Origin of the sequence: Methylophaga sp. (assembly GCF_009711715.1) — a bacterium.
Lineage (GTDB): Bacteria > Pseudomonadota > Gammaproteobacteria > Nitrosococcales > Methylophagaceae > Methylophaga.
Map to the genome: position 1 here is coordinate 173015 of NZ_VENF01000001.1, position 81283 is coordinate 254297.

Sequence of the window (81283 nt, forward strand, 5' to 3'; positions counted from 1 at the left end):
TTTTGGCTGTGATGTGATTATCGCTCGTGGCGGTTATTCCGGTGAGCGTGGTTACGAAGTTTATTGTCAAGCTAAAGATGCGGTTCATATTTGGGACATGATCCTAGAAAAAGGACACCCGTACGGCGTTATTGCCGCTTCCTGGGATTCACTGGATCTGACCCGCGTGGAAGCAGCCCTACTATTCTATCCATTTGACATGCCGGAAGGCGACACAACGCCATGGGAAGTCAATATGCACTGGTGTATCGACCTGAACAAGAAGGGCGATTACATCGGTAAAGAAGCACTGCTCAAACTGAAAGGCCGTGAACGTTTCAAACAGGCCGGTCTGGTTTGCCAGAGCAGTGAAGCTATGCCGGAAGGTGCCAAAATTATCAAAGACGGTAAAGAAATCGGCGTTGTCACCAGTGCCAGCTTTAGCCGTTACCTGATGAAATCGCTCGCGATGGTCCATATCAAGCCCGAGTTCTCACTACTGGGTACCCAAGTAGTGGTTGCTGCTGAGACTCCGGTGAAAGCCCATGTTGTTAAGACACCTTTCTACGACCCGATGCGTCTTCGTACCCATCCCGAGCAGTAGTAAAAACTTTGCCTGAGATGCCACAGGGAGGTGGCCGGGCAATAAAGATGAGGAAAAAGCGATGGAAAGAGGTTATTGGATCAGAAGCAAACCCCTTTATGACTCACTGGTCTGGAAGCAACAAGCGACCGGACATGTGGTTGTCGCCCAGGGCGAAGGCGGAATTGCGGTACTGAAATTATTTCAACAAATGTGTCCCCGTGAACCAATCAAGTTGTTGTTTGCGGATGAGGATTCTGCGGCCAGGAAATACGCTGACATCATTCAGACCCTGGTGCCGGAAGGTTTGCAGATTTGTGAGTCAGAACAGGCCGTTCTGGCTGCGCTCAGAGAGCAGTTACCTGACTGTCTGATGGGAACACAGTTTTATGTTGCAGGCAGTGAAGCCTTTATCTGGGCAGTGATGGACGAACTGAAAGTCTATGGCGTGCAGGATATCAATGTCGAGAAAGAGCTGAGCGGAACGCTGGCGCGATCAGTCTACTGTGTGCACTGCAAAACCACAGATAAAAATGTTCATCACAGCATTCACCAATGCAGTGGCTGCGGTCGGCATCTGTTTGTCCGCGACCATTTCTCACGCCGCCTGGGCGCCTATATGGGCGTTATGGTCGATGCTGAAGAGCCGGGCAATATTCCGGCAGCAGAGGAGATTTATCCATGAGTATTCTGAATGTCAAAGTGGCAGAGGTGGAGCAAGTGACCGATGTGGTCAAGCACTTCACCCTGGTCCAGGAAAACGGTGAACCTTTGCCGCACTTTTCCGGTGGCAGTCATGTGGTGGTATCGATGAATATCGACGGTCGTATTCACCGCAACCCCTACTCGCTGATGGGGTCGACCGCTAATACCGATAGCTACCATATTTCGGTTCGTAAACAGGAAAACTCCCGTGGTGGTTCGGTCTTCATGCATGAACAGGTGAAGCCCGGTACCAGCCTGCAGATCACCTATCCGGTCAATCTGTTTGCCATTTCCAAACTGGGTCGTCGCCACATCCTCATTGCTGGCGGTATCGGTATTACGCCGTTTATGTCGCAAATTTCGGATTTGAACCGCCTGGGCTATGACTATGAGCTGCATTATGCCTATCGCTCGCCAGAGAATGCGGCCTTCCGTGAACAGCTTGAAGCTATGTGTGGTGACCGTGTTCATTTCTATGTCGACAGTGAAGGCGAAAGACTGGATATCCCGGAACTGCTACGCCATCAGCCACTGGGCACCCATGTCTATACCTGCGGACCTGAACCGATGGTGAAAGCACTCCATCTGCATGCCAAAAATCTGGGCTGGCCCGATAACCACGTTCACAGTGAAGAATTTACTGCACCGCCATCAGGAGATGAGTTTACCGTTGAGCTGGCGCTAAGCGGTATGGAAGTGACCGTGCCTGGTGATATGAGCATGCTGGAAGCGATGGAAGAAGCCGGTGCCGAGCCGCCATTCCTGTGCCGTGGCGGCGCCTGTGGCCGTTGTGAACTGGAAGTGGTTTCCTGCGACGGCGTCATTATGCACAACGACCATTATCTGTCCGACCACGAAAAAGCAGAGGGCAGAAGCATTATGCCGTGCGTATCACGTGCGAAGTGCTCAAAACTGGTGGTCAATCTTTGAGGAATAAGTGATGAATATGGCTAAAAATATCGCATTTAAACAAGAAACTTTCCGCGACGACTATACCTACAGCAACTCTGCGGAAGCGATTCGCCGTTTCCCGTTCCCGTTTGCTGAGGACGAGTACATGTACAGCGTCAATATTGAACAGCATGACGGCGGTGCACCGGGTTCCGTATTCGAGCACGCTATTGATATCGATGAACACTACGTGGCGGAATGTGAGGACAGACGCATAACGCTGGAAAAAGACCCCGGCCGCTATATCGCATTGCCACATATGAAGGATGCGCAGTGGGATATGGTGGAGCTGATTATGGACTCGCTTTCCACCGATTACCCCGACTTGTTCCAGTTGAGCAAAGACGGTGATAACTGGCACTGGATTAATAAGCCATTAAACATCGATCAAAAGTTCGTTTTTGGTGACGAGTCTACGTTGCCGATGGAGCCCTTTGAGTATGTTGGCCGTCAGGTTCAGGGTGACTGGGTGGTGATGGATCAGCGGGATGATGATTTGTTTGCCGATATGGGGATTATCACCAGCCAGGCCGACTGGTCGCTGGCATTCGATGCCGGGATGTCTTTCAAAGAATGGCATGGTCCCGTACCACAGGCGAATGAACTCGGGATCTTCGATCGGGCGCTGAAATATCTGCTGCATTTGCAGTATGGCAGTCCTGTCCGTCGCCTTAACTGGACCATGACCGTCAATCCGCGTCTGGATACCTCGCCGGAAGAGTACCCGCTTTGGGGACCGGATAATGTCTCTGTCACCGCAGACAACGTTGGTCAAAAGGTTCATCTTCGTGTTGAGCTGCAGGCCTTGTTCAGACTGCCTCGCAGTAATGCGATGGCTTTCAGCATCCGCGGTTATCTGGCCAGTATTGACGACCTGAAAACTTATCCTCGCTGGGCCAAGCGCCTGCGCCGGGTTCTGACCAATTTGCATCCGGATTTATCTGAATACAAAGGGTTGGATAACTATCGTCAGCTGGTCATTGACTATCTGGCACCGATGGATGATGGCGCAGATCTTGGGTTGGGTACACATCCCGAATAAGCACCAAACAGAATGTTCAAGTTGTAGTCAGGGGTAAATATTCACCAACCAAGAGGAAGGATTTAAGAATGAAAAAACTATTAACAATGATGGCTTTGGCGGGGACTGCGGTTACTGCCAATACCGCAGTTCATGCTGAGGAAGTATCACCACACAGCTTCAGTTCCAATGTTGGTCTGTTCAGTTCCTATGTGTTCCGTGGCATTGACTATACTGATGAAGATGTCGCCTTGCAGGGTGGCTTTGACTATGCTCATGCTAGTGGCTGGTACGCGGGCGTATGGGCGTCAACGCTGGAAGAAGGCCTGAATGTGGGTAACAGCATTGAAGTGGACTTCTATGGTGGTTATTACCATCAGTTCACAGAAGATTTTGCTGTGGATGTGGGTCTGTTGCAGTTTTACTATCCGGACCGTGAAAAATACAACGGTGAAGATTTTGACACCACTGAAGCGTATGTGGCCGCTACCTGGAAATGGTTCACTGCTAAGTACAGCCGCACTTTGACTGACTGGGGTGGTGTTAATAACAAATCTGCCGGTATCGATGGTTACGCTAATGGTGATACCAAGGGTACTCAATACTACGAGCTGAATTTTAACTACGGCCTGCCGATGGGAATTAACTTTACCGCGCATATCGGTCGTCTGGATGTTGAAAACTACAGCGACTTTGACTATACCGACTACCTGATTGGTGTGAGTAAAGACCTTACTTTGGCCGGTTCGGAAGGCTGGACCGTGGGTGTGAATTACACTGATACCAATGCGGACAAAGATTGGTGGCTGGGTGTCGATGGCGACAACCGCGGTGATAGCCAGTTTATCGGGTATATCTCGCGTAGTTTCTAATCAGGCTACACACAGAAAAGGAGTCACACGGTGACTCCTTTTTTTTGTCTGGATTCGGACCTAATGTTTGCAAAAAGTGCGTTCAGGATTCCACCTGGGCGTTGAGGATCTGCTCAAGGCCATATTCGAGGGCAGAGAAGTCATCACAGCTGAGATCGATAATGACACCTTCCAGCGTTAGCAGTTCATCACTGCCGGAAAAGATGCCTTTGCCCCGTTCCATGACCCACTTCACCTTATTACTACGGGTCAGAATGCGGTAGATAATCTGGAAGCTGCGCTGTTTGTTGATCTGATTCTGGACGTGCTCCCAGACTCGCGGTTGATCTTCTGGATAGATAAGCTGCATATAGTTGAAATGCAGTGAGTTGGTTATTTCATAGGGCTGGTATTCCGTGACTTCGAGGCAACCTTCACTGACAAAGTCAAAGGTCCAGTTACGGTCATTCTTACAGCGATAAAGCATGCAGGGAATATTAGGCATGATCATGTCAGTCGCGGTACGGGCATTGGCGCGCAGGCCGGCAGAAGTCAGTTTCATGCGGCTGATATCGGTCAGCGTACCGATGATGCTGGAACGTTCGCCTTTGAGTCGGGAGGTGGTTGAGGCACGCATTTCAAACCATTGGGCCCGACCGTTTTTGGCGATAAGCCGCAGCTCGAATTGACACTGCTGGCGTTTACCATCAGTCAGCGCGTTGAGCCGGGCTTCGGCAAGTGGAATATCTTCCGGGTGGATATAGGAAAATAAAGGCTTATTCAGGCTTTCTTCCGGGCTGTAATCGAGTAAGCGCTGCCAGGAAGGGTTAAGGAAAATAAAAGCCTGATCGACATCAATCTGAAAAACCACCTGTTCAATGCGGTCGATCAGCATATGATAGGTGAGCTCCTCTGCGGAGATTTGTGATGAGGGCTCAATCGAACTGGTGGTAGTAAATTGAAGTAAAAACTGGTTCGGGGCCTCAGCGGCTGCCAGCGGGGATAATGACATATGAACGGGGATTGTCGTACCATCGACATAAAGCATCCTGATGACCATCGTCTCAGTGGAAGCTTCGCCATTCTGTTCGCTGAACAAATCGGTCAACGTCTGATGGCTGCTGGGGTGGACCAGGTTGGTCAGGGGCATATCCGTGATGAAATCACGCATACCACTCATGCCCAGTTCTTTGAGGAAAGCATTATTAGCAAATTTGATGCTGTAGCCTTCGACCACGGCAGCCGGTGTGGAGAGTTTGGTGGAAATATCATGGCCCCAGCCGACATGGTCCAGCTTGTTGTGCTGGCTGGCAGTGAGACTGCGCCGTTGCACTCTGGGATAAATATTAATGATTAAAAGTGCAGACAGAAACACGGCAAGCACTGATGCCAGCATCGACAGATGGACTTTGAAAGGGGCAGTGCTATCCCACCAGAAGCCGAAAACTACCGCAAAAATGCCGCTAAGCATGACAAGACAAAATAATAATAAGGTCATTACGAACCCCTTTCATTTACAGCCTGAACGAGAAGAGCGCAGTTAGTCATGGCGGCAAAGCAAAATATCATTGTCAGTTTCCTGAACAGCTTCAGCCGTCGGGCACTCTATGCCAAGTTGATTATGTTGTTACTGTGTGTCGCCACCAGCGTTTTGCTGATGCAGGCGGGCACCATTTTTCTGCTTGATTATATCCCTTCAAGCCAGTCAGCCCTAGACAAAGTCAACGAACAAAAGCTTTATTGGCACCGCCAACTTTCGCATGTGCAGGCGATACAACTGCATGAGGCCGAGGCGACGTTTAAATCGATGCAACGGCACTTCTTGGATACAGCCGATCCCGAGGTGTTATGGATGCTCAGGCAGGACAATCCGGAAGTCGTCGCTGCGGTCCGTAAAGTAGAGCGGGAGCAGAAAAACTTTGTTGATGTGGCTCAGTTTAATCTGCGGGTGACCGCGCAGTTGCGGGTGGCTGAGCGGGTGGCGAGTGCCTATGACGAACTGAGTGATGCCCTGCATAACGACAGCAAAATTAAACAATCGATAATTGGTTTGTTGCAGGCCATCAGTCTGATTTTTGTGCTCAGTTGCATCCTGGCGCTCGCAGTCAGTGCCAGAAAAGTGCTGGTGGAGCGGATTGATAATTTACTGGGCTTCATCCACATTAAAACCGGGGAAAAGCCCGAACGGCGTGCTGTCGATGAGTTTGCTGAACTGGAACATCGCGTTTCCGAGCTTTCGGCACAGATGGAAAGCTATGAATCAGAGGTGACCTGGGCTCACCGTACCAGTGAACATATGCGGGTATTGATTCGTGCGCAGGATTTTCTGCTTCAGTTTATCGAAACTGCCAGTGAAGAGGTGCTCAGTGAACGGACATTACTGAAGTTCCTGTATTCACTGGAGCGCACCATGAACTTTGTCAACGCGGCTTTGATATACACCGATGATGCTGCCGTGATTGCCCGGGAACGCATTATTTTCTCCCACCACAAACCACCGGTACTCAGTAATCCCGTCTTCGATGAACTGATGCAGTCTGGGGCCACGACTTTTGACTACCGATCCGCTGATGATGAGCAGCTGACTTGTCTCGGTGTCACTTTCTCGGGTGTCAGTAACGGTGTCGGTGTATTGCTGGTTGAAATGGAACAGGGACGCTTTCTTGAAGATTCGGAGATAAGGGTGCTGGAAATCACCGCCCGTTTACTGGCAATGACCGCCAAGTATCAGAGTCATGATGAAGAAGGCAGACGTTTGGCTGTGCTCGAGGAGCGGGCTTCGATTGCGCGTGAATTGCATGACTCGCTGGCCCAGTCATTGTCGTTCATGAAAATACAGGTAGCGCGGTTACAGTCCAAAGCCAATGACAGCGAGCTGGCCCCCGTTGTGCAGGAGCTGAGGGAAGGGCTGGACAATGCCTATCGTGAACTGCGTGAGCTGCTGACCACTTTCCGGGTTCATATGGATCTGCGGGGGCTGGGCTATGCTATTCAGGCGACGATTGATGAGTTCTCGCAGCGTTCACAACTGCATATCAGTTTCGATAATCGGCTGGTCAATTGCCGGCTGACGGTGAATGAAGAATTTCATATTCTGCACGTGGTCCGGGAAGCGCTGTCGAATATTGTTCGCCATTCCGGTGCGAAGAATGTCACGATACTGATGCAGCTTCTGGCAAGTGGTGAGGTCGAATTGATCATTGATGATGATGGTGTGGGTTATACACCGGTATCGAGCACTTATGACCATCATGGTCAGGTGATAATGAAAGAGCGGGCCCAGTCACTGGGCGGGGAAGTAGAAGTCATGGCAAGACGTTACGGTGGCACGCGAGTGCACCTGTCTTTCATGCCAAAATTAGCACAATAATTAGATTCAGATTTTTGAGATAAATATCATGCATAACATCATAAGAGTATTGATAATCGATGATCATCCCTTATTCAGAAAAGGGGTGAGTCAGATTATTTCCGATGATCCCAATTTTGAAGTGGTGGGGGAAGCGGCTTCAGGTCAGGAAGGACTGGATTTGGCAGACGAACTGCAACCCGATCTGGTGTTGCTGGACCTGAATATGAAAGGCATGGATGGACTGGAGACCCTGCGCCGTTTCAAACAGACCGGTTTGCTGGCACGTTATGTCATTCTGACAGTGTCTGATTCTGAGGATGATCTGATGGAGGCGCTGAAATCAGGCGCCGATGGTTATCTGCTGAAAGATATGGAACCGGAAGATCTGCGTGCCAATCTGATGAAAGCCTCGGTCGGGGTGACGGTGTTACAGGACAGTCTGACTGATGTACTGAAAAAGGCCCTGACGGAGCCTGATACCAGGGTGACAGTGGCGTCTGCCGGCCTGACCGATCGTGAGAATGAGATTCTGGATTGTCTGGCGGAAGGCATGAATAATAAGAACATTGCCCGCAAGCTGGGTATTAGCGACACCACGGTGAAGGTGCATATCAAGAATATTCTGAGAAAGCTGAATCTGACCAGTCGCCTGGAGGCGGCGGTGTGGAAACACCAGCAGAAATAAAAAAAAGCGCCGGTAGCAAGGGGTACGATGCTACCGGCGCTTTTCTGAGCCTTTTTTGTAGGTTACAGGGGCTTACGTTGTCCTACAAAAAAACCAGTCGCTTTGTTGGGGGTTTCAAAGGTAATGGTTTCGCCGTCGGCAAAATACAAAACGTCACCGACTTTGGCATTGACTTTCTGACCTGACTCATCAGTGATAATGAACTCACCATCAACGATGATTTTCATTTCTTCATAGTCATAGGTGTAAACCAGAGGTTTGTCACTTTTGTTGAGGTGGAAAAAACCGGCACACAAGGTTTTATCCTTACTATCAGAAACAATGGTATCACCGAGCGTAGCATTGACGCCTTCAATACCCATGGACGGTTGATCAGCTTTAATCGCTTGTTGTACATATTTCATATCTTACCTCCTAAAATTTGTGTCATAAGACAAGTGCTATTAAATCTGCATTAATAACCACCAACAATTATTAAGAAGGCTTACTCTTTTAGGGGTAGTCGGCGCCTTGATAGTGCATTTTGGCTGGCACACGCCCTCAATCGTGGCTGTTTGCGAAGATGAATGGTGAGGAAGCTAACCGATGCGCTTTTGCCAAAACACGCAAGCCTGAACAAAGTTCATTTATGTCGTTCAGTGTGCCGAATTTCCGCGCCATGCCTGCACATCACTATTCCTGAACCTGCCTCTGCACTCGGATTACCTTGCTGTACTCCTTAAGTGTTAATTACTAGTGGTAATAGACACTTATCTGAGGCAGGGCATAGATTCGGGTTCAGCGGATGACTTCACATCCGTGATAACTATAAGGAATAGAGATATGGCATTTGATATAGCAACTCAATTTGCCGAGCAAGTTTCTCTTGGCTCGCTCGTGCAAAACCTTGTCTATGCCTCCGGTACTGTCGGGGCAATCTTCGTAGTGGTCGGTTTACTACTGATTGATGCTGGCGGTGTCAGGAGGCGAAGTGCATTCAATGCGACCATTGAGAAAATGATCGGCTTTTTTATAGGGTTTGCGACTTATTTTCTGATTGGCTTTGCGTTCTGGGCTGCACAATACTACGTCATGGTGGATTACACCTTAACAGATAGTATCAAGGACTGGTGGTTTGGCGGGGCGCTCTCCAATGAGATGGCGCAGAATGTTGATCCAGCGGTTTTCCCTGGTATTAACAACTTCCAGATATTCATTTTCTTCCTGGCTTGTTTTGCCGGTATCATCAACGTGTTACTGCATTTTGCGGTATCTGAAAGAATGAAGGCTTCAGCTTATTTCATCACCAGTTTTGTGGCGACAATTGTGTCATCAATTCTGAGCTGGTGGACCTGGGGTTCAGTGGGACCGCTGACCAATCTTGGTTTCCATGATTTCTTCGGGGTCGGCTTCGTGTATCTGTTCCCTGCAGGTATGGCGATGGTTTTTACCAGCAAGCTCTCTCCACGTCCGGGTATGTTCTCCGCTCATCCTAAAGTCACTGAATACAGAGAACCGAGTCTGGCGCTGGTCACTGTCGGTGTTTTCAGTGTTTTCGCCAGTCTGCCAATGGTTATCCTGTCCTGCCTGTTCTTCTTTGATCCTGAAGCGTTGGCAGTGAGTGTGACGATGGCTGACACGAGTGTGGGCCTGGCTTTCAATAACTTTGGTGCTGCATGGGCCGGTGGTGCGTTGATGGGTGCGGTGCTCGCCTACTGGAAACGTAAATATGCTTATCTGTTGCTGGGTCCGCTGGCGGGTTATGTATCAGGTGCATCGGGTTTTGATGTTTATGTACCATGGCAAATGTTCCTGGTTGCACTGGGTGCGCCGATTGTCTCGTATGTGATCTATGAAGCCCTGCAAAAACGTCATATTGATGACCACAAGTTGCTGCCATTGTTTGCCGGTGTCGGTTCTTACGGTTTGATCATGACGGGTTTATTGCACATCGGTGTTCCTCGTGGTGGCTATGTGGGCATTACAGAAGGTGCCTATGCATTCCAGCATGGTGAAATCGGTGTCATGATGCAGTTTGTCGGTATTGCCGTCAGTCTGGGTATGGGTATCATTACTGCCTGGATTCTGTCATTTATCTTTGAGCACACGATTGGTATGCGTGTTTCTGATGAAGATCAGGCAGAAGGTCTCGACAAAGTGAAATGGGGTATTGAACCTGATGTTGACCCTGTTGCTGAAAAATCCTCTGCGATAGCCAAGAAGGCTGCCGCCTGAGTGGTGACTGAATGATGCTGAAAAGCATTTAATTCAGCCAAAATAAAGAAAGAGAAATTCCGGCTTCGGCCGGAATTTCTCTTTTTTGTTTAATAGAATGTCAGACAGGCTGATTATCTGCCGATTGACTTGATTGGCAGGAGCTTCTAATTTGAATTGATAATTGGCTGGTATCAGCACAAAGGAGTGCGGTATGGCAGAGTATGACGAGTTCTCGACCCAGGCGATCCACAGTGGTCAGATTGATGAGCCTTTCGGCGCGGCGGTGTCACCATTGTATGACTCCACGACCTTCAGTTTTACCGACACCGAAGCTTTGCTGGAAGTGGTGGGCGGCCAGAAACAGGCGGCCTTTTACACGCGTTACGGGATGAACCCGAGCATTACTTCTCTGGAACAGAGACTGGCCGCGCTGGACAGGGCCGAATCATCTCTGGCCTATGGCTCAGGCATGGCGGCAATCAGTTCGATCAGCCTGGCTTTTGGCCGTGGTGGCATCGTCTGTGTGGGGGAAATCTATGGCGGCACCACGGTATTTTTACAGCAGCAGGCAAGTCTGCTGGGGATTAACAGCCGGTTTATTGCCAGTGGAGACGACAAAGCGCTTGAGTCAACGCTGGAACAGGGCGCATCACTGGTTTATATGGAAACGCCGGCCAATCCGACCCTGAAAGTCATTGATATTGAAAAGACAGCCATGCTCAGTCATCGGCATGGTGCCCGGCTGGTGGTGGATAACACCTTCGCAACCCCGATTAACCAGCAGCCTTTGTCCCTGGGGGCTGACCTGGCACTACAGAGTGCGACCAAATATCTGGGTGGCCACAGTGACCTGACTGCCGGGGTTGTGTCTGGAAGAGATCAGGACATTACCGAACTTAATCATTGGCGCAAAAGCCTGGGACAGGCGATTGCACCGGAAATCGCGCACAAACTCAAACGAAGCCTGGTTACGCTGCCATTGAGGGTGGAACGGCACAACAGCAATGCGCAGACACTGGCAGAATTTCTGCACCAGCATCCGGCCGTCGCGCAGGTTTATTACCCCGGACTGCCGTCTTCGCCGGATCACGACCTCGCTGCCCGCCAGATGCAGGGGTTTGGCGGTATGCTCAGCTTTGATATCAAAGACAGCGGTTCGGCTGCCCGGCAATTTGTCGACAAACTCAGTCTGATGAAGCTGGCACCCAGCCTGGGTGGAGCGGAAACACTGATCACACAGCCGGTGACCAGTTCTCATTATGGCTTGCCGCAGCAGTTACTTGATGAGGCCGGCATCAGTGAGCGGATGATTCGACTGTCCGTGGGGCTTGAGGCAGTGCAGGACCTGATCCGCGACCTGGAACAGGCACTGGCGGTAATAGCGTAAATCCTGTGTGTTGCTGGGCAAATTTCCCGTCTGAATATGGTGTATAGTCCTGATTAGGATCTAAATACGTAAAACATAACAAAAATAATAAAAATCAGATGATTAGAGGAGAGAGAAATGGCCAGTGTTTTAAAAACCACGCACCATGGCGCTTGTCCGCATGACTGTCCCGACACGTGTTCCATGGTATTTGAAGTTGAAAACGGCAAACTGCTGTCCGTCAAAGGCAATGCCGAGCACCCGATGACCCGGGGCGGTCTCTGCGTCAAGCTGAAAGACTACGAAAAGCGGCACTATCATCCGGATCGGCTGCTCTATCCGATGCGACGAACCGGTCCCAAAGGCAGCGGTCAGTTTGAGCGCATCAGCTGGGACGAGGCGCTTGACGAAATTACCACCCGCTGGAAAGCGATTATCGATGAATATGGCCCGCAGGCGATTATTCCCTACAGCTATCTCGGCCATCAGGGGCTGGTGCATGGCCTCAACGGTGGCGACGCGTTCTTTAATAAGATGGGGGCCACGGTTTGCGAGCGGACTTTCTGTGGAGAGGGCTCCTGCACCGCCTGGCTGCTGACGGTCGGGCCGACTGCCGGGCTTGATCCGGAAAGTTACATTCACTCCAAGTTTATTGTGATCTGGGGCTGTAACTCGGTCAGCACCAACCTGCATCACTGGCATATCGTCAAAGAAGCCCAGAAGCGTGGTGCCAAGGTTATCGTCATCGATCCGTACCGCTCGCGGACCGCCAAGGAAGCCGACTGGCATATTGCCCCCAAACCGGGCACTGATGGTGCGCTGGCAATGGCGATGATGCATGTCATCATCGAGGAAGGGCTGCAGGATCAGGATTACGTCGATAATTACACCGTGGGTTTTGCTGAACTGGCAGAGCGGGCCAAAACCCGCACGCCGGAATGGGCCGAGAAAATTACCGGGATCCCGGCTGAGGAAATACGGGTTTTTTCGCGCGAGTATGCGACTACGCAACCCTCCGCCATCCGTCTCGGTGTCGCACTGGAGCGTAATTTCGGTGGTGGCCAGGCGATCCGTGCTGTGACCTGCCTGCCGGCACTAACCGGTGCCTGGCGCCATGTCGGCGGCGGGGCGACTCAGTTCCCGGTGTGGGAGCATCCTTATAAATTCGATGTGATCAGCCGGCCTGACCTGATTCCGGAAGGTACCCGGGTGATTAATGCGATTCAAATCGGTCGTGCGCTTAATGGCGAAATGAACCTGGATGTACCGATCAAATCGATGATGTGCTGGAATGCCAACCCGGTCACTCAGGCCGCTGAAACCGACAAGATTGTTGAAGGTCTGATGCGTGAGGATTTATTCATGGTGTCGGCTGAACATTTCCTGTCTGATACCGCTTCCTATGCAGATATCGTCTTGCCAGCAGCGATGGGTGCTGAAATGGAAGATATGATTCTGTCCTGGGGCCACTTGTATCTGACCTACAATGAGAAATGCGCTGAAGCGCCCGGTGAAGCGCTGCCTAATAATGAAATATTCCGTCGCCTGGCGGCAAAAATGGGCTATGAAGAAGAGAATTTCAAATGGTCTGATTCTGAATGCCTGGAAAATTATGTTGACTGGGATGCGCCGGCCTGTGAGGGAATCGATCTGGCCTATCTGCGCAAACATGGCTTTGCCCGCCTGAATGTCGGGACCCGTGATAACAGGGCGCCTCACAAGGAAGGCAATTTTCCGACACCTTCCGGCAAATGCGAGTTTATGGTTGAAGGCGCAACCAATTTTGTGGCACCGCCGTTCCGGCAAATGTATGAAGGTTTCCAGCCGGGCGAGCCTATCGACAGCCTGCCCGATTATGTGCCTTCACGGGAAACGGCTGAATCCAATCCGACCCTGGCCAGCGAATTTCCACTCAATATTATCTCGCCCAAGAGCCATGGTTTTCTGAACTCCTGTTACGCCAATATTGAGGACAAGATCAAAGGTCAGGGTGAACAGTTTGTGATGATCAATGCGGCGGATGCGGATATGCGCAATATCCAGAGCGGTGACAAGGTCCGTGTTTTCAATCAGCGCGGCGCCTTCGAAGGTGTGGCGCAAATTACTGATGATGTCAGTCCGGGTATTGTGGTCGCCACGCTGGGCTACTGGCGTCAGCTCAATAAAGGCACAGTCAACTGCGTCAGCTCGGCTGAGTTTGTCGATATGGGCCATGCACCCACCTTCACGGACAACCTGGTGCAGGTTAGCCTCGCCAGCTGATTAAAACTGATTCGAGGACCCTTTTCTGACCTGCGCCGGTTGACCCGGGGCAGGTCAGTTTCGTTATAGTGGTCTGGCTAAATTGATTAATACGATGATTTAATAGGAGAAATATGAAGTTATTCTCGAAACTGCTTGTTTCACTCAGTCTTTTGGTTTCAGCGAGTGTGCTGGCCGACAGCAAAGTCGCCGTGCTCGATATGGAGCTGCTGAATCTGACAATGGAATTGAGTGATCCGCAGAAAAACGCAGACATCGCGGCCAACGATGCGCGTAACGTGGCGCTGACAGAGAGCCTGGTGCGTGAGGGCTTTGAAAAACGGGACCAGTATGAGCTGGTCAGTATTAACGACAAGGCGCATAAAAAAGCCGATAAAGGCGTCGGTTTTCTGTTTGACCGGCCCGGCGAGGCCGCGGGTCTGGGCGAGAAATTCGGTGCCGACTATGTCGTCGTCGGACGCTACCATAAACCCACTTACCTGTTTTCCTACATCATGCTTCGCGTTGTTGACGTTGAGTCCGGCGAACTGTTGCAGGAATTCAAAACTGAAGTGAAAGGGCGGCCACAGGAAACGATTCCGAGAAATATCGAGAATGTGATGATTGAAATAGATGAGATGCTGTCTTCACTTTAAGCCGACGTTGTTGCCACTGCCTAATAACAGGCTGGCTGTCTTGCCATTGCCACAATGAGTGAAGCTGGTCAGAAAGGGCAAACGGCCCAGCGCGGGAAGGTGCTCTATTTTGCCTATGGCTCCAATATGTCCAGCCGTCGACTGCAGGCCAGGGTGCCATCGGCAGAGGTGTATGCCAGGGCAGTGCTTCAGGGGCATCAACTTCGTTTTCACAAACACAGCCTGGTGGATGACTCCGCCAAATGTGATGCGTATCAGACTGGTAACCCGGATGATCTGACCCGGGGCGTCTTATTTCTGTTTGATGCTGAGGAGCAGGCCGAGCTCGATATGTGTGAAGGCGAGGGCTACAAAGTCGTGCAAGTTGAGGTCGAGACCGAAGATGGCCAGCGGCTGGAGGCCCTGACTTATCTTGCTGTCCTGCTCGAACCCGGGCTCAGCCCCTATCCCTGGTACAAGCGACATGTGCTTGAAGGCGCCCGGGAGCATATGCTGCCCGCCGAGTATATTGCCTGGATTGAATCCGTTGTCACTCAGGAAGATCGCAACCGGGAACGTTGCGAGCGCGAACTGGCTATCTATCGCTGAGGCATACAAAAGTGGGCAGGACGGCATGATCGCTGCGAATAAATTGCTTTCTGCCTATAGTGGCGCATGGTAACCTTACAGCTTATCAGGACATTGTGACATTTTTATGCAAAACGTATTCAAACTGGATGCACTCTCGAGTGCGTTGTTGAAAACCGACCCCTATCCCTATTTCACGGTCGACAGCGCGATCGATTCAGATAAGGTCGACGATATCATCAAAGCTTTTCCTTCTATCAATGACGGTGGTAGTTACAACATCGACGATGTTGAGATGCATCCGACGTTCAAGTCCCTGATTGATTCCATCGACACCCCTGAATTTCGTCGCATTATCTGTGACAAGTTTGATGTCCAGGTCATGGAACTGCCCATGATGATTACCTTGCGTGGTTATTCCCGGAAAAAAGACGGCCGTATCCATACTGACTCCAAAACCAAGGTGGCGACGATTCTGATTTACCTGAATCAGGAATGGCCGGCAGAAACCGGTAGATTGCGGGTGCTGCGCAGTGAGCATGATATGGAAGACTATGTCGAGGAAATTGCCCCCGGACCAGGCAGTCTGCTGGCTTTTAAGGTCACCGATAATTGCTGGCATGGTTATCCCAGTTTTGAAGGCAAACGCCAGTCGATTCAGATCAATTTCCTGACCAGTCAGGCTGCCGGTAATAAGCATCGCTTCTTTCACCGGCTGAGTGCCAGGCTGAAATCTCTATTCAAATAAGCCTGCCAGCGACGGCAGCTTATTCGCGGAACACTGGCTGTTCCCACCTGTCCTAATCGCATGCCGACTGACCTGCCGGCATGCTGGTTTTGTGACTTCACTGTCATCAGGCTCACCTGCAGGGATGCTATAGTAGACTCAGGATCAACGTTCTACGCATCGCATTCCTGCTGTGGCGTACGACAACATTTTCGGAGAATCAATCTACATGAGCGACCAACCGGGACCGATCTATATTGCCCTTATCAGTGTTCACGGGCTTATCCGCGGACGAAATCTGGAACTGGGACGAGATGCGGATACCGGAGGCCAGACCTTATATGTACTGGAGCTGGCACAGGCATTGTCAGAACGGCCTGATGTCGCCCAGGTGGATTTGATCACCCGCCGCATTGAAGATGAGCACGTCTCCCCGGATTATGCCGAGGCGCTTGAAATAATCAATGACAAGTTTCGCATAGTCAGAATTGATGCCGGTCCCGATGAATACATCTATAAAGAACATCTCTGGGATCATCTGGATGTGTTTGCGGACAATCTCGCTGATTTTTTCCGTGACCAGGATCAGTTTCCCGATCTGATTCACAGCCATTATGCGGATGCCGGCCTGGTCGGTTCCCATGTGGCCAATTTACTCGGTATTCCCCTGGTCCATACCGGCCATTCACTGGGTCGGGTTAAACGCCGGCGTTTGCTGGCCAGCGGACTGAGCGCCGATCAGATTGAAGCCCGCTATAACATGTCGCGTCGGGTTGAGGCCGAAGAAATCACACTGGCCACGGCAGAACGGGTTATCACCAGCACGCATCAGGAAATTGAAGAACAGTACGAAATCTACGATCATTACCAGCCTGAACAGATGCGGGTCATTCCGCCGGGTACCAACATCAAGCAGTTTAAACCACCAGTCGGTGGTGAACTGGAAGATGAATTATTCGGCTATCTTACTACTCACCTCAAAGAGCCTGACAAACCGATTATTCTGGCATTATCACGACCGGATAAACGTAAGAATATCGGTGTGCTGATTGAAGCCTATGGTGAATCCGAAGAGCTTCAGCAACTGGCCAATATCGTCATCATAGCCGGCAACCGTGACGATATTGATGATCTGGAACAGGGCGCACAGGAGGTATTTCACGATTTGCTGGTCACCATTGACCGTTATGATTTATACGGCAAGGTGGCATTGCCCAAACACCACAGACGCGAACAGGTGCCCTTGATTTACCGGATTGCGGCGGCATCCGGCGGGGTGTTTGTCAACCCGGCTTTAACTGAACCTTTTGGCTTAACGCTGATAGAAGCTGCTGCCTCGGGTCTGCCGATTGTGGCGACGGAAGATGGCGGGCCCAGAGATATTATCGGTAACTGTCATAACGGCATCCTGATTGATCCGCTGGAAGCCGCGACTGTCACAGAGGCCTTGCTGAACCTGCTCTCGGACACTGCCACCTGGAACCTGTTTTCACGACAGGGCCTGGAAGGCGTGGCCAAGCACTACTCATGGCAGGCCCATGCTGAGCGCTATATGCAACTGGTCAGACCGATTGCTGATCGTGCTGATTTCCTGCATCGAAAACCGCTGGAGCGAACCAGCCAGATGTATGCGGAGAGAGCCCTGGTCAGTGACCTCGATCTGAATCTTATCGGTGATGACGATTCATTGCAGGAACTGCTCAGCCTGCTGAGAGTGAACCGCAAAAACACCAAATTTGCCATCGCCACCGGTCGTCGGCTCGATGTGGCATTGCGGCTGATGAAGAAACACCAGATCCCGGAACCCGACATACTGATCACCAGTTCCGGTACCGAAATCTATTACGCGCCCAAGTTGACACCGGATAAAGGCTGGGCAGAGCATATCGACTATCACTGGACACCGCACAAAATCCGGCCCTTACTGGATGACTATCCCGGGCTGGAAAAACAGCCCAAATCGGAACAGAGCCGGTTCAAGCTGAGTTACTACATTGACCCGGAAGAGGCAGACATTGAAGCTATCAAACGTTTGCTTCATCAGGAAGAACAATCCGTGCATGCCCAGCTCGCCTTTGGTCAGTATCTGGATATTTTGCCGATTCGCGCTTCCAAGGGCATGGCGCTGCGTTATGTCGCCGACCGCTGGCAGATTCCGCTGGAGCATATTCTGGTGGTGGGCGGTTCCGGCGCCGATGAAGATATGATGCGTGGCAATACGTTGGCGGCTGTGGTGGCCAACCGGCACCATGAAGAATTATCACAGCTGGTGGATACTGACCGGATCTATTTTGCTACCGAATCTCATGCGGCCGGTATTCTGGAAGCACTGGCCCATTACCAGTTTTTTGATCTCGTCAAAAGCAAGAAAGCACTGTCATGAAAGAACCCAAACTGCTGCTTTGTACCGACATGGATCGGACGATTATCCCCAACGGGTTTCAGCCGGAACCGCCTGAGGCCCGACGTGAGTTTAACCGCTTTTGCGGCAGGCCTGATGTCAAGCTGGTCTATGTGACCGGTCGTCATGTTTCGCTGGTCAAACGGGCCATCAAAAACTATGCCTTACCCGAGCCTGACTTTGCCATCACTGATGTCGGCACCAAGATCTACCAGATAGGCAAGGGCAGCTGGCAGCAAATGGCAGACTGGGAAGCGGAAATCGATCAGGACTGGCATGGTAAAACCCACGCACAGCTCAAAACCATTCTGAAACCTATCAGTGAACTGCGTTTGCAGGAGAGCAGTAAGCAGAACACCCATAAACTGAGTTACTACCTGCCGCTGTATCTTGATAAGGACAGTATTATTGCCCGCATCGAAGCATTTCTGAGTGAAGCAGGCGTGGAGGCCAGCATTCTCTGGAGCGTGGATGAGCCAAAAAACATCGGACTGCTCGATGTGCTGCCCCAAAATGCCACCAAATTGCATGCGATCAATTTTTTACAAAATAAGCTTGGCTACGATCTCAAGGAAGTGATCTTCGCTGGTGACAGTGGCAATGATTTGCCCGTACTGACCAGTCAGATACAGTCGGTACTGGTGGCCAATGCCAGTGATGAGATTAAAAAAGCGGCCCAGCAATTATCCCAGCATAACGGTCATCCTGACGCGCTGTATCTTGCCAGCAATGATCCACACCAGCACAACGGCAATTATTCGGCCGGTGTTCTGCAGGGTGTATTTCATTATTCCCCTTATTTCGCAGAGACAAGCAACACAGAGAAACTGTCATGACGCATTCAAAATCGCTAACGATCTTCGGAGAAGTTCTGTTTGACTGTTTTCCCGATGGTGAAAACAAGCTGGGCGGTGCACCTTTTAATGTTGCCTGGCATTTGCAGGCAATGGGCGACAACCCGGTCTTTATCAGTCGCATCGGCAATGATGATCTGGGACAGCGAATCCAGCAGGCGGTGAAGGACTGGGGCCTGTCTGCAGCCACACTGCAACTTGACAGGGCGCATCCGACCGGACGGGTCAATGTCAGTTTCAATAACGGTGAACCGGCCTATGACATCGCCAGCGACAGTGCCTGGGACTATATTGATTACCCGGCGATCAACGATTTACCAAGCTCCGGCCTGTTCTATCACGGCTCTTTGGCTGCGCGCAGTGATATCAGCCACCAGACGCTGCAGAAACTCAGCGAAAACCCGGACTACGATATTTTTGTCGATGTGAACCTGCGTAGTCCCTGGTGGCAGAAAGATGATGTCTATCACTGGCTTGAACAGGCACGCTGGGTCAAACTCAATCAGAATGAACTGGCTGAGCTTGGTTTTCGCAGTGCCGATCTGCATCAGGATATGACGCGAATGCATACGCATTTTCATCTGGATCAACTGATAGTGACTTGTGGCGAGAAAGGTGCCATCGTCAGAGATACTGAGGGTGAGTTCCATCTGGTCAAACCGACTTCGAATGAGCAGGTGGTGGATGCTGTTGGTGCCGGCGATGCCTTTACTGCCATGTATATTCACGGTCTGTTGCATGACTGGGATATCAATACCATGCTGCATGAGGCCCAGGCATTTGCATCCAAAGTCGTAGGACTACGCGGTGCCATCTCGGATGATTTGAAATTCTACAGCTATATCAATAACTAAAAGAGAAAAGTTAAACTTAATTATATGTATGAACAACAGGCTCATAAACTGCTGAATGATATCCTCAACGAAATAGAAGCGGGGATATCCAAGCAGGATTTACGCTACTTCTATACGCGGCTGGGGGCGAACTTTTATGCAATTCACTCCCTGTTCGAAAGGCTGTATGGGGACCGTGATGACTTTCAGGAGCAGGCACAGAGTCTGGTTGAAACCATGGCCTGGCAGTATATCCGCCGTCCGGAAGATTTACGCCAGCGTGATATAGAACGCGAAGCTGATCATAACTGGTTCCTGAGCCAGAAATGGGTCGGCATGGCTTTATACAGCCATGGCTTCGCAAATGATCTGAAAGGTATGGAAAGTCACCTGAATTACTTTCAGGAACTGGGCGTTAACATGGTTCACATAATGCCGATCATGCAATGCCCGCAAGGCAGTAGTGACGGGGGCTACGCGGTCAGCGATTTCCGTCAGATTGATGATCGGGCCGGCACCCTGGAGGATCTGCTGCATTTGTCACGCGCCATGCACCAACGCGATATGTTGCTGACCATGGATGTGGTGCTTAACCATACTTCCAATGAGCATGTCTGGGCGCAGAAAGCGCGGCAGGGCGACAAAACCTATCAGGATTATTACTACACCTTCGAAAACCGCAATGTACCGGATATGTTCGAACAGAGCATGCCCGAAGTGTTTCCGGAGACCTCCCCCGGTAACTTCACCTGGGATGAGGATATGGGCCGTTGGGTGATGACGGTATTCAATAACTACCAGTGGGATTTGAATTACTCCAACCCGGCAGTTTTCATCGAAATGCTCGATGTCATTCTGTTCTGGGCCAATCAGGGCGCCGATATTCTGCGACTCGATGCCGTGGCCTTTTTGTGGAAGAAAATCGGCAGTACCTGTCAGAATGAACGTGAAGCGCATCTGATTCTACAACTGCTCAAGGACTGCTGCCAGGTCACGGCACCAGGGGTGTTATACATCGCCGAGGCGATTGTGGCACCGGTCGAAGTGACCAAGTATTTCGGCGAAGATGCGGTTATCGCCAAGGAATGCGAAATTGCCTATAACGCCACCTTTATGGCACTGATGTGGGACGCTGTAGCGACCAAGAATGCCAAGCTGCTTAACCAGGGCATTAAAAGCCTGCCGGTCAAACTGGAGCGGGCCACCTGGCTCAACTACATCCGTTGCCATGATGATATTGGTCTCGGCTTTGATGATCGGGATATTGAACTGGTCGGTTATGAACCGGCAGGTCATCGTAAGTTCCTGATCGATTATTTTATGGGCCGTTATGACAACTCCCATGCCCGCGGGTTACCGTTTGGCCAGAATGAAAAGACCGGTGATGCCCGTATTTCCGGATCCCTGGCTTCACTGGTGGGGCTGGAATATGCGCTGGAAAACGGTGATCTGGAAGCCGAAGACAATGCCATTAAAATCATACTGCTTCTGCACAGCCTGATTATGTCATTTGGCGGTATTCCACTGCTGTATTACGGTGATGAACTGGGCACGATCAATGATGTGTCCTTCCTGTCTGATCCCCATAAAAAAGGTGATTCGCGCTGGGTACATCGTCCAGTGATTGACTGGGAAAAAGCAGAGTTGCGCAATCAGCCGGGGCATTATCAGTACGAAATCTTCAGCGCACTGAAACGCATGATTGCCGTTCGTAAAGAAATTGATGCCTTTGCTGATTTCAATAACCGTGACCTGATTGATGTCGGTAATGAGCATTTGTTTGTGTTCGAACGTTACAACATCACCCGTCAACACGATAAAGTGCTGGTTATCGCCAATTTCAACGATAGGCCGCAGCATCTGAACCTGGATGATTTAATCGGCTGGGGCGACCCGCAGTATGGTCAGCTGTATGACGTCTACAGCGGCCGGCAACCGGATATTTTCAAAAACGCACTGGTGATACCGGCATTCAGCTTTTACTGGTTACAGGAGAGCTGATGAGTCATCGTCAGTCACGCAGCGTTCACAATGCCGCTGACCGGTGATTAACCATGCGAGAGTCTGCCGGTGGCGGGCAAAAAAGCGATAAGCGAGATCGGCCAAGGGGCGTATCAGTGGCCAGCGCAATACAGCAAGCCAGCGATGACGATTGACCAGTTGCCATGCTTTGACTGTGACATCCAGACCAGTCAGCCATTTGCCTTCAGCGTTGAGTCCATGCAGGATTTTTACGGCTTTGGCCTGGTCAACTTGCGGGAAGCGCTGAGTGAAGTCGCTGGCATGAATATCTTCAAGCTGTAAGCGGCCGCGATGATTATAGCGCTTCAAAAGACGGATTTCTTTCACGCAAAGTGGACAGCGGCCATCATAAAATACAACTAAGTCAGCTTGTTCGGGCATGGTCTGATTCCATTTGACTATGTCTCACTCTTACACGGTGGATGTCAAAAAATGATCAAAACAGGGCTTGTCTGGTTTAACAACGATTTACGGGTGCATGACAATCCGGCACTGCTGGAGGCCAGTCTCAACTGTGAGCGGTTAATCTGTCTGTTCTGCATTGATAGCCAGTGGGACAAAGCCACGGGCCTCAATGCCAAGCCACTTGGCGAAAACAGACGTCAGTTTCTCAATCAGTCCCTGCTTGATTTATCGGCTCAGTTAGCCAAGCGCGGCCAGTCGCTGATTATTGTCAGTGGCAATCCGGTCGAGATTATTTCTGATTTTATCACCCGCTTTGATATCGGCGCTGTCTATCGCAGTCAGCATGTTGGCGTGTTTGAAAACCGTCAATGGCAGCATCTCAAGGCGGATTATCCCAGACTGCGTTTTGAGTCTGTGCCTTCACATACCTTGTTTCGTCCGGAACAGTTACCGTTTCCGCTCGAAGCCCTGCCGACCACTTTCAGCCAGTTTCGAAGGCTGGTCGAGGAAATTGATATTGACCCACCACTGGCTATGCCAAAGACCCTGCCGCCGGCAGTGGAAAGCCTGGCTGCAGAAACTGAGACCGTGTTGGTCAAACCCAGCACAACGGCTGTGTTTGAAGGCGGAGAGAGTGCTGCACTGGCGCATCTGGAAGATTATTTTTCGGGCACAGCGCCGGCTCATTACAAACAAACACGCAACGAACTGGACGGCTGGCATAACTCGACCAAGTTTTCACCCTGGCTCGCCAATGGCAGTCTGTCGGTCAGACGCCTGCTGCAAAGACTGAAACGCTATGAAAAGCAGCAGACGGCGAATGAGTCTACCTACTGGATTTATTTCGAACTGCTGTGGCGCGAATACTTTCAATGGCTTGCCCTGAAGCTGCGGCATAAACTGTTCAGCGCCGGTGGCGTCGCGAACAGAAAAATTCATTGCTGTTTTTACCCGGAGCGCTATCAGAAATGGTGTCACGGTAACACGCCATATCCGCTGGTCAACGCTTTGATGAAGCAACTGAACGAGACCGGTTATATGAGTAACCGAGGCCGTCAGATTGTGGCCAGCTGTTTTGTCAATGAACTGCAACTGGACTGGCGCTTCGGTGCGGCTTATTTCGAACAGCAACTGATTGATTATGATGTCGCAGCGAACTGGGGTAACTGGCAGTACATTGCCGGCGTCGGTATGGATCCACGCGGTGGTCGCCATTTCAATATCGAGAAGCAAACCAGACAATACGATCCCGCCGGGGACTTTATCCGTAAATGGCATGGCGAGGTAACAAGTCCCCAGCTGGACTCGGTCGATGCGGCAGACTGGCCGATTTTGCCGCCCAGGCAGCGCTAATGCCCCGACCGGATATCAATGTCGTCTGGTTCAAGCGTGATCTACGCCTGCGCGACCATGCACCGCTCAAAGCCGCCTGTGATTCAGAGCTACCGGCTTTATTGCTCTATGTCATTGAGCCGATGCTTGTCGAAGACCCGCATTACAGCCTGCGGCACTGGCGCTTTATCTGGCAGTCACTGGCTGACATGCAGGCGCAGCTGCAAAGTCAGCAGCAATTGATGATTGTGAGATCTGAGATGCCAGATTTACTGGCAAGGATCAGTGAACAATTTACTATCCGTAATCTGTTCAGCCATCAGGAAATCGGTCTTGCCAATACTTTCGAGCGTGACCGGGCAGTGGCCCAATGGTGCCAACAGCACCAGGTCGATTGGTCTGAATATCCCTGTGGTGCTGTTGAACGAGCCAAGCCCAACAGGGATGACTGGGATAGACACTGGCAAAAGATAATGCGTGCTGAAAAACAGCAACCGAGGCTGGAAAGGCTGCAGACAATCCCATTACCGGAGGACGCTGCCTTTAAGCCGCCAGAATCATGGCTACAGGTGGATACTAACTTTCAGCAGGGCGGAAGTCGGTCAGCCTGGCAGACACTGGAAAGTTTTTATCAGGGCAGGGGACAGAATTATTATCGCCGTTTATCGAGCCCCTCTGCCAGCCGCGAGGCCTGCAGCCGGATGTCTGCTTATCTGGCCTGGGGCAATATCAGCCTGAGAGAAATGTATCAGCACCTGCTTAGTCACTGGCAGGATCGGGGCTGGCGTCGTAGTCTGGCAGCCCTGTCTTCCCGATTACACTGGCACTGTCACTTTATGCAGAAGTTTGAAAGTGAATGCGAGATGGAATTCAGACCGGTCAACCGGGGCTATCAATCGTTTCCTTATCGGAATGATGTGGCGGTTGAACAGGAGCTGGCAGCCTGGCAGCAGGGCAAGACTGGTTTCCCACTGGTCGATGCCTGCATGCGCTGCCTGCATCAGACCGGCTATATCAACTTCCGGATGCGGGCCATGCTGGTCAGTTTTCTCTGCCACCACCTGCTGATTGACTGGCGCCGAGGTGCTACTCATCTGGCGCAGCTCTTCCTCGACTTCGAGCCAGGCATTCATTACCCGCAGTTCCAGATGCAGGCCGGCGTTACCGGTACCAATACAATTCGAATTTATAATCCGATTAAACAGAGCCAGGAGCAGGATCCGGACGGCATTTTCATTCGCACGTGGTGTCAGGAACTGGCCGGGTTGCCGGATGACTTGTTACATGAACCATGGCTAATGACGCCAATGGAGCAGCAGATGTATCAATTAACGCTGGGCACTGATTATCCTGAGCCGGTTATTGATCATCAGGCGCATGCCAGACGTGCCCGCGATTTGCTCTGGTCCTGGCGCAAACATGCTGATGTACAGCAGGAAAACCAGCGTATCCTGAAACGGCATGTGCGGCCGCCATCACCTTGAAACTCTGCTGATTTGAGTCTTAGTGGTCGCAGGTGCATACTAAAACCATCGCTTTCACAAAAGGGAGGTCTTTGTGATGCTCAAGGCGATTTTGTTTGATATCAGTGGCGTGCTGCACGTAGATAAACGTCCCATCCCCGGCGCTGTTGAGACGGTAGCCAAACTGCAGCAAAACGGCGTTCCGATGCGTTTTGTCACCAACACTTCACGTTCTACCAGTCAGGATATTTTCAACAGTCTCCGGCAAATGGGCTTTGAAGTAAGGCAGGAAGATATCTTTACTGCACCGGTTGCTGTCAAAACGGTATGCCAGCAGCGCGGCCTGCGGCCATATTTGCTTATTCACCCCGATCTGGAAGCTGAATTTAGCGATATTAATCAGCAGGACCCGAATGCGGTGGTATTGGCAGATGCTGCTAATCGCTTTGATTATGCCCATCTGAATAAAGCCTTTGCATTGTTGATAAGCGGTGCGCCCTTATTAGGTATCGGTCGTAACCGTTATTTCAAAAGCGGTGGTCAGTTACAACTGGATGCCGGCCCATTTATCGACGCTCTGGAATATGCTGCTGATACGAAAGCTGAAATTCTGGGTAAACCGGCTGCCGGTTTTTTCCATGCCGCCGTTTCATCACTGGGCTGCAAACCTGAAGAAGTGTTGATGATAGGGGATGACGTGGAGGCGGATGTCATCGGAGCAAGAGAAGCCGGGCTGGAAGCCTGCCTGGTGCGTACCGGAAAATACCTGCCCGGCGATGAAAATAAAGCCGGGCTGGCGGCGGTGGCCGACTCTGTGGTCGAGGCAGTCCGGGATGTGTTTTACCGTCACCGCGAAGCGGCGGAGACCTGACTCAAATCAGTCTGGCCCACAGGTCGTGTTCATCCGCTTCTTCGAATTCGACCTCAACAATATCACCCACTTTAAGGTGAGTAGCGTCGTCGATAAAGACCTGACCATCGATTTCGGGGGCATCGGCTTCGCTGCGTCCCACCGCACCTTCTTCCACCACTTCATCAATAATAACGCGACCCCGGCGCCCGACTTTCTGCTGCAAACGGTCGGCGCTGATTTGTGCCTGATGCGCCATAAACCTTGCTAAACGCGCCTGCTTGATAGCTTCAGGGATCGCATCGGGCAGATCATTGGCTGCAGCGCCATCTACCGGCGAATAGGTGAAACAGCCGACCCGATCCAGTTGCGCTTCAGTCAGAAAGTCCAGCAGTTCCTGGAATTCTTCCTCTGTTTCACCCGGGAAGCCGACAATAAAGGTGCTGCGGATAGTCAAATCCGGGCAGATCGAACGCCATGCCCGGATGCGGTCGAGATTATTCTGACTCGATGCCGGACGTTTCATCAATTTGAGAATGCGCGGACTGGCATGCTGAAACGGAATATCCAGATAAGGCAGGATTTTGCCTTCAGCCATCAGCGGTATGACATCATCAACGTGGGGGTAGGGGTAGACATAATGGAGTCTGACCCAGATACCCATCTCGCCCAGTGCTTCCACCAGCTCAAAAAAGCGCGTTGCGCGTTCGCGACCATTCCATTCAGCAGGCTGATATTTCAGATCCACACCGTAGGCACTGGTGTCCTGGGAAATAACCAGTAGCTCTTTGACGCCGGCATCGGCCAGCCGCTTGGCTTCATGCATCACATGATGAATCGGCCGACTCACGAGGTCACCGCGCATGGAGGGAATAATGCAAAATGTGCAGCGGTGATTACAGCCTTCGGAGATTTTCAGGTAAGCATAATGACGCGGGGTCAGTTTAATGCCTTCAGCTGGAACCAGACTGACAAAAGGATCATGTTGCGGCGGTAGATGCTTATGTACAGCATTAACCACATCCTCCAGTGCGTGGGCTCCGGTAATTTCCAGAACCTGGGGGTGTCGCTCCCGGATCTCATTATCCCGACTGCCCAGGCAGCCGGTCACAATGACTTTGCCGTTCTGGGCTACCGCTTCACCGATGCTTTGCAGCGATTCTTCAACCGCAGCGTCGATAAAACCACAGGTGTTGACGATAACCAGATCAGCATCGTCGTAGCTGGGGGAAATGTCATACCCTTCCGAGCGTAGTTTGGTGATAATGCGTTCACTGTCGACCAGGGCTTTGGGGCAACCGAGACTGACAAATCCGACTTGAGGGGCTTTCATATACAGTACCGAATCCGGGGTGGCTGATTAAAAGCCAATATTTTATTCGATTTAACGCTGAAAATCGCCAGCTTTACAGTACAAAAAACACACATTATTGGCAGGTTTCACCGAGTCCTTGGCAGTGGATGTTGTTCCGGGATTGTCATCGGTCGCCGCCGCATTGAAGCAAAACAAAGCCAGCGTTTTACGACTTAAAAGCGTTCAAAGGCTGGGGACCGTCTGTATACCTGCTTACACCTCTAAAAGTTCTCTGTGTGGTAACGGTAACAGCGGATAGAGTCTGACCAGTAGTCGACGGGCAGACCGGCTTTACGTTTCAGCGCGGCAACAAACTGTTCCGGACTGTGCAGTGAATCCCACACGGCAGGCAGGAAAGTGGCGCGGTGGTGATCATCTTCCAGTATCAGGCCATCTTCACCGGCTTTGAGCTGATTCAGCAGAGACTGCTCAGACTGGCATGAAATTGACTCAGGTTTACTGAGTACGGAAATATGCACATCCAGTTCTTCGAGCATAGTCTCTGTTACCGGATCAAACCGCCTATCGCGGAAGGCAGCTGAATAAGCATTGCTGGCAACATCCTCAGCCAGTGGGCGGTAAGCTTCCAGAGTGCCGATACAGCCGTGCAGTGCGCCGGCAAAGTACAGGGTCACAAAGCTGGCACCCTCAGCCGTGACACTCGGCGGCAGACTGTTCAAATCCAATGGCATCACAGCCTGGTGTCTAAGCCCGTATTTAATGGCATCACGGGCGATTTTACGCAGCAGAAAACGATCGGATCGGGAAATCATGGCTACTGGAACAAGTAGGCGCCATAGCCTACGACACTATCTCGCTTACCTGCGGTATCACCAGAGTTTCTTAAATCCAGGATTTGTCCCTGCATATTATGTTCGCGGGCATAGAGCAACAGGCCATTAATGCCGACACTGCCACAGGCGTGGTAACCATCGATGACATGGTTATCCATGCTGATAATAGCCTGGGATGTCTCTGCATCAATCTCGCAGGCACTGTCGTAATCAAGGTAATGACTTAAATCCGAGCTGATGACAATCAGAGTTTCCGGCCCATCCCAAAGCATATCGAGTACTTCGGCAACCAACTTGGGACTGGCGTGACCGGCTACAATCGGCACAATTTTGAAGTCTTCAAGCAAGTACTGAAGGAAGGGCAGTTGAACTTCCAGGCTATGCTCTTTGGCATGGGCTTGTTCCAGTACATGGACACCCTCGATTTTCATGATCTGGCTTTCGGCATGACGATCAACCGGTATCAGGCCCATGGGGGTTTCGAACCAGTCAACCGAGGAAACAGCCAGTCCTTCAAAAGGTACCCGGTGCGATGGACCGATAAGAACCACCCTTTTGATGATGTCTCTGCGAGCTTCCAGATGTTTGTAGGCGCTGGCTGCGACAAGGCCGGAATAAACATAACCAGCGTGAGGAACAATCAGTGCCTTTGGTGTCATATCTGCCCGAAGGGTACTGGCTTGCAGATTCCGGGCAATCATATTGTTGAGTTTCTCGGCATCAGCCGGATAAAACAGACCAGCAACAGCACTAGGGCGAACGATTTCCATGGCAACGCTCCGCTTATCGGCGTACTATGAATAAGTATCATCTTATCAATAATTTATTGCAATATCTCCCGCTACCGGAGGTGTGGTATGAGTCCCGAAAACAGCCAAACCGACGCTTTTGTCGAGGCGGTTCCCACCAAGTACTGGCACCTGCTGGATGATGGCCGGGTGCAGTGCGATTTATGCCCGCGATTTTGCAAACTGCACGAAGGCCAGCGCGGACTGTGCTTTGTCCGCGCCAATTATCAGGGAAAGATGGTACTGACAACCTGGGGACGCTCCAGTGGCTTTGTGATCGACCCGATTGAAAAAAAACCGCTTAATCACTTTCTGCCGGGTACGCCAGTGCTTTCGTTCGGCACCGCCGGTTGCAATCTTGCCTGCAAATTCTGTCAGAACTGGGATATCAGTAAGTCCAGGGAAATGGATACGCTGATGGATCTGGCTACCCCTGAAAAACTGGCTTATAAGGCGAAAGAACTAGGCTGCCGTAGTATTGCCTTTACCTACAATGATCCGGTGATTTTCCATGAATATGCGATTGATGTGGCGCAGGCCTGCCATGAGCACGATATTAAAACCGTGGCGGTCACAGCAGGTTATGTGTGTCCGGAACCAAGAACGGAGTTCTATCGTTATATGGATGCAGCCAATGTCGACTTGAAGGCTTTCAGCGAGCGTTTTTACAAGAAGATAACCGGCTCACATCTGCAACCGGTATTGGAAACCCTGACATACCTGAAACATGAAACTGATGTCTGGTTTGAGCTGACTACCTTACTGATTCCCGGAGAGAATGATTCGGAGCAGGAAGTGACTGAAATGTGTCAGTGGGTAGTTGAACATCTGGGGCCGGATGTGCCGATGCATTTCAGCGTGTTTCATCCAGACTGGAAAATGATGGATAAGCCCTCGACACCGCCGAAAACTGTGCGCAGGGCCAGAGATATCGCTATCGAACAGGGTGTACGTTATGCCTATGTCGGCAATATGCACGACATGCAGGCTGACAGCACCTGGTGTCATCAATGTGGCAGTTTGTTAATCGGCCGGGACTGGTACCGGTTATCAGCCTGGCAACTGGATGAGGCAGGCTGCTGTCTTAATTGCGGCACGCCCTGTGCCGGTGTGTTTGAATCCATGCCCGGTCATTGGGGGCCTCAACGTGTTCTTGTAGATATGGCCTAGCTTGAGAGGTGAGTAACGATGTTGATGCTTGGTTGGTCACTCATTACGGTATTGGTTTTGCTGTGGGTGGCGTTTCGGATTTATAGAAAATATAAATCGCCCAAACTCAAAGTCAGCCCCAGAAAAATGCTGATGGATAAGCTGGTGCGCGATTTTAAATCGCAGTTAGAGCGCGCGGTTGGCGAAGATTATGATGTCTACCCGCATGTCCGGCTTGCCGATCTGCTGGTAATAGCGCCTGACAAGGATAAAAAAGCCCAGCAAATAAAGTCACGGATTGAAGCAACGTCAACCGATCTCGTCCTGACTGAAAAAGCGACCGGGAAAATCGCTTGCGTACTGATTCTGATTCATCAGGACAAACTGGGTAGCAGACAGCAGTTCATCCGCCAGATATGTCAGCAAGGCAAGTTGCCATTTCAGATATTTGATGTCAATAATGCTTTCAGCGACAAACAGATTCGTGAGGCTATCACCCGGTTACTGGAACCGGTGATAACACTGGACGAGAGTCCCAACCATGATATCAAGGTCTACCTTGACCCGGGAGAAGCTGCTCACCAAAGGCAAGAAGCTGAATCGGAGTCGCTGAAGCAGTATGAGAAAAAACCAATGCCCGAGCCAAATCCGGGTGAACAGCAGAACGCTCACAAAGACGAACCAGAGCGGAAGAGGCGATATCAGCAAGTGACAGAAGCTGAACACAGATTGGCAGGACAAGGTCATAAAAAACAGGAGCCAGAGCCAAAGCTGCGTGAGCAATCTCACATAGAGCAAGAAGCCAAGCCGGAGCCGAAAGTGCAGTACCAGCAAACGACAGAAGCTGAGCACAGATTGGCAGGACGAGGCCATAAAAAGCAGGAGGCAGAGCTAAAGCCACGTGAGCGAGCTCACAAACAGCAAAAAGCCGAGCCGGAGTTTGATTTATCTGTCGACTGACAAGGATCCATTAAAATCATGACTAATACTCAAGCCAGGGTAAAAAAACTTCTTAAACCGAGCGAGGTCACTGCCTGCAAGCAACTGGCCGGCTCTGAACTCAATAACAACAAGCGAGCTGCCGCTTTGCTCGCCATTCATCAGGGCAAGACCCACGCACAGGCGGCAGAGACCAGCGGTCTTAGCCTTGGACAGATTAAATATATCGTGACCCGGTTTCGAAAATTGGGTATGAATGCACTGGATGCAGTCAGGGAACGTCCTGAAAATTCAGTAGATACAGCCGTCGAAGTGCCGCTGACCAAAAGCAAAAAAGCCAAGGCTGATAAAAAAGACAAGAAAGCTAAAAAAGATAAGCCTAAAAATAAAGATAAAAAGACAAAGAAAGATAAAAAAGACAAGAAAAAGAACAAAAAAAAGAATAAAAACAAATAATAAGCGTTGGAATTCATACGCTGCGCTTTATCATAACGCAGCTGGTTAAGGATGCCAGGGAGCATCTCAGGGGACGATTGTGAAACCACGCCTTTGGGTCGTTTTCATCAGATCTGTGTTTGCCATTGCTACATTGGCAATGACCACCACCAATCATGCTGAACCGGTTCCGCTGCGAGTAGGTGTTTATAACAATCCGCCCAAACTGATGCTCAACGAACAGCAGGAGCTCAGTGGCATCATGGGGGATTTATTACAGCAAATCGCCAGTCGTGAAAACTGGCGAATCGAGCCCGTCCCCTGCACCTGGAGTGCCTGCCTCCTTATGCTGGAAAACGGCGAACTGGATTTGTTGCCCGATGTGGCGAAAACCGGATCCCGCGAACAGCGCTATCAGTTTCACAGTGAACCGGCATTGATGAGCTGGTCACAGGTCTATACCGCGGACGATGTCAGGCTGGCTAACCTGCTGGAACTGGATGGAAAAACAGTGGCTGTGCTGGAGGGCTCGGTGCAGGAAGACTACCTGCAGAACCTCGCCAGTAATTTTTCTCTTGATGTGAACTGGTTGCCCACCAAAAACCTTGATGCGGCCTTTGATGCTGTTGTTGGCGGGAAAGCCGATGCGGTGGTATCAAGTCATTATTACGGCAATAATAAAATGCAGGCGCTGTCGCTCAACACCACGCCGATTCTGTTTCAACCAGTGCGACTTTTTTACGCCGTTTCCCCTCAGCGAGAAGGTGCCATACTCGAAGTGATCGATGCCTATCTGACTCGCTGGAAACTTATGCCCAGTTCAGTGTATTACCAGGTCTTGGAAAAATGGACGCTGCCAGCAAACAAAACTATCCCCTTGATCATCTGGTGGCTGGTGGCTGCACTGGTCATCATCGTGATGCTGATCGCCGGCTTCAATCAGGTCTTACGCAGACAGGTGAGTCTTAAGACCCGTGACCTGTTCGAGAGCGAGAACCGGCTCAATACAATTCTTAACAGTCTGGATGCGATTGTTTATATCAAAGACCGGCAACATCGTTATCGTTATATCAATCAAAAGATCACTGCTTTGACCGGCCTCAAACCCGAGGCTTTGCTGGGTGAAACCGATGAGAAAATTTTTAACAGGGAAACCTGTCAGCATCTCAGACACAATGATTCGAAAGTGCTTGAGTATGGTGAGCGGCTGGTTGAAGAAGAGGAAGTCAGTGACCTGGAAGCGGGCGGTAAACGCCACTTTTTGTCAGTAAAGATCCCGCTGCGCGATGCCCGCAATAAAATTTATGCGCTGTGCGGCATATCAACCGATATCACCAATAATAAAAAAATGTATGAGCGCCTGCAGGCATTGGAGTTTTCTGATCCTCTGACTGGCCTTCCAAACCGGTTTGAGCTGTTCAGACGTATCGACAAGGTGCTGAAGGAAGACGCCGCAGCGAACGGTGCGGTAATGATGATTGATGTAGATGACTTTAAAATCATCAATGAATCGCGTGGTCATGGTCATGGGGATGAATTGCTGACCCAAATTGCCCAGCGTCTGCTGTCCTTCGATGCGGACAATATCAGTGTGTCCAGAATCAGTTCCGATGAATTTGCCTGTCTGGTTCAGATACCGGCAGAAAAAGACGCGAAACGGCTGACTACCACCATGGCCACTGAAATGAGACAACTTTTGTCGGTGCCTTATCAACTCAGCAATGGACATTACAATGCCACGGTCTGTATCGGCATCGCCTTATTCAGTGATGCCGGTGGTCAGACCGAACGCCTGGTCAGACTCGCAGATCTGGCACTTAATGAAGCCAAGCATCGCGGTCGAAACAGTCAGTGTTTCTTTTATCCGCAGATGCAGGAAGCGATTAACCGTCGCAGCGTGCTGGAAGTCGCATTGCGAGATGCTATCGAGAACCGGCTAATGTCGCTGTATCTGCAACCTCAGGTTAATAAAAACGAAACGATTATCGGCATGGAAGCCTTGCTACGCTGGCATGACAGGGCGATGGGGCCGATTTCACCCACAGAGTTTATCCCGATTGCCGAAGACAGTGGCTTGATCATACCGCTCGGCCAATGGGTTATCGAAATGGCCTGCGAGGTGCTGTCACAGTGGCGGGGCGATTCAGAAAAAGCGGACTGGACGCTGGCCGTCAATATCAGCCCGCGTCAGTTCCGGCACAGCGGCTTTGTTGAACACGTCGAACAGATCATCAGACAAAAGGACATTGATGCCGACAGGCTTAAGTTTGAAATCACTGAAAATCTGCTCATAGATAATCTTGAGCAGGTGGCGGAACGTATGAACAGCCTGCAGTCACTCGGTATTCGCTTCTCGCTGGATGATTTCGGTACCGGCTATGCGTCATTGAGCTATCTCAAGCTGTTACCAATTCATCAGCTCAAGATTGACCAGTCTTTTGTCCGGGAACTGACCCATAACCTGGATGATGAAGCAATTATCAAAACCATTCTTGCACTGGGAGATAGCCTGGAACTGGCAGTGATTGCCGAAGGCGTGGAAACTCAGGAACAGGCCGCAAGACTGAAACAGTTGGGTTGTAACCAGTTTCAGGGGTTTCTGTATGGGCAGCCTGCACCGGCTGATGATTATTTCGAGCAACGTCATTGTGGTTGATCCAGATCATTGAGTCGCGATTTTGCTTAACTCTCCGCTGTTATTGCCGATAACCTCTGCGAGCAGACGACAACATCAGTTCCAGTTGATGCTCGTTTCAAGGTAGAGGCAATGAAGAAAAATTTACCCATAACTGACAACGAAGTTACATTCGAAGAAGAACTCATTTCCACCACTGATCTGAAAGGTGCAATCACGGGATTCAATGCCGCGTTTGAAAAAGTCAGTGGTTTCCCTGGCGATGAAATGCTCGGAAAAAACCACAATCTTATCCGTCACCCGGATATGCCACCGGCGGCATTTGAAGACTTGTGGAATACCATCAAGACCAAAAATCACTGGATGGGTATCGTTAAAAACCGTAGTAAAAACGGTGGTTATTACTGGGTTGATGCCTATATAACACCGATTTTTAACGGTCAGCAAATCGTTGGCTATGAATCGGTCCGTGTTAGACCCAAAGCGGAATACGTTAAGCGGGCACAAACGCTTTACCAGCAAATCAACGCCGGCAAAAAGCCCCGGCTTGGCAGTATCTTCAATCGCTTCGGACTGAAGCATAAAAGTGCGTTAAGCATGAGTGTTGTACTCATGCTGAGCATGATTACCAGCCAACTGGATATCGTTGAGGCATTACCGTTTTTCTTACCCATCATCATTCCGTTGCTGGTTGGTGCAGCATCCTATGGCCTGTTGAACAAATGGGTATTTTCCAGCCTGGACCAGGCATTGAAAGAAGCCCGCAAGGAAGTCGATAATCCGTTGATGGCCATGGTTTATACCGGTAATAATGATGAAATTGGTCAATTGACGCTGGTGAACAAACTGACGCAGGCCAAACTAAACACGGTGCTGGTCAGACTGAGGGATACGGCTTCAAAAATCGACGCGGAAGCGCAGGATACCTTCAGCTCGCAACAGTCCATCATGGAGTCGATCCAGTCACAGGCTTCACAAACCGACCAGGTGGCTACGGCCATGACGGAGATGAGCTCAAGCATTCAGGAAGTCTCGAATAATGCCAGCAGAGCAGCGTCAACGGCATCAGAAGTTGATGACCTGACTAAAGCCAGTGAGCGCAAATCCTCAACGGCGGTCAGTAGTCTTGGTTCGCTGGATGCCGCTTTCAGTGATATCAACAGCATCATTAGTGAACTGGAAGACGACTCCAGTGCCATTAATCCCATTGTCGGTGTTATCAGTGATATTGCCGAACAGACTAATCTGCTGGCGCTGAACGCGGCCATCGAGGCAGCACGGGCAGGAGAGTATGGCCGGGGGTTTGCTGTGGTGGCGGATGAAGTCCGCTCGCTCGCAAGCCGCACTCAGCAATCGACACAAGAGATTTCCAAGCTTATCCAGAAGCTGGATCAGGCAGTCAATAAGGTGGTTTCCGGCATGAAAAAGACACAGGAAACTGCCTCATCAAGCCGCGAAGACATTTCCGCGTCGATTACCTCCGTAACCAGTATCAAGGACAAGGTGCAAGAGCTGAATGATCTTAATACGCTGATAGCGACTGCGGTTGAGGAGCAGAGTGCAGTCAGTGAAGATATTAACCGTAATGTGGTGCAGATCAGTACTGACGCCGAAAGCGTGGTTTCCAACGCCAACCTGGTCAATACCAATGCGGAAAATCTGGCGGAAGAATCATCCGCCTTACTCAATATGATCCGACGTTTCAGTCAGTAATAAAAAAACGGCATTGAGGCAAGTTACTCGCCGCAATGCCGTTTTGTCAGTCAGTGCTGTATGTTTGGTTAACAGTTGCCTTTTTTAGCTTGTCCCGGCGGGCAGAAATGGCCACCATGATGATCATCAATATAAATTTCACCGTGATGACGATCATGACGGTGACCATCTTCATCAGTATTGACTGCAACACCTGCGGCTGCACCGACAGCACCGCCAATCATGGCACCGTCCTTACCGCCAACTTCATTACCTACAGCCGCACCGATGGCACCACCTATGCCGCCTCCGACTGCCGCATCCAGCGTGGATGAGTCATCAGCCAGAATCGGTACTGAAAATAAACCAAAACTTATTAAAATCATCATGAGCTTCATACGAAGTACTTCCACGTTAATGCTTCGTAATATGACAGTTTTTGACAACTAAGTCTGTGATGCTTTTCTGATGTTATGAAAACAGGAACGGCCAATTAGGGAAGTCTTCCATGTTCAAATTTCAGGCACAAAAAAAGCAGTTATCGCTATGCGAATAACTGCTTAATTGTATTTACTTTTTGGCGCGCCCGGGAGGATTCGAACCTCCGACCGCCTGGTTCGTAGCCAGGTACTCTATCCAGCTGAGCTACGGGCGCTAAAGCCGTTTATTATACTAACATTCACTGATGTCCGCAATAATAATTCTGGCGGAGAGCGAGGGATTCGAACCCTCGATAGGGGTTAACCTATACGCCCTTAGCAGGGGCGCGCCTTCAGCCACTCGGCCAGCTCTCCATCAAAGCGGCACAGTATAACAGATGTAATTTATTTGGCTAGTGATAACGTGAAATTAACCGGCATTCGGGTGATCTTTTTCCTGCTGGATGCGATCATAGATTTCTTCACGATGCACAGAGACATCTTTAGGTGCGTCAACACCGATTCTGACTTGGTTGCCTTTGACACCAAGCACATTAACGACAACATCATCACCGATGATGAGGGATTCGCCGACACGACGTGTGAGTATTAACATGATTTTTTCCCCTTTACTCTCAAAAGCAGGCCGAGGTCACCAGGAGAAAACTTGAATTCTTCCATGCAGTAAGGCCTCGTGCCTTGTCCTGTTTAATAAATATTTCCATGTCACAGAGATCTTAAGCGTCTCTTTTAGTGTGGACTGTGACATAGTCGTAACTACTCCACAATCCTGTGTCATTTTATCAGGAAGTTATGTTGTTCGCGAGATAAATGTAACAGTTTAGTGACAAAAATCAGGCAGCTGGATCCTGTTCCAGATTGAAAGCCTTATGCAAAGCACGAACACCTAATTCCAGGTATTTTTCATTGACTACCACGGAAATTTTGATTTCAGAAGTCGAAATCATTTCGATATTAATGTTTTCATCTGCCAGTGCAGAAAACATACTACTCGCAATTCCGGCGTGTGAACGCATGCCGACACCGACGACGGATATCTTGGCAATATGATCATCGCCATTGACTTCACGCGCACCGAGTTTTTCTGCAGTTTTCTCCAGAATCTTCAGTGCCGACTTGTAATCATTGCGGTGGACAGTGAAAGTAAAGTCAGTAGTTGAATCATGGCCGGTGTTCTGGATGATCATATCGACTTCGATATTCTGTGCCGCGACCGGGCCCAGAATTTGCGAGGCGATGCCGGGGTGATCAGGCACACCCAGCACGGTGATTTTTGCTTCATCCCGGTTAAACGCGATACCTGAAATAAGAGCTTGTTCCATTGATGGGTCCTCTGCAGCGATCAGTGTGCCACCACCTTCTGTAAAAGAAGAGAGCACACGAAGCGGAACATTATATTTACTGGCAAATTCGACTGAGCGAATCTGCAATACCTTGGCACCTAAGCTGGCCATTTCCAGCATTTCTTCAAAGGTGATGTGATCGAGGCGACGGGCTTCAGGCACGACGCGCGGGTCAGTGGTATAAACGCCATCGACATCAGTATAGATCTGGCATTCGTCGGCTTTTAAGGCGGCTGCCAGTGCGACTGCCGTAGTATCACTGCCGCCGCGACCCAGCGTGGTGATATTGCCGTCTTCATCACAGCCCTGAAAACCGGCGACGACGACGACTTTGCCCTGTTTCAGATCAGTGCGAATTTTGTCATCGTCAATCTCGGTAATGCGTGCCTTGTTGTGGGCGTTATCGGTTAGGATACGTACCTGACTGCCGGTATAGGACACAGCCGGCATGCCCATCTGCTGCAGCGTCATGCTGAGCAGCGCGATGGTAACCTGTTCGCCGGTCGATAGTAATACATCCAGTTCGCGGCCGCGCGGGTCTTCATTTAACTGTTTGGCTAAATCAATCAGCCGGTTGGTTTCACCGCTCATGGCTGAGACCACAACAACCATATCGTGACCCTGGTTGCGGTAATCGATAACTTTTTTGGCGACTTCTTTGATGCGCTCCACTGAGCCTACGGACGTCCCGCCGTATTTCTGTACGATAAGTGACATGCTTAGTTTTCCAGCTTAGATCCGACCCAGTCTGAGACAGAGGCCAAAGCCGCTGCCAAGTTCTGAGGCTCATTACCGCCGCCCTGTGCCATATCCGGACGACCGCCACCTTTACCACCGACCTGACTGGCTACATGCCCGACCAGATCGCCGGCGCGGATTTTATCGGTAATGTCCTTGGTTACGCCAGCAATAATTGTGATTTTTTCATCCTTGACCGAAGTCAGAACGATAGCAGCACTGCCCAGCTTGTTTTTAAGCTGATCGACTGCTTCACGCAGCGCTTTACCGTCGGCGCCTTCGAGCGTCGAGGCGAGCACCTTGATGCCGTTAATGTCCTTGGCATCATTCGCCAGATCATCACCGGCACTGCTGGCCAGTTTGGCTTTCAGGCTTTCCAGTTCTTTTTCCAGTTCGCGGTTGCGCTGGACCAGGGCCGTGGCTTTGTCCTGCACATTTTCCGGCTTGGCTTTAAGCAGCTCGGAGACCTGCTTCAATGTATTGACAGTGGTGTCAACATAATCCAGCGCAGTCTCACCGGTCACTGCTTCAATCCGACGCACACCGGAGGCAATACCGGCTTCTGCCGTAATCTTGAACAGACCGATATCCCCCGTGTTGCTGACATGGGTGCCACCACAGAGCTCGATTGAGAAATCGCTCATGCTCAGCACGCGCACTTTTTCATCATATTTTTCACCGAACAGTGCCATCGCGCCGCTTTGCTTGGCTTCTTCCAGCGCCATCAGTCTGGTCTCAACCGGGTGATTGAGACGGATCTGCTGATTGACCATGCGTTCGATTTCATGCAGCTGAGCATCCGTCAGCGGTTCAAAGTGAGAGAAATCAAAGCGCAGCCGGTGCGGGTCAACCAAAGAGCCTTTTTGTGTGACATGGTCACCCAGCACTTTACGCAGCGCGGCATGCAGAAGATGTGTAGCGGAATGATTCAGCGCTGTGGCCCGGCGGTTGTTTTCATCAATTTGCGCGGTGACTTTCTGTCCCACCTGGAATCGACCATGCTCACAGCGGCCGATATGGGTAAAGGCTTTGCCTTGCTTGCGGGTGTCGGTCACAGTAAAGCTGGCGGTGTCAGTGGTGATTTCACCATGATCGCCGACCTGACCACCGGATTCGGCATAGAAGGGCGTATTGTCGAGGACCAGAATGCCTTCCTGTCCTTCGGCCAGGCTGTCGACATGTTCACCATTCAGAATAATGTCAGTAATGGTGCCGTCTTCCTGGCTATGTTCATAGCCGCAGAATTCAGTCTCACTGTCGATATTAACCTGTTCGGTCATGCCACCGCCGAACTGGCTGGCACTGCGGGCACGTGAGCGTTGTTCTTCCATCGCACGTTCAAAACCGGCGATGTCGATAGTCAGGCCCCGTTCGCGGGCGATATCGGCGGTAAGGTCAATCGGGAAACCATAGGTATCGTAGAGGAGAAAAACGGTTTCACCCGGAATTTCCTTGTCGGCCATTTCTTCAATCGCCTGGTCCAGAATACGCAGACCGTTATCGAGCGTATCGGCAAAGCGGTTTTCTTCCTGCAGCAGCGCTTTTTCAACCAGCGGCTGTGCCTGGGTCAATTCCGGGAAAGCGTCGCCCATTTCGTCAACGAGTGGCTGTACCAGTTTGTAGAAAAAGGCGTCTTTGAGACCCAGTTTGTGACCATGACGAATGGCGCGACGGATAATGCGGCGCAAAACATAACCCCGGCCTTCATTGGAAGGATGGACACCATCGGCAATCATAAACGAGCACGAGCGGATGTGGTCAGCAATGACACGCAGTGAAAAATTGCTGCTGTCTTGTGTACCGGACAAGGCCTGAATCGCTTTGATGAGGTGCTGGAACAGGTCGATATCGTAATTGTTGTGGACGTTTTGCAGAACGGCAGCCAGACGCTCCAGCCCCATGCCGGTATCGACAGAAGGCTTTGGCAGCGGTGTCAGGGTGCCGTCTGCACTGCGGTTGTATTGCATGAAGACGAGATTCCAGATCTCGATATAGCGGTCGCCGTCCTCTTCCGGTGTGCCCGGTGGGCCACCAGCAACGTCCGGGCCGTGGTCATAGAAAATCTCGGAGCAGGGGCCGCAGGGGCCGGTATCCCCCATGGACCAGAAATTATCTTTGGCACCAATACGGGAGAAACGCTCGGAAGAAATACCGATTTCCTTGAGCCAGATATCGGCAGCCTCATCATCTTCTTCAAACACGGTAACCCAGAGTTTTTCCGGCGGCAGTCCCAGCGTGTCGGTCAGAAATTCCCAGGCGTATTGAATGGCTTCACGCTTGAAATAGTCACCGAAGCTGAAGTTGCCCAACATTTCAAAGAAGGTATGGTGACGGGCAGTGTAACCGACGTTTTCCAGGTCATTGTGCTTGCCCCCGGCACGCACGCAACGCTGGGTGGTCACTGCACGAGTGTAGGCGCGAGTTTCTTGCCCCAGAAAGGTTTCCTTGAACTGCACCATGCCTGCATTGGTAAATAACAGGGTAGGGTCATTGGCAGGTACCAGCGGACTGCTGGGAACCACCTGATGTCCCTTGCCGGCAAAGAAGTCGAGGAACAATTTGCGTATATCAGCGCTACTTTTCATCGTCGGTTACGTTAAAACTTTCCGTTATTTCATCATGAGTAAAACCGCGGTACTGTAAAAACCGTTGCTGTTTGGCCCGGTCTTTAAAGTCTTCAGGGTCATGCTCGCCAAAGCGTTTGCTTCTGACCTCGGCAGCCAGTGCAAACCAGTCAATTTCTGCCTGTTGCAGGCTGTCCGTGATTATGTCGGAGGCCACGCCACGTTCTTTTAATTCCATCCGAATCCGGACACTGCCATAACCGCGATTAATGCGGGAATTGACAAAGCTCTCAGCATATCGCCGATCACTTTGCAGCCCGGCCTGCTGCAGCTTGGCCAGGCTGTCTTCTATTTCAAACTCGTCGAAGCCGGATTTTTTCAGCTTGCGGCTCAGTTCCAGTGCACTATGTTCGCGGCGGGCCAGATAGCTCACTGCCTGTTCACTGGCGGTTTTTTTCACGCCTCGAGATCGTCCTCGACAGCATCGTTTTCAGCGGCTTTCACTTTTTTTTGAGGGAGCAGCAGTTCACGCACTTTCGCCTCAATTTCAGCTGCCATCTCCGGATTTTCTTTCAAGAAGGTGCGGACATTATCTTTGCCCTGGCCGATGCGATTACCGTTATAGCTGTACCAGGCACCGGATTTCTCGACGAGATTCGCCTGAACGCCCATATCAATCAGTTCGCCTTCGCGCGAAATACCCTGACCGTAGAGAATATCGAATTCAACCTGCTTGAACGGCGGCGCCACTTTATTTTTGACGACTTTAACACGGGTTTCATTACCCAGAATTTCATCTCCTTTCTTGATGGCGCCGATACGACGGATATCAAGACGAACAGAGGAGTAAAATTTAAGCGCGTTACCGCCGGTAGTGGTTTCGGGGTTACCGAACATAACACCAATTTTCATCCGGATCTGGTTGATGAAGATGACCAGCGTGTTAGAGCGTTTGATATTGGCGGTCAGTTTACGCAGTGCCTGTGACATCAGCCGTGCCTGCAGACCCATATGACTATCGCCCATTTCGCCTTCGATTTCCGCCTTCGGGGTTAAAGCGGCGACCGAGTCAACGACGACAATATCTACTGCACCAGAGCGAACCAGCATGTCGGTGATTTCCAGCGCCTGTTCACCGGTGTCGGGCTGAGAGACCAGCAGGTCGTCAATATTGACGCCCAGTTTTTCAGCGTAATCCGGGTCCAGTGCGTGCTCGGCATCAACGAAGGCCGCTGTGCCACCGAGTTTCTGCATCTCAGCAATTGCATGCAGCGTCAGTGTGGTCTTACCGGATGATTCAGGACCATAGATTTCGACAACACGACCACGCGGCAAGCCACCGATACCGAGGGCAATATCCAGGCCCAGGGAACCCGTTGAGACAGAAGCAACATCGCGGGCAGCGCCGGCGTCACCAAGGCGCATAACGGCCCCTTTACCGAATTGCTTTTCAATCTGTCCCAGCGCTGCGCCCAGCGCTTTCTTTCTGTTGTCATCCATTTTGCGCCACCCCTGAGTTAATTAACTAAAACCCATGGATTATCCCATAGATATCACTCAGGCTCTAGAGGCTGGAAGGGCTTTTAACAGGTCAGAGAGAATTACTCAAAAAATCAACTGTCTGCAGCCATTTTTATTAGCCCGGCCAGTGCTGCGAACACAGCCTGTCTGCGTATTGATTCGCGATCACCGCTGAACTGGTAGCAGATGCTGTGGACGCCGCCGTCTCGGCTGCCCCAGCCAACCCAAACGGTGCCAACCGGCTTTTGCGCAGAACCACCACCCGGTCCGGCAATGCCGGTAATGGCGATACTGAAATCGGCGCGTGAAAATTTCAACGCGCCGAAAGCCATTTCTTCAACCACCGGTAAGCTGACTGCACCATTTTTTTCCAGCGTTGCCGCTTCCACACCCAGTTGGTCTTGTTTGGCTTCATTACTATAAGTGACAAAGCCGCGGTCAAACCAGACCGAGCTGCCGGCCAGATCAGTACAGCATTTCGCGACCCAGCCGCCAGTGCAGGATTCGGCAGTGGCCAGCATTTTGCCTTGCTGAATCAGGCATTCAGCGACTTGTTCAACCTGTTCATTGAGTGAAGCGTCAGAAATTTTTTTCATGATATAAACTATGCCGATGACTCAATCTCAAAATCATACACCGATGATGCAGCAGTATCTGCGTATCAAGGCGGAACACCCTGATTATTTGTTGTTTTATCGCATGGGTGACTTTTACGAGCTGTTCTTCGACGATGCGCACAAAGCTGCAGAACTGCTTGATATTACCCTCACAGCCCGTGGTAACAGCAACGGTGCACCGATTCCGATGGCCGGTGTGCCGTACCATGCTGCAGACAGTTATCTTTCAAGGCTCATCAAGCTGGGTGAGTCAGTGGCGATTTGCGAACAGGTCGGTGATCCTGCCAAGAGCAAGGGGCCGGTTGAAAGAAAAGTGGTCCGGGTTTTAACGCCGGGCACACTGACTGAAGAAGCGCTGCTCGACAGCCGTAATGAGAATCTGCTGGTTGCGGTGAGCGAATACAAAGGCCGCTTTGGTCTGGCCTCGGCGGAAATAAGTAGTGGCCGCTTTATTGTCACGGAAATTGAATCGGCCACTGATTTACGCGCGGAGCTGGCACGATTACAACCGGCCGAACTGTTGATCTGTGATACCGATGTCGCTGCCTACCCGCAGTTTGAAAAACGCCTGCGGCCTTTACCGGACTGGCATTTTGAACAAAAAGCTGCACGCAGGCGGCTTTGCGAGCATTTCAAGGTGTCGGACTTGAAAGGTTTTGGCTGTGATGATCTGGAACTGGCTGTCAGCGCCGCGGGGTGCCTGTTGAATTATGCCCAGCAGACGCATCGCACTGCCTTGCCGCATTTGCGTCAGATCATGGTGGAGTATGCCAGTGACAGTATCCGGCTGGATCCGCAGTCGCGACGTAATCTGGAACTGGAACAGAACCTGGCAGGCCGGCGAGAGAACACGCTGATTTCAGTGCTGGACAGAACCGCAAGCCCGATGGGCGCGCGTTTGTTGAGACGCTGGCTGATGCGGCCGATTCGTGATACCCGGATTTTGAAACAACGTCAGGAAGGCATTCAGCAGTTTATCGATCAGCAGAGTGCGGCAACATGCCATCAGCTGATGCGTCAGCTTGGTGATATTGAGCGGATTTTGTCCCGTGTTGCACTGCGTAGTGCCCGACCGCGGGATTTGATGCACTTGCGGCGGATGCTTGAGATGCTGCCGGAAATGCATGCCATGTTAAAACCGATGACCAGTCTGCATCTGCGTCATCTGGATCGCACTTTGGGCCACTTCAGCGAGCTTAAGCAATTACTGCAGAATGCGATCCTGGATGAGCCGCCGGTATTAATCCGTGACGGCGGTGTGATCAGACCCGGTTATAACGACGAACTGGACCGGCTTCGCGATCTGCACCATAACGCCAGCGGTTTTCTCGATGTGGTGGAAAAGAAAGAACGCGAACGCACTGGTGTCAGTAGTCTCAAGGTCGGCTACAACCGAGTGCACGGCTACTATATTGAACTCAGCCGCGCTCATGATATAGAAGTGCCGACGGAGTATGTGCGCCGGCAGACCCTGAAGAATGCAGAACGCTATATCACGCCGGAACTGAAAAGCTTTGAAGAGCAGGTTTTAAGCGCCAATGAAAAAGCGCTGGCGCTGGAAAAATCCCTTTATGAGGAATTGTTCGACAAGCTGGCCCCGGAATTACCAGCCCTGGAGCAATCTGCTGCTGCACTGGCTGAGCTGGATGTGCTGGCTAACCTGGCGGAACGCGCCGAAACCCTGGACTACGTGGCTCCCTCATTTACCGATGAAACAGGCATTGACATTGAGGCCGGACGCCATCCGGTGGTAGAGACCAGTCAGTCTGTCCCATTCTGTGCCAATGATCTGAAGCTGACTGACAAGCAGCCCATGCTGATCATTACCGGTCCCAATATGGGGGGCAAGTCGACTTATATGCGCCAGACTGCACTGATTGTGCTGATGGCGCACATGGGTAGTTATGTACCGGCGAACAGGGCGCTTATTGGTCCGGTTGACCAGGTCTTTACCCGCATCGGGGCATCCGATGATCTGGCATCCGGACGTTCTACATTCATGGTGGAAATGAATGAAGCCGCCAATATTCTGAACAATGCCAGTAAGCACAGTCTGGTGCTGATGGATGAGATTGGACGTGGTACCAGCACCTTTGATGGCCTTGCTTTAGCCTGGTCCTGCGCTGAAAAGCTGATTCGTGATATCGGTGCCTACACGCTGTTTGCGACCCACTATTTCGAAATGACGCAGTTGCCTGATTTGTTTGAACAGGCGCGCAATGTCCATCTCGATGCGATTGAGCATGGCGATAAAATTGTGTTTCTGCATCAGCTGAAAGAGGGAGCCGCCAACCAGAGTTACGGCTTACAGGTAGCGCAACTGGCCGGGGTGCCGGGCGATGTGATCTCTGCAGCCAGAGTAAAACTGCAACAGCTGGAACAGCATCGCTACCAGGGCGAAGCGCGCAGGAATCTGCCACAGCCGGATTTGTTTACCAGCGATAGCGCGGAATCAGAACTGGAGAAACGCCTGCAGCAGATTGATCCTGATGATTTGAGCCCGAAGCAGGCGCTGGAATTAATCTATGAACTCAGGAAGCTGTCGAAAGCGGATTGCTGATGGTGTGGTTCAGCACCGTCCGCAGGTGACCCTAATCAGCGTCATCTGCGGATATCGCTGTCCTCAGTGCAAGTGTTGCTTTTTGGCATTCATAAATTCGCCCAGTTTTTCGGGGCGGGGTGGCATCTGCACATGAAAACCCTGGGTTTCCAGGTTGTTAATGACCGTCGATACATCTTCCCGCGCCAGGGGGCGCTCCGGACTTAACTCCAGTTCCATCACAAAAAGCGGCTCTTTACCCATCGAATCGTAGAGCGATTGCGGTATGTCAGAAAAATCGTCTTTTTTGGCAATGTAAAGATACAGCTCGTCTTTCTTGGTACTTTTATAGATATAGGTTTTCATCTTGCTTGATGTACTAAATAATCAGGAAATCGGCGGATGGTAAATGATTTGCACCACGGTGCCGGCCGGGTCAAAACAATAGAAACTGCGGGCGCCATCACGGTGAGTACGCGGTGCATTTCGCATTTTAACGCCTTTTGACTGCAGATACTCAAACCAAAGGTCGACTTCATCCATAGTCGGGATAATAAAACCGATATGATCCAGTTTCTGCTGTTCCTGTGGTGCTGGCGTTACTTCAGCCCGGTGCAATGCCAGGTTGTCATTGCCCGAAGTCAGGTAGACATTGTCTTCATCCGGTCGCCACTCGACTTTCATGCCCAGGTAATCCACATAAAACTGCTCACAGGCAGGGAGATCTGTCACAAACAGGGCAATATGACGCATGCCACCGGTTTTGCCGGGTCGTTCCATTACGCTTCTCCAAATACTTGCTGACAGCATTGCTGCCAGATTTCTGAACCAAATTGGTGTTCAATGACCAGCGGCAGGGCAACGGAACCGCAATGCAGTAATTTGTCATGAAAGACTTTCAGTTCCTCGCCATCAGCAGGTTTGACGATATTACGCAACGCGTTAATGAGCGCCCAGCCCACGGCATAGCTCATCGGCACGGTCGGTGCCTGACTGTACCAGTTACATTCACCAATGGCCTGGGCTTTGCTGAAACCGAGTTTGTCGACCATTTCCTCAGCGGCCTGCTCCAGGCTCCACTCGCCGGTATGCAGATTGACATCAATGATAATCCGCAGGGCCCGCCAGAGCCGGTCTCTGAGCATGACGATCTTCTGGCCGCGGTAGCGGTCAAATCCCTGTTCCAGCATCATTTGCTCGCAGTACAGTGCCCAGCCTTCGTAGAGCGTCGCGCAGGGGAAAAGCCTTCGCAGCAAACCAGACCCCTGGTCAGACTGATTAGCGGTTACGAACTGCAGGTGATGACCCGGCCAGGCCTCATGCACACTGGTCTGAGCGATGGCCGCAAAATTATGCTCCCTGAGTTCAGCATCACGACTGACCGGTGTCACGTAATAGAATGCACTCTGGCTGAGGTCGGCAATGCTGGGCTCGAGATAGGCCGCAAAGGGAATCTGATGACGTAAAAAGACCGGCGTGTCGACGACATTTAGGTGTTGCCTGCCGGGGAGGGTAACCAGAGCATGTTGTTTTAAAAACTCCCTGGCGGCCTGCATTTCCTGTTGGTAGCTTTCAAGCAGCTGGCTCGATGTTGGATGATATTCACGCACCTGTTCCAGTGTCAGGCCGGAATCAGTCTCCGCCTTAAGCAATTCAGCGCGGGTTTGTTCAAACAGCTTTTCACCGAACTGCCTGAGACGGAGGGCACTGACCGGGAGAAAATGGCGGTAATGCAGCAGGCGTTCAAAATGCTCACGGCCACATGCAAAATCACCCTGCACACGACCATTAAGGCGAGTAAGTGAGTGATGCAGATCTTCCATCGCTTTGCCGGCTTCCTGCAGCGCGGTATCAATAGCTTCATGCTGTAACAGGGCTTTCTGTACGCGGGGGTGATCAGAGAGTTCATGGCAGAACTGCACACCCGCCTCACATTCCTGCGTTGCCATTTGTAACCAGACCGGTGGAATAATTTCTGGCCGGAGATTGAGATAGGTTTTGGCTTCGCGGACACGGCCGGGAATTTTCTGCAGCCGCGACAGTAAGGCCTGACTGAAGCTTTCCAGCGGTCTGATTGTCAGTTGATGCAGGGCATCAATGGGCAGAAAACGAGTCGGGTCGCGATAGCGCCAGTCATGTTCCATCATCATGTGATGTTCCAGCAGCGCCCAACCATGTAAAACACGGAAATTGAGCAGCCGGTCGGGATCCAGCGACGTGGCGTCAATTTCATCCAGTGCTGCCAGACATTTTTCATTGAGCACCAGTTGAATGCCCTGGCTGGCATCGTCGCAGGGTGTCAGTTCACCGGCATAGTCTTCAACACCGGCGTCCAGCGCTGTTTCCGGATTAAATCGACACCAACTGGCGAGATAGCTTTCCTGTATACGGTCAAATGTCTGACTGTTATCAGTCGACATCAATGATCTCGTAGTCATGGGTAATGGTGGCGGTTTTGGCCAGCATCAGGGTGGCTGAACAGTATTTCTCTGTAGACATTTTAATAGCACGCTCCACAAAATTCGGTTTGACGTCTTTGCCGGTGATTTTGTAGTGAACATGAATGTTGGTATAAACCTTGGGGACTTCCTCACTGCGTTCACCATCGACTTCAACCACACAGTCTCTGACATCCTGACGTGATTTTTTCAGAATTTCCACCACATCAAACGCCGTGCACCCCCCCATGCCGAGCAGCAGCAGTTCCATCGGGCGCATGCCGGTGCCATGACCGCCGGCTTCTTCCGGACCGTCCATCACAACAGTGTGGCCGGTACCTGACTCGCCCAGAAACATGACATCCTCAACCCATTTCACTCGTGCTTTCATTAAAATGTTTCCCAAAGTTGATAAATAACTTTAATTTTGCCATATTTGTGAAATCGAAAACGAATTATAACCGTTTGCGGCTGTATACTTCTCCCGAGTTATTAATTGGAATATTGGATGGAATATCACAAACACAAAGCACTCGAAGAAGGTCTGGCCGACTTCTTTCACAGCTGCCACAGTAAATTTTATCCTGCAAAAAACATCATTATCCGCCCCGGTGACCCTGCGGATACCCTCTATTACATCCGTGAGGGCTCTGTCACCGTCTGCATGGAAAATGAAGAAGGAGAAGAACTGATTGTGGCTTATCTCAATCAGGGTGATTTCATCGGTGAAATCGGCTTCTTTTCCGAGGTCGGCGACAGAATGGTGACCATTCGTGCCAAGACCGATGTCAGGACAGAAGAGATTTCTTATCAGCAGATTCGTAATCTTGCTGATACTCAACTCAGTAGTTGTTATGCCTTTTTGCTCTACACCCTGGGTGAGCAAATGGCCAAGCGATTACTATCCACAACCCGCAAAGCCACTGACCTGGCATTTCTTGATGTGGCCGGACGGGTCGAAGCTGCGCTGGCTGAACTGTCAGCTCAGCCAGATGCTATTCGTCATCCCCACGGTACACAGATCAAAGTCACGCGTCAGGAAATCAGCCGTATGGTCGGCTGTTCCCGCGAAATGGTCGGTCGCGTATTAAAAGAGCTGCAGGAAGGTAGCAAAGTGTGGGCCCACGGCAAAACCGTGATTGTCTATGATGAACTGCACCGCGGTACCACACCGGTCATCAAGAAGCTCTAAATTTCAAAAGCGTATTAGAAAAACAGCTTTTCGAGCTGTTGCCCCGGGTCGTCTGCGCGCATAAATGCTTCACCGACCAGGAAGCCATTCACATCGTTGTCTCGCATCAGCTTGACATCATCGGGCGTGTGAATGCCGCTTTCGGTCACTACAATATGACCTTCGGGGATGCGCGGGAGTAAAGCGAGGGTAGTATCCAGTGAGGTTTCAAATGTCCGCAGATTGCGGTTATTGATACCAATCAGTGGCACATTCAATACCAGTGCGCGCTCCAGCTCATCCAGGTCATGTACTTCAACCAGTACGTCCATACCCAGTTGCAATGCAAGCTGGCTCAGATTTTCCAGCTGGTTGTCATTGAGCGCAGAAACGATCAGCAGAATACAGTCAGCGTTGATGGCGCGGGCTTCAAAGACCTGGTAGGGGTCGATAATGAAATCCTTGCGAATGACTGGCAGTGAACAGGCTTTGCGTGCCTGTTGCAAATACTCCTCATGGCCCTGGAAAAAGTCTCGATCGGTCAGTACCGACAGGCAGGTCGCACCATGACGTGCATAGCTTTCCGCAATTTCAGCGGGCTTGAAATCTTCACGCAGCAGGCCTTTGCTGGGTGAGGCTTTCTTGATCTCAGCAATCACGCCTGGCTGACCATCTGCAATGTTGCGTGACATCGCTTCAGTAAAGCCACGCGGTTCATCAGCATGCTCAGCCAGTTGCTGCATTATTGCCAGAGGAATCTTCTTGCCGCGTTCAGCAACTTCTTCCTGCTTGCGTTCAAGTATCTTGACCAGAATGTCGGGGGTATTTTCACTCATAATTATCTTCTAGCTTCTGCTGCTGACAATCAGCGCGTTCAGTTTCTGTGAGGCTGCACCAGAATCGATGGCTGCTGCGGCTAGCTCGACACCCTGTTCCAGGCTGTCGGTAATATCAGCGGCATAAATGGCCGCGCCGGCATTCAGTACAACAATATCTCTGGCCGGGCCCGTTTCACCATTAAACACAGCCTTGATAATGTCCAGACTGTCATTGGCATTTTTGACTGACAGGCTTTTTACATCGCTGCGGCTCATGCCGAAGTCTTCCGGCTTGATAATGTAACTGTGGATTTCGTTATTTTTAAGTTCGGCCACATGGGTCTCAGCGCCAATGCTGATTTCATCGAGGCCATCTTCGGCATGCACAACCAGGACATGTTGACTGCCCAGCTTTTGCAATACTTCGGCCATGGGCACGACCCATTTCTTATCAAACACGCCCAGGACCTGATGCGATGCCCGGGCAGGGTTGGTCAACGGGCCGAGCAGGTTGAACACAGTGCGCACGCCCATTTCGCGGCGAGGGCCAATGGCATGTTTCATGGCACCATGATGCTTCTGTGCGAACATAAAACCGACGCCTACCGTTTCGATGCAATGCTTGACCTGTTCCGGTGTGAGCTCCAGGTTCACACCGGCCGCTTCCAGCACATCGGCACTGCCGGAACTGCTGCTGATAGAGCGGTTACCGTGCTTGGCCACCCGGGCGCCGGCTGCTGCTACGACAAAGGCACTGGCGGTGGACACATTAAATGTGCTGGCTCCATCCCCACCGGTGCCACAGGTATCCACCACATGATCACCCTGAATATCGACAGGGGTGGCCAGCGAGCGCATGACCTCGGCTGCAGCCGCAATTTCAGTGACCGTCTCACCTTTCATACTCAGACCAATCAGGAATCCCCCGATCTGAGCCGGTGTCGCCTGACCTGTCATGATTTGATTCATCACATCCCGCATTTGCTCTGCGCTCAGATCCTGACGCTGGGTGATGAGTTTTAAAGCGGCTTGAATATCCATGCACTGATGTCCTATCGATCCAGGAAGTTTTTCAGTAGTTCGTGACCCTGTTCGGTCAGGATCGATTCGGGGTGGAACTGCACACCTTCAATGGGCAGGGTTTTGTGTTCGATACCCATGATTTCATCCATTTCACCATCTTCAGTTTCAGTCCAGGCGGTGATATTGAAACAGTCCGGCAGCGTCTCTTTTTTAATGACCAGGGAGTGATAACGGGTCGCTTCCAGCGGATTATTAAGGCCGCGGAACACACTGCTATTGTTGTGATAGACCTTGGATGTTTTACCATGCATGATTTCGCGGGCGTGAACCACGTCACCACCAAAAACCTGACCAATGGCCTGATGGCCGAGACAAACACCCAGTATAGGTTTTTTACCGGCAAAGTGCTTGATGACAGCCATTGAAATACCCGCCTCATTGGGTGTGCAGGGGCCCGGCGAGAGCACGATTTTATCCGGGTTCAGTGCCTCAATATCTTCAATGGTAATTTTGTCATTGCGGTGTACGACGACTTCCTGACCTAATTCAGCAAAGTACTGCACTAGGTTGTAGGTAAAAGAGTCGTAGTTATCGATCATTAACAGCATAAGTGTGTCCCGGCTTAGCGCTCAGCATGCGGATCGGCTTCAAGGCCGGCTTCCGCCATGGCAACAGCACGGAAGATAGCTCTTGCCTTGTTCATGGTTTCTTTCCATTCCAGTTCAGGAATCGAATCATAGACGATACCGGCCCCGGCCTGAATATGCAGCGTGTTATCTTTAATCACGGCCGTGCGGATGGCAATCGCCGTATCCATATTGCCGGACCAGGACAAATAACCGACCGCACCGGCGTAGACGCCGCGTTTGACCGGTTCGAATTCATCAATGATTTCCATGGCCCGAACCTTGGGCGCACCACTGACAGTGCCGGCCGGGAAAGTGGCGCGCAGGGCGTCGATGGCTGACATGCCCTCCAGTACCTTGCCGGTCACATTAGACACGATGTGCATCACGTGTGAGTAGCGTTCGATAACCATTTTGTCTGTCAGTTCAACCGTACCGGTCTGGCTGACACGGCCAATGTCATTCCTGCCCAGATCAATCAGCATCAGATGCTCGGCCAGTTCTTTCGGATCGGCGAGCAGTTCCTGTTCCAGCGCAATATCTTCCTCTTCGGTCTTGCCGCGACGGCGGGTACCGGCTATCGGTCTGACCGTGACTTCCTGATCTTCCATCCGTACCAGAATTTCCGGTGATGAACCGACGACATGGAAGTCTTTGAGGTTCAGATAGTACATATACGGTGATGGATTCAGCGTACGCAAAGCGCGGTACATATCAACCGGCTGGGCCGCGAATGGTATCGACAGACGCTGTGACAGCACCACCTGCATAATGTCACCGTCATTGATGTACTGCTTGGCTTTTTCTACAGCAGCAATGAAGCCATCGTGGGTAAAGCCGGAAACAAAGTCTTCTTCGTTAACCCGGCGTCTTTCCCCTTTGCGCTGAAACTTGGGCGTGGTGTTACGCAGCGTCAGAATCAAATCATCAAGGCGAGTCTGAGCGCGTTCATAAGCTTTATCCTGTGACGGATCGGCATGAACGATCAGGTAAAGACGGCCACTGAGGTTATCGAACACGACCAGTTCATCCGAGACCATCAGCATGATATCCGGGCACGCCAGTGGATCGGGGGCAGGAGAATCGCCCAGCCGGGTTTCCACATAACGAACCGTGTCGTAGCCAAAATAGCCGACCAGACCACCGTTAAACTTGGGCAGATGGCCAATATCCGGTACTTTGAAGCGTTGCTGGAACTGTTCAACCCAGCTCAGCGGATCGTCGCTTTTATCGGTTTCGATAATCTCGCCCTGATGCTCAACGCTGATATCAAAGCCGTGAATACGGACAACCGTTTCACAGGGCAGGCCGATAATCGAATAACGTCCCCATTTCTCACCACCCTGAACGGATTCGAATAAATAAGAGTAGGGCGCATCGGCCAGTTTAAGGTAAGTACTGAGCGGCGTATCAAGATCAGCCAGTACTTCCCGTGCCAGCGGGATGCGGTTGTAGCCTTCAGCGGCCAGTTGTTCGAATTCTGCCTGTTTCATCGCTTCTTTCTAAAATAAGCCTTCCAGCTCTGCAAAACTATCTATCACGGCATCCGGTCCGGTGCTGCGAATATCGACACCGTGATTGTAGCCGTAGCTCATACAAACAATTCTGAATCCGGCAGCGCGGGCAGCTTTGACATCGCTGATGGAGTCGCCAATCATCAGTGCTTTGTCGGTGCTGACTCCGAAAAATTCCGCGCCATAAAGCAGCGGTGCCGGATGAGGTTTTTTCTGCGGCAGACTGTCGCCGCTTATCACCACATCAAAAAAATACCGAATTCCCAGAGAGTCGAGAATCGGCAGGGTGAATGCTTCATCTTTATTAGTGACACAGCCCATTTTGATTTGCTGGGACTGCAGCCACCGGAGACCGGTCATAACATCGGGATAGAGATGACTGAGCCGGCAACTGTTATCTTTATACAGTGACATGAATAGCGGCGCAGCTTTGGCATACAGCGTCGCGTCAGGTTCGTCATCCATATCACCGGTAAGGGCACGCTTTATCAGTTTTTCAACGCCATTGCCCACCCATTGTCTGACTTCGCTTTCTGTGCAGGCCGGATAGTTCAGCGTTTCAAGCATGCGGGCCGCACACCAGGCCAGATCCGGCACGCTGTCTACCAGCGTGCCGTCCAGATCGATCAGCACGATCTCGGGTTTGTTTAAGCCCATTAAGGTAATTAAACGTTGGCTTTGGCCAGTTCCTCACGCATTTCCGCGATAATGCTTTCGTATTTGTTCGGATCGCTGTCTTTGGCAGCACCGAAGACGGCGGAACCGGCAACAAAGGTGCGGGCACCGGCTTCAGCAATTTCACGAATGTTTTTGACGTTAACACCGCCATCAATTTCCAGATCGATGTCATAGCCGCTTTCGTCGATCATCTTGCGGGCCTGGCGCAGCTTATCCAGCGTGTGCGGGATGAATTTCTGGCCACCGAAACCGGGGTTCACGGACATAAGCAGGATACGGTCGACTTTGTCCAGCACGTGTTCGGCCAGCGTCAGCGGTGTTGCCGGATTGAATACCAGACCGGTTTTACAGCCTTCGGCTTTGACCAGTTGCAGACTCCGGTCGATATGTTCTGAGGCTTCCGGGTGGAAAGTGATGAATGTCGCGCCGGCTTTGGCAAAGTCGGGAATGATACGGTCAACCGGCTTAACCATGAGATGCACGTCGATTTCATGAGCAACGCCGTGTTTACGCAGTGCGTCACAGACCAGGGGACCAATGGTCAGGTTGGGCACGTAGTGATTGTCCATGACGTCGAAGTGAACAATGTCCGCACCGGAGGCCAGTACGTTGTCGACTTCTTCACCCAGGCGGGCAAAGTCGGCAGACAGAATAGATGGAGCAATTTTAAATTCAGCCATGTTGTTCTCTCTTAAAACTTTAGGTTTAGAAATGCTGTATAAACCCTATACTTTACCGTATCAGGTCTCATTTTTCAGCTTTTGAAAAGATTCTGCAGTGATTATACTGAGCTGTGCGTTATTAACAGGATGGAGCGTAGTTTGCGAAACGTTTTAAAAAGCGGTCTTCTGGCGCTGGTGATGCTATTCAGCCAGCCTTTGGCGGCCGCTGACGATAATGCGGAAACAACGCAGACCGACTGGTCAGTTTTGCGTCAGAGCGGCGAGATTAACGGCTATCTGACGCTGCCGGTCGGCGATAGCATGATTGATGCAACGCTGATACCGGATCGCCTGGGACAATCTTACGGTAAAGTGTTGATTCTCCATGACAGTAACGACGGCATAGACAGCCCCGGGCTGATTAAGACGCTGCGACTGGGCTTGCCTGACTCGGGCTGGACAACGATGACTGTTGCCTTGTCCTATTCTCAGGACCCCGGTATCTATCTTGCCACGAGCCCGGCATCGGCTGCGCAACCGACCCTGGCTGCCAGTGAGGCGATGCCAAGCCCCCCGGAAGAAAATATCGTTACGGAAGCTGACACAGGCAGTGACAAACAATTGCCTCCGGATAATGCCGCTCGGGTCAGTGCGGCGCTGGCTTATCTGAATGCCCAGCAACCCGGCACCACCGTGATTCTCGCTGTGGGCGAAGCAGCAAAGCTGGCAGATGCGCTGGCGGCACAACTCGGCGAGCAGCGCGGCCTTATCTGGATTCGTCCCGATGTTGCGCTTGATACTTTGCCTGCCATTATGCCCATACTTGATATCGCACCGACGGTGCCCGGTCGGATGAACGAAAAGGCTACAGGGCGACGTGTTTTTATGCAGCAGCAACAACAGGCCGCCAATTATGCTCAGCGGTTGATAAGCGGCGCCGGCTATCGGTTTTACGGCTTTGAACAGCGGGTATTGAGTTATGTTCGTGGCTGGCTGGCAGCACAGTTTGTGCCTGAGGCCGACAGTTGATGCGTATTTATGGCGACGGCACGCTGGTACATCAGGCCCAGACTGATGAAGGTATCATTGAAGTGGTCGATAGTGGTGACAGCCGTTCGCTGCATTTCGGCACATTCCCCCGTCAGAGCAGTATGCGTTTCAGCGATCCTACCTACCTGGAGCTGAGCTATACACAGGCGATGATGGGCTGCCTGTTACTGAATCCTTCTCCACAGCGGGTTTTAGTTATCGGTCTGGGTGGTGGCTCCGTAGTCAAGTTTCTGCTCCATCATTTCCCGCAATGCCGGATTGATGTGGTGGAATATCGCCGTGATGTGATTGAAGTCGCCGCGCGTTATTTCGATGTGCCCCTGACGGATCCTCGGCTCAACATCATGCAGGGGGATGGCTATCTGCACGTCAGTCAGCTGTTTTATGAGACTGATCTGAGCTACGACCTGTTACTGGTTGATGCCTATGATCACAACGGTATGGCGGCCAGTGTCGGGGTACAGGCCTTTTTTGATGCCTGTGCAGGGATTATGAGCTCAGACGGGGTGATGAGTATCAACCTCTGGGGAAGTGACCGCTCGACATTCAATACCACCATGCAGCGGATTAACCAGAGCTTCGCCGGTCGATCAATGCTTCTGCCGGTGGAAAACAAGGGTAACGTGATTGCCCTCGCAACTCAATTTGAAGTGAGTCATCGGGATCTCAAACTGTTGCGGGGCAAAGTTGATGAGCAGGAAATGCGTTACCGGATAAATCTGCCCAAGGCGCTGCAGAATCTGATCCGGCAGAACCGTAATTTCATCAGCCGACTGTTTGCCTGATGTCAGATCCGATCTTTCTTCATCTGGGCCTGCTGCTGGTGACGGGCCTGCTGTTCAGTCTGCTGGCCGCGCGTTTCAATCTGCCCAGGATTGCCGTCTATGCATTGGCAGGGCTCATCTGGTCGCAGGATTTACTGGGCGGGGTTTTCAATCTGCAACTGGGCAACTGGTCCGGGATGCTGACCCAGACGGCGCTGGCGCTGATTGCTTATTTGATCGGTGGCTCGGTGACAGCAAGACAGCTCAAAAGACTCGGTAATACCATTGTGTTTTGCACCGCTGGTGAAGTGCTGGGCGCAGCGATTATGGTTTTTGTCGCTGTCTGGCTTTTTCTGTCAGGGCAAGCACAGGCATTGCTGGTTGCAGCTGCACTGTCGGTGTTGGCCGCCAGCACGGCACCGGCGGCAACCGTGGCAGTAATACATGAGTATCGTAGCCGGGGGCCACTGACTACCTCACTGTTAGGCGTAGTCGCACTTGATGATGCGGTCGGCATTATTCTGTTTTCACTGTTGCTGGTTGTCACTACCGGCATTAGTTTTACCGGTGCAATGTCGGTGGCAGCCGTGGAAGTCGGTGGTGCTTTGCTTTTAGGTGCCGTTATGGGCTGGGCGCTGGCGTTTTTCGGCAATCGCGTTCGCAACCCCCATTTCTTTCTGCCGATGGTGTTGAGTGCCATTTTACTATCGCAGGGGCTGGCACAGATCTGGCATTGCTCGCCGCTGCTCACAGCTATGACCCTTGGGTTTGTCGGTCGCGCTACATACAAGTCCGGTGGCGAGCGATTACTGGCGCCGGTTGAGTATCTGGAGGAACTGGTTTTCTTGGTTTTTTTCACGCTGGCTGGCGCGCATTTCAATTTGAATGTGCTGCTGGGCGGGGCTGAACTGGTGGTGATTTACGTGTTAGCCAGGGTTGTTGGCAAAATTGCCGGTACCAATCTGATGGCACGCTTTACCGATGCACCGCCTGCAGTGAGACGTTATATCGGACTTGGTGTTGTTCCGCAGGCGGGCATTGCCATTGGTCTTGCGTTGTCATTGCTCAATCATCCTGCCTTTGCTGACACGGGGCTGTTGATCGTCAATGTGATTCTCGCCAGCACCTTGATTTATGAACTGCTGGGTCCATTTGCTACCCGCTATGCCCTTCGGCAGGCCGGAGAAATAAGTGAGGAGGGCAGGTATGACTGAACGCATTATTACACTGAGTGTGACGGAGTGGCTGCAGAAACATCCTGCCATGCTGGTGTCGGTTTCACCCGACACAGACATACTGGACATTGTCAGAGCCATGCTCGCCCATGAGTCGCGCGATGCCTATGTGATTGAAAATGGCCGTGTGCGGGGACACCTCAGCTTTAACAAACTGGTCAATCACTTGTTCAGTCACGACCGTCCGGTGCATTCTCACAGGCAGTTATTTGCCCGCGTTTCTGCGGCCACAGCCGAAGAGTTAATGGATCCGCACTTTGCCTATTGCCGTGAAGATGAACAAATCAATCAGATTTTGCACAGACAGTTGCAGTGTGACGTCAGTGATTTGGTAGTATTAGCAACGGATAACACCCCAATCGGGGTCATTAAACTGACTGAAGTAGTGCGGGAAAGTCTTCAATGAAAAAATTGTCAGTCTCTGCTTTGTTAATGCTGTCTTTGCTTGCCTGGCAGTTGCCGGCTTCGGCTACCGGTGATTATCAGCTGCTGATCAAACGTTCAGAACAGCGCCTGATTGTGCAAAAAGACGGAAAACCGGTACGCACCTTCCATGTGGCGCTCGGCAGCGGCGGAAGAAGTGGCAAGCTCCAGGCCGGCGATCGTAAGACCCCGCTGGGCGAATATCACATCGTTCAGGTTCGCGACAGTGACCGTTTCCATCTTTTTATTCAGCTCGACTATCCCAGTGTCCGTGATGCGATTAACGCGCTTAAAGCTGACCGGATAAGCAAAGCGGAATATCGCAAGATCCTTGACGCCCATATCTTCGGTCAGCTGCCACCCCAGAATACCTCTCTGGGCGGTGCCATCGGCATTCATGGCATTGGTGAAGAAACCAAAGATAAATTGGAAATCCATCAACTGGCAAACTGGACCCAGGGTTGTATCGCACTTCGTAACAACGAAGTCGAACAATTGACCCGCTATATCGATAAAGGCACGACCGTCACCATCACTGACTGAGCTGTCGTTAAATCCCTGCTTCAGGTGTCTGAATTTGGTAGAATAATGCCAATTTCTGTTCGACTCCCCCCGAGGACCTGATGCAAGCCGCACCCGACCTGTTTTCCTATCGTAAATTCTGGGCCCACCGTTTTGGTGTTGCGCCAGAATTACCGATGTCACGTGAAGAAATGGATGCGCTGGGCTGGGACTCCTGCGACATTATTATCGTGACCGGTGATGCCTATGTGGATCACCCGAGTTTTGGTATGGCCCTGATTGGACGGCTGCTGGAGTCACATGGTTTTCGTGTCGGCATTATTTCGCAGCCTGACTGGACCAGCGCTGAAGACTTCCAGAAGCTGGGCAGACCCAATCTGTTTTTCGGCGTGACCGGCGGCAATATGGATTCGATGGTCAACCGCTACACCTCGGATCGCAAAATCCGTAGCAATGATGCCTACACCGCTGGCGGCGAGGGCGGTAAACGCCCTGACCATAGTGTTGTAGTCTACAGCCAACGTTGCCGCGAAGCCTTTAAAGGTGTGCCTGTCGTAATCGGTGGTATCGAAGCCAGCCTCAGACGCATCGCCCATTATGATTACTGGTCGGAAAAAGTCCGCCACAGTGTGTTGATGGATTCCAAGGCTGATCTGCTGGTTTATGGCAATGGCGAACGTCAGGTCGTCGAAATTGCTCACCGGCTGGCTGACGGCGAATCGGTTAAAGATCTGATCGATATTCGCGGCACCGCCTATATGACCAAACATGGCCGCAGAGAAGGTTGGTGGGAAAAGGATTCAACCTCAGTTGATACCCCCGGAAAACTGAATCCGCCCATCGACCCCTACCAGATGCAGACCGAAGCCAGCTGCGCCGAGGAAAAAGCCCGCACTGAACAGGATAAAGCCGAAAAGCCTGCCGGTAATGTGATCAAAATTCACCGTGTATCGCCGCGTAATGCCGACAAAACGGTGATTCGTCTGCCGGCATATAATCAGGTTAAGAATGATCCCGTGACTTATGCCCATACTTCACGGATTCTGCACCTGGAGACCAACCCGGGTAATGCACTGGCACTGGTTCAGCAGCATGGCGAACGCGATGTCTGGCTAAACCCACCACCGATTCCGCTGACCACTAAGGAAATGGATGCGGTGTTTGATCTGCCCTATAGCCGCGTGCCGCATACCACTTACGGCAAAATGAATATACCGGCCTACGAAATGATCCGTTTCTCGGTCAATATTATGCGCGGTTGTTTCGGCGGCTGTACTTTCTGTTCGATCACCGAACATGAAGGCCGCATTATTCAGAGCCGCAGTGAAGACTCGATTATCAGGGAAGTGGAAGCCATTCGTGACACGACCCCGGGCTTTACCGGCGTGATTTCCGATCTGGGTGGGCCCACAGCCAATATGTATCGCCTGGCCTGTAACGACCCGGAAATTGAAGCCAGCTGCCGTCGGCTGTCTTGTGTCTATCCCGGGGTTTGTAAAAACCTGAATACCGACCACACGCCCCTGATTAACCTCTACAAACGGGCTCGCTCACTGCCGGGCATTAAAAAAGTATTGATTGCCTCGGGGCTGCGTTATGACCTTGCCGTATTGTCACCGGAATACGTCAAAGAGCTTGTGACTCATCATGTTGGCGGCTATCTGAAAATCGCGCCTGAACATACCGAAGACGGGCCGTTATCGCAGATGATGAAGCCGGGCATCGGTACTTATGACAAGTTCAAGCAGATGTTCGATAAATATTCGAAGGAAGCGGGTAAAGAACAGTACCTGATCCCTTACTTCATTGCCGCCCATCCCGGCACCACCGATGAAGATATGATGAATCTTGCTTTGTGGCTGAAACGAAACGGTTTCCGTGCCGATCAGGTGCAGGCTTATCTGCCATCACCAATGTCAGCAGCGGCGGCCATGTATCACTCAGGTAAAGATACCCTGCATAAAGTGCGTCGCAAAGGCGGCGACATTACGGTGCCCAAGGGCCTGAAAGTGCGCCGGCTGCACAAGGCTTTTCTGCGTTACCACGATCCGGAAAACTGGCCGATGCTGCGTGAAGCGCTGAAGAAAATGGGCCGTGCCGATCTGATTGGTAATGGCAAGAAGCATCTGATTCCGACCTGGCAGCCTGCCGGTACGGGTGAACGGGGCGAAGGTGCCCGTGTCAGTCGTAAAGCGAAAAGCGTTCAGGGTAATACGCGCCCGTTTAAAACCCAGCACACCCGGCCGGGAAAAACCAAAGTTAAAGCCGCACGTCGCCGCCGCTAATACAGCGAATAAAAAATTTTCTTATTTGCGAAACATTCATGTTTGCTGGCGGTCAATGATGTCAGTTCGAATCATTTTCAAGAGGTAGGGATGCCAGGCCAGCAGCTCATTCGGCGTTATGATGGGTTTTCCGTTTTGCTGCACTGGAGCATTGCGGTTTTTACAGTTGCTCTGTTTGCTTCAGGGCTGTGGATGGTCGATCTGGGCTATTATGATGACTGGTACTATCAGGCACCATGGTGGCATAAAGGCATGGGTGTCATCACCGCCTTGCTCGTGATTATTCGCTGGGCCTGGCAGCTTTTTCGCAGCACACCGGCCACACTTCCCAGTATCCCGCTATGGCAGCGTATCAGCGCCAAAGCGGCTCACCTGATAATGAATCTGGCTGTCATTCTACTGTTTGTTACCGGCTACCTGGTGGTCACTGCCAAGGGCGATCCACTGGGCGTTTTCGATTGGTTCTCCATTCCCTCCCTGTTCAAAGATGAAGCAGGCTGGGCCGAGTTGGCCGGGCGCATGCACTTGTGGCTGGGTTGGTTGATTATCGCGCTGGCATCACTGCATGGCCTGGCAGCGTTGAAACATCATTTTATCGATAAGGACGCGACTTTGAAGCGTATGTTTGCTATTCCATCAGGAGATGATTTATGAAAAAAACCTTGCTCGCCATGTCTTTTCTGGGATTGTCGGCGATGATGCCGGTCCATGCCGCAGAGTATGTGATTGATACCGAAAAAGCGCATGCTTTTATCGACTTTCGTATTCAGCACCTCGGCTTCAGCTGGATGAGTGGTCGATTTAATGATTTTTCCGGCACTTTCAGTTACGACCCGGAGCAACCGGAAGCTTCCAAAGTCGATGTGCTTATTGATGTCGCCAGCGTCGATACCAACTTCGCCGAACGTGATAAACATTTACGTGAGAAGTTTCTGCATACGGATAAATATCCCGAGGCCACGTTTAAATCAAAATCTTTCGAGAAACAGGAAGATGGCAGTTTGTTGTTAACAGGTGATTTCACCCTGCATGGTGTGACCAACGAGTTGGTGATTCCGGTTGAGAAAGTCGGGGAAGGCGACGATCCATGGGGTGGATACCGTGCCGGCTTTGTGGGTGAAACCAAGTTCACCATCGCCGACTACGGTATCGATGTCAGTATGCTGGGCCCGTCAGCACAGGAAGTTTATCTGACCCTGTCAATTGAGGGCATTCGGCAGTAATCAAACCTGTTTGGCCAGCTCATAAAGCCGGTCAAACTCTTCCGGCAGGCTGTTTACTGGTAACGATTTTCCCGCGCGGTGGTACCAGTAGGCAGCATTGCCATTATCGCCTTCCACGCGGTGCAGGTAGCCGTGCACCATGCACGCCAGACTATCTTCGTAAATCTGTATCGTGCGGTGTGCGCTATCCCAGTCACCCTGAGCCGCCAGTTCCAAAGATTGCAAGTGTTGTGTTGCCATAGCCATCTCCTCCCAGAAATGTTCTGACAGCACTATGCTATAACAGATTGAAATAAATAGAAAATATGAGTGTCCGGCGGCGGTGAGACAATGACGTTAAGGCTGGCCAGCCAGCAGCAAGAGGCCTCCGACCACGGCGAAGGGGGAAGTCACGACCACAAATAACAGTCGCGCTAATTCTCTTAAAACGTAGATAGCATCAATAATCAGCATTAACATATTCTGTCCTCGCTCCATCGAATCAGATGCTTTGCATTATAATGCGCGCTTGTGACAGCCAAATGACGACAAAACATCTCGCCACTATGAAAATTCTTGCATTAGATACCTGCACCGAAATGTGCTCTGTTGCCCTGTTGAATCAAAATCAGCTATTTGAGCAGGCAATCTCCACCCAACGCGGCCACTCCGAGCGTGTACTGGGCATGCTCGATGAACTGCTGCATCAGGCAGGCGTCTCGTTGAAAGATATTGACGTGCTGGCCTTTGGTCGCGGCCCGGGCTCCTTCACCGGCGTTCGCGTCGGAGTAGGGGTGGCCCAGGGTATCGCTTTTGCCCGACAGCTGCCGGTGATACCGGTATCCACCCTTGCTGCTGTGGCCCAGAGAGCCATTGATGAGTTCGGCGCAAAGCATATTGCAGTCGCACTTGATGCCCGCATGGGCGAAATCTATGCCGCGCATTACCGTGACGAAAACGGGCTTGCTGTCCTGTGTGGCCGGGAGCAGGTCTGCCCGCCCGGACAATTTACGCCTTTGGATGAAAATAAATGGTTTGCTGCCGGTACCGGTTGGCAGGAACATGGCGAGACATTAAAAGCCACTTTCGCTGATCAGCTGTCAGGTGAAGATGTGACTTTACTGCCTACCGCCGCGGCGATGACCAAGCTGGCCCGAAGTCTGGCTGAACAGGGGCAGACCATCGCAGCAGAGCACGCTGTGCCGGTTTATCTGCGAGACAATGTGGCCAAGAAAAAAGGTGAGCAGTAATGGCGAGGGAGAAAGATAATATCTATGCCGCGCCTTTGCAGCAAATGGTCGACTTTCGTTTTGATGAAAGGGTCGTCAGTGTTTTCCCGGATATGATTCAGCGCTCGGTGCCGGGCTATGCCACGCTCATCAGCAATATTGGCACTATGGCTGCCCGCTATGTCCAGCCAAGCAGTCATTGCTACGACCTGGGCTGTTCACTGGGCGCAGTCAGTCTGTCATTACGTCATGCTATTGATAAGCCTGACTGCAAAATCATTGCTGTTGATAACTCTGAAGCGATGATAGCCAAGGCGCGTGAGGTGCTGGCTGAAGATGAAAAATCAGTGCCGGTGGAATTGCGCTGTGCCGATATCAATGAAGTCAGCATAGAAATGGCTTCAGTCGTCGTAATGAATTTCACACTGCAGTTTATCGCGCCCGAGCTAAGGCAGGCGCTGATACAAAAAATTTACGATGGCATGCTGCCGGGCGGGGTCCTAATCCTGTCCGAAAAACTGGCCTTTGAAGACCCGCAAACCAATCAGTTTCATATTGATTCACACCACGCCTTTAAACGCGCCAATGGTTACAGTGATCTGGAAATAAGCCAGAAACGCAGTGCGCTGGAAAAGGTGCTTATCCCCGAGAGCCTGTCTCAGCATCAATCCCGATTGCATCAGGCGGGATTCAGCTTTGTTGAAAAGTGGTATCAGTGCTTTAACTTTATCTCGATGGTGGCGATCAAATGAGGGGGTATCAGCCATTATTCGATATTCTTGACCAAGCCGGTTTCACTGAATGGCGCGAGCGACTGCAAAGCCGTATTGAGTCGCAACTGTCGCTGACCCGTCACGGCAAGATGCCGATGTGGCAGGAAACACTGAATGCCTTGCCTGTTGTCGTGCCCAGTGAGATTGAATTAAAAAATCGTGTGACTATCGGCAGGGCCGCCGATCTGGTGGATGTCGATCGCGAAACGTTTATCGAACTGATCAAACGTTTCCATCCCTGGCGCAAGGGCCCGTATTCGCTGTTTGATATTCATCTTGATACCGAATGGCGTTCAGACTGGAAATGGGACCGGGTGCTGCCGCACTTGAGTCCACTCGGAGGCCGTCGTGTGCTCGATGTCGGTGGCGGCAACGGTTATCACGGCTGGCGCATGCTGGGAGAGGGCGCGGACCTGGTTCTGGGCATTGATCCGACGCTGGTGTTCACGATGCAGTACCAACTGATAAATCACTTTATTGGCAGTGATCAACACTTTGTCGTGCCGATTGGCATCGAACATATGCCACACAACCTGGGCTGGTTCGATACCGTATTTTCAATGGGGGTCTTGTACCACCGCAAATCGCCGCTGAGTCATCTCCTGGAACTGCGATCCTGCCTTAAACCGGGTGGTGAACTGGTGCTGGAAACCCTGATCATTGAAGGTGGTCCCGGCATGACCCTGATGCCGGAAGAGCGCTACGCCAAAATGCGTAATGTCTGGTTTATCCCGTCGGTTGATACGATGTTGCTGTGGCTTCGTCGCTGTGGTTTTAAGAATGCGCGTTGTGTTGATGTGGATGTGACATCGCTTGATGAGCAACGCCAGACGGAGTGGATGACTTTTGAATCACTTTCAGACTTTCTTGATCCAGATGATCGTAGTAAGACGATTGAGGGTTATCCGGCTCCGATGCGCGGCATTTTTATCGCTGATGCACCAAAATGATTACAGTGCCGTGGCGGCCGGTGTGATGGAAATCCACTGACCACTGCTGTTTTTACAGGCATCCAGCGACTTCACTTCCGTCACGTTATCCTTGGTAATCGACAGTTCATAAGCGAGGCAAGGGTAGTGCCCATAGGAATAGGTATGGTCTATGTTGATTTCATAGGCGTTACCGGTGTCCTGATTGACCCAGTAATGACGTGACCCCACGGCCTCTGTCGACAAAGCCTTTTGCGTCTGTTCCAGATCGCTCGTTGTCATTGAGGTATCAGTCTCGATACCTGCCTCGACACCTGCGAGCAAATCCAATGAAGCTTCGGTGCTTGTGATGATGCCAAATGAAGCTATCGAGGCAATGCCTATTCTGAGTAGCTTGTTAAACAACATAGACTTCCATGATAGGAGTATAAGCTAGCTATTAAAATACGCCAGTCATTTTCACGGATGAGCAAAACATCCTTTAAATGCGGGAGTTTTTTCCTCAAATCAGCCAAGTATATACCTGAGCTAAATGCATTTCCAACCCATTCAGACCACTATCGCCGGCCACACACATTCCCTAAAAGGCGGATGGCCATGTCGACCTGATAAGTCATTGTATGATGCTCACGTAGAAACTCTTTCTGCACCAGGTAGGCTTCCCGTTCCAACATCATCTGTGTTTGACAGGGAAGTGGGGTATCAGCCAATTTGCCAGCTTTATCCTGCAGGTAGTGGACAAGCTCATGTACGATAAACCCTTTTGCAGTCAAACTGCTCTCCAAGTTCATTTTTTCATCATAAAAGATGGTTGAAGATTTGTGTTCGTAATAGGCCAGTGCATTACATCCCCGCCCATCACAAAGTGTATCAACCAGGGTTGAGTGTGTTACCGGCGTCAATGTTGGCATATCTTCGGGCTCCGGATAAGCACTCAGACTCAACGCCCACATCAGTAAACTGCCTAATACTTCCTGCATCACAGTTCCCTCCCTGTCCATCTTTCTATAAGGACATGGCGATGACTATGAGGGTTCTCCATACCGAGGACTGGCGGCATGAAAAGGCTTACTTCAACTGATTGGCTCTGCGGTACTGATCGAGAAACTCTTCAATAAAAAAGGCTAGATCTTCGGTTATTTCATCCTGGTCAGTGACATTGTTGGCATATCGCCCCCATACGAAACCCTTCGTGCGGTAGCAGCGGCCATTAGCATGAAAATAAAGCTCACGATTGAAGTCGAGGTAGATGAGGTATTCTCCAGCATGTTTCTCCACACGGGCAAAGAGCTGAGCATCGTCACGCTGGCCGATTTTAATACCCGCTTCTGATACAAGTGTTTCGAGCATGGTCTGGATGGCCTTTTCGTCGACTTCTTCCGGTTCAATTGTATAAACAATAGTCAGAGTTTCCGGTTGATCTATCTCCAGTCCGGTAGAAGAGTCTGCAGCTAAGGCGATGGAATTGAATAAGAAGAGGGCAGGGAGCAGTATTGGTTTCAGGTTGAATTTCATGGCATTTTGGATAGCTATAATGTCAGCTCAATGTAGCAGAAACCATGCTGCCGTGAAACACACCCCACCAGAAACAAAAAAGCCCCAAGCAGCGAGTGCTCAGGGCTTATATTTGGCGGAGGGACAGGGATTCGAACCCTGGATGGTCGTTAAACCATGCCGGTTTTCAAGACCGGTGCATTCAACCGCTCTGCCATCCCTCCGAAGTTGCGAAATTATACAGATAATACCCGCCAGCACAACCGCTAAAGCAAAATTATTTCTGCCTGTTTGAATCCTATTGCCATTTAGAACTTATAAGGTAGGATGTTGTCAGTGCAATAGACAATTTCATCAACATCAAATGGAGACACTCTGATGAATTACGATGCTCAATCGACCGTTGCTCGTTCGCAGCAGTCAGTTCTTGAGACCAACAAGCTACTGAGAAACACATACAGCTTGCTGGCCATGACACTGGTTTTCAGTGCCATGACAGCGGGTCTTTCCATGGCATTGAACCTGCCGCATCCGGGCATCATTCTGACCCTCATTGGTTATTTTGGACTGTTGTTTTTGACCGCCAAACTGCGTAACAGCGTCTGGGGCCTGGCCTCCGTGTTTGCGCTGACCGGTTTTATGGGCTTCACGCTTGGTCCAATCGTCAATATGTACCTCGGTCTGCCCAACGGCAGCCAAATCGTGATGCAGGCATTGGGTGGTACCGGCATTATTTTCTTTGCCTTGTCAGCCTATGCAGTGAAAAGTCAGAAAGACTTCAGCTTTATGGGTGGCTTCCTGTTCGTCGGTATCCTGGTGGCGTTTCTGGCCGGTCTGGCAGCTTTCTTCTTTGAAATGCCAGGTCTGTCATTGGCCGTATCTGCGATGTTCGTATTACTGATGGCCGGTTTGATTCTGTATGAGACCAGCCAGATTGTGAACGGTGGTGAAACCAACTACATCATGGCGACGGTCACGCTGTATGTTTCTATCTACAACCTGTTTACCAGCCTGTTGCATCTTCTCGGTGCATTCTCAGGCGATGATTAAGCGTTGTCACGAACTCACCGTTTAATTTGTTTTCTAATAAACCCCGCCTTGCGGGGTTTATTTTTATGGGATGAGCATGCAGAAAAATCTGGCTAACTGGGACCGACTTTTACGGATTGTCATTGGCACGGCTATAATAGTGGTAGCCTTGTATTACCAAAGCTGGTGGGCTTTGCTTGGACTGGCTCTGGTACTGAACGGGGTGACCGGGCGTTGTGGCGGATATGCCTTGTTTGGCTTTTCCACAGCAAAAGCCTGTGACACTAAAGCCGGTAGTGAAAAGCCGGATTAACGGATATAGAAATGAGCGAATTACCGACACAATTGGTTGACCGCTTCGGACGCAAAGTTACATACGTGCGTATGTCAATCACCGACCGATGTGACTTTCGTTGTGTGTATTGCATGGATGAAGAAATGACGTTCATGCCACGCGAAAAGCTGCTGACGCTGGAAGAGATTGTCTTTCTGCTCAAGGCTTTCTGTGAACTCGGCGTGGAAAAAGTCCGTATCACTGGTGGCGAGCCACTGGTTCGACGTAATGTTGACTGGTTATTTGATCAGATTGGTCAGCTTAAACAGAATACGTCGCTTAAAGAACTGACACTGACCACCAACGGTTCACAATTGCCCAAACACGCTGAGGCACTGGTTAAAGCCGGTGTCGATCGCATCAATATCAGTCTCGACTCTCTGGACTCTGAGCGGTTTAAAGCCCTGACCCGTACCGGTGAGCTGGAGCAGGTCCTGAAAGGCATTGAGGCGGCAAAGCAGGCCGGTTTTAAACGTATCAAGCTCAATGCGGTCATCATGAAAGGTCGTAATGAAGACGAAATCATTGATCTGGCCGAATTTGCGATTAACAACGGCATGGATATTTCCTATATCGAAGAGATGCCACTGGGCCAGGTCGATCATAACCGCGGTGAAAGTTACTGTTCCAGTGACGAGGTGCTGGAAAAGCTGCAGACCCGCTTCGATTTGCAACCCAGCATTGCCAGTACTGGCGGCCCATCACGTTATTACCAGATGGCCGGTACTGACAGCCGTATCGGTTTTATCTCGCCGCATAGTCATAACTTCTGTAGCAGCTGCAACCGTGTCAGAGTGACCACCGAAGGTCGCCTGCTGTTATGCCTGGGACAGGAGCATTCGATGGACCTGCGTGACATTATCCGTCGCCATCCGGGCAATATGGATAAGCTCAAGCAGGCGATTGTGAAATCGATGGATATCAAGCCGGAGGGGCACGATTTTGATATCGAGGCCAAGCCGGTGATTTTCCGCCATATGAGTGTGACGGGTGGCTGATTTTAAACCGCAGATGAGCAATGCCGGTATCCACCGGCTCCATACCACCACCGTCGTCGATGAACACGGTGAACGCCGTGAAGTTTCTCTGACCGGCGAACGCCCCCTGACTATTTATCTCAATACTATTGAAATCGTCACCCTGATGACCCTCGGCGCACAGCCGGAACTGTTAACACTGGGCTATCTTCGGAATCAGGGGCTGGTCGATAAGCTGGAAGAGATAGAATCTATTCAGGTCGACTGGGATGTTGATGCGGTGGCGGTCACTACCAGCACGGCCAAAGACAATATCGAGCAACTGACTTCGCGCCGGACTGTGACCAGCGGCTGTGGTCAGGGCACGATGTTCGGCCATGTCATGGATTCGCTGTCAGAGCTGAAACTGCAATGCCCGCCATTCAGTGCGGAATCGATTTATGCAGTACTGCAGGCGCTGACTGAGTATAACGAGATGTATAAACAGGCCGGGGCCGTTCACGGATGCGCTTTATGTGATGGCACCGATATTCTGATGTTTGTCGAGGATGTAGGCAGACATAACGCCGTCGATGCCATTTCCGGCTGGATGTGGCTGAATGGCATTGAAGGCCATGACAAGGTGTTTTACACCACGGGCCGGCTGACCTCGGAAATGGTGATTAAAGTCGCTCAGATGCAGGTGCCGCTGCTGCTATCACGTTCCGGCGTGACCGAAATGGGCCTGAAACTGGCGCAGCAGATTGGTATTGGCATGGTCGCACGGGCCAAAGGTAAACACTTTCTGGTATATAACGGTATTGAGGTTTTCAGTCAGCCTGAAAACGTCAGCTAGATATCACTGTCGCCCAGCTTTTCAAGCTGTTTGGCCTGTTCCCAGAAAGTATCCAGCTCTTCCAGGCTGAAATCCTGAAAATCTTTGTCAGCGGCGCTGACGCAGGTTTCGATAAAATTAAACCGTCGGTAAAACTTCTGATTGCTGCTGGTCAGCGCAGCTGCGGGGGCAATGCCAAGATGTCTGGCCAGATTGCAGCAGGCGAACAGTACGTCGCCCAGTTCATCCGTTAAACGCTGTTTATCAGCATCCTCAGCGATTTCATGACCCAGCTCATCCAACTCTTCATGAATCTTGGCGATAACGCCCTGAATATCTGGCCAGTCAAAACCAACTTCTGAGGCTTTTTTCTGCATCGCTACCGCATAACTCAGCACATCCTGGCGGTTATCAAGCTGATTCAGCAGAAAATTCCTGTCTGCCATTTCTAATCCTGACGGGTGAAACGAATGATATGTCGGCGATCCCGTTTGCTGGGACGGCCTTTTTGTTCACGAAAACCGAGCGGCTCGTTTTTGATTTGCTCACGCAGCAGTTCGCGTTTTTGGCGACTGGCCTCGGTTTCCTGATAGAGTGCCTGTGCTTCAGCGGCGGGGCGCCGTTGCAGGTTGAGTCCCTGCACAATAATGTCGAACTCGTAGGGCGGTTTGGAAATAGTCAGCTTGTCATCAACCCGAACCGTACGGCTGGGTTTGACGCGCTGACCATTGATATGCACTTTACCACCGCTGATGGCCTCAACGGCGAGGCTGCGGGTTTTGTAAAACCGCGCAGCCCATAACCATTTATCTAAACGTTGTGATTCAGATCGGTCGTTCTGATCCGCCATTAAGCCTTACCTTGGAGTTGCAGTAATATCGATTCATTTTCCAGAGTCGATGTATCCTGCGTGATTTCCTCACCTTTGGCAATGGCGCGGAGCAGACGACGCATAATCTTGCCCGAACGTGTTTTAGGCAGGTTGTCCGAATAACGAATGTCATCCGGCTTGGCGATAGGGCCAATCTGTTCACCGACCCAGTTACGCAGCTCCTGTGTCAGTTTCTCATCGACACCACCTTCAGGACGCTTGCCTTTCAGCACCACATAGGCAAATACAGCTTCGCCTTTTACATCATGCGGCCGGCCGACAACAGCAGCCTCTGCAACAAGCTCGTGAGCGACCAGGGCAGACTCAATTTCCATGGTGCCCAGACGGTGTCCGGATACATTCAGCACATCATCAATTCGGCCCATAATCCAGAAGAAACCATCTTCGTCACGACGGGCACTGTCACCGGCAAGATAAAACTTACCGCCGAAATAAGGCCAGTAAGTGTCCTTATAACGCTGATCATCACCCCAGATGGTCTGGATCATGGAAGGCCAGGGTTTACGGATAACCAGATAGCCACCCTGGTTGGCCTTGGTGATTTCTTCGCCATCATCATTGACAATGGCGGCGTCAATTCCGGGCAGTGCCCGGGTACAGGAGCCGGGTTTGGCATGGGTCACACCGGGCACCGGGGCAATCATATGTGCACCGGTTTCAGTTTGCCACCAGGTGTCGACAATCGGGCAACGGCCCTGGCCAATCACGTTGTAGTACCACATCCAGGCTTCCGGGTTGATAGGTTCACCAACGGTGCCCAGCAAACGCAGTTTGGACAGATCATAGCGGTTAGGCACTTCATCACCGACTTTCATCAGGGCGCGAATCGCCGTCGGCGCAGTGTAGAAGATGGTTACGCCATGGCGGGCACAGATATCCCAGAAACGACCGGCATCAGGCACGGTCGGGACACCTTCATAAATGATCTGCGTCGCACCTGTGGCCAAGGGACCATAAGCGACATAGGTATGCCCGGTAATCCAGCCAACATCAGCGGTGCACCAGAACACATCCGAGTCCTGAATATCAAATACCCAGCGCATGGTGGTGATGGCATTGAGCAGATAACCGGCACAACCATGCTGAATGCCTTTAGGTTTGCCGGTGGAGCCTGAAGTGTAGAGCAAAAACAGCGGGTCAGCGCCATCCATCCATTCCGGCTCACAGTCTTCTGACTGGCCTTCAGTGGCATCATGCCACCAGATATCGCGATCAGCCTGCATCTCAACGCCCTGGTTGCAGCGTTGATAGACAATGACGGTTTCTACCGTGTCACAGCCGTTACCAAGGGCCTGATCAGTGGTCTGTTTCAGCGGCACCACTTTGCCGCCACGATGACCGCCATCAGCAGTGATAACGACTTTGGCGCCGGTATCTTCGATCCGGTCTTTCAACGATGAGGCAGAGAAACCGCCAAATACGACTGAGTGAATCGCACCGATACGGGCACAGGCCTGCATCGCGATCACCGCTTCGGTGATCATTGGCATGTAGATAATGACCCGGTCACCTTTGTTAACACCCTGGGCTTTCAGCGCGTTAGCAAAGACGCATACTTTTTTGTGTAATTCGCGATAGCTGATGTGTGCAACATCGCCTTTTTCACCTTCGAATATGATGGCCGTTTTATCTGCATTCTTTTCCAGCTGGCGATCCAGACAGTTGTAGGAGACATTGAGTTTGCCATCAGGAAACCAGCGATAATGCGGTGCATTGCTGCTGTCCAGCGTTTTCGTGAAGGGTTGCTTCCAGTCGATCAGGTCACGAGCCAGATCTGCCCAGAAACCTTCATGATCCTTTTTCGCTTTACTGTATAGCGCATCCAGTTCGTCAGCATGCAGCGCAGCACTTTTAACGAAAGCTTCGCTGGGCGGAAACTGACGATCTTCATGCAGGTTGGATTCGATATTTTCTTGAGCCATATAACGACACCTTTATGATTATTCTGAAGTCAGAGCAGGGCCGGGTCTATTTTTGCGCCCGGCCACGTTGTTAATCGCTCATGTAGAATGACTACACAGCGCGATTTCCGCCTTGCCGGACATAAAAATAGCCGCCAGCAGTGGTGGAGATGAAAGATAAACAAGCCCTAACACTTTACCCCTGAAGAGTATGCCTGTTAAGCAGACATAAAAAACTCTCCCGAAAGCTGGGCTTAAGGGAGAGTTTTTACACAGACGGATTCTAGAAGAAGCCGAGTGGGCTGGTGCTGTAACTGACCAGCAGGTTTTTAGTTTGCTGGTAGTGCTCAAGCACCATTTTGTGGGTTTCACGACCGACACCGGATTTCTTGTAACCGCCGAAGGCAGCATGTGCAGGGTAGGCGTGGTAGCAGTTGGTCCAGACACGACCGGCCTGAATGCCGCGACCCATGCGATAAGCCAGGTTCATATCACGGGTCCAGACACCGGCACCAAGTCCAAACTCGGTATCGTTGGCGATTTCCAGCGCTTCGGCTTCATCTTTGAACGTGGTCACTGAGACCACCGGGCCAAAGATTTCTTCCTGGAAGATCCGCATCTTGTTGTGGCCTTTCATCAGAGTTGGCTGAATGTAGTAGCCACTGTCGAATTCCGGACCCAGTTGTTCAACCGCGCCGCCCATCAGTACTTCAGCACCTTCCTGTTTACCGATATCGACATAGCTCAGTATCTTGTCAAACTGCATCTGAGATGCCTGGGCACCGACCTGTACATCAGTATCAAGCGGGTTACCGCGCTTGATCATTTTGGCGCGTTCAATGACTTTCTCAATGAACTGGTCATAAATGCTTTCCTGAATCAGGGCACGTGAAGGGCAGGTACAGACTTCACCCTGGTTGAAGAAGGCCAGCACCATGCCTTCAGCGGCTTTGTTAATAAAGTCTTCTTCCTGCTGCATAATGTCTTCGAAGAAGATATTCGGTGATTTACCACCCAGCTCCGTAGTTGACGGAATAATGTTTTCCGCTGCGCGGGACATGATGTGCGAACCGACCGGCGTAGAACCGGTAAAGGCGATCTTGGCGATGCGTTTGCTGGAAGCCAGTGCTTCACCGGCAACACGGCCCATACCGTTCACAATGTTCAAAACACCCGGTGGCAGCAGATCGCCGATGACTTCCATCAGTTTCAGGATAGAAACCGGCGTGGATTCAGCGGGTTTCATCACAATGCAGTTACCGGCCGCCAATGCCGGCGCGATTTTCCATGCGGCCATCAGCAATGGAAAGTTCCAGGGAATAATCTGGCCCACAACACCCAGTGGCTCATGAAAATGGTAAGCGACGGTATTTTCGTCGATTTCACCCATGGTGCCTTCCTGAGCACGAATACAGCCGGCAAAATAACGGAAGTGGTCAGCGGCCAGTGGGACGTCGGCATTCAGTGTTTCACGGACGGCTTTACCGTTATCCCAGGTTTCTGCCACAGCCAGCATTTCCAGATTCTCTTCAATGCGATCGGCGATTTTCAATAACACATTGGAACGGGCAGTGACGGAAGTCTTGCCCCAGGCATCTTTAGCCGCATGCGCCGCATCCAGCGCCAGGTTAATGTCTTCTTCTGTGGATTCAGCGACTTCGCAGAAGACTTCACCGGTCACCGGTGTGACGTTGTCAAAGTACTGGCCTTTGACGGGGGCAACCCATTTGCCGCCGATATAGTTTTCGTAGCGTTTGTCGAAGTTGACAACGGAACCTTCAGTTCCTGGTTTAGCGTAAATCATGGTTTTCTCTCTCTGTGTTAGTGATTTAATAATAATTAATATAAGAGTGATGATGCAGGATAAATCCCGCCGTTATCAATACGCTTGACTGTAATTCCCAATCACTTGACTTATAATCCAGAACAGTTTCAAACTTTTGTTACAACCGTATTAAAGAAGCAACGATGCAGATTGAGAAACTCTCGCTGTCAAAACGGCGTGAAAAACGACAATTACTGATCGAAAATAAACTGCGATTTGCCGGGCCCGACTCCGAGCTGAGCGTTTACGATACCTATCGTGCCGCCACCGGCGTGGGACTCGCAGCTGAGCAATTGCTGTTCTGTGGTATGGTCAGTGGCCGTAAAGTCATGCATGACCTGCGCCATCAGGAGGGGGAATTGTTTCTCCCTCACGAATCTTATGTGATGCCCCCGGGTGACTACGTGGAAATAGACTTTCCCGATGCCAAGGAGGAGGCACCTACAACCTGTTTGACAATAGAAATTTCAAAAGATCGCATCAGTAAAATTTCTGAGCGCATGCGTGATCTGACCAAGCTGGAAATTGTTGATCACAGCTGGGAATACCAACCTAGGATTATTCATACACATCACACCACGGATACCCAGAAACTGCTGGAAAAAATGGTCTCGCTGTACACTCAGAATGATCCGGATAAGGAAATTATGCTCGATCTGGGGGTGACAGAACTGGTGATTCGCCTGTTGCGGGAACAGGGCAGGGATGTGTTGCTCAGTTATTGTCAACGCGATCCAGATGCCAACGGGATTACCGCGGCCATCCATTATCTGGAACAAAATCTGTGCTCACCGCTGGATGTTGAGCAACTCTGCCGCCGCGCCTGTATGAGTCGCAGCCGGCTTTATGTGGAGTTCAAAAAGCAACTGGGCTGCACCCCGGGTGAATTTCAGCAGCAACTTCGTCTTAAATCTGCCGCTGAGGCAATTCGTGGCGGTAAAAGCGTCACTGACGCCTGTTACAGCTTCGGTTTCAATGACTTAAGCCACTTCAGTCGCCGTTTCACCCGTTTCTTTGGCTGTTCACCCAGCCAGTATCGCCTGCAATCGGGCAACGAATAAGCGCACTGACTGTCCATTAGAGTCGGCAAGCCTCGTTGGGGCTGTCATAATGTCACTGTCTTTGCTGTTTCCACGGATTGTTAATTTTGCCGATGACGTCTGTCGTTCTTCGTTACCTTTTTGTTGTTTTGCTTTTTCTGAGCCTGCCACTGCAGGCGAATGATAGCCGGATCAATGTTGATATCCGTGGCATTGATGACAAGATGGCGCAAACCCTCAAAAATGGTCTCACCATTGAACAACAAAAAAACAGTGAACGCCTCAATCCCCGCTATGTAGAAAAACTCTATCAGGGTGGTCTTGAGTCATTACAGCAGATGCTCACAGTCTATGGCTATTACTCGCCGAAGATTGAGGGGCAGCTGGCTTCTGTCGACAATAGCTGGAAAGTGGATTATCAGATTGAACTGGGCCGCCCGGTCAAACTGGAACAGGTTGATTTGCAAATCACGGGCGAGGCAAAAGATGACCCGGAGTTTGAAAAGCTGGTTGAGGATTTCGCACTTGAATCCGGTCAGCAGTTGAATCATCAGCAATATGAAAGCGCCAAAAAATCTATTCTCAGGCTCGCCGCCAGTCGTGGTTATTTTGACGGTAAACTGACCCGGTCAGAGGTTAAAGTATATCCTGATAAATATTCTGCAAATGTCTATTTATATTATGATTCTGGTGTGCGATACCACTTCGGGCAGATTCATTATCCCGACACCGTTATCGGCCAGAGACTGCTGTTAAAACTGCAGCCGATTGAGCCGGGCGATGCCTATACAGATTCCGATGTGCTGGCGATGCGTAACAATCTCAGCAATAGCGGCTATTTTGATTCGGTCTCGGTTCGCGCTGAACGGGAACAACGGGAAGACGGTCAGGTACCGCTGTCAGTCAGCCTCAATGAGAAACCCAAACATCTTTACACCGCCGGTATCGGTTACGGCACTGATACCGGTGCGCGGCTGGCACTGGGCTGGGAAAACCGCTACATCAATGATCGCGGCCATCGTTTGAATGCCGACGCCAGACTCTCACAGGTGGCTAACAGTCTGTCTGCTGACTACGTGATGCCGTTCTGGAGTGAGACCATCAATACCGTCGGCTTTAATACTGAATATAAACAACAGGATACAGACACCAGTGAAAGCCAGTCTTTTGCTGTAGGCAGCTACTACAAACGTCAGCGCTTCGGCTGGGATGAGACCGGCTCTCTCAAGCTGTTGCAGGAAGACTTTGATGTGTCTGACGACAGTGATTCGGCACTGCTTCTGATTCCGGGCATTTCCTGGAGCCGAAGCTGGGCGGACAACACACTTTATACCCGCCATGGTGGCCGGTTGTCCTTATCTCTGTCGGGCGCTTCTGAAGCTTTATTATCCGATGTAACCTTTGGCCAGATCGTCGTGCGGGGCAAGTATATTCGTAGTATCGGGGAAAACAGCCGCATCATTACCCGTGCAGCGATCGGGGCAACCGAAGTCAGTGACTTTGAACAACTGCCGCCTTCCTTACGCTTCTTTGCCGGTGGCGATAACAGCATCCGTGGGTTTGATTACCAGTCGCTGGGGCCGGAAGGCGATGATGGTGAGGTTGAGGGTGGCCGTTACCTGGCGGTGGGCAGTCTTGAATACGAGAATATGTTTCTGGGCGACTGGGGCGGCGCGGTCTTTACCGACTTCGGTAACGCCTACAACAGTTTCAGCGACCCGATTGAATACAGTGTCGGTGTCGGTGTGCGCTGGCGATCGCCAGTCGGACTTATCCGGGTTGATATCGCCAAAGCCCTCTCAGAAGCTGACGAATCGATCGCACTGCATATCGTGATAGGCCCGGATCTCTAAATGCGAAAAAAGCTTTTCTATTCTTTAATCATATTACTGTTACTGCTCCTGTTGTCACTGGGCTGGCTGCTGGGGACACAGTCAGGACTCAATGCTGCTGCTGGACTGGCGCAAAAGTTTGTTCCGGCTTTGCAGATTAATCAGGTCCGGGGCCGCTTATTAGGCAAAGTATCAATGCAGGGTATTTATTACCTGCCTGAAGACAGCAGCGGCGCGAAGATTGAGCAGTTCAGTCTGGACTGGCAACCGATGGCATTATTTAAAGCCACCTTGAGGATCGATGCTTTGAATATCAGTGGCGTCGATATCCACACTGTCACCGGTAAAGAAACCACCGAAGACAGCGGACTCAGCCTGCCTGAGATTCAGTTACCGCTGCGTATCCAGCTTGCCGGTTTCAGTGTGAATGACGTCGATTTGATTAATGAAAAGGGCGAAGCAACCAGCCTGATAAAGCAGTTTGAAACGACGGCAGCACTGAATTACGACGAGCTGATAATCAACGACTTAAGTCTCAATCGTGACGATCTGAAAGTCAGTCTGAACGGTAAAGCGGTGTTGCAGTCGCCATATCCGGCAGCACTGGACTATCAAGTGACGCTGAAGCAGGTGCTTGAAGCGCCTGTGCAATTCGCTGGTACAGTGAAAGGCAATATCGATAAGCTGATACTCAAACAAACGGTGTCTGCCCCGCTTGAATCACAGCAGACTGTTGTGATTACTGATGCATTAAATAAGCTGCAATGGTCAGTTGATGCCAGCGCGGCGCAATTTGATCTGGCAGCCGTCCTTCCTGAACAATCCACGCGCTTTGAATCCTTACAGCTTAATGCTGAGGGGGGCTTGAGCAGTCTCAATGCCAGCCTGAAAGGGCAAGTGCTGCAACCGGAGTTGCCATCGCTGAATGTGGCTGCCGATATTGAGTCAGATAACCTTGAAAACTGGCAGCTGACGCTTAATACGGCGATTAACCAAGCTCAGACATTGCAAGTTGCCGGCACGCTGGATACCAGCGGTGAAAAGCCTTCCGTTGATTTAACTGCCTCATGGCAGAATCTCAACTGGCCGTTAACGGCTGAAGAGGCCCTTGCCAGCAGTCCGGAGGGTGAGCTGTCGATAACTGGCACACTGGAAAATTATCAGGCACAGCTGCAAACCTCCCTGAATTGGCAACAGCAGCCAGTTCAACTGTCTGCAAGCACGTCAGGCAATCTCAATCAGCTGCAAATTGAATCGCTACAGCTGGAAGCTTTTGAAGGCAGTATGAATGCGACTGGTATGTTGAATTGGAAGACCACGCCACTGCAGTACCAGCTTCATGCCAACTGGCAGGATATCGTGCTGCCGGAAAGTCTGGCTCAGCGTGTCGTGAAACTGGAGCAGGGTCAGATTGAACTTGAAGGCAACCCAGAGGCGCTTCAGCTCTCGACACAGGCTGATGTGATGATTGATGAGGTCAGTGCCCGGATTGAAGCGGAGGGAGTGGGAGAAACCAGCCGCGGTTTTGATAGTGCCAAACTCAATATTCAACTTGCAGAGGGCTCATTACGTTACCAGGGGCCATTGTTGTGGCAGGGAAACACCCTGGTTGATGGCAAGCTGCTGCTGAGCGAACTGAATCCGGGCGTACTGGTCCCAGCCTGGCCCGGTAGCCTGAGCGGCCAAACCGATATCAAGCTGACATCTCAGCAGGAAGTCATCAAAGTCAGTGCTCAGGACATAGCCATTAATGGTGAATTACGTGACAGGCAAGTCAAACTGAACGGTTCGGTTAGCTACAGCGATCAGCTGATTGATGTCAGTGGGCTGCAATTGCAATCCGGACAGTCGAGACTGGCCGCGAACGGGCAATTACAGGATCGTGACATTAACTTTAACTGGACATTGCAATCACCTGATTTACAAGACTTCTATCCAGCACTGTCAGGCCAGCTTGAAGCGCAAGGCAAAGTCTCAGGTAACTTAGAAAAACCGGCTATTGATGCGACGCTGGCAGGTAATGATGTCGCTTATCGGCAGTTTCAGGCCGGCTCAGTTAAAGGTGATGCGAGTATGACCTTGTCAGACAATGCTGAGCTGAACATTGATATTGCCATACAGAATATGATGTTGCCCCAGCTGAATGCCGACAGTGTCAATTTTAAGGTTCAAGGTAGACAGAACCAGCATGATATTGCACTGAGCGTCGAGTCAGTACCGCTGGATTTATCGATGCTTGCCAGTGGCAGCCTGCAGCAGGATCAGATGTGGCAGGGCCAGTTACAGGAATTTGCTTTCAGTAATGACAAAGCCGGGCAGTGGCAGCTGACTGAAAACGGGCCGATATCACTCTCGGCGAATGCACAAAGCATTCCGCAGCATTGCTGGGCTGCAAGCAACGGTGAATTCTGTATTGAGGCCAGCCATAATAATCAGCAATGGCAGGCATCGGGTAATTTTGCTGAAGTCCCTTTAACGCTGTTTGAAGCCTTTATGGTCGAACTGGAACAACTGAAAGGCAGTCTGAGAGGCCGGTTTGCAGTGGCTTCCGATGAACAGTCCGTTATTACCGGTGAGGGTGAGATTTTCCTGGATGATGCCATCCTGCAGCTGAACCAGACAGCACTGAATCAGCAAAAACCGGTACCGCTGAATAATGTCAGTCTGCGTTATCAGATTGACGCTGATACAAGCACCGCCAGTTTTCATCTGGAGCCGCAGCTTGATGGGGTGTCGGCTGTCAATGCCGAACTGGAAACCGCCGGTCTCAACACGCTGATTAATAATCCGCAGCAGGCGAATCTGGACGGGAATATCAGTACTGCTGTCCAGGATCTGTCACAGCTGCAGTTATCACACCCGGCCTTCAGTGATTTGAAAGGCCAGCTCGATATCAATCTCGACATCAGCGGCACGGTGGCCCAACCACAGATTGAAGGCTCAGCCAGCCTGCAACAGGGGCAGGTTGCCATTGCTGATGCCGGGATTGTGCTGAAACAAATGCAAGCCAGTGTTAACGGTAATCTGGAGGCGGTGAAGTTCGACTTCCAGGCCCACTCCGGTGAAGGGACCCTGAGCGGTGACGGTATTTTCAAGCTGACGCAATCCAGCTGGGCGCTGACGACCAATATCAAAGGTCAGCAGTTTGAAGCCATGAATACGCCGGAAGCACTGGTGATTGCCGAGCCGGATTTAACTGTCTTAGTCACGCCACACAAGACGCTGGTCAAGGGCAAGGTGCAAATCCCACGGGCGCAGATTGAACCCACACAGTTCAACTCAAGTGTCAGCCCCAGCCGCGATGTGGTCGTTGTCAGTGATGAAGAACAAGCAGCCGAATCCGGGGCCGTCACAGAGATAGACATTACTGTCAGCCTCGGCGATAAGGTCAAACTTAAAGCGATGGGCTTTCAGGGGCGTCTGACAGGCGCTATGCGAGTGTTTGGCAAGACCAGCGATATTTTGCTGGCCAATGGCGAAATTAAGATTAAGGACGGCAGTTATGTCGCTTATGGCCAGACATTGCGCGTTGACGATGGTGCTATCCGCTTTGCGGGCGGTCCTATTGATAACCCTGAACTGGATATCAAGGCTGTTCGGAATGATACAAACTACACAGTCGGTCTGCACATCCAGGGCACGGCTGCCTCACCGCAGGCAGATCTGTTCTCTGATCCCAGTATGAGTCAGGATGATATTTTGTCTTACCTGCTGCTGGGTAAACCGCTCAACCAGGCCAGTGCGACTGATGCGGCAATACTGGCCTCAACAGCCACCGGTATGGGACTGCAGAATGGGGCAATGATCGGCGATCAAATCGCCAGCACCTTCGGCCTGGATGAGTTTTCGATTGAGGGAGACAGTGCCGAAAATGCCGCACTTCAGGTAGGTAAGTACCTGTCGCCAAAACTCTACCTGAGTTATGGCATCGGCGTATTCGAATCAGTGAGTACCGTAGAACTGCGTTACCAGCTGAGCAAGATTTGGGCATTGAAAGCCGAGTCGGGTACAGAAAGCGGTGTGGATTTACTCTACACCTATGAGCGGGGCGGCCCCGAAGAAGACTAAGGATACAAAAAAGCCCTGCATTGAAGTGACCCCATAAAGTTGGACTCATTTTTAATCGGCAACCAAGGCCTGTTTTCGATATTGAATCGGACTCAGGCCTTTTAGTTTGAGCTTAATCCGTTTGTTGTTGTAGTAATTGATGTACTC

At 51.2% G+C, this 81283-nt stretch carries 78 protein-coding genes and 3 tRNA genes (1 of these 81 only partly in view); 45 read left to right on the forward strand and 36 right to left on the reverse strand.

The genetic code is table 11. The features are described 5' to 3' along the window. The 5 genes from FH755_RS00820 to FH755_RS00840 form a co-directional block, all read left to right on the forward strand. Positions 1 to 583 carry the 3' portion of an aminomethyltransferase family protein gene (locus FH755_RS00820; protein ID WP_292437731.1) on the forward strand. It extends 566 nt beyond the left edge of the window, so the window shows 583 of its 1149 coding nt (coding positions 567-1149); its start codon lies off the left edge, out of view; its stop codon occupies positions 581 to 583. 61 nt (positions 584 to 644) lie between these two features. Beyond that, complete coding sequence (locus FH755_RS00825) at positions 645 to 1247, forward strand: dimethylamine monooxygenase subunit DmmA family protein (protein ID WP_292437733.1); 603 nt, start codon at positions 645 to 647, stop codon at positions 1245 to 1247. Beyond that, positions 1244 to 2197: a PDR/VanB family oxidoreductase gene (locus FH755_RS00830; RefSeq protein WP_292437734.1), complete on the forward strand. Its 954-nt coding sequence runs from the start codon at positions 1244 to 1246 to the stop codon at positions 2195 to 2197. The genes FH755_RS00825 and FH755_RS00830 overlap by 4 nt, the downstream gene beginning before the upstream one ends. A 16-nt stretch (positions 2198 to 2213) precedes the next feature. Next, positions 2214 to 3260, forward strand: coding sequence for a DUF3445 domain-containing protein (locus FH755_RS00835; RefSeq protein WP_292437735.1), 1047 nt, complete (start codon positions 2214 to 2216; stop codon positions 3258 to 3260). 68 nt (positions 3261 to 3328) lie between these two features. Further along, on the forward strand, positions 3329 to 4111 hold the full coding sequence (locus FH755_RS00840; protein ID WP_292437737.1) for a TorF family putative porin: 783 nt from the start codon (positions 3329 to 3331) through the stop codon (positions 4109 to 4111). 82 nt (positions 4112 to 4193) lie between these two features. Here the strand turns inward: FH755_RS00840 and FH755_RS00845 are convergent, their stop codons facing one another. Continuing rightward, positions 4194 to 5588 (reverse strand): PAS domain-containing protein, encoded by a 1395-nt coding sequence (locus FH755_RS00845; protein ID WP_292437739.1) that lies wholly within the window; start codon positions 5586 to 5588, stop codon positions 4194 to 4196. 48 nt (positions 5589 to 5636) lie between these two features. Here FH755_RS00845 and FH755_RS00850 point away from each other — a divergent pair, with 48 nt between their 5' ends. Together FH755_RS00850 and narL are read left to right on the forward strand one after the other, a co-directional pair. Continuing rightward, complete coding sequence (locus FH755_RS00850) at positions 5637 to 7460, forward strand: histidine kinase (RefSeq protein WP_292437741.1); 1824 nt, start codon at positions 5637 to 5639, stop codon at positions 7458 to 7460. A 28-nt stretch (positions 7461 to 7488) separates the two neighbouring features. Beyond that, positions 7489 to 8127, forward strand: a complete 639-nt coding sequence (gene narL / locus FH755_RS00855) for a two-component system response regulator NarL (RefSeq protein ID WP_292437743.1) — start codon at positions 7489 to 7491, stop codon at positions 8125 to 8127. Between the two features lie 62 nt (positions 8128 to 8189). Here the strand turns inward: narL and FH755_RS00860 are convergent, their stop codons facing one another. Beyond that, complete coding sequence (locus FH755_RS00860; protein WP_292437746.1) at positions 8190 to 8531, reverse strand: cupin domain-containing protein; 342 nt, start codon at positions 8529 to 8531, stop codon at positions 8190 to 8192. Positions 8532 to 8949: 418 nt separating this feature from the next. Here FH755_RS00860 and FH755_RS00865 point away from each other — a divergent pair, with 418 nt between their 5' ends. The 10 genes from FH755_RS00865 to FH755_RS00910 all read left to right on the forward strand — a co-directional run bounded on the left by FH755_RS00865 (position 8950) and on the right by FH755_RS00910 (position 21969). Then, on the forward strand, positions 8950 to 10341 hold the full coding sequence (locus FH755_RS00865; RefSeq protein WP_292437748.1) for an ammonium transporter: 1392 nt from the start codon (positions 8950 to 8952) through the stop codon (positions 10339 to 10341). A 193-nt stretch (positions 10342 to 10534) separates the two neighbouring features. After that, positions 10535 to 11710 carry a PLP-dependent aspartate aminotransferase family protein gene (locus tag FH755_RS00870; protein WP_292437750.1) on the forward strand — a complete coding sequence of 392 codons (1176 nt, stop codon included), beginning with the start codon at positions 10535 to 10537 and terminating at the stop codon, positions 11708 to 11710. 117 nt (positions 11711 to 11827) lie between these two features. Beyond that, the gene (locus FH755_RS00875) at positions 11828 to 13951 is read left to right on the forward strand and encodes a molybdopterin oxidoreductase family protein (protein ID WP_292437751.1); all 2124 of its coding nucleotides are present in this window, start codon (positions 11828 to 11830) and stop codon (positions 13949 to 13951) included. A gap of 113 nt (positions 13952 to 14064) precedes the next feature. Continuing rightward, positions 14065 to 14586 (forward strand): DUF2380 domain-containing protein, encoded by a 522-nt coding sequence (locus FH755_RS00880; RefSeq protein ID WP_292437753.1) that lies wholly within the window; start codon positions 14065 to 14067, stop codon positions 14584 to 14586. 54 nt (positions 14587 to 14640) lie between these two features. After that, positions 14641 to 15174: a gamma-glutamylcyclotransferase family protein gene (locus tag FH755_RS00885; RefSeq protein ID WP_292437755.1), complete on the forward strand. Its 534-nt coding sequence runs from the start codon at positions 14641 to 14643 to the stop codon at positions 15172 to 15174. A 106-nt stretch (positions 15175 to 15280) separates the two neighbouring features. Then, entirely contained in the window at positions 15281 to 15901 is a 621-nt protein-coding gene (locus tag FH755_RS00890) for a 2OG-Fe(II) oxygenase (protein ID WP_292437757.1), read from the forward strand. A 208-nt stretch (positions 15902 to 16109) separates the two neighbouring features. Beyond that, complete coding sequence (locus FH755_RS00895) at positions 16110 to 18263, forward strand: HAD-IIB family hydrolase (protein ID WP_292437759.1); 2154 nt, start codon at positions 16110 to 16112, stop codon at positions 18261 to 18263. Continuing rightward, entirely contained in the window at positions 18260 to 19117 is an 858-nt protein-coding gene (locus FH755_RS00900) for an HAD-IIB family hydrolase (RefSeq protein WP_292437761.1), read from the forward strand. Before FH755_RS00895 ends, FH755_RS00900 begins: the two co-directional genes overlap by 4 nt. Continuing rightward, a complete protein-coding gene (locus FH755_RS00905) occupies positions 19114 to 19989 on the forward strand; it encodes a carbohydrate kinase (RefSeq protein WP_292437763.1) in 876 nt (291 codons plus the stop codon). Before FH755_RS00900 ends, FH755_RS00905 begins: the two co-directional genes overlap by 4 nt. A gap of 24 nt (positions 19990 to 20013) precedes the next feature. Then, positions 20014 to 21969 (forward strand): amylosucrase, encoded by a 1956-nt coding sequence (locus tag FH755_RS00910; RefSeq protein WP_292437765.1) that lies wholly within the window; start codon positions 20014 to 20016, stop codon positions 21967 to 21969. Here FH755_RS00910 and FH755_RS00915 read toward each other — a convergent pair. Next, positions 21955 to 22371, reverse strand: coding sequence for a thiol-disulfide oxidoreductase DCC family protein (locus tag FH755_RS00915; RefSeq protein ID WP_292437767.1), 417 nt, complete (start codon positions 22369 to 22371; stop codon positions 21955 to 21957). The two genes, FH755_RS00910 and FH755_RS00915, sit on opposite strands and share 15 nt — an antisense overlap. Before the next feature lie 51 nt (positions 22372 to 22422). Here FH755_RS00915 and FH755_RS00920 point away from each other — a divergent pair, with 51 nt between their 5' ends. The 3 genes from FH755_RS00920 to FH755_RS00930 all read left to right on the forward strand — a co-directional run bounded on the left by FH755_RS00920 (position 22423) and on the right by FH755_RS00930 (position 26061). After that, on the forward strand, positions 22423 to 23748 hold the full coding sequence (locus tag FH755_RS00920) for a DASH family cryptochrome (protein ID WP_292437769.1): 1326 nt from the start codon (positions 22423 to 22425) through the stop codon (positions 23746 to 23748). Further along, on the forward strand, positions 23667 to 25211 hold the full coding sequence (locus FH755_RS00925; RefSeq protein WP_292437771.1) for a deoxyribodipyrimidine photo-lyase: 1545 nt from the start codon (positions 23667 to 23669) through the stop codon (positions 25209 to 25211). Before FH755_RS00920 ends, FH755_RS00925 begins: the two co-directional genes overlap by 82 nt. A 76-nt stretch (positions 25212 to 25287) precedes the next feature. Further along, complete coding sequence (locus tag FH755_RS00930) at positions 25288 to 26061, forward strand: TIGR01458 family HAD-type hydrolase (protein ID WP_292437773.1); 774 nt, start codon at positions 25288 to 25290, stop codon at positions 26059 to 26061. 1 nt (position 26062) lies between these two features. On the opposite strand, the gene rimO is transcribed toward FH755_RS00930, so the two are convergent. The 3 genes from rimO to amrB all read right to left on the reverse strand — a co-directional run bounded on the left by rimO (position 26063) and on the right by amrB (position 28958). Further along, the gene (gene rimO, locus FH755_RS00935) at positions 26063 to 27373 is read right to left on the reverse strand and encodes a 30S ribosomal protein S12 methylthiotransferase RimO (protein ID WP_292437775.1); all 1311 of its coding nucleotides are present in this window, start codon (positions 27371 to 27373) and stop codon (positions 26063 to 26065) included. A 242-nt stretch (positions 27374 to 27615) separates the two neighbouring features. After that, positions 27616 to 28167, reverse strand: coding sequence for an AmmeMemoRadiSam system protein A (gene amrA / locus FH755_RS00940; protein WP_292437777.1), 552 nt, complete (start codon positions 28165 to 28167; stop codon positions 27616 to 27618). A 2-nt stretch (positions 28168 to 28169) separates the two neighbouring features. After that, positions 28170 to 28958 (reverse strand): AmmeMemoRadiSam system protein B, encoded by a 789-nt coding sequence (gene amrB / locus FH755_RS00945; protein ID WP_292437779.1) that lies wholly within the window; start codon positions 28956 to 28958, stop codon positions 28170 to 28172. 87 nt (positions 28959 to 29045) lie between these two features. Between amrB and amrS the strand changes: the two genes are divergently transcribed. From amrS to FH755_RS00970, 5 genes are all read left to right on the forward strand, one after another. Further along, positions 29046 to 30146 (forward strand): AmmeMemoRadiSam system radical SAM enzyme, encoded by a 1101-nt coding sequence (gene amrS / locus FH755_RS00950; RefSeq protein ID WP_292437780.1) that lies wholly within the window; start codon positions 29046 to 29048, stop codon positions 30144 to 30146. Between the two features lie 18 nt (positions 30147 to 30164). After that, positions 30165 to 31085: a DUF2726 domain-containing protein gene (locus FH755_RS00955; protein ID WP_292437781.1), complete on the forward strand. Its 921-nt coding sequence runs from the start codon at positions 30165 to 30167 to the stop codon at positions 31083 to 31085. A 126-nt stretch (positions 31086 to 31211) separates the two neighbouring features. Further along, entirely contained in the window at positions 31212 to 31520 is a 309-nt protein-coding gene (locus FH755_RS00960; RefSeq protein ID WP_292437783.1) for a helix-turn-helix domain-containing protein, read from the forward strand. Positions 31521 to 31599: 79 nt separating this feature from the next. Next, entirely contained in the window at positions 31600 to 34155 is a 2556-nt protein-coding gene (locus FH755_RS00965; RefSeq protein ID WP_292437785.1) for an EAL domain-containing protein, read from the forward strand. A 111-nt stretch (positions 34156 to 34266) separates the two neighbouring features. Further along, positions 34267 to 35847 (forward strand): PAS domain-containing methyl-accepting chemotaxis protein, encoded by a 1581-nt coding sequence (locus FH755_RS00970; RefSeq protein ID WP_292437787.1) that lies wholly within the window; start codon positions 34267 to 34269, stop codon positions 35845 to 35847. Between the two features lie 68 nt (positions 35848 to 35915). Here FH755_RS00970 and FH755_RS00975 read toward each other — a convergent pair whose 3' ends face one another. The 9 genes from FH755_RS00975 to FH755_RS01015 all read right to left on the reverse strand — a co-directional run bounded on the left by FH755_RS00975 (position 35916) and on the right by FH755_RS01015 (position 43028). Then, the gene (locus FH755_RS00975) at positions 35916 to 36215 is read right to left on the reverse strand and encodes a glycine zipper domain-containing protein (RefSeq protein WP_292437789.1); all 300 of its coding nucleotides are present in this window, start codon (positions 36213 to 36215) and stop codon (positions 35916 to 35918) included. A gap of 189 nt (positions 36216 to 36404) precedes the next feature. Further along, positions 36405 to 36481: transfer RNA gene (locus FH755_RS00980), tRNA-Arg, on the reverse strand. Positions 36482 to 36530: 49 nt separating this feature from the next. Beyond that, positions 36531 to 36620: transfer RNA gene (locus tag FH755_RS00985), tRNA-Ser, on the reverse strand. Positions 36621 to 36675: 55 nt separating this feature from the next. Then, positions 36676 to 36861 (reverse strand): carbon storage regulator CsrA, encoded by a 186-nt coding sequence (gene csrA / locus FH755_RS00990; protein WP_266235118.1) that lies wholly within the window; start codon positions 36859 to 36861, stop codon positions 36676 to 36678. 238 nt (positions 36862 to 37099) lie between these two features. Next, a complete protein-coding gene (locus FH755_RS00995; protein ID WP_292437794.1) occupies positions 37100 to 38326 on the reverse strand; it encodes an aspartate kinase in 1227 nt (408 codons plus the stop codon). Between the two features lie 2 nt (positions 38327 to 38328). Further along, positions 38329 to 40932: an alanine--tRNA ligase gene (gene alaS, locus FH755_RS01000; RefSeq protein ID WP_292437796.1), complete on the reverse strand. Its 2604-nt coding sequence runs from the start codon at positions 40930 to 40932 to the stop codon at positions 38329 to 38331. Next, a complete protein-coding gene (gene recX / locus FH755_RS01005; protein WP_292437798.1) occupies positions 40922 to 41371 on the reverse strand; it encodes a recombination regulator RecX in 450 nt (149 codons plus the stop codon). The genes alaS and recX overlap by 11 nt, the downstream gene beginning before the upstream one ends. After that, positions 41368 to 42411, reverse strand: coding sequence for a recombinase RecA (gene recA, locus FH755_RS01010; RefSeq protein ID WP_292437800.1), 1044 nt, complete (start codon positions 42409 to 42411; stop codon positions 41368 to 41370). The genes recX and recA overlap by 4 nt, the downstream gene beginning before the upstream one ends. 113 nt (positions 42412 to 42524) lie before the next feature. Beyond that, a complete protein-coding gene (locus FH755_RS01015; RefSeq protein WP_292437802.1) occupies positions 42525 to 43028 on the reverse strand; it encodes a nicotinamide-nucleotide amidohydrolase family protein in 504 nt (167 codons plus the stop codon). Positions 43029 to 43044: 16 nt separating this feature from the next. Between FH755_RS01015 and mutS the strand changes: the two genes are divergently transcribed. Next, positions 43045 to 45609 carry a DNA mismatch repair protein MutS gene (gene mutS / locus FH755_RS01020; RefSeq protein ID WP_292437804.1) on the forward strand — a complete coding sequence of 855 codons (2565 nt, stop codon included), beginning with the start codon at positions 43045 to 43047 and terminating at the stop codon, positions 45607 to 45609. 63 nt (positions 45610 to 45672) lie between these two features. On the opposite strand, the gene FH755_RS01025 is transcribed toward mutS, so the two are convergent. The 4 genes from FH755_RS01025 to FH755_RS01040 are packed head-to-tail and all read right to left on the reverse strand — an operon-like array spanning position 45673 to position 48417. Continuing rightward, complete coding sequence (locus FH755_RS01025) at positions 45673 to 45954, reverse strand: YcgL domain-containing protein (protein WP_292437806.1); 282 nt, start codon at positions 45952 to 45954, stop codon at positions 45673 to 45675. Positions 45955 to 45975: 21 nt separating this feature from the next. Further along, positions 45976 to 46368: a VOC family protein gene (locus FH755_RS01030; RefSeq protein WP_292437808.1), complete on the reverse strand. Its 393-nt coding sequence runs from the start codon at positions 46366 to 46368 to the stop codon at positions 45976 to 45978. Then, positions 46368 to 48008, reverse strand: a complete 1641-nt coding sequence (locus FH755_RS01035; protein WP_292437809.1) for a DUF885 domain-containing protein — start codon at positions 48006 to 48008, stop codon at positions 46368 to 46370. The genes FH755_RS01030 and FH755_RS01035 overlap by 1 nt, the downstream gene beginning before the upstream one ends. Continuing rightward, positions 47998 to 48417, reverse strand: coding sequence for an OsmC family protein (locus FH755_RS01040; RefSeq protein WP_292437811.1), 420 nt, complete (start codon positions 48415 to 48417; stop codon positions 47998 to 48000). The genes FH755_RS01035 and FH755_RS01040 overlap by 11 nt, the downstream gene beginning before the upstream one ends. Positions 48418 to 48534: 117 nt before the next feature. Between FH755_RS01040 and crp the strand changes: the two genes are divergently transcribed. Next, positions 48535 to 49218, forward strand: a complete 684-nt coding sequence (gene crp / locus FH755_RS01045) for a cAMP-activated global transcriptional regulator CRP (RefSeq protein WP_292437813.1) — start codon at positions 48535 to 48537, stop codon at positions 49216 to 49218. A gap of 14 nt (positions 49219 to 49232) precedes the next feature. Here the strand turns inward: crp and trpC are convergent, their stop codons facing one another. Genes trpC through rpe form a run of 6 tightly spaced genes read right to left on the reverse strand, consistent with a single transcriptional unit; the run spans position 49233 to position 54536 of the window. Next, positions 49233 to 50033 carry an indole-3-glycerol phosphate synthase TrpC gene (trpC, locus tag FH755_RS01050; RefSeq protein ID WP_292437815.1) on the reverse strand — a complete coding sequence of 267 codons (801 nt, stop codon included), beginning with the start codon at positions 50031 to 50033 and terminating at the stop codon, positions 49233 to 49235. A 9-nt stretch (positions 50034 to 50042) separates the two neighbouring features. Next, positions 50043 to 51056, reverse strand: coding sequence for an anthranilate phosphoribosyltransferase (trpD, locus tag FH755_RS01055; protein ID WP_292437817.1), 1014 nt, complete (start codon positions 51054 to 51056; stop codon positions 50043 to 50045). A gap of 11 nt (positions 51057 to 51067) precedes the next feature. Then, entirely contained in the window at positions 51068 to 51646 is a 579-nt protein-coding gene (locus FH755_RS01060; RefSeq protein ID WP_292437819.1) for an aminodeoxychorismate/anthranilate synthase component II, read from the reverse strand. A gap of 14 nt (positions 51647 to 51660) precedes the next feature. Further along, complete coding sequence (trpE, locus tag FH755_RS01065; RefSeq protein ID WP_292437821.1) at positions 51661 to 53157, reverse strand: anthranilate synthase component I; 1497 nt, start codon at positions 53155 to 53157, stop codon at positions 51661 to 51663. Positions 53158 to 53166: 9 nt separating this feature from the next. Next, on the reverse strand, positions 53167 to 53835 hold the full coding sequence (locus FH755_RS01070; protein WP_292437823.1) for a phosphoglycolate phosphatase: 669 nt from the start codon (positions 53833 to 53835) through the stop codon (positions 53167 to 53169). Positions 53836 to 53843: 8 nt separating this feature from the next. Next, complete coding sequence (gene rpe, locus FH755_RS01075) at positions 53844 to 54536, reverse strand: ribulose-phosphate 3-epimerase (RefSeq protein ID WP_292437825.1); 693 nt, start codon at positions 54534 to 54536, stop codon at positions 53844 to 53846. A 141-nt stretch (positions 54537 to 54677) separates the two neighbouring features. Between rpe and FH755_RS01080 the strand changes: the two genes are divergently transcribed. The 8 genes from FH755_RS01080 to FH755_RS01115 all read left to right on the forward strand — a co-directional run bounded on the left by FH755_RS01080 (position 54678) and on the right by FH755_RS01115 (position 62020). Then, positions 54678 to 55547 carry a DUF3530 family protein gene (locus FH755_RS01080; RefSeq protein WP_292437827.1) on the forward strand — a complete coding sequence of 290 codons (870 nt, stop codon included), beginning with the start codon at positions 54678 to 54680 and terminating at the stop codon, positions 55545 to 55547. Beyond that, on the forward strand, positions 55547 to 56353 hold the full coding sequence (locus FH755_RS01085) for a spermidine synthase (RefSeq protein ID WP_292437829.1): 807 nt from the start codon (positions 55547 to 55549) through the stop codon (positions 56351 to 56353). Before FH755_RS01080 ends, FH755_RS01085 begins: the two co-directional genes overlap by 1 nt. Beyond that, positions 56353 to 57546, forward strand: coding sequence for a cation:proton antiporter (locus tag FH755_RS01090; RefSeq protein WP_292437831.1), 1194 nt, complete (start codon positions 56353 to 56355; stop codon positions 57544 to 57546). Before FH755_RS01085 ends, FH755_RS01090 begins: the two co-directional genes overlap by 1 nt. Continuing rightward, on the forward strand, positions 57539 to 57973 hold the full coding sequence (locus tag FH755_RS01095; RefSeq protein ID WP_292437833.1) for a CBS domain-containing protein: 435 nt from the start codon (positions 57539 to 57541) through the stop codon (positions 57971 to 57973). Before FH755_RS01090 ends, FH755_RS01095 begins: the two co-directional genes overlap by 8 nt. Continuing rightward, positions 57970 to 58533, forward strand: a complete 564-nt coding sequence (locus FH755_RS01100) for a L,D-transpeptidase (protein WP_292437835.1) — start codon at positions 57970 to 57972, stop codon at positions 58531 to 58533. The genes FH755_RS01095 and FH755_RS01100 overlap by 4 nt, the downstream gene beginning before the upstream one ends. Before the next feature lie 80 nt (positions 58534 to 58613). After that, on the forward strand, positions 58614 to 60797 hold the full coding sequence (locus FH755_RS01105; protein WP_292437838.1) for a YgiQ family radical SAM protein: 2184 nt from the start codon (positions 58614 to 58616) through the stop codon (positions 60795 to 60797). Positions 60798 to 60887: 90 nt separating this feature from the next. After that, complete coding sequence (locus tag FH755_RS01110) at positions 60888 to 61451, forward strand: cytochrome b (RefSeq protein WP_292437840.1); 564 nt, start codon at positions 60888 to 60890, stop codon at positions 61449 to 61451. Beyond that, the gene (locus FH755_RS01115) at positions 61448 to 62020 is read left to right on the forward strand and encodes a YceI family protein (protein WP_292437842.1); all 573 of its coding nucleotides are present in this window, start codon (positions 61448 to 61450) and stop codon (positions 62018 to 62020) included. Before FH755_RS01110 ends, FH755_RS01115 begins: the two co-directional genes overlap by 4 nt. Here the strand turns inward: FH755_RS01115 and FH755_RS01120 are convergent, their stop codons facing one another. After that, complete coding sequence (locus tag FH755_RS01120; protein WP_292437844.1) at positions 62021 to 62260, reverse strand: hypothetical protein; 240 nt, start codon at positions 62258 to 62260, stop codon at positions 62021 to 62023. 96 nt (positions 62261 to 62356) lie between these two features. Further along, positions 62357 to 62479 (reverse strand): hypothetical protein, encoded by a 123-nt coding sequence (locus FH755_RS01125; protein WP_292437846.1) that lies wholly within the window; start codon positions 62477 to 62479, stop codon positions 62357 to 62359. Between the two features lie 62 nt (positions 62480 to 62541). On the opposite strand from FH755_RS01125, the gene tsaB reads away from it, so the two are divergent. Genes tsaB through cmoB form a run of 3 tightly spaced genes read left to right on the forward strand, consistent with a single transcriptional unit; the run spans position 62542 to position 64951 of the window. After that, on the forward strand, positions 62542 to 63249 hold the full coding sequence (tsaB, locus tag FH755_RS01130; protein WP_292437848.1) for a tRNA (adenosine(37)-N6)-threonylcarbamoyltransferase complex dimerization subunit type 1 TsaB: 708 nt from the start codon (positions 62542 to 62544) through the stop codon (positions 63247 to 63249). Next, positions 63249 to 63980 carry a carboxy-S-adenosyl-L-methionine synthase CmoA gene (gene cmoA / locus FH755_RS01135; RefSeq protein ID WP_292437850.1) on the forward strand — a complete coding sequence of 244 codons (732 nt, stop codon included), beginning with the start codon at positions 63249 to 63251 and terminating at the stop codon, positions 63978 to 63980. The genes tsaB and cmoA overlap by 1 nt, the downstream gene beginning before the upstream one ends. Beyond that, complete coding sequence (gene cmoB / locus FH755_RS01140; RefSeq protein ID WP_292437852.1) at positions 63977 to 64951, forward strand: tRNA 5-methoxyuridine(34)/uridine 5-oxyacetic acid(34) synthase CmoB; 975 nt, start codon at positions 63977 to 63979, stop codon at positions 64949 to 64951. The genes cmoA and cmoB overlap by 4 nt, the downstream gene beginning before the upstream one ends. On the opposite strand, the gene FH755_RS01145 is transcribed toward cmoB, so the two are convergent. The 4 genes from FH755_RS01145 to FH755_RS01160 form a co-directional block, all read right to left on the reverse strand. Next, on the reverse strand, positions 64952 to 65338 hold the full coding sequence (locus FH755_RS01145) for a hypothetical protein (protein ID WP_292437854.1): 387 nt from the start codon (positions 65336 to 65338) through the stop codon (positions 64952 to 64954). A 149-nt stretch (positions 65339 to 65487) separates the two neighbouring features. After that, entirely contained in the window at positions 65488 to 65910 is a 423-nt protein-coding gene (locus FH755_RS01150; protein ID WP_292437856.1) for a hypothetical protein, read from the reverse strand. Between the two features lie 88 nt (positions 65911 to 65998). Then, on the reverse strand, positions 65999 to 66445 hold the full coding sequence (locus FH755_RS01155; RefSeq protein WP_292437857.1) for a hypothetical protein: 447 nt from the start codon (positions 66443 to 66445) through the stop codon (positions 65999 to 66001). A 113-nt stretch (positions 66446 to 66558) separates the two neighbouring features. Beyond that, a tRNA-Ser gene (locus FH755_RS01160) sits at positions 66559 to 66648 on the reverse strand. 154 nt (positions 66649 to 66802) lie between these two features. Here FH755_RS01160 and FH755_RS01165 point away from each other — a divergent pair. From FH755_RS01165 to fdhD, 4 genes are all read left to right on the forward strand, one after another. Beyond that, positions 66803 to 67474 carry a Bax inhibitor-1/YccA family protein gene (locus FH755_RS01165; RefSeq protein ID WP_292437859.1) on the forward strand — a complete coding sequence of 224 codons (672 nt, stop codon included), beginning with the start codon at positions 66803 to 66805 and terminating at the stop codon, positions 67472 to 67474. Positions 67475 to 67550: 76 nt separating this feature from the next. Continuing rightward, entirely contained in the window at positions 67551 to 67766 is a 216-nt protein-coding gene (locus FH755_RS01170; protein WP_292437860.1) for a DUF2892 domain-containing protein, read from the forward strand. Positions 67767 to 67777: 11 nt separating this feature from the next. Further along, positions 67778 to 68785, forward strand: coding sequence for a GTP 3',8-cyclase MoaA (gene moaA / locus FH755_RS01175; protein ID WP_292437862.1), 1008 nt, complete (start codon positions 67778 to 67780; stop codon positions 68783 to 68785). Next, positions 68778 to 69599, forward strand: a complete 822-nt coding sequence (fdhD, locus tag FH755_RS01180; RefSeq protein WP_292437864.1) for a formate dehydrogenase accessory sulfurtransferase FdhD — start codon at positions 68778 to 68780, stop codon at positions 69597 to 69599. The genes moaA and fdhD overlap by 8 nt, the downstream gene beginning before the upstream one ends. On the opposite strand, the gene FH755_RS01185 is transcribed toward fdhD, so the two are convergent. The 4 genes from FH755_RS01185 to FH755_RS01200 form a co-directional block, all read right to left on the reverse strand. After that, positions 69596 to 70024, reverse strand: coding sequence for a MazG nucleotide pyrophosphohydrolase domain-containing protein (locus FH755_RS01185; protein ID WP_292437866.1), 429 nt, complete (start codon positions 70022 to 70024; stop codon positions 69596 to 69598). The two genes, fdhD and FH755_RS01185, sit on opposite strands and share 4 nt — an antisense overlap. A 2-nt stretch (positions 70025 to 70026) precedes the next feature. Beyond that, positions 70027 to 70428, reverse strand: coding sequence for a S4 domain-containing protein (locus FH755_RS01190; protein WP_292437868.1), 402 nt, complete (start codon positions 70426 to 70428; stop codon positions 70027 to 70029). Continuing rightward, the gene (gene acs / locus FH755_RS01195; RefSeq protein WP_292437871.1) at positions 70428 to 72392 is read right to left on the reverse strand and encodes an acetate--CoA ligase; all 1965 of its coding nucleotides are present in this window, start codon (positions 72390 to 72392) and stop codon (positions 70428 to 70430) included. The genes FH755_RS01190 and acs overlap by 1 nt, the downstream gene beginning before the upstream one ends. Before the next feature lie 262 nt (positions 72393 to 72654). Then, entirely contained in the window at positions 72655 to 74175 is a 1521-nt protein-coding gene (locus FH755_RS01200) for an aldehyde dehydrogenase family protein (RefSeq protein ID WP_292437873.1), read from the reverse strand. A 164-nt stretch (positions 74176 to 74339) separates the two neighbouring features. Here FH755_RS01200 and FH755_RS01205 point away from each other — a divergent pair, with 164 nt between their 5' ends. The 3 genes from FH755_RS01205 (at position 74340) to FH755_RS01215 (ending at position 81136) form a co-directional block, all read left to right on the forward strand. Beyond that, positions 74340 to 75257 carry a helix-turn-helix domain-containing protein gene (locus FH755_RS01205; RefSeq protein ID WP_292437875.1) on the forward strand — a complete coding sequence of 306 codons (918 nt, stop codon included), beginning with the start codon at positions 74340 to 74342 and terminating at the stop codon, positions 75255 to 75257. 92 nt (positions 75258 to 75349) lie between these two features. After that, positions 75350 to 77089, forward strand: a complete 1740-nt coding sequence (locus FH755_RS01210) for an autotransporter assembly complex family protein (RefSeq protein WP_292437877.1) — start codon at positions 75350 to 75352, stop codon at positions 77087 to 77089. After that, a complete protein-coding gene (locus FH755_RS01215; protein ID WP_292437879.1) occupies positions 77090 to 81136 on the forward strand; it encodes a translocation/assembly module TamB domain-containing protein in 4047 nt (1348 codons plus the stop codon). 51 nt (positions 81137 to 81187) lie between these two features. Here the strand turns inward: FH755_RS01215 and FH755_RS01220 are convergent. Beyond that, the coding region (locus FH755_RS01220) for an IS3 family transposase (RefSeq protein ID WP_292437885.1) at positions 81188 to 81283 on the reverse strand (96 nt) is incomplete at its 5' end.

Bases quoted from the DNA above. Each gene is read 5' to 3' on its own strand.
- csrA (WP_266235118.1), bottom strand. From the start codon at position 36,861: ATGTTAATACTCACACGTCGTGTCGGCGAATCCCTCATCATCGGTGAT.
- FH755_RS00840 (WP_292437737.1), top strand. From the start codon at position 3,329: ATGAAAAAACTATTAACAATGATGGCTTTGGCGGGGACTGCGGTTACT.
- FH755_RS00885 (WP_292437755.1), top strand. From the start codon at position 14,641: ATGAGTGAAGCTGGTCAGAAAGGGCAAACGGCCCAGCGCGGGAAGGTG.
- FH755_RS00850 (WP_292437741.1), top strand. From the start codon at position 5,637: ATGGCGGCAAAGCAAAATATCATTGTCAGTTTCCTGAACAGCTTCAGC.
- FH755_RS01085 (WP_292437829.1), top strand. From the start codon at position 55,547: ATGCGTATTTATGGCGACGGCACGCTGGTACATCAGGCCCAGACTGAT.
- FH755_RS01125 (WP_292437846.1), bottom strand. From the start codon at position 62,479: ATGTTAATGCTGATTATTGATGCTATCTACGTTTTAAGAGAATTAGCG.
- mutS (WP_292437804.1), top strand. From the start codon at position 43,045: ATGACTCAATCTCAAAATCATACACCGATGATGCAGCAGTATCTGCGT.
- trpD (WP_292437817.1), bottom strand. From the start codon at position 51,056: ATGGATATTCAAGCCGCTTTAAAACTCATCACCCAGCGTCAGGATCTG.
- FH755_RS01210 (WP_292437877.1), top strand. From the start codon at position 75,350: ATGACGTCTGTCGTTCTTCGTTACCTTTTTGTTGTTTTGCTTTTTCTG.
- FH755_RS00995 (WP_292437794.1), bottom strand. From the start codon at position 38,326: ATGTCACTTATCGTACAGAAATACGGCGGGACGTCCGTAGGCTCAGTG.
- FH755_RS01110 (WP_292437840.1), top strand. From the start codon at position 60,888: ATGCCAGGCCAGCAGCTCATTCGGCGTTATGATGGGTTTTCCGTTTTG.
- moaA (WP_292437862.1), top strand. From the start codon at position 67,778: ATGAGCGAATTACCGACACAATTGGTTGACCGCTTCGGACGCAAAGTT.
- cmoB (WP_292437852.1), top strand. From the start codon at position 63,977: ATGAGGGGGTATCAGCCATTATTCGATATTCTTGACCAAGCCGGTTTC.
- FH755_RS01105 (WP_292437838.1), top strand. From the start codon at position 58,614: ATGCAAGCCGCACCCGACCTGTTTTCCTATCGTAAATTCTGGGCCCAC.
- FH755_RS00955 (WP_292437781.1), top strand. From the start codon at position 30,165: ATGTTGATGCTTGGTTGGTCACTCATTACGGTATTGGTTTTGCTGTGG.
- FH755_RS00845 (WP_292437739.1), bottom strand. From the start codon at position 5,588: ATGACCTTATTATTATTTTGTCTTGTCATGCTTAGCGGCATTTTTGCG.
- FH755_RS01215 (WP_292437879.1), top strand. From the start codon at position 77,090: ATGCGAAAAAAGCTTTTCTATTCTTTAATCATATTACTGTTACTGCTC.
- FH755_RS00860 (WP_292437746.1), bottom strand. From the start codon at position 8,531: ATGAAATATGTACAACAAGCGATTAAAGCTGATCAACCGTCCATGGGT.
- FH755_RS00890 (WP_292437757.1), top strand. From the start codon at position 15,281: ATGCAAAACGTATTCAAACTGGATGCACTCTCGAGTGCGTTGTTGAAA.
- FH755_RS01185 (WP_292437866.1), bottom strand. From the start codon at position 70,024: ATGGCAGACAGGAATTTTCTGCTGAATCAGCTTGATAACCGCCAGGAT.
- FH755_RS00900 (WP_292437761.1), top strand. From the start codon at position 18,260: ATGAAAGAACCCAAACTGCTGCTTTGTACCGACATGGATCGGACGATT.
- FH755_RS01040 (WP_292437811.1), bottom strand. From the start codon at position 48,417: ATGAAAGCACGAGTGAAATGGGTTGAGGATGTCATGTTTCTGGGCGAG.
- crp (WP_292437813.1), top strand. From the start codon at position 48,535: ATGGAATATCACAAACACAAAGCACTCGAAGAAGGTCTGGCCGACTTC.
- FH755_RS01150 (WP_292437856.1), bottom strand. From the start codon at position 65,910: ATGCAGGAAGTATTAGGCAGTTTACTGATGTGGGCGTTGAGTCTGAGT.
- FH755_RS01205 (WP_292437875.1), top strand. From the start codon at position 74,340: ATGCAGATTGAGAAACTCTCGCTGTCAAAACGGCGTGAAAAACGACAA.
- FH755_RS00970 (WP_292437787.1), top strand. From the start codon at position 34,267: ATGAAGAAAAATTTACCCATAACTGACAACGAAGTTACATTCGAAGAA.
- FH755_RS00880 (WP_292437753.1), top strand. From the start codon at position 14,065: ATGAAGTTATTCTCGAAACTGCTTGTTTCACTCAGTCTTTTGGTTTCA.
- FH755_RS01070 (WP_292437823.1), bottom strand. From the start codon at position 53,835: ATGGGCTTAAACAAACCCGAGATCGTGCTGATCGATCTGGACGGCACG.
- FH755_RS00975 (WP_292437789.1), bottom strand. From the start codon at position 36,215: ATGATGATTTTAATAAGTTTTGGTTTATTTTCAGTACCGATTCTGGCT.
- amrB (WP_292437779.1), bottom strand. From the start codon at position 28,958: ATGGAAATCGTTCGCCCTAGTGCTGTTGCTGGTCTGTTTTATCCGGCT.
- FH755_RS00910 (WP_292437765.1), top strand. From the start codon at position 20,014: ATGTATGAACAACAGGCTCATAAACTGCTGAATGATATCCTCAACGAA.
- tsaB (WP_292437848.1), top strand. From the start codon at position 62,542: ATGACGACAAAACATCTCGCCACTATGAAAATTCTTGCATTAGATACC.
- FH755_RS01200 (WP_292437873.1), bottom strand. From the start codon at position 74,175: ATGATTTACGCTAAACCAGGAACTGAAGGTTCCGTTGTCAACTTCGAC.
- FH755_RS00865 (WP_292437748.1), top strand. From the start codon at position 8,950: ATGGCATTTGATATAGCAACTCAATTTGCCGAGCAAGTTTCTCTTGGC.
- FH755_RS01115 (WP_292437842.1), top strand. From the start codon at position 61,448: ATGAAAAAAACCTTGCTCGCCATGTCTTTTCTGGGATTGTCGGCGATG.
- trpC (WP_292437815.1), bottom strand. From the start codon at position 50,033: ATGAGTGAAAATACCCCCGACATTCTGGTCAAGATACTTGAACGCAAG.
- FH755_RS00825 (WP_292437733.1), top strand. From the start codon at position 645: ATGGAAAGAGGTTATTGGATCAGAAGCAAACCCCTTTATGACTCACTG.
- FH755_RS01155 (WP_292437857.1), bottom strand. From the start codon at position 66,445: ATGAAATTCAACCTGAAACCAATACTGCTCCCTGCCCTCTTCTTATTC.
- amrS (WP_292437780.1), top strand. From the start codon at position 29,046: ATGAGTCCCGAAAACAGCCAAACCGACGCTTTTGTCGAGGCGGTTCCC.
- FH755_RS00925 (WP_292437771.1), top strand. From the start codon at position 23,667: ATGGCATGGCGAGGTAACAAGTCCCCAGCTGGACTCGGTCGATGCGGC.
- FH755_RS01095 (WP_292437833.1), top strand. From the start codon at position 57,539: ATGACTGAACGCATTATTACACTGAGTGTGACGGAGTGGCTGCAGAAA.
- FH755_RS00930 (WP_292437773.1), top strand. From the start codon at position 25,288: ATGCTCAAGGCGATTTTGTTTGATATCAGTGGCGTGCTGCACGTAGAT.
- trpE (WP_292437821.1), bottom strand. From the start codon at position 53,157: ATGAAACAGGCAGAATTCGAACAACTGGCCGCTGAAGGCTACAACCGC.
- FH755_RS01170 (WP_292437860.1), top strand. From the start codon at position 67,551: ATGCAGAAAAATCTGGCTAACTGGGACCGACTTTTACGGATTGTCATT.
- rpe (WP_292437825.1), bottom strand. From the start codon at position 54,536: ATGGCTGAATTTAAAATTGCTCCATCTATTCTGTCTGCCGACTTTGCC.
- FH755_RS00830 (WP_292437734.1), top strand. From the start codon at position 1,244: ATGAGTATTCTGAATGTCAAAGTGGCAGAGGTGGAGCAAGTGACCGAT.
- FH755_RS01145 (WP_292437854.1), bottom strand. From the start codon at position 65,338: ATGTTGTTTAACAAGCTACTCAGAATAGGCATTGCCTCGATAGCTTCA.
- narL (WP_292437743.1), top strand. From the start codon at position 7,489: ATGCATAACATCATAAGAGTATTGATAATCGATGATCATCCCTTATTC.
- amrA (WP_292437777.1), bottom strand. From the start codon at position 28,167: ATGATTTCCCGATCCGATCGTTTTCTGCTGCGTAAAATCGCCCGTGAT.
- FH755_RS00915 (WP_292437767.1), bottom strand. From the start codon at position 22,371: ATGCCCGAACAAGCTGACTTAGTTGTATTTTATGATGGCCGCTGTCCA.
- FH755_RS00920 (WP_292437769.1), top strand. From the start codon at position 22,423: ATGATCAAAACAGGGCTTGTCTGGTTTAACAACGATTTACGGGTGCAT.
- FH755_RS00870 (WP_292437750.1), top strand. From the start codon at position 10,535: ATGGCAGAGTATGACGAGTTCTCGACCCAGGCGATCCACAGTGGTCAG.
- FH755_RS01120 (WP_292437844.1), bottom strand. From the start codon at position 62,260: ATGGCAACACAACACTTGCAATCTTTGGAACTGGCGGCTCAGGGTGAC.
- FH755_RS01190 (WP_292437868.1), bottom strand. From the start codon at position 70,428: ATGGCGGATCAGAACGACCGATCTGAATCACAACGTTTAGATAAATGG.
- FH755_RS01165 (WP_292437859.1), top strand. From the start codon at position 66,803: ATGAATTACGATGCTCAATCGACCGTTGCTCGTTCGCAGCAGTCAGTT.
- FH755_RS01100 (WP_292437835.1), top strand. From the start codon at position 57,970: ATGAAAAAATTGTCAGTCTCTGCTTTGTTAATGCTGTCTTTGCTTGCC.
- alaS (WP_292437796.1), bottom strand. From the start codon at position 40,932: ATGAAAAGTAGCGCTGATATACGCAAATTGTTCCTCGACTTCTTTGCC.
- cmoA (WP_292437850.1), top strand. From the start codon at position 63,249: ATGGCGAGGGAGAAAGATAATATCTATGCCGCGCCTTTGCAGCAAATG.
- FH755_RS01035 (WP_292437809.1), bottom strand. From the start codon at position 48,008: ATGTCGACTGATAACAGTCAGACATTTGACCGTATACAGGAAAGCTAT.
- FH755_RS01090 (WP_292437831.1), top strand. From the start codon at position 56,353: ATGTCAGATCCGATCTTTCTTCATCTGGGCCTGCTGCTGGTGACGGGC.
- FH755_RS00905 (WP_292437763.1), top strand. From the start codon at position 19,114: ATGACGCATTCAAAATCGCTAACGATCTTCGGAGAAGTTCTGTTTGAC.
- FH755_RS00835 (WP_292437735.1), top strand. From the start codon at position 2,214: ATGGCTAAAAATATCGCATTTAAACAAGAAACTTTCCGCGACGACTAT.
- FH755_RS01030 (WP_292437808.1), bottom strand. From the start codon at position 46,368: ATGGAACGACCCGGCAAAACCGGTGGCATGCGTCATATTGCCCTGTTT.
- FH755_RS01060 (WP_292437819.1), bottom strand. From the start codon at position 51,646: ATGCTGTTAATGATCGATAACTACGACTCTTTTACCTACAACCTAGTG.
- recA (WP_292437800.1), bottom strand. From the start codon at position 42,411: ATGGATGACAACAGAAAGAAAGCGCTGGGCGCAGCGCTGGGACAGATT.
- FH755_RS00895 (WP_292437759.1), top strand. From the start codon at position 16,110: ATGAGCGACCAACCGGGACCGATCTATATTGCCCTTATCAGTGTTCAC.
- acs (WP_292437871.1), bottom strand. From the start codon at position 72,392: ATGGCTCAAGAAAATATCGAATCCAACCTGCATGAAGATCGTCAGTTT.
- rimO (WP_292437775.1), bottom strand. From the start codon at position 27,373: ATGAAAGCCCCTCAAGTCGGATTTGTCAGTCTCGGTTGCCCCAAAGCC.
- FH755_RS01025 (WP_292437806.1), bottom strand. From the start codon at position 45,954: ATGAAAACCTATATCTATAAAAGTACCAAGAAAGACGAGCTGTATCTT.
- FH755_RS00875 (WP_292437751.1), top strand. From the start codon at position 11,828: ATGGCCAGTGTTTTAAAAACCACGCACCATGGCGCTTGTCCGCATGAC.
- FH755_RS01015 (WP_292437802.1), bottom strand. From the start codon at position 43,028: ATGAAAAAAATTTCTGACGCTTCACTCAATGAACAGGTTGAACAAGTC.